Origin of the sequence: Parasaccharibacter sp. TMW 2.1888 (genome assembly GCF_023167265.1) — a bacterium.
GTDB classification, from domain to species: Bacteria; Pseudomonadota; Alphaproteobacteria; order Acetobacterales; family Acetobacteraceae; genus Bombella; species Bombella apis.
This window is the reverse complement of the sequence record NZ_CP030979.1, coordinates 1,252,796-1,365,396: the sequence shown is the minus strand read 5'-3', so window position 1 is coordinate 1,365,396 and position 112,601 is coordinate 1,252,796. Positions and strand designations below refer to the sequence as shown.

The 112,601-nt window shown below is 59.6% G+C and carries 120 protein-coding genes and 1 tRNA gene (2 of these 121 running past the window's edge); 80 read left to right on the top strand and 41 right to left on the bottom strand.

The features are described from left to right. Window positions 1–545, top strand: partial view of an OmpA family protein gene (locus DTQ13_RS06315; protein ID WP_043561026.1) — the final stretch only. Its footprint begins 601 nt before the window's first position; 545 of the gene's 1,146 nt are visible here — the last part of the coding sequence; the start codon falls outside the window, past its left edge; the stop codon is at window positions 543–545. 128 nt (window positions 546–673) lie between these two features. Here the strand turns inward: DTQ13_RS06315 and DTQ13_RS06310 are convergent, their stop codons facing one another. Then, the gene (locus DTQ13_RS06310; RefSeq protein ID WP_232317271.1) at window positions 674–1,282 is read right to left on the bottom strand and encodes an Ig-like domain-containing protein; all 609 of its coding nucleotides are present in this window, start codon (window positions 1,280–1,282) and stop codon (window positions 674–676) included. A gap of 261 nt (window positions 1,283–1,543) precedes the next feature. Here DTQ13_RS06310 and DTQ13_RS06305 point away from each other — a divergent pair, with 261 nt between their 5' ends. Together DTQ13_RS06305 and DTQ13_RS06300 are read left to right on the top strand one after the other, a co-directional pair. Continuing rightward, window positions 1,544–2,080, top strand: a complete 537-nt coding sequence (locus tag DTQ13_RS06305) for a hypothetical protein (RefSeq protein WP_081562618.1) — start codon at window positions 1,544–1,546, stop codon at window positions 2,078–2,080. 41 nt (window positions 2,081–2,121) lie between these two features. Beyond that, complete coding sequence (locus tag DTQ13_RS06300; RefSeq protein WP_408902113.1) at window positions 2,122–4,119, top strand: type IIA DNA topoisomerase subunit B; 1,998 nt, start codon at window positions 2,122–2,124, stop codon at window positions 4,117–4,119. 65 nt (window positions 4,120–4,184) lie between these two features. Here DTQ13_RS06300 and DTQ13_RS06295 read toward each other — a convergent pair whose 3' ends face one another. The 3 genes from DTQ13_RS06295 to DTQ13_RS06285 form a co-directional block, all read right to left on the bottom strand. Then, on the bottom strand, window positions 4,185–5,021 hold the full coding sequence (locus DTQ13_RS06295; protein WP_043561701.1) for an aldo/keto reductase: 837 nt from the start codon (window positions 5,019–5,021) through the stop codon (window positions 4,185–4,187). A gap of 116 nt (window positions 5,022–5,137) precedes the next feature. After that, window positions 5,138–6,190, bottom strand: a complete 1,053-nt coding sequence (gene dinB / locus DTQ13_RS06290) for a DNA polymerase IV (RefSeq protein ID WP_248460357.1) — start codon at window positions 6,188–6,190, stop codon at window positions 5,138–5,140. Between the two features lie 95 nt (window positions 6,191–6,285). Then, entirely contained in the window at window positions 6,286–7,050 is a 765-nt protein-coding gene (locus DTQ13_RS06285) for a LexA family transcriptional regulator (RefSeq protein WP_166651630.1), read from the bottom strand. A gap of 245 nt (window positions 7,051–7,295) precedes the next feature. On the opposite strand from DTQ13_RS06285, the gene DTQ13_RS06280 reads away from it, so the two are divergent. The 4 genes from DTQ13_RS06280 (at window position 7,296) to DTQ13_RS06265 (ending at window position 10,339) form a co-directional block, all read left to right on the top strand. Beyond that, entirely contained in the window at window positions 7,296–7,943 is a 648-nt protein-coding gene (locus DTQ13_RS06280) for a hypothetical protein (RefSeq protein ID WP_043561032.1), read from the top strand. A 299-nt stretch (window positions 7,944–8,242) separates the two neighbouring features. After that, window positions 8,243–8,647, top strand: coding sequence for a hypothetical protein (locus tag DTQ13_RS06275; RefSeq protein ID WP_086431794.1), 405 nt, complete (start codon window positions 8,243–8,245; stop codon window positions 8,645–8,647). Beyond that, the gene (locus tag DTQ13_RS06270; protein WP_248460356.1) at window positions 8,637–9,095 is read left to right on the top strand and encodes a hypothetical protein; all 459 of its coding nucleotides are present in this window, start codon (window positions 8,637–8,639) and stop codon (window positions 9,093–9,095) included. The genes DTQ13_RS06275 and DTQ13_RS06270 overlap by 11 nt, the downstream gene beginning before the upstream one ends. Before the next feature lie 14 nt (window positions 9,096–9,109). Then, window positions 9,110–10,339: a PBSX family phage terminase large subunit gene (locus tag DTQ13_RS06265; RefSeq protein WP_227449774.1), complete on the top strand. Its 1,230-nt coding sequence runs from the start codon at window positions 9,110–9,112 to the stop codon at window positions 10,337–10,339. A 12-nt stretch (window positions 10,340–10,351) separates the two neighbouring features. Here the strand turns inward: DTQ13_RS06265 and DTQ13_RS09210 are convergent, their stop codons facing one another. Next, complete coding sequence (locus DTQ13_RS09210; protein WP_256462226.1) at window positions 10,352–10,483, bottom strand: hypothetical protein; 132 nt, start codon at window positions 10,481–10,483, stop codon at window positions 10,352–10,354. Window positions 10,484–10,519: 36 nt separating this feature from the next. Here DTQ13_RS09210 and DTQ13_RS06260 point away from each other — a divergent pair, with 36 nt between their 5' ends. The 6 genes from DTQ13_RS06260 to DTQ13_RS06235 all read left to right on the top strand — a co-directional run bounded on the left by DTQ13_RS06260 (window position 10,520) and on the right by DTQ13_RS06235 (window position 15,449). After that, on the top strand, window positions 10,520–11,956 hold the full coding sequence (locus DTQ13_RS06260) for a DUF1073 domain-containing protein (protein ID WP_248460355.1): 1,437 nt from the start codon (window positions 10,520–10,522) through the stop codon (window positions 11,954–11,956). After that, window positions 11,953–12,882, top strand: coding sequence for a DUF2213 domain-containing protein (locus DTQ13_RS06255; protein ID WP_248460354.1), 930 nt, complete (start codon window positions 11,953–11,955; stop codon window positions 12,880–12,882). Before DTQ13_RS06260 ends, DTQ13_RS06255 begins: the two co-directional genes overlap by 4 nt. A 35-nt stretch (window positions 12,883–12,917) precedes the next feature. Beyond that, window positions 12,918–13,418 carry a hypothetical protein gene (locus tag DTQ13_RS06250; protein WP_248460353.1) on the top strand — a complete coding sequence of 167 codons (501 nt, stop codon included), beginning with the start codon at window positions 12,918–12,920 and terminating at the stop codon, window positions 13,416–13,418. A 56-nt stretch (window positions 13,419–13,474) separates the two neighbouring features. Continuing rightward, window positions 13,475–14,500 carry a hypothetical protein gene (locus DTQ13_RS06245; protein WP_052349250.1) on the top strand — a complete coding sequence of 342 codons (1,026 nt, stop codon included), beginning with the start codon at window positions 13,475–13,477 and terminating at the stop codon, window positions 14,498–14,500. A 3-nt stretch (window positions 14,501–14,503) separates the two neighbouring features. Continuing rightward, complete coding sequence (locus DTQ13_RS06240) at window positions 14,504–14,917, top strand: hypothetical protein (RefSeq protein WP_181005249.1); 414 nt, start codon at window positions 14,504–14,506, stop codon at window positions 14,915–14,917. Window positions 14,918–14,984: 67 nt separating this feature from the next. Continuing rightward, window positions 14,985–15,449 (top strand): DUF4054 domain-containing protein, encoded by a 465-nt coding sequence (locus tag DTQ13_RS06235; RefSeq protein WP_198027225.1) that lies wholly within the window; start codon window positions 14,985–14,987, stop codon window positions 15,447–15,449. 56 nt (window positions 15,450–15,505) lie between these two features. Here the strand turns inward: DTQ13_RS06235 and DTQ13_RS06230 are convergent, their stop codons facing one another. After that, the gene (locus DTQ13_RS06230) at window positions 15,506–15,697 is read right to left on the bottom strand and encodes a hypothetical protein (protein WP_043562128.1); all 192 of its coding nucleotides are present in this window, start codon (window positions 15,695–15,697) and stop codon (window positions 15,506–15,508) included. A gap of 137 nt (window positions 15,698–15,834) precedes the next feature. Here DTQ13_RS06230 and DTQ13_RS06225 point away from each other — a divergent pair, with 137 nt between their 5' ends. The 11 genes from DTQ13_RS06225 to DTQ13_RS06175 are packed head-to-tail and all read left to right on the top strand — an operon-like array spanning window position 15,835 to window position 22,745. Beyond that, window positions 15,835–16,224, top strand: a complete 390-nt coding sequence (locus DTQ13_RS06225; RefSeq protein ID WP_248460352.1) for a hypothetical protein — start codon at window positions 15,835–15,837, stop codon at window positions 16,222–16,224. After that, a complete protein-coding gene (locus DTQ13_RS06220; RefSeq protein ID WP_248460351.1) occupies window positions 16,170–16,751 on the top strand; it encodes an LIC_12616 family protein in 582 nt (193 codons plus the stop codon). Before DTQ13_RS06225 ends, DTQ13_RS06220 begins: the two co-directional genes overlap by 55 nt. A 30-nt stretch (window positions 16,752–16,781) precedes the next feature. Then, a complete protein-coding gene (locus tag DTQ13_RS06215) occupies window positions 16,782–17,951 on the top strand; it encodes a DUF3383 family protein (protein ID WP_103765807.1) in 1,170 nt (389 codons plus the stop codon). A 3-nt stretch (window positions 17,952–17,954) separates the two neighbouring features. Then, window positions 17,955–18,398 (top strand): phage tail fiber protein, encoded by a 444-nt coding sequence (locus tag DTQ13_RS06210; RefSeq protein ID WP_081562632.1) that lies wholly within the window; start codon window positions 17,955–17,957, stop codon window positions 18,396–18,398. An 11-nt stretch (window positions 18,399–18,409) separates the two neighbouring features. Continuing rightward, window positions 18,410–18,874, top strand: a complete 465-nt coding sequence (locus DTQ13_RS06205; RefSeq protein WP_086431788.1) for a phage tail assembly chaperone — start codon at window positions 18,410–18,412, stop codon at window positions 18,872–18,874. Then, entirely contained in the window at window positions 18,871–19,011 is a 141-nt protein-coding gene (locus DTQ13_RS06200; protein WP_156878805.1) for a hypothetical protein, read from the top strand. The genes DTQ13_RS06205 and DTQ13_RS06200 overlap by 4 nt, the downstream gene beginning before the upstream one ends. Beyond that, window positions 18,998–20,005, top strand: coding sequence for a hypothetical protein (locus tag DTQ13_RS06195; RefSeq protein WP_248460350.1), 1,008 nt, complete (start codon window positions 18,998–19,000; stop codon window positions 20,003–20,005). Before DTQ13_RS06200 ends, DTQ13_RS06195 begins: the two co-directional genes overlap by 14 nt. Before the next feature lie 21 nt (window positions 20,006–20,026). Beyond that, window positions 20,027–20,725 (top strand): hypothetical protein, encoded by a 699-nt coding sequence (locus DTQ13_RS06190; RefSeq protein WP_086431786.1) that lies wholly within the window; start codon window positions 20,027–20,029, stop codon window positions 20,723–20,725. Next, window positions 20,722–21,021: a phage baseplate plug protein gene (locus DTQ13_RS06185; protein WP_043562113.1), complete on the top strand. Its 300-nt coding sequence runs from the start codon at window positions 20,722–20,724 to the stop codon at window positions 21,019–21,021. The genes DTQ13_RS06190 and DTQ13_RS06185 overlap by 4 nt, the downstream gene beginning before the upstream one ends. Further along, a complete protein-coding gene (locus DTQ13_RS06180) occupies window positions 21,018–22,037 on the top strand; it encodes a hypothetical protein (RefSeq protein WP_248460349.1) in 1,020 nt (339 codons plus the stop codon). The genes DTQ13_RS06185 and DTQ13_RS06180 overlap by 4 nt, the downstream gene beginning before the upstream one ends. A 54-nt stretch (window positions 22,038–22,091) precedes the next feature. Then, window positions 22,092–22,745: a Gp138 family membrane-puncturing spike protein gene (locus DTQ13_RS06175; protein ID WP_043562108.1), complete on the top strand. Its 654-nt coding sequence runs from the start codon at window positions 22,092–22,094 to the stop codon at window positions 22,743–22,745. A 4-nt stretch (window positions 22,746–22,749) separates the two neighbouring features. Here the strand turns inward: DTQ13_RS06175 and DTQ13_RS06170 are convergent, their stop codons facing one another. The 4 genes from DTQ13_RS06170 to DTQ13_RS06155 form a co-directional block, all read right to left on the bottom strand. Next, the gene (locus DTQ13_RS06170; protein WP_248460348.1) at window positions 22,750–23,160 is read right to left on the bottom strand and encodes a hypothetical protein; all 411 of its coding nucleotides are present in this window, start codon (window positions 23,158–23,160) and stop codon (window positions 22,750–22,752) included. A gap of 236 nt (window positions 23,161–23,396) precedes the next feature. Then, window positions 23,397–23,552, bottom strand: a complete 156-nt coding sequence (locus tag DTQ13_RS06165; protein WP_156878807.1) for a hypothetical protein — start codon at window positions 23,550–23,552, stop codon at window positions 23,397–23,399. A gap of 148 nt (window positions 23,553–23,700) precedes the next feature. Then, the gene (locus DTQ13_RS06160; RefSeq protein WP_143539977.1) at window positions 23,701–23,994 is read right to left on the bottom strand and encodes a hypothetical protein; all 294 of its coding nucleotides are present in this window, start codon (window positions 23,992–23,994) and stop codon (window positions 23,701–23,703) included. 197 nt (window positions 23,995–24,191) lie between these two features. After that, window positions 24,192–24,527 carry a hypothetical protein gene (locus tag DTQ13_RS06155; protein ID WP_143539976.1) on the bottom strand — a complete coding sequence of 112 codons (336 nt, stop codon included), beginning with the start codon at window positions 24,525–24,527 and terminating at the stop codon, window positions 24,192–24,194. Window positions 24,528–25,421: 894 nt separating this feature from the next. On the opposite strand from DTQ13_RS06155, the gene DTQ13_RS06150 reads away from it, so the two are divergent. Next, window positions 25,422–25,601: a hypothetical protein gene (locus tag DTQ13_RS06150; RefSeq protein ID WP_248460347.1), complete on the top strand. Its 180-nt coding sequence runs from the start codon at window positions 25,422–25,424 to the stop codon at window positions 25,599–25,601. Here DTQ13_RS06150 and DTQ13_RS06145 read toward each other — a convergent pair whose 3' ends face one another. Next, the gene (locus DTQ13_RS06145) at window positions 25,602–26,030 is read right to left on the bottom strand and encodes a hypothetical protein (RefSeq protein ID WP_248460346.1); all 429 of its coding nucleotides are present in this window, start codon (window positions 26,028–26,030) and stop codon (window positions 25,602–25,604) included. Window positions 26,031–26,090: 60 nt separating this feature from the next. Between DTQ13_RS06145 and DTQ13_RS06140 the strand changes: the two genes are divergently transcribed. The 14 genes from DTQ13_RS06140 (at window position 26,091) to DTQ13_RS06075 (ending at window position 34,616) form a co-directional block, all read left to right on the top strand. Then, on the top strand, window positions 26,091–26,720 hold the full coding sequence (locus DTQ13_RS06140) for a Gp138 family membrane-puncturing spike protein (protein ID WP_248460345.1): 630 nt from the start codon (window positions 26,091–26,093) through the stop codon (window positions 26,718–26,720). Between the two features lie 66 nt (window positions 26,721–26,786). Continuing rightward, on the top strand, window positions 26,787–27,137 hold the full coding sequence (locus DTQ13_RS06135) for a hypothetical protein (RefSeq protein WP_081562639.1): 351 nt from the start codon (window positions 26,787–26,789) through the stop codon (window positions 27,135–27,137). Then, window positions 27,124–28,350 (top strand): baseplate J/gp47 family protein, encoded by a 1,227-nt coding sequence (locus DTQ13_RS06130; protein WP_248460344.1) that lies wholly within the window; start codon window positions 27,124–27,126, stop codon window positions 28,348–28,350. Before DTQ13_RS06135 ends, DTQ13_RS06130 begins: the two co-directional genes overlap by 14 nt. Next, window positions 28,347–28,943 (top strand): DUF2612 domain-containing protein, encoded by a 597-nt coding sequence (locus tag DTQ13_RS06125; protein WP_248460343.1) that lies wholly within the window; start codon window positions 28,347–28,349, stop codon window positions 28,941–28,943. Before DTQ13_RS06130 ends, DTQ13_RS06125 begins: the two co-directional genes overlap by 4 nt. Next, window positions 28,940–29,722, top strand: coding sequence for a hypothetical protein (locus DTQ13_RS06120; RefSeq protein ID WP_248460342.1), 783 nt, complete (start codon window positions 28,940–28,942; stop codon window positions 29,720–29,722). The genes DTQ13_RS06125 and DTQ13_RS06120 overlap by 4 nt, the downstream gene beginning before the upstream one ends. 89 nt (window positions 29,723–29,811) lie before the next feature. Beyond that, window positions 29,812–30,042 carry a hypothetical protein gene (locus DTQ13_RS06115; RefSeq protein ID WP_248460341.1) on the top strand — a complete coding sequence of 77 codons (231 nt, stop codon included), beginning with the start codon at window positions 29,812–29,814 and terminating at the stop codon, window positions 30,040–30,042. 60 nt (window positions 30,043–30,102) lie between these two features. Next, window positions 30,103–32,112, top strand: a complete 2,010-nt coding sequence (locus tag DTQ13_RS06110; RefSeq protein WP_248460340.1) for a right-handed parallel beta-helix repeat-containing protein — start codon at window positions 30,103–30,105, stop codon at window positions 32,110–32,112. Continuing rightward, window positions 32,109–32,585 carry a hypothetical protein gene (locus DTQ13_RS06105; RefSeq protein WP_086431776.1) on the top strand — a complete coding sequence of 159 codons (477 nt, stop codon included), beginning with the start codon at window positions 32,109–32,111 and terminating at the stop codon, window positions 32,583–32,585. Before DTQ13_RS06110 ends, DTQ13_RS06105 begins: the two co-directional genes overlap by 4 nt. 8 nt (window positions 32,586–32,593) lie before the next feature. Beyond that, the gene (locus DTQ13_RS06100) at window positions 32,594–32,827 is read left to right on the top strand and encodes a hypothetical protein (protein ID WP_043562088.1); all 234 of its coding nucleotides are present in this window, start codon (window positions 32,594–32,596) and stop codon (window positions 32,825–32,827) included. Further along, complete coding sequence (locus DTQ13_RS06095; RefSeq protein ID WP_248460339.1) at window positions 32,827–33,060, top strand: hypothetical protein; 234 nt, start codon at window positions 32,827–32,829, stop codon at window positions 33,058–33,060. The genes DTQ13_RS06100 and DTQ13_RS06095 overlap by 1 nt, the downstream gene beginning before the upstream one ends. A gap of 63 nt (window positions 33,061–33,123) precedes the next feature. Next, window positions 33,124–33,423 carry a hypothetical protein gene (locus DTQ13_RS06090; RefSeq protein ID WP_043562083.1) on the top strand — a complete coding sequence of 100 codons (300 nt, stop codon included), beginning with the start codon at window positions 33,124–33,126 and terminating at the stop codon, window positions 33,421–33,423. A 5-nt stretch (window positions 33,424–33,428) separates the two neighbouring features. Beyond that, window positions 33,429–33,878, top strand: coding sequence for a structural protein P5 (locus DTQ13_RS06085; protein ID WP_192848590.1), 450 nt, complete (start codon window positions 33,429–33,431; stop codon window positions 33,876–33,878). Between the two features lie 75 nt (window positions 33,879–33,953). After that, on the top strand, window positions 33,954–34,181 hold the full coding sequence (locus DTQ13_RS06080) for a hypothetical protein (protein WP_052349246.1): 228 nt from the start codon (window positions 33,954–33,956) through the stop codon (window positions 34,179–34,181). Window positions 34,182–34,274: 93 nt separating this feature from the next. After that, window positions 34,275–34,616: a YnfA family protein gene (locus tag DTQ13_RS06075; RefSeq protein WP_086431773.1), complete on the top strand. Its 342-nt coding sequence runs from the start codon at window positions 34,275–34,277 to the stop codon at window positions 34,614–34,616. Between the two features lie 9 nt (window positions 34,617–34,625). On the opposite strand, the gene DTQ13_RS06070 is transcribed toward DTQ13_RS06075, so the two are convergent. From DTQ13_RS06070 to DTQ13_RS06050, 5 genes are all read right to left on the bottom strand, one after another. Further along, window positions 34,626–35,243: a trimeric intracellular cation channel family protein gene (locus DTQ13_RS06070; protein WP_043562075.1), complete on the bottom strand. Its 618-nt coding sequence runs from the start codon at window positions 35,241–35,243 to the stop codon at window positions 34,626–34,628. 52 nt (window positions 35,244–35,295) lie between these two features. Next, window positions 35,296–35,736 (bottom strand): hypothetical protein, encoded by a 441-nt coding sequence (locus tag DTQ13_RS06065; protein WP_248460338.1) that lies wholly within the window; start codon window positions 35,734–35,736, stop codon window positions 35,296–35,298. 141 nt (window positions 35,737–35,877) lie between these two features. Continuing rightward, the gene (locus DTQ13_RS06060) at window positions 35,878–36,234 is read right to left on the bottom strand and encodes a hypothetical protein (RefSeq protein WP_143539973.1); all 357 of its coding nucleotides are present in this window, start codon (window positions 36,232–36,234) and stop codon (window positions 35,878–35,880) included. Window positions 36,235–36,254: 20 nt separating this feature from the next. Further along, a complete protein-coding gene (locus DTQ13_RS06055) occupies window positions 36,255–36,746 on the bottom strand; it encodes a hypothetical protein (RefSeq protein WP_081562649.1) in 492 nt (163 codons plus the stop codon). A 192-nt stretch (window positions 36,747–36,938) separates the two neighbouring features. Further along, complete coding sequence (locus DTQ13_RS06050) at window positions 36,939–37,451, bottom strand: GNAT family N-acetyltransferase (RefSeq protein WP_081562651.1); 513 nt, start codon at window positions 37,449–37,451, stop codon at window positions 36,939–36,941. 496 nt (window positions 37,452–37,947) lie between these two features. On the opposite strand from DTQ13_RS06050, the gene DTQ13_RS06045 reads away from it, so the two are divergent. Next, window positions 37,948–38,247 (top strand): hypothetical protein, encoded by a 300-nt coding sequence (locus DTQ13_RS06045; protein ID WP_248460337.1) that lies wholly within the window; start codon window positions 37,948–37,950, stop codon window positions 38,245–38,247. Further along, on the top strand, window positions 38,247–40,157 hold the full coding sequence (locus DTQ13_RS06040) for a PepSY domain-containing protein (RefSeq protein ID WP_248460336.1): 1,911 nt from the start codon (window positions 38,247–38,249) through the stop codon (window positions 40,155–40,157). Before DTQ13_RS06045 ends, DTQ13_RS06040 begins: the two co-directional genes overlap by 1 nt. Window positions 40,158–40,189: 32 nt before the next feature. Here DTQ13_RS06040 and DTQ13_RS06035 read toward each other — a convergent pair whose 3' ends face one another. Further along, window positions 40,190–41,332: an AI-2E family transporter gene (locus tag DTQ13_RS06035; protein WP_192848586.1), complete on the bottom strand. Its 1,143-nt coding sequence runs from the start codon at window positions 41,330–41,332 to the stop codon at window positions 40,190–40,192. A gap of 213 nt (window positions 41,333–41,545) precedes the next feature. Between DTQ13_RS06035 and DTQ13_RS06030 the strand changes: the two genes are divergently transcribed. After that, window positions 41,546–41,710 carry a hypothetical protein gene (locus DTQ13_RS06030; RefSeq protein ID WP_156878809.1) on the top strand — a complete coding sequence of 55 codons (165 nt, stop codon included), beginning with the start codon at window positions 41,546–41,548 and terminating at the stop codon, window positions 41,708–41,710. 59 nt (window positions 41,711–41,769) lie between these two features. Here DTQ13_RS06030 and DTQ13_RS06025 read toward each other — a convergent pair whose 3' ends face one another. The 6 genes from DTQ13_RS06025 to DTQ13_RS06000 all read right to left on the bottom strand — a co-directional run bounded on the left by DTQ13_RS06025 (window position 41,770) and on the right by DTQ13_RS06000 (window position 50,129). After that, window positions 41,770–44,214 (bottom strand): DUF3772 domain-containing protein, encoded by a 2,445-nt coding sequence (locus DTQ13_RS06025; RefSeq protein WP_086431768.1) that lies wholly within the window; start codon window positions 44,212–44,214, stop codon window positions 41,770–41,772. An 81-nt stretch (window positions 44,215–44,295) separates the two neighbouring features. Next, window positions 44,296–45,459: a glycerate kinase gene (locus DTQ13_RS06020; protein ID WP_248460335.1), complete on the bottom strand. Its 1,164-nt coding sequence runs from the start codon at window positions 45,457–45,459 to the stop codon at window positions 44,296–44,298. Window positions 45,460–45,502: 43 nt separating this feature from the next. Then, window positions 45,503–46,294, bottom strand: coding sequence for an epoxyqueuosine reductase QueH (locus tag DTQ13_RS06015; protein ID WP_086431766.1), 792 nt, complete (start codon window positions 46,292–46,294; stop codon window positions 45,503–45,505). Between the two features lie 80 nt (window positions 46,295–46,374). After that, window positions 46,375–47,547 carry a Na+/H+ antiporter NhaA gene (nhaA, locus tag DTQ13_RS06010; protein WP_248460334.1) on the bottom strand — a complete coding sequence of 391 codons (1,173 nt, stop codon included), beginning with the start codon at window positions 47,545–47,547 and terminating at the stop codon, window positions 46,375–46,377. Window positions 47,548–47,623: 76 nt separating this feature from the next. Continuing rightward, window positions 47,624–48,487, bottom strand: coding sequence for a transporter (locus tag DTQ13_RS06005; RefSeq protein WP_248461232.1), 864 nt, complete (start codon window positions 48,485–48,487; stop codon window positions 47,624–47,626). Between the two features lie 283 nt (window positions 48,488–48,770). After that, complete coding sequence (locus DTQ13_RS06000) at window positions 48,771–50,129, bottom strand: cytosine permease (RefSeq protein WP_043562053.1); 1,359 nt, start codon at window positions 50,127–50,129, stop codon at window positions 48,771–48,773. Window positions 50,130–50,341: 212 nt separating this feature from the next. Between DTQ13_RS06000 and DTQ13_RS05995 the strand changes: the two genes are divergently transcribed. Both DTQ13_RS05995 and DTQ13_RS05990 read left to right on the top strand, forming a co-directional pair. Next, the gene (locus DTQ13_RS05995; RefSeq protein WP_081562663.1) at window positions 50,342–51,886 is read left to right on the top strand and encodes a carbohydrate porin; all 1,545 of its coding nucleotides are present in this window, start codon (window positions 50,342–50,344) and stop codon (window positions 51,884–51,886) included. Between the two features lie 144 nt (window positions 51,887–52,030). Further along, entirely contained in the window at window positions 52,031–52,759 is a 729-nt protein-coding gene (locus DTQ13_RS05990) for a YfdX family protein (protein WP_081563391.1), read from the top strand. A 353-nt stretch (window positions 52,760–53,112) separates the two neighbouring features. On the opposite strand, the gene DTQ13_RS05985 is transcribed toward DTQ13_RS05990, so the two are convergent. Continuing rightward, on the bottom strand, window positions 53,113–54,684 hold the full coding sequence (locus tag DTQ13_RS05985; protein ID WP_248460333.1) for an efflux transporter outer membrane subunit: 1,572 nt from the start codon (window positions 54,682–54,684) through the stop codon (window positions 53,113–53,115). Window positions 54,685–54,884: 200 nt separating this feature from the next. On the opposite strand from DTQ13_RS05985, the gene DTQ13_RS05980 reads away from it, so the two are divergent. Beyond that, entirely contained in the window at window positions 54,885–55,568 is a 684-nt protein-coding gene (locus DTQ13_RS05980) for a TetR/AcrR family transcriptional regulator (RefSeq protein ID WP_227449770.1), read from the top strand. Between the two features lie 29 nt (window positions 55,569–55,597). On the opposite strand, the gene DTQ13_RS05975 is transcribed toward DTQ13_RS05980, so the two are convergent. The 3 genes from DTQ13_RS05975 to folD all read right to left on the bottom strand — a co-directional run bounded on the left by DTQ13_RS05975 (window position 55,598) and on the right by folD (window position 59,467). Continuing rightward, window positions 55,598–57,175 (bottom strand): DHA2 family efflux MFS transporter permease subunit, encoded by a 1,578-nt coding sequence (locus DTQ13_RS05975; RefSeq protein WP_043562050.1) that lies wholly within the window; start codon window positions 57,173–57,175, stop codon window positions 55,598–55,600. An 8-nt stretch (window positions 57,176–57,183) separates the two neighbouring features. Beyond that, window positions 57,184–58,299 carry an HlyD family secretion protein gene (locus tag DTQ13_RS05970; protein WP_043562047.1) on the bottom strand — a complete coding sequence of 372 codons (1,116 nt, stop codon included), beginning with the start codon at window positions 58,297–58,299 and terminating at the stop codon, window positions 57,184–57,186. 256 nt (window positions 58,300–58,555) lie between these two features. Then, window positions 58,556–59,467: a bifunctional methylenetetrahydrofolate dehydrogenase/methenyltetrahydrofolate cyclohydrolase FolD gene (gene folD / locus DTQ13_RS05965; protein ID WP_248460332.1), complete on the bottom strand. Its 912-nt coding sequence runs from the start codon at window positions 59,465–59,467 to the stop codon at window positions 58,556–58,558. A 140-nt stretch (window positions 59,468–59,607) separates the two neighbouring features. On the opposite strand from folD, the gene DTQ13_RS05960 reads away from it, so the two are divergent. Then, a complete protein-coding gene (locus DTQ13_RS05960) occupies window positions 59,608–60,672 on the top strand; it encodes a low specificity L-threonine aldolase (protein WP_103765788.1) in 1,065 nt (354 codons plus the stop codon). 247 nt (window positions 60,673–60,919) lie between these two features. Here DTQ13_RS05960 and DTQ13_RS05955 read toward each other — a convergent pair whose 3' ends face one another. Further along, a complete protein-coding gene (locus DTQ13_RS05955; RefSeq protein ID WP_248460331.1) occupies window positions 60,920–62,464 on the bottom strand; it encodes a Do family serine endopeptidase in 1,545 nt (514 codons plus the stop codon). 190 nt (window positions 62,465–62,654) lie between these two features. Here DTQ13_RS05955 and DTQ13_RS05950 point away from each other — a divergent pair, with 190 nt between their 5' ends. Beyond that, window positions 62,655–63,374, top strand: a complete 720-nt coding sequence (locus DTQ13_RS05950) for an AzlC family ABC transporter permease (protein WP_154980940.1) — start codon at window positions 62,655–62,657, stop codon at window positions 63,372–63,374. Continuing rightward, window positions 63,371–63,673, top strand: a complete 303-nt coding sequence (locus DTQ13_RS05945; RefSeq protein WP_248460330.1) for an AzlD family protein — start codon at window positions 63,371–63,373, stop codon at window positions 63,671–63,673. Before DTQ13_RS05950 ends, DTQ13_RS05945 begins: the two co-directional genes overlap by 4 nt. Here the strand turns inward: DTQ13_RS05945 and DTQ13_RS05940 are convergent, their stop codons facing one another. After that, on the bottom strand, window positions 63,674–64,153 hold the full coding sequence (locus DTQ13_RS05940) for a nucleoside deaminase (protein ID WP_248460329.1): 480 nt from the start codon (window positions 64,151–64,153) through the stop codon (window positions 63,674–63,676). It abuts the gene before it with no gap. A 111-nt stretch (window positions 64,154–64,264) separates the two neighbouring features. Between DTQ13_RS05940 and DTQ13_RS05935 the strand changes: the two genes are divergently transcribed. The 4 genes from DTQ13_RS05935 to DTQ13_RS05920 all read left to right on the top strand — a co-directional run bounded on the left by DTQ13_RS05935 (window position 64,265) and on the right by DTQ13_RS05920 (window position 69,582). Continuing rightward, window positions 64,265–65,044 carry a pseudouridine synthase gene (locus tag DTQ13_RS05935; RefSeq protein WP_248460328.1) on the top strand — a complete coding sequence of 260 codons (780 nt, stop codon included), beginning with the start codon at window positions 64,265–64,267 and terminating at the stop codon, window positions 65,042–65,044. Window positions 65,045–65,048: 4 nt separating this feature from the next. After that, window positions 65,049–65,696: an RsmD family RNA methyltransferase gene (locus DTQ13_RS05930; RefSeq protein WP_043562032.1), complete on the top strand. Its 648-nt coding sequence runs from the start codon at window positions 65,049–65,051 to the stop codon at window positions 65,694–65,696. Between the two features lie 97 nt (window positions 65,697–65,793). Continuing rightward, window positions 65,794–68,817, top strand: a complete 3,024-nt coding sequence (locus DTQ13_RS05925; RefSeq protein WP_248460327.1) for a DNA translocase FtsK — start codon at window positions 65,794–65,796, stop codon at window positions 68,815–68,817. A 3-nt stretch (window positions 68,818–68,820) separates the two neighbouring features. Then, window positions 68,821–69,582, top strand: coding sequence for an RluA family pseudouridine synthase (locus DTQ13_RS05920; RefSeq protein WP_248460326.1), 762 nt, complete (start codon window positions 68,821–68,823; stop codon window positions 69,580–69,582). 5 nt (window positions 69,583–69,587) lie between these two features. Here DTQ13_RS05920 and DTQ13_RS05915 read toward each other — a convergent pair whose 3' ends face one another. The 3 genes from DTQ13_RS05915 to DTQ13_RS05905 all read right to left on the bottom strand — a co-directional run bounded on the left by DTQ13_RS05915 (window position 69,588) and on the right by DTQ13_RS05905 (window position 73,398). Next, complete coding sequence (locus tag DTQ13_RS05915) at window positions 69,588–71,195, bottom strand: NAD(P)/FAD-dependent oxidoreductase (RefSeq protein WP_248460325.1); 1,608 nt, start codon at window positions 71,193–71,195, stop codon at window positions 69,588–69,590. Window positions 71,196–71,432: 237 nt separating this feature from the next. Continuing rightward, window positions 71,433–72,698 carry a 5-demethoxyubiquinol-8 5-hydroxylase UbiM gene (gene ubiM / locus DTQ13_RS05910; protein ID WP_248460324.1) on the bottom strand — a complete coding sequence of 422 codons (1,266 nt, stop codon included), beginning with the start codon at window positions 72,696–72,698 and terminating at the stop codon, window positions 71,433–71,435. Window positions 72,699–72,780: 82 nt separating this feature from the next. Then, window positions 72,781–73,398 (bottom strand): nitroreductase, encoded by a 618-nt coding sequence (locus DTQ13_RS05905; RefSeq protein ID WP_043562027.1) that lies wholly within the window; start codon window positions 73,396–73,398, stop codon window positions 72,781–72,783. Window positions 73,399–73,509: 111 nt separating this feature from the next. Here DTQ13_RS05905 and hisB point away from each other — a divergent pair, with 111 nt between their 5' ends. The 7 genes from hisB to DTQ13_RS05870 all read left to right on the top strand — a co-directional run bounded on the left by hisB (window position 73,510) and on the right by DTQ13_RS05870 (window position 78,051). Then, window positions 73,510–74,112 carry an imidazoleglycerol-phosphate dehydratase HisB gene (hisB, locus tag DTQ13_RS05900; RefSeq protein ID WP_086441412.1) on the top strand — a complete coding sequence of 201 codons (603 nt, stop codon included), beginning with the start codon at window positions 73,510–73,512 and terminating at the stop codon, window positions 74,110–74,112. An 82-nt stretch (window positions 74,113–74,194) separates the two neighbouring features. Further along, window positions 74,195–74,839, top strand: a complete 645-nt coding sequence (gene hisH / locus DTQ13_RS05895) for an imidazole glycerol phosphate synthase subunit HisH (RefSeq protein WP_248460323.1) — start codon at window positions 74,195–74,197, stop codon at window positions 74,837–74,839. Then, window positions 74,824–76,218 (top strand): 1-(5-phosphoribosyl)-5-[(5-phosphoribosylamino)methylideneamino]imidazole-4-carboxamide isomerase, encoded by a 1,395-nt coding sequence (gene hisA / locus DTQ13_RS05890; protein WP_227449767.1) that lies wholly within the window; start codon window positions 74,824–74,826, stop codon window positions 76,216–76,218. The genes hisH and hisA overlap by 16 nt, the downstream gene beginning before the upstream one ends. Next, window positions 76,212–76,973, top strand: a complete 762-nt coding sequence (gene hisF / locus DTQ13_RS05885) for an imidazole glycerol phosphate synthase subunit HisF (protein ID WP_103765784.1) — start codon at window positions 76,212–76,214, stop codon at window positions 76,971–76,973. Before hisA ends, hisF begins: the two co-directional genes overlap by 7 nt. A 29-nt stretch (window positions 76,974–77,002) precedes the next feature. Beyond that, window positions 77,003–77,365, top strand: coding sequence for a phosphoribosyl-ATP diphosphatase (locus DTQ13_RS05880; RefSeq protein ID WP_052349243.1), 363 nt, complete (start codon window positions 77,003–77,005; stop codon window positions 77,363–77,365). Window positions 77,366–77,455: 90 nt separating this feature from the next. Next, the gene (locus tag DTQ13_RS05875) at window positions 77,456–77,836 is read left to right on the top strand and encodes an HIT domain-containing protein (RefSeq protein ID WP_043562011.1); all 381 of its coding nucleotides are present in this window, start codon (window positions 77,456–77,458) and stop codon (window positions 77,834–77,836) included. Between the two features lie 139 nt (window positions 77,837–77,975). After that, window positions 77,976–78,051, top strand: a tRNA-Glu gene (locus DTQ13_RS05870). Between the two features lie 128 nt (window positions 78,052–78,179). On the opposite strand, the gene DTQ13_RS05865 is transcribed toward DTQ13_RS05870, so the two are convergent. Beyond that, a complete protein-coding gene (locus DTQ13_RS05865; RefSeq protein WP_248460322.1) occupies window positions 78,180–79,817 on the bottom strand; it encodes an alpha-keto acid decarboxylase family protein in 1,638 nt (545 codons plus the stop codon). Window positions 79,818–79,972: 155 nt separating this feature from the next. Between DTQ13_RS05865 and DTQ13_RS05860 the strand changes: the two genes are divergently transcribed. The 3 genes from DTQ13_RS05860 to DTQ13_RS05850 all read left to right on the top strand — a co-directional run bounded on the left by DTQ13_RS05860 (window position 79,973) and on the right by DTQ13_RS05850 (window position 85,129). After that, window positions 79,973–80,818 (top strand): LysR family transcriptional regulator, encoded by an 846-nt coding sequence (locus tag DTQ13_RS05860; protein WP_248460321.1) that lies wholly within the window; start codon window positions 79,973–79,975, stop codon window positions 80,816–80,818. Between the two features lie 530 nt (window positions 80,819–81,348). Then, a complete protein-coding gene (locus DTQ13_RS05855; RefSeq protein WP_248460320.1) occupies window positions 81,349–83,328 on the top strand; it encodes an autotransporter domain-containing protein in 1,980 nt (659 codons plus the stop codon). A 241-nt stretch (window positions 83,329–83,569) separates the two neighbouring features. Continuing rightward, window positions 83,570–85,129 (top strand): Hint domain-containing protein, encoded by a 1,560-nt coding sequence (locus DTQ13_RS05850; protein WP_052348938.1) that lies wholly within the window; start codon window positions 83,570–83,572, stop codon window positions 85,127–85,129. Between the two features lie 114 nt (window positions 85,130–85,243). On the opposite strand, the gene DTQ13_RS05845 is transcribed toward DTQ13_RS05850, so the two are convergent. Together DTQ13_RS05845 and DTQ13_RS05840 are read right to left on the bottom strand one after the other, a co-directional pair. Beyond that, window positions 85,244–85,597, bottom strand: coding sequence for a hypothetical protein (locus DTQ13_RS05845; RefSeq protein WP_086431732.1), 354 nt, complete (start codon window positions 85,595–85,597; stop codon window positions 85,244–85,246). A gap of 668 nt (window positions 85,598–86,265) precedes the next feature. Continuing rightward, window positions 86,266–87,180 (bottom strand): alpha/beta hydrolase, encoded by a 915-nt coding sequence (locus DTQ13_RS05840; RefSeq protein WP_248460319.1) that lies wholly within the window; start codon window positions 87,178–87,180, stop codon window positions 86,266–86,268. 221 nt (window positions 87,181–87,401) lie between these two features. Between DTQ13_RS05840 and phoU the strand changes: the two genes are divergently transcribed. The 7 genes from phoU (at window position 87,402) to DTQ13_RS05805 (ending at window position 94,235) form a co-directional block, all read left to right on the top strand. Then, window positions 87,402–88,130: a phosphate signaling complex protein PhoU gene (gene phoU, locus DTQ13_RS05835; RefSeq protein WP_227449759.1), complete on the top strand. Its 729-nt coding sequence runs from the start codon at window positions 87,402–87,404 to the stop codon at window positions 88,128–88,130. Beyond that, on the top strand, window positions 88,127–88,858 hold the full coding sequence (locus DTQ13_RS05830) for a response regulator (RefSeq protein WP_086431730.1): 732 nt from the start codon (window positions 88,127–88,129) through the stop codon (window positions 88,856–88,858). Before phoU ends, DTQ13_RS05830 begins: the two co-directional genes overlap by 4 nt. An 8-nt stretch (window positions 88,859–88,866) precedes the next feature. Next, complete coding sequence (locus DTQ13_RS05825; protein ID WP_192848573.1) at window positions 88,867–90,126, top strand: ATP-binding protein; 1,260 nt, start codon at window positions 88,867–88,869, stop codon at window positions 90,124–90,126. Window positions 90,127–90,218: 92 nt separating this feature from the next. Beyond that, window positions 90,219–91,040, top strand: a complete 822-nt coding sequence (locus DTQ13_RS05820; protein ID WP_248460318.1) for an alpha/beta fold hydrolase — start codon at window positions 90,219–90,221, stop codon at window positions 91,038–91,040. Further along, complete coding sequence (locus tag DTQ13_RS05815; protein ID WP_248460317.1) at window positions 91,037–91,894, top strand: sugar phosphate isomerase/epimerase; 858 nt, start codon at window positions 91,037–91,039, stop codon at window positions 91,892–91,894. The genes DTQ13_RS05820 and DTQ13_RS05815 overlap by 4 nt, the downstream gene beginning before the upstream one ends. A 192-nt stretch (window positions 91,895–92,086) precedes the next feature. Further along, entirely contained in the window at window positions 92,087–93,463 is a 1,377-nt protein-coding gene (locus DTQ13_RS05810; RefSeq protein WP_043558632.1) for an L-serine ammonia-lyase, read from the top strand. A gap of 88 nt (window positions 93,464–93,551) precedes the next feature. Beyond that, window positions 93,552–94,235, top strand: coding sequence for a hypothetical protein (locus DTQ13_RS05805; RefSeq protein WP_248460316.1), 684 nt, complete (start codon window positions 93,552–93,554; stop codon window positions 94,233–94,235). Here DTQ13_RS05805 and alkB read toward each other — a convergent pair. Next, window positions 94,204–94,878 (bottom strand): DNA oxidative demethylase AlkB, encoded by a 675-nt coding sequence (alkB, locus tag DTQ13_RS05800; protein WP_248461231.1) that lies wholly within the window; start codon window positions 94,876–94,878, stop codon window positions 94,204–94,206. The two genes, DTQ13_RS05805 and alkB, sit on opposite strands and share 32 nt — an antisense overlap. A gap of 21 nt (window positions 94,879–94,899) precedes the next feature. Continuing rightward, window positions 94,900–95,196: a putative quinol monooxygenase gene (locus DTQ13_RS05795; RefSeq protein ID WP_043558639.1), complete on the bottom strand. Its 297-nt coding sequence runs from the start codon at window positions 95,194–95,196 to the stop codon at window positions 94,900–94,902. A 196-nt stretch (window positions 95,197–95,392) separates the two neighbouring features. Between DTQ13_RS05795 and ybaK the strand changes: the two genes are divergently transcribed. From ybaK to DTQ13_RS05765, 6 genes are all read left to right on the top strand, one after another. After that, a complete protein-coding gene (gene ybaK, locus DTQ13_RS05790) occupies window positions 95,393–95,875 on the top strand; it encodes a Cys-tRNA(Pro) deacylase (RefSeq protein ID WP_043558642.1) in 483 nt (160 codons plus the stop codon). A gap of 154 nt (window positions 95,876–96,029) precedes the next feature. Continuing rightward, complete coding sequence (locus DTQ13_RS05785; RefSeq protein ID WP_043558645.1) at window positions 96,030–96,485, top strand: hypothetical protein; 456 nt, start codon at window positions 96,030–96,032, stop codon at window positions 96,483–96,485. Between the two features lie 153 nt (window positions 96,486–96,638). Further along, window positions 96,639–99,953 carry an efflux RND transporter permease subunit gene (locus tag DTQ13_RS05780; RefSeq protein WP_248460315.1) on the top strand — a complete coding sequence of 1,105 codons (3,315 nt, stop codon included), beginning with the start codon at window positions 96,639–96,641 and terminating at the stop codon, window positions 99,951–99,953. A 112-nt stretch (window positions 99,954–100,065) separates the two neighbouring features. After that, window positions 100,066–100,737: a ubiquinol-cytochrome c reductase iron-sulfur subunit gene (gene petA, locus DTQ13_RS05775; protein ID WP_248460314.1), complete on the top strand. Its 672-nt coding sequence runs from the start codon at window positions 100,066–100,068 to the stop codon at window positions 100,735–100,737. A 15-nt stretch (window positions 100,738–100,752) separates the two neighbouring features. Then, window positions 100,753–101,946, top strand: coding sequence for a cytochrome b N-terminal domain-containing protein (locus DTQ13_RS05770; protein ID WP_248460313.1), 1,194 nt, complete (start codon window positions 100,753–100,755; stop codon window positions 101,944–101,946). Then, window positions 101,943–102,686 carry a cytochrome c1 gene (locus DTQ13_RS05765; RefSeq protein WP_086431723.1) on the top strand — a complete coding sequence of 248 codons (744 nt, stop codon included), beginning with the start codon at window positions 101,943–101,945 and terminating at the stop codon, window positions 102,684–102,686. Before DTQ13_RS05770 ends, DTQ13_RS05765 begins: the two co-directional genes overlap by 4 nt. 109 nt (window positions 102,687–102,795) lie before the next feature. Here DTQ13_RS05765 and DTQ13_RS05760 read toward each other — a convergent pair whose 3' ends face one another. Next, a complete protein-coding gene (locus DTQ13_RS05760) occupies window positions 102,796–103,461 on the bottom strand; it encodes a DUF6998 domain-containing protein (protein WP_248460312.1) in 666 nt (221 codons plus the stop codon). 285 nt (window positions 103,462–103,746) lie between these two features. Next, a complete protein-coding gene (locus tag DTQ13_RS05755) occupies window positions 103,747–104,796 on the bottom strand; it encodes an NADP(H)-dependent aldo-keto reductase (RefSeq protein WP_043558659.1) in 1,050 nt (349 codons plus the stop codon). A 165-nt stretch (window positions 104,797–104,961) separates the two neighbouring features. On the opposite strand from DTQ13_RS05755, the gene DTQ13_RS05750 reads away from it, so the two are divergent. The 4 genes from DTQ13_RS05750 (at window position 104,962) to DTQ13_RS05735 (ending at window position 108,407) form a co-directional block, all read left to right on the top strand. Further along, window positions 104,962–105,648, top strand: a complete 687-nt coding sequence (locus DTQ13_RS05750; RefSeq protein WP_043558662.1) for a response regulator transcription factor — start codon at window positions 104,962–104,964, stop codon at window positions 105,646–105,648. A gap of 11 nt (window positions 105,649–105,659) precedes the next feature. Then, on the top strand, window positions 105,660–107,186 hold the full coding sequence (locus tag DTQ13_RS05745; protein WP_081562482.1) for a HAMP domain-containing sensor histidine kinase: 1,527 nt from the start codon (window positions 105,660–105,662) through the stop codon (window positions 107,184–107,186). Between the two features lie 76 nt (window positions 107,187–107,262). Continuing rightward, a complete protein-coding gene (locus DTQ13_RS05740) occupies window positions 107,263–107,610 on the top strand; it encodes a hypothetical protein (protein ID WP_248460311.1) in 348 nt (115 codons plus the stop codon). Beyond that, entirely contained in the window at window positions 107,607–108,407 is an 801-nt protein-coding gene (locus tag DTQ13_RS05735) for an SIMPL domain-containing protein (RefSeq protein ID WP_103765765.1), read from the top strand. The genes DTQ13_RS05740 and DTQ13_RS05735 overlap by 4 nt, the downstream gene beginning before the upstream one ends. 17 nt (window positions 108,408–108,424) lie before the next feature. On the opposite strand, the gene DTQ13_RS05730 is transcribed toward DTQ13_RS05735, so the two are convergent. Continuing rightward, on the bottom strand, window positions 108,425–109,708 hold the full coding sequence (locus tag DTQ13_RS05730) for a trypsin-like peptidase domain-containing protein (protein WP_248460310.1): 1,284 nt from the start codon (window positions 109,706–109,708) through the stop codon (window positions 108,425–108,427). A 345-nt stretch (window positions 109,709–110,053) separates the two neighbouring features. Here DTQ13_RS05730 and DTQ13_RS05725 point away from each other — a divergent pair, with 345 nt between their 5' ends. After that, window positions 110,054–111,121, top strand: coding sequence for a glycosyltransferase family 32 protein (locus DTQ13_RS05725; protein ID WP_248460309.1), 1,068 nt, complete (start codon window positions 110,054–110,056; stop codon window positions 111,119–111,121). 68 nt (window positions 111,122–111,189) lie between these two features. Here the strand turns inward: DTQ13_RS05725 and hrpB are convergent, their stop codons facing one another. Then, window positions 111,190–112,601, bottom strand: the 3' portion of a protein-coding gene (gene hrpB, locus DTQ13_RS05720) for an ATP-dependent helicase HrpB (RefSeq protein WP_248461230.1). Its footprint extends 1,075 nt past the window's final position; the window shows 1,412 of its 2,487 coding nt (coding positions 1,076–2,487); the start codon falls outside the window, past its right edge — the gene reads right to left on this strand; the stop codon is at window positions 111,190–111,192.

The window sequence follows — 112,601 nt, the reverse complement described above, 5'->3', positions numbered from 1 at the left end:
TCACGGGCCGCCACAGGCACTTCACGACAGCATCCTACAACATCGCTGCCCCCGACAGTGGACCCGTCAGCGGCAAGCGTGGCAGCCGGACAGATTTCAACCATTCCCTGATGCTCGGGCTGCGCTATGAGTTCAACCCGGCTCCGCCGCCACCGACACAGGCCCCCACCCTCTCCACCCCGGCACCTGCCCCCGTCCGCACCTATCTGGTGTTCTTCGACTGGGATCGTGCCAACCTGTCCGACCGGGCGCGGGCCATCGTGGAAACAGCTGCCCGCAACTCCACATCAGCCCAGTTCACCCGGATCCAGGTCAATGGCCATGCCGATTCTTCGGCTGTCCGTCCTGGCAGCCGGAAGGCTGAAGCCTACAACATGGCCCTGTCTCTCCGCCGTGCGCAGACCATCAAGGCAGAGCTGATCCGCGATGGCGTACCGGCTGGCGTCATCGAGGTTCACGGTTTTGGTGATTCGAAGCCACTGGTCTCCACCCGCCCCGGTACGGCAGAACCGCAGAACCGCCGGGTGGAAATCGACTTCCAGTAAACAGGTACTTCAGAGTCTGACCGGCCTTCGCCTGCCGGTCAGACATCCTGATGTGCCCTCTCAAAAAACAGGCCGGACACGTATTCAGTGTGTCCGGCCCGTTTTTTCTGACAGGTCTCTACGCCCTGTTACTTCGTCTTGGCTGCCGGAGCGTGCCTGCTGACGGCATGGTGCACCGTTCGGGAGGTCGCATGATGGACAGCCTGAGGCGTCTTTTTCTCAGCTGATTCGGCTACCTTCTTGCCCGGCTCCGCAGAAGGGGCAGGGGCAGCCGCAACGACAGCCGGCTCGACCTGCACACGGACCTGAAGCTGACGGCGTGGCTGTGCATGGGCAGGAATCAGCTCCACGGTGAAGCTGTCAGCCCCCTTGTAATCCGCCGCAGGGGTGTATTCCACATATGTACGGTTATCATAATTGTACAGAAAGGCCCTGCCATTCTCCGGCGGAGGAACCACACCAAAAGACACGTAACTGCCTCCACCCCCTTTGCTGACAGAAAACGGGCAGGTACCGCCATCACCAGCACTGACCGTCATGCTCACACTCATGCGGCCCGTGGCGTCTGTCTGCACAGGCGATACCTCACAATGAGCAGCCCGCTTCTCGTTGGCAAAAGGATTGGGAGGAATCTCGATGCCACTCGGCCCCCTTGACTGCTGGCCGACACACCCGCCAAGGGCCAGAAGAGTTGCACCGACAACCCCTGCCCGCACTAGAAAACTGCTCTGCTGCACAGTCCACTCCAGAGAAAACTAAAAACAGATAAAAAAGGCGCATCCAGGCCCCTGCCCGCAATCCGCCAGTTTTCAGAACGCACGATACGCTTTCAGCACCATCATGAGAATGAGGTCTTCCATATTTCTTTCTCTGTCAGTTATGTTTAACGTTTCCTTCATCATTACACGGCCATATCCACCAAAGAATTGCCCGTCTCAGGGCAGACTTTCCCAAATGACCATGATATAGGCAGAGAACCTGTCAGCGGGAGTTTTCATATGTCTCTTCTGTCCTACGGCCTGTCCTTCTCCAGGACTGGACTGGCCCTTGCCACTGCGGCTTTTTTTGCCATTGCCCCTGCCTCATGGGCAGCAGCCTGCCACTCTTCGGCAGAAGACCATTCAGCCTTCAATCTGGCTGGTCTGAAATCGGAACTCATGGTGACGGCTCTCTCCTGCCAGACGCAGGACCGTTACAACCAGTTCATCACACGCTTCCGCCCCATCCTGACAGAATCGGAAAGACGGCTGGATTCCTATTTCCACCGGACATTTGGCCGCCAGGCGCAGAAAAAACATGATGATTACATCACCCAGCTGGCGGATGTGCAGTCCTTGGGGGGGCTGAAGTCCGGTACGGCTTTCTGTGCCCAACGTGTGCCGATGTATGACGAGATCGAGGCGCTGGACGATTCGAACAGCGACCTCGCCCATTATGCCGAGGCCAAGGATATTGTTCAGCCTTCTTCCTACGAAAGCTGCACGGCACCCCAGCCTCCCCACCGGGCCACGAGCCGCCGCAGGCGCCGGGGCTGACCTCCCGCCCCTCCCCACGCCCCGACAGACAGGATCACAGGATGGCCGATATGTTCGAGCAGGGTTCCACACCTGCCCCCTCCCATGTACAGCCAGCTGAACAGTATGATGCCGGGGCCATTGAGGTCCTTGAAGGACTGGAGCCCGTACGCCGTCGCCCTGGCATGTATATCGGGGGTACGGACGATGCGGCCTACCACCATCTTGCTTCCGAAATCATTGACAACGCCATGGATGAAGCCGTGGCGGGTCATGCCACGACCATCGAGGTCTGTCTGGAAGACGCCCACACCCTGATGGTCCGTGACAATGGCCGTGGGATTCCGACTGACCCCCATCCCCGCTTCCCGAAAAAATCAGCCCTTGAGGTCATTTTCACCACGCTCCATGCGGGGGGGAAATTCTCTGGCAAATCCTATGCCACATCAGGCGGTCTGCATGGTGTGGGCAGCTCTGTCGTCAACGCACTGGCCTCCCATCTGGAAGTCGAGGTCTACCGCAACCGCAAGGGATGGCGACAGACTTTCTCCCGTGGTCTGCCAACCAGTACGCTAGAAAGCACAAAACCTGCCATCCGGCGTGGCACGATGGTGCGTTTCACCCCGGACAGTGACATTTTCGGCCCCCTGCATTTCTCCCCGGCCCGCCTGTACCGCCAGTGCCAGATCAAGGCAGCGCTGTTCCGGGGGGTCAGCATCACATGGTCCTGTGCCCCGGAACTTCTGAAAGGGGACAATGCTCCACCAGCCGAAGCTGTCATCGCCTATCCAAATGGTCTGGAAGATGCCCTGACGGCTGATCTTGGTCCCTCACCTGCCCTGCTTACCCCCCTCTGGGCTGGTGAGGCTGAGCTGCCTGTGGCTGCCGATGGCCAACCCGGTGGGCGTGTCGAGTGGGCTGTTGCCTTTCTCGACCAGGGAAACAGCGCTCTCATTTCCTACTGCAACACCATCCCCACACCACAGGGTGGCACCCATGAGAACGGCCTGCGAGCGGCACTCGTCAAAGGCTTCCGCAACTGGGGGGACCAGCGCAAGATTCGCCGTTCCAGCACCATCACGGCGGAAGATGTGCTGGGCACCATCAATGCCCGTCTGTCCGTCTTCATCCGCAACCCACAATTCCAGGGACAGACAAAAGACAGGCTGACCACACAGGAGGCCAGTCGCCTCGTGGAAGGTGCCCTGCGGGACCGGATCGACCACTGGCTGGGGGGCAATCCCCAACAGGCTGACAGTCTGGTCGGCTATATGGTCGAACGGGCAGAAGAACGCCTGCGCCGCCGTGAAGCCCGTGAAACAACCCGCAAAACGGCGACAAAACGCCTGCGTCTGCCCGGCAAGCTGACAGACTGCTCCCGCAGCAATGCCCATGAGACGGAGATCTTTCTCGTGGAAGGCGAATCAGCCGGGGGGTCTGCCCGTCAGGCCCGTGACAGAGAAACACAGGCCGTTCTGCCCCTGCGGGGCAAGATACTCAATGTCGCCTCTGCCACACAGGAAAAACTGCTGGCCAATACGGAGCTGAAAGACCTGATCGAGGCACTTGGCTGTGGCTTTGGCAAGACTCTCGACCTTGAAAAACTGCGCTATGGCCGCATCATCATCATGACAGATGCTGACGTGGATGGCGCCCATATCGCCTCCCTGCTGATGACCTTCTTCTTCCGGGAGATGCCGGAGCTCGTCCGACAGGGGCACCTCTACCTGGCGCAACCACCACTCTACCGGCTCACTCATGGCAGCAAGACCGTCTACGCCATGAACGATCTCGACCGTGACCGCAGGTTGAAGACGGACTTCAAGCCCAATGCCAAAGTTGAAATTTCACGCTTCAAAGGGCTGGGGGAAATGCCGGTTTCCGACCTCAAGGAAACCACCATGTCCCCTGCACGCCGCACACTCCTGCGTGTAACCGTCCCGACAGAAGACAACCTGATGACCCGCAGACGGATCGAGAGCCTCATGGGCCGCAAGCCTGAGCTGCGCTTCCAGTTCATTCAGGAGCAGGCCCAGTCGGTCAATCTTCTCGATATCTGACACGCCCGAGCATCCCCGGAAACAGGAAGAGGCGCATCCCACAAACAGGATGCGCCTCTTCCATGTCAGCCGAATACCGGATTCGCCGGATTCTCTCCCATGCGGCCATCCGCCCTATGGAGCGTGGCGATCGCCGCCATCTCCTGCTCGGGCAGGACAAAATCGAACAGGTCCAGATTCTCTGCCATGCGCTCCCGATGAACTGATTTGGGAATCACGATCACCCCATTCTGGAGGTGCCAGCGCAGAATCACCTGTGCCGGGCTTTTGCCGTGGCGTCTGGCAATATCACCAATCAGCTCGTTGTTCAGTACAGTCCCCTTGCCCAGAGGACGCCACGCTTCGGTCTGAATTCCCACGCTTTTATGAAAAGCCCGCAATTCCTCCTGCTGGAAGAAAGGATGAATCTCGATCTGATTGACGGCAGGCACAACACCTGTCTCATCCATGATTCGCTGGAGGTGATCTTTCTCAAAATTGGACACGCCGATAGACCGGACACGCCCCTGTTTCTGCAGGTCGATCAGAGCCTTCCACGTCTCCACATACAGTCCCTGCTGCGGCATTGCCCAATGAATGAGGTAGAGATCCACCACATCACGCTGCAGCAGACGGGCACTCTCATCAAAAGCTTTCAGGGTCGAATCATAACCCTGCTCGTCATTCCAGACCTTGGTTGTGACAAACATGGCGGGGTGCCCTTTCAGCCCCTCGCCAACTCCCGCCTCATTACGATACAGCCGGGCCGTATCCACGGCCCTGTAGCCCAGCTCTATGGCTGTTCTGACAACATCAGCTGTTTCATCAGGCGGTGTTTCCCAGACACCAAGCCCGATCCACGGCATGGCATGACCATCATTCAGCTGTACACAGGATGCAGCATCCTTGGGAAAATCACTCATGTTCCCTCCCTGATTCTGGGCGACACGGCACTGACCACCAGCCAGTGCCGCCGGTTCATTCATCCTCGCTCTTCCCGAAAGATCAGGCAAGCCATTCTCCATGCACTCCCGGGAAATCAGACAGTCTGCTCAAACAGACCCATCTGTACCGGCAGGGAACGGTCCTCATACGACACCAGCGAGGAAATGGTCAGTCCCAGCAGTCGCACTGGCCGGTCCAGCGGAAAGAAACTGCGCAGAATTTCCAAAGCCACTGGCAGCAATACGCACTCATCGGCGGCAGGGAAAGCCATTGAGCGAGCCCGGGTTACCGTATGAAATCCGGCATAGCGCAACTTGAGCGTAACGGTCCGTCCGGCAAGGCGCTTCTGCGCACAGCCAGCAGCCAGTTTGCTGACAATCGCTTTCAACGTCGCTGCCAGCCTGTCCCATTCAGCCACGTCATGCGGAAAGGTTGTCTCCGTTCCCAATGACTTCCTGGGCCGGTTGGCCTCTACCGGGCGATGATCCTGACCTCTGGCGATATCATGATAGAACTGGGCTGAACTGCCAAAATGCCGCCTCAACTCCGGCACTGTCCATTTTCTGAGGTCCGCTCCCGTGTGGATTCCCAGACCATGCATCCGCCGCGTGGTCGCCGGCCCCACACCATGGAATTTCTCCACAGGCAGATCCGCCACGAAAGCAGCGCCCTGCCGGGGGGAAATCACAAAAAGCCCGTCGGGCTTTCGCTGCCCCGAAGCCAGTTTGGCCAAAAAACGGTTATACGATACCCCCGCTGAGGCCGTCAGCCCTGTCTGCTGCCGAATATCCCGCCGGATGGCTTCAGCAACGGCTGTAGCAGATCCATAAGGAGGCCACTGTTCCGTAACATCCAGATAGGCCTCATCCAGCGCCAGCGGCTGTATGAGCGCCGTATAATGCCGGAAAATGGCATGAATCTGAGCCGAGACAGCACGATAGACGTCAAAACGGGGAGGAACGAAGATCAGCTCCGGGCAACGTTCCAGTGCCATGTGCGAGGGCAAAGCGGAACGTACACCAAAGACACGGGCCTCATAGCTAGCAGCGGCCACGACACCTCTACCTGACCCACGCCCCACAGCCACTGGCCTGCCCCGTAAAGCCGGATTGTCTCGCTGCTCAATGGAAGCATAAAACGCATCCATGTCCACATGCAGGATCCGCCTCGCAGCGTCATCAGCCCTACCCTCTTTCACCCTTTCCAACCCCGCCGGATGGGACATGCCTGCCTCAGCCCCTCTCACGATCCCTGAAAAGATGCCGTTGGCATCGGCACATAACTGCCGACAACCAGCGCAAGGATGGTTACATCCGGGCTCTCAGCAGCGCTGTGGCAGACCGTATCACCCGGTGCAGGCAGGATGATCGGTGACTGAAACTCCGGCTCGGTACTCTGGGGCCAGAGAACCATCTGCCCGCTTTCCTTGACCTGAACCGCCTTTATGGTGGCCTCGAAACCATCCGACACTCTGGAACGTTGCATGGCGACCACATAATCCCCATTACGGGGCCGGCGTCCCAGCTCGGAAAAATTGATGACGATAACCACCGAACCATCCTGAAACACACGGTTCATGGACTGCCCCTTCACCATCAACCCGTATCGCTTCAGACCGGGATAGGCTGCATCGTAAGGAATGGTGATCGCATACTGGTCTGGAAGAGGCCATTCATGTGCCTCCTTCCAGACCCCGGCCTGCACCTCACCACAGACCTGCACCTGCGAAACAGGCAGATTGGGAGACGGCGCTGGCTGTTCGACTGTCTTCTGCTCTTCAGACCTGCTGATCTCTGCTACCAGAGGACCAACCGGCACACCCAGCACCTGGGCCAGGGCTGCCAGTTTGTCCGTACGGGGGAGATGTTTGCGCCGACGCATGTCCCGCAAAAAATCCACACCAACAGCAGGATTGATCTCACGGGCTTTCAGACAGGCCCGCCTGTCGGACAATCCCTGGGCCGCCAGAAGGGAATCCAGATGCGACAACAACGATTCAATAGACATAGTACGGGGATTATCCCTCTTTCCTGCGTGTGTCCAGACAGGGGACACCCTAGGTCCTGTTAATTTTTCTTGACAGTTAAGGGTATATCCCCGCATCCTCGGAGCAATTCCTTACAGGAGGCTCTCCGACACTCAATCTGCCAAGGAAGAAATACCCTCACTGCTTTCATCCTCTCCATATGACCTGATTGTCATGGGGCCATGCCCCATTACGGACCATAACGCAGTTTTCCGGGAGAATTCCTTTGTCTCGCATCACGCACATCACGACCACCCCGACCCGGGAGCGGACCCGCAAGCCCGATTATGAAATCATCGGCCGCAGGCGCCGCCGTGCCAACACTCTTGGTGCCCTCTCCTCACGTCTGACTGCTGATGTCATTTCTGAAGCAGAACAGTGGGTCAAGGACTGGATGCTGGCCGAACACGGCTATCTCGACATCATGAAAAATGGCGGCGCCCCCGCACAGGCGGGGAATGTCTTCACCTTCAATGCATTGCAGGGCAAAGCCTGGGGGCGGCTGAACGCCTTCCGCCGCCATGCGGGACGGGCCCGACACCAGCTGCTCGTGAACATGCTGGGACTCGGCTGGTCCTTTTCTTCCCTCGGCTCCAAACTCTATCCCGATCTGCACCCGGACAGTGCCCGCAAAAAGGCTTCGGAAGAGTGCGCCGCCACACTGGAAATGCTGGCCGCCTTCTGGCAGGGACAGAGACGCGAAAAAGCCAGACAGGCTGTCACCATTGCCCGGGAACATCGCAAAGGGCTCGACATGATGACCCTGTCCAGACGCTATCATCTGGCCCCTGAAGGTCTTGAGAAGATCATCCGGCATGGCGAGATCATCCTGAACAAACCCCAGAAGATCACGGCTGCGGAACTCCGCAACTGACCATGGCACCCGGATTGCTTTTTTCCTGTTGACAGCTTACCCGCTTTAGCCTATAAAAAGGACATCATCACGAGCCGTGCGCCCAGAGGGGTGTACGGCTTTTTTCATGACTGCTGTTCCAAGACAGACAGCTTTTCTTTCCCTTCAGGATGGATTCCGCAAACCACCGCCCTTCCCGGCGGTGCGACCCCATGCGCCATGATCCACCTCCACTGCACCACCGAGGCCCATCCTGCCGGACATGCATGATCCGGCTTCCATGCCCGGCACCTGCATTCATTAAAAACGGACTTTCTTCCATGGCTCACATGCCTTCCTCCCCCGCCGGGCAGCCGCTCGGCCGCGGCCGCATCGTTCTGACCAGACGCGGCCTCTGCACCGTTCTTGCCGAAGAGGGCAACAGTCTTGTTCTCTGCCCGATCCACGAAGCTCCAGCCCTGACACACAGGGCCGACATTCCTCTGACATGGAGGGATGAACTCATTCTGGGACTGAAACAAAATGCGGTCGTCAGGGCCATTCCCTTCCTCAAGCAGCGTCAGGCCGTCACCCCCCAGCCTGCAAGTCTCTCCGCCTTCACCCTCACCCAGCTCCGCCTCCGGACACACCGGGAACTGCAGGTCAACGCTCTGGAAAGTGACAGGCTGCCCTTCTTCTCTGGCAGACATGCCCGCAACCGCCTTCATGCGACCCATGTCTCATGACACGCCCCGCAAAAAGCCTATCTCCTTCTCGCAGAAACTCTTTGATGAAATGATGGAAGACCTCATGCTCGGCACTCCCCTGCATGACATCTGCTCCGGCGCACAGCGCCCCACCCTGCGCAGCTTCTATCGTTGGCTCCAGAAACATCCGGCCCTCCTGCCCCGTTATCGCCGGGCACGGGAACTGTCTGCCGACAGTCTGGAAAGCACCATCCTCTCCCATATCAGGGCCATGCCAGAAAAAGCTGATGCGGCCACGGTCAATTTCCACAAGCTGAGGTTCGACATGCTCCGCTGGATCATGGCCCGCCGTGCCCCAAAGCGGTATGGCGACCGGCAGACCATGGAACATGCCGGGCATGATGGCGGCCCCGTACACACCATCCAGCGGCTCATCATTGATCCCGCTGCTCCGGGCACAACACCACCGGACACATCACCGCAATAAAATGCAGGGGCCTCATGACAACAGACCGGGTCACCATCATGACACCCCGGGCCTTTGCGCCCCTTCTACAGCCTGCCCGCTATAAAGGCATCTGGGGAGGACGAGGTTCCGGGAAGTCCTGTTTCTTTGCCGGAATGCTGATCGAACAGGCCACACTGCGCCCCGGGTTGCGGGCGGTCTGCATCCGGGAAATCCAGAAATCCCTGACTGTTTCCGTTCACCAGCTGCTCCGGGACACCATCGCACGCCTGAACCTGTCCCACCTCTTCACAGTTTTGGACAGGGAAATCCGTACACCCGGCGGCGGTGTCATCCTCTTCCAGGGGATGCAGTCCCACAATGCCGAAACCATAAAATCCCTGGAAGGAATGAACATCGCCTGGGTGGAGGAAGCGCAGTCCCTCTCGGCCAGGTCCCTGAAACTCCTGCGCCCGACCATCCGCCAGCCCGGTTCCGAACTCTGGTTCAGCTGGAATCCCAATCATCCCTCCGACCCTGTGGATGCCTTCATGCGTGATCCTGCCACGGAAGGTGACCCCTCCTTCATCACGATCCGGGCGAACTGGTCAGACAATCCGTGGTTCCCAAATGTTCTGGACCAGGAACGAAAACGGGATCAACATCTGCGACCACAGGACTATGGCCATATCTGGGAGGGAGGCTATCAGCTGCATCACGAAGCCCTCATCTTCCCCGACCGCATCACGGTTGAAGAGTTCCGGCCCCCCAGCAGCTGCCGCTTCCATTTTGGAGTGGACTGGGGCTTCTCACGGGACCCCACAGCCGTCATACGCTGCTTCATTCACGAGGACATCCTCCATATCGACCATGAGGCAGGCGGCACCCACATTCCACTGGACCACCTGCCTGCCCTGTTCGACAGAATACCGGGCATCCGCCACTGGCCCATCCGGGCAGACGGTGCCCGGCCGGAAACGATCAGTTACCTTCGCACCCGCCATCATTTCCGCATCAGTGCCGCCCGAAAATGGCCCGGAAGCGTACAGGATGGCATCGAGAGGCTGCGCTCCTTCCGGTCCATCCGCATCCATCCCCGCTGCCAGCAGACAGTCCGTGAGTTCCGCCTCTACCGTTACAGGTCGGACCCGCTGACAGGCGATGTCCTCCCGCAGGTGGAAGATGCGAACAACCATTACATCGACGCCCTGCGTTACGCTCTGGATGGCCTCATCACCAACCAGTCCCCCCTGCCGGATTTCTCACGGTTTGCACCACCTACCTGATGGACATGGCTCTCACGGATGACCCAGCGCCCAGACCAGCCATCCCCCTACGGCTCCCCCCAGTATCAGCCCACCCAGAAGGGCCAGCAGAAGCATCCGTCCGGCAATACGCTGTGATGATGCCTTCCAGTCGATCCATCTCATGACACGTCTCCTTTCCGTTACAGATAGGCCTTGCCCATGCCCGGTTTTTCTCTCACCCGTCTGTTTGAAAAACAGCCCACAACAACCGCACGCCCCCGGCAGGAACCCGCCGCTCCACGTCACACCAGTATGGCCGGAAAGACAAGTCCCCACTGGCTGACCCGCCTGTGGCGGGCCTCCCACACCATCCCTACACCCGATGACAGAGAGACAGCCACGCCATTCTCCCCCTACCGGCCACCACCGGGCGTCGTGCCGGAAGGGCATGACCAGCCCAGCATGGATTCTGCCCCCACGGCCATGATGGACATGGCCTGCTGGGCCATGGGACAGACGGCAGCACAGCCATCATGGATGGCCGACGGGCTTGGTTTTCTGGGGTATCCGACCCTCGCCCAGATGGCCCAGCGGGCGGAGTTCCGCAAACCCTGTGATGTCATCGCACGGGAAGCCACACGGGAATGGATCAGCCTCAGCACGCACAACCCAGACCATCCCTCTCCGGCTCTTCCGTCGGATCCCGCAGCCCGCCTTCATGCGCTGGATGTGGAGATGAAACGGCTGAATGTCCGCGAGCTTCTGCACCAGCAGATTCTGGACAGCCTGCTCTACGGCATCGGCCATATCTGGCTCAACATGGCTGACACGCCCCGCACGACCTATGGGCAGACACTCCCGCTGCCCCTCACCCCCCACGGGGTCCGCAGGGGAACTCTGGCCGGGCTGAAAAACATCGAACCGGTCTGGACCACGCCCAACGCCTACAATGCCGACTCCCCCCTGCAGGATGACTATTACCGGCCCCGCAACTGGTGGGTGCAGGGCAGCCTTGTCCATCGGGACAGGCTCATCAGCATGGTGCCTTATGGCGTATCCGACCTCTTCAAACCGTCATTCAATTTCGGCGGGATGAGCCTGACACAGCAGCTGCGCCCCTATGTCCACAACTTCCTGCGGACCCGCAACAGCATCAGCAACATCACGGCCAATTTTTCAAGGCTTGTCCTGAAGACCGACATGGGCGGCCTGATGGCCACCGGCACCAGCGACGAGGCCGACCCGACAGCCTCCATCACGGGGCGGGCCTCCTTCATGCAGAAAATTTCCGAAGGACAGGACATCATCGTGGCCGACCGGCAGAACGAGGATGTATCCATCGTGGCCACACCCCTGACAGGGCTTGCCGACCTCCAGTCCCAGGCCATGGAAGCCATGGCCTCCATACCCGGCATACCGCTCGTGAAGCTCTTCGGCATCACCCCCAACGGGCTGAACGCCTCCTCCGCTGGAGAAATCAGGGTGTTCTACGATGAGATCGCCGCCTTTCAGGAAGCCCACATGCGGCCCGTGCTGAGCCGCCTGCTCACCCTGATCCAGCTCAACCTCTGGGGAGACACCGACCCTGCGCTGGAGATCACCTTCAAGCCCCTCTGGCAGCAGACCACACAACCACAGCCATCCGAGGCCTCATGACCATTCTCGCCTATGACCGCACCGGGTCCGTCCGCAGTTTTGATGACAACGGACGCCTCCGTGTGGAACGGACCCCCATCAGCAAGGCCAACATCTGCCTCTATCAGGGGCGGGAAATTCCCGACCATGCCCGGCTGGGCCTGAACCCGGACCAGTCCTACCGCCTCCTGCGGGACCCGAAAGAACTGGAAAAGGCGGCAGACAGTTTCAACTCCCTGCCTGTTCTGGAGGAACACGTCCCCACCAGTGCGGATGCCCACCCAAGGGAGCTGACGGTCGGCTCCACCATGGACAATGCCCGCTTCGAAAGCCCCTACCTGACGGTCGGCATGGTCATCTTTGATGGTCCTGCCATCACCCGCATCCAGTCCGGTGACCAGAAGGAACTATCCTGCGGCTACGCCTATGAGGCGGACATGACGCCGGGCACCCATGAGGGCCAGCCCTATGACGGACGCATGGTCAACATCCGGGGAAACCATATTGCTCTCGTAACAAAAGGACGGGCCGGCCCTGACGTGCTGGTCCATGATTCTTCAGCCACAGGGAAAGCAGTCACCACCATGACACGGAAAGACGACACGCCCACCGCCGAGGTACCCCACCATGAAGAGGCGGAATCTGCCCTGAACGAGGCCATCCAGAAGGCCCTTTCCGCCGACCGTGCCCTGCGCCAGGCCACGGAGGAGGCACGCCGCCTTGTCCGCCCCCTGGTCGGAGAGGTTCATGGCATGGAAAGTGCCGATGACGTCTACCGCTATGCCCTCCGGCAGGCCGGCATGGCAGCGGACAGTCTCGCCGCCATCAATCAGGCCGGTCTTCATGCCCTCGTCCAGACCCGTCTGGAGGCCATGACTCCACCCATCACGCACGCTCCTGCCGCTGATGAAACCGCCACCGGGTATACGGCACCACGCCGTTACTAACCCCATCCCTGCCCAGATTTACAGAAAGCACATCCATGTCCGATTTCCAGCAGACTGTCTCCTACACATGGCCGCAGGGTTTTCCCGGAGCCCCGGCCAGTGCCAACCCCATCCGCACGGCCATCGCCCCGGATGGCGGATTCATCGCCAGAGAGGGCGGGCTGACCATTGCCCGTTTCGTCTGGCGTCATGAAGACGGCGGGAGCCTGAGCCACACCGGCACCACCACCCCGGCGGGCTTCCTCTACCGTTCGCAGCAGGGGCTGACGACACAGTATCTCCAGTCCGCCACCATGACCCTGCCGCAGGGCTTCATGGCCAGCCTTGCTGAGGGTGGAGACTTCTGGGCCGTGGCCAGCACGGCAGCCACGGCGGGACAGGCCGTCTATGCCTCCACAGGTGACGGCAGCCTCCAGACGGCCCCGGCAGGCAACACACCGCAGGGAACCGTGGCCACAGGCTGGACGGTCTCCCGTGGCGGCAGTGCGGGAGAACCGATCATCATTTCCGGCCCCATGCACCCCATGACGGCCTGACCCCTCTTCAACCCGCCCGCCCCTTCTCCGCTCCCGACCACAAGCAAGGTATCACCATGCCCCACTCCATTTCTTCCGCCATGCTGAAACGTGACTTCGGCATTCATGGCGTGCTTGACCACGCCATGGCCTTCGACAGCGCCGTGACGGCTCCCAATTCCGGCATTCCGTCCATCTTTTCCACCTATGCCGACCCTCGCACCATCAAGGCTCTCATCACACCCATCCGGGCCGAGGCCATCTATGGCCAGGGCCAGAAAGGCGACTGGCTGACGGACACGGCACAATTCCCCTTTGTCGAACTTTCCGGCCAGACAGCTTCCTACGGGGACTATGACAGCTCCGGGGACAGTGACGTCAACGCCAACTGGGTGCAGAGGCAGTCCTTCCATTTCCAGACATGGACCCGCTGGGGAGAACGGGAGGCGGAACGCATGGGGGCGGCACGGCTGGACTGGGTCTCCCGCAAGAATGAGGCGTCCATCTCCATCCTGAACAAGACGAGCAACCGCATCAGCCTCTTCGGAATGGAAGGTCTCCAGCTGCGTGGTGCCCTCAATGACACGGCCCTGCCACCGGCCATCCAGCCCACCCCGAAGATTGCTCCTTCCGGAGCGGCAACGGGCAGCAGCGACTGGCTGAGCATGACCGACCCGATGCAGGTCTATGCCGACATTCTCAAGGCCTTCCAGCAGCTTTCCGAACAGATGGGCGGAAATGTCACGCTGGAAAGCCCCCTGACCCTCGTCATTCCGACGGAGCGGCAGCAGTGCCTGCTGTACACGAACCAGTTCCGTGTCTCCCTTCGTGAACTGCTGCGGGAGAACCTGCCCAACCTGAAGATCGAGACCCTGCCGGAAGCCGGCAGTACGCTGTCTGGTGGTCTCAGCAAGGTCACGCAGATGCAGCTCTTCCTGCGGGAGGTGGACGGGCAGGAAAGTGTCACCACCGCCTTTACCGAGAAGCTGCGTGCCCATGCGGTCGAACGCTACAGCTCCTACATCCGCCAGAAAAAATCCCAGGGCACATGGGGAACCATCTGGTTCTACCCGGTGGCCTGCGTCACCATGACAGGAATCTGAACCATGGCCGATACTGTCACCGTCCTCTGCCGTCTGCCTTCCGGCATCCGGCTCGACCTGCATGACCTCTCCAGCCTGAGCGAACGGACACAGGCCACGGCCCCCGTCATGACTCCGCCACAGGCCCGGTCCTCCATACTGCTGAATGGCATCCGGCAGGACCCGCTCTACCATCCCGTGGAAAACCGTCTGCTCGGGCGGGCAGGACGGACCACTGTGCCGACCAACTTCTGGAAAGCCTGGCTGGAACAGAACAGGCAGAGCGACCTCATCACCCGGAAGATCATCTTTGCCGAAACCACGCCCGCCCGTGCCGACAATGCCATGGCCGAACTGGCCAAGGACCGCACGGGGCTGGAAGGGGCTGACAACACCACCCTGGCCGAAGGTGTCACCCCCATGCAGAAAACAGCCTGACCACCCGCCCGTGCCTTATGCCCTCCAGCCCAACGGCACGGGCCTCCAACCGGGAGACAATGCCACCATGACGGACTCCTCCCCCCCAGGGCAGGTTACCTTTTCCTATCAGGACTGGCTCGCCGCCTATCCGGCCTTCGTCGGGCATGTCAGTGCCGGGCAGGCGGAAAGCTTCTTCCAGCTGGCAGAACTGATCCTCAACAATACGGGCCGTTCCCCTGTCCGGGACATGACACGACGCAGGACGCTGCTCTGGCTGCTGGTAGCGCACCAAGCGCAGCTCTTCGCCACCGAAACACCAGCCCAGTCTGGCGAGGCCACCGGCAGCCCGCCAGCGGCACCGCCAGTCGGACGGGTCGCCTCCGCCACACGGGGGGCGGTCTCCATCACACTGGATGGCAGTACCCTGCCAAGGCAGGCCGGGTGGTTCAGCCAGACACAGTATGGACTGATCTTCTGGCAGGCCACGGCCCCCCTCCGCCAGATGCGCTTCCTGCCTGGCCAGGCACATCCAGCCTACCTCTGGCCCTGATACGGAAACGGCCCACCCCAGAAGGGTGGGCCGTCTTCCATCATCACCTGACGCTCTCAGTGCCAGAGCAGCTTCCAGACAACATAGGCGAACAGGAAAGGCACCACGAGATGGACCAGCGTACCGAAGGTGATACGCTTGCCATCACCGGCCCGCATCATCAGGAAAATGGTCCGTGTCAGAGAAAGCAGACACAGGATCAGCACCACGGCAAACAGCACGGCCTTGCCGGTTACAGCACCATACATACGATCTTACTCCTGTCTCACTGGCTGAACACGCATCCGCAACCAGCCAGAACTGGCCGTAAAGTGGCGCAGTCATGCGCTTTCGTCAATCCAGTCCCGCCTGACCGGTTTCACCACCTGATGGAAGGCCAGACAGCATGAATCTCTTCTCTCTCACCAGCAACGTGACAACCACCATCAATCCGCTTCAGCCTGCCATTCTCCGCCGCATGACAGGCAGCCAGATTGCCGCCGATTACAGCACGACCCCGCTTCATGAGGACATCCCTGTGCTGATCGACATCCAGCCCGCCCCGGCCACTCTCCTCCAGCTCATTGGCGACATCGCCCAGCAGGGAGAAAGCCGCACCGTCTTTCTGCAAGGCAGCGCCCATACTCTCAGTCGCCCTCTGCAGAGCGGGGGCGACAGCCTCCTGTTTGAAGGATCGGAATGGCTGGTCACGAAAATACTCGAACAATGGGGAGCCAATGAATGGTGCCGCCTGATCGTCACCCGCCAGATTCCATGCCGGCAGAGTTCCAGCTGACCCCGACAGACAGCACGGTCATGCAGATGCTGGGAGACTGGCTAAAAGCAGAAATTCTGCCTGAAGGCTGGGGCCTCTTCCAGGGCCAGCAGAACCGTCTGCCCATGCCTTCAGGCAGCCATCTCGTCATGCAGCCAACCACACGCCGTCCGCTCGCCACCAACAGCCATGGCCATGATGCAAAAGGCGTCACCATCTCCCAGCCCATGGAACTGTCCATCCGGCTCACCGCCCGTGGGCCTGAATCCCTGACGGTTCTGGGCGGTGTCAGCACCCTGTGGCGGGACCGGCGGACCGTGGCGTGGTTCCGCCACAGACGGCCTGACATGGCCCCCATAGACACCGGGCCCCTCACGCAGCAGGACTTCACCAGTGCAGAACAGCAGTATGAGGCCTCCGCCACCCTGACACTGCGTCTCGTCATCATGACCACCCTGAAACGCCCGGCTGAGACGGCCACAGCCCTCGGCATGGCCTCCATGGTGGAAGCCACCCTGGCCACTCCCCTCCCATCTGCCAACCACTGATTCCTTTTTCACAGACAAGGACACTCCATCATGGCCTCCCTGACCGGCACCATCCCTCTTGCCCAGACTGTCAGCATCAATCCCGTCACACTCGGCACAGCCAGTGGCGTTCCTTTCATGAACGGGCTGCTCATCACAACCCCTTCGGATTCAGCCGCTCTCGGTACAGGTCAGCTGAAATCCTACGGCTCCCTGGCAGACGTGACGAAAGACTTCCCCGCCAACAGCCCGGAAGCCCGCATGGCCGCCGTCTATTTCGCCAGCCATGACGATGCAGCCCAGATACCGCCCACCCTGCTGATCCATATGGCGGACCCGGCCCACCAGGCCGATCCTGCCAGCCTGATGGACCTCATCACCAGCCAGAATCAGGCTTTCACCGGCTTCACCACCACATGGGAACCCACCCTGACACAGAAACAGGCCTTCGCCACATGGGTGGCCGGCACGACGGACCGTTACTGGTATGTCCCATGGGACACGGACGAGCAGGCCCTCAACCCGCAGAACAGTGCCAGCTTCGGCACATGGTTGCAAAACCGGAACATTGATGGCACCACCCTGATCTATCAGGACCCTCTAGCTGCCGCCTTCTGTCTCGGCTGGCTGGCCTCGCTCGATTTCAGCGCAACGGACGGGCGCACCACGCTCTGCTTTCGCCGCAGCGGGCTGCTCACCCCCAGCGTGACCGATGCCACGACAGCCGCCACCCTCCGGGCCAATGGCTACAATTTCTACGGGGCCTATGCCAACGGGCTGGGCCGCTTCCAGTGGCTGGAGGACGGGCATGTCTCGGGGGCTTTCCTCTGGGCGGACAGCTACATCAACCAGATATGGCTCAATGCGTCCTTCCAGTCCGCCCTGACCACGCTTCTGCTCCAGACCGGGCAGATTCCGTATGACAGCCTCGGGGATGGGCTGATCTCGGCCAGCGTGCAGGACACCATCAACCAGGCCCTGCGCTTCGGGGCCATCCGCCCCGGAATCCAACTGACATCCCTTCAGAAACAGCAGATCGACCAGGCTGCCGGAACCACCATCAGCGACACGGTGCAGAGCCGGGGCTGGTACTTCCAGCCCAATGCCTCCACCGCCGCAGCCGACATCCGGGCCGCCCGCAGAAGTCCCCCGTGCCGCTTCTGGTACACGGATGGCCAGTCCGTCCAGTCCATTCATCTTGCATCCATCGAGGTCCAGTAAGTCATGTCCCGCACTGCGCTCATCACCTCGGCTGACGCCGTTTTCACCCTCACGGTCAAGACCCTGTTCAATGCGCCCATCACGCTGGAGAACTGGGCAACCGACCATGGCTGGAGTGGCTCCCAGAAGCTGAAGCTGGCCACGACGAGCCTCTCCATTGATGGCCGTCTCAACAAGGGATTTGTCCCTTCGGCCTATCACATGGCCCTGCATTTCTCTGCCGGATCACGCTCCCTTCCCGTCTTCGATGCCATCGCCACGGCCTCCCGGCAGGCCCGGACAGTCTACGAACTGAACGGCGAGCTTCTGCTGCATGGGCTGGGACAGCGTTTCACCTTCACCAATGGCTGCCTGACGGATTATGACCCCGTTCCGGCGGGGGATACAACGCTGGGCAACCGGACCGTGAACATCACATGGGAAAATGTCCTCCCGGCAGGGCTGTAAGGCAACCCACCATGAAAACCATCGAATGGACCCCTGCCGAAGGCCCTGATGCAGGCAAATGTTTTGTCATTTCCCGCATGTCGGCCTTCACGGCGGACCGCTGGGCACGGCATGTCGTCCGTGCCCTGGCCCGTGCCGGAGCCAACACCCCACGGGAGGCCCTGCACAGCGGCATTGCCGGTCTCTCCGGCCAGAGCATGGCCCTGTTCGGGCACATGAGCGATGAAGACTGTGACCGGGCTTTCTCCGGCCTTCTGGACTGTGTAACAATCCGCCGGGACCCCATGAACCGGGCCCTTGAGCCTGCCCCGCTCATCGAGGCGGACATAACGGACCCCAACACGTTGCCTGCCTTGCGGGCAGAGGCCTTCCGGCTGAACGTGGATTTTTTCAAGGCCGCAATTTACCAGATATACCCCCTCATCGCCATCTTGAGGGAGACACAGCCGGACGGGGACCTCCCGCCCGCTGCGTGAATCTCTCCAGTCCGATGGCCTTTGTCATCGGGGCGGGGCTAGCCACACTGCATGAGCTGAAAACCCTCTATGACAGCGAAGACATGTGGCTTCTCTGGGAAATTGCGGCCGTGGAGCGCATGAATGGCCATTCTTGATACACTCATTGCCCAGTCGGACCTGATACGTCCCCCGGCCCATCTCCCCCTGAAACAGGGCACGGCAGCCTTCCGGCGGAATGTCATGGGGGCACTGGCCCTTTTCACCGGGGGGCGATCACTCACTGGTCTGAAACAGCAGGACACAGACGGAACAGATGTCCCTGTCATGGCACGCCCTCTGCCCGCCATGATGCCAACGCCGGAGCCACCGGCCCGCCAGAGCGATGCCACAACTCCCGAAGCGAAAGCCCCTTCACCCCAGCCCATGCCTCCCTCGGCGGTACAGACCGTGCGGGACTGGTCCACCCTGCTGGCCCAGTCCACCCCTGCCGCCCGACAGGCCCTGAAGGACGTGGAGCCAACCCTCCACAATGCAGAGCAGGCTCTGGAGCGTGTCCTTCACCTCCAGGCACGACAGGTTGATACGACACGGGAGGGAGCGGACCCCGGCCCCCTCCTGCAAGGTTTTTCAGCCATGATGACGGCCCGCAGCATCCTGAACCTTCATGCTCCTGAAGGCCTCTCCTCACCCCATGATGAAACCGGACGCCAGAAGACACCCCCTCCTCGCCAGCCGGGCAGGCTCCTGCCTGCCATGTCCATCCCATACCTGACCGGCACGGCCTCACGGGAACTGAACGTCTCACCCACGCCGCAGCAGGACCAGGAGCGGCTGCATCGCCTGTCCCTGACCCTTGCCCGTACGGATCAGACACTCTCACGGATGCTTCCTGCAGCACCGGGTTCCCGTTCCCCCGCCATTCCGGGCAGGCCCACTCCCGGTGCAGGGCCAGCTCTTGCCCACCTTGCCCGGCATGTCGAAACCGCAGCACGACCGCACCCTCTCACGACCCACAACACGACCACGCACAGCCCGACCATCAACATCACCGTAACGGCAGGTCATGGCAGACCGCAAGACATTGCCCGTGCCGTGGAAGCCAGCACCATAAAAGCCCTTGCCCGCCAGACCCTCACCCAGACCGGATAATCTCTTTCTGGAGCAGTCCTCATGTCCATCCTGACATCTCTCCGGGCGTCAGCCTCCGCCACCGGTGGTGAAACGCTGGGAAACTGGGCCGTACAGCGTGCCGCCCGCCAATGGGGCATCTTCCGCCGCCCGACGGCTGACCAGTTCAGTTCCCTCACATCGTCCGGTTTCAACCGATCAGCTGGCGGCCCATCCAGTTTCCTGTCAGGCCAGGCGCCAAGACGTGTCCTCTCCGCCGCCCATGTCGATTCCCTGCGACTGGATGAACAGGCCAACATCTGCTCCGCCCCACAGGAAAACGGTACCTTCACGAGCTACAACAAGGTATTCCTGCCCTACCGGGCCATGATCCGCATGGTCTGTGACGGGTCGGAAACAGGCTCCCTTGGTGAAAACCTGCTGCCAGACTTCATACGCAGCACCCTTGGTGTGGGGTCTGACACGGTGCGGAAAGATTTTCTGGAAACGCTCTCCCGGCTCGTAAAGGACACAAACCTCTATTTCGTCGCCACGCCAGAGGGCATCTACCCCAACGCCAACATCACCGGTTACACCTTCACCCGCACGGTCGACAGCGGCGTTGACATCATAACGGCCAACATCACCATTCAGGAAGTCCGACAGGGAAACACGTCCCGCTGGACGGGAAGCCGCCACCCACAGGGTGCGCAAACCCGCAATGCAGGCCCCGTCACCCTTCAGCCGGAGAAACGGACATGATCTACACGGTTCCGCTCCAGCCAACAGCAGCCCAGAGCATGACCTGCCCCATTGCCGGGCTGCAATGCCACATCTGGCTGAGACAGCTTTCCACCGGACTATACATGGACCTGACCGTCGGTACCGAAGCCCTTCTCCGTGGCGTTGTCTGCCAGAACGGGACCAACATCATCCGCAACCCTGCCAGCCTGCTGCCAGGCCGCCTGTACTTCACCGACACACAAGGGGCTGATGATCCCACATTTTCAGGTCTGGGGTCCCGATTCCTGCTTCATTACGAAGATGATACATCATGACAGCCATCACATATCCCAATGCCACCACGACACACAGCTTTGCCCGCAAACAGATAACCGTCACATTCTTCATGCCCGGGCTGAACGGAGGCCTGGACAGCTTCACGGTTGGCGAGGGACATGCAATACAGGCCACCATAAGACATGCGGGATTCACCACCGGTTCCGAAGCTGACCTCACCATCAGGGGGCTCTCCCAGATAGACAGAGACAGCCTTTCCATCCTTCCCGACCATCCTGCACCAGACAACCTCAACACAATCACTGCTGGCCAGACTTTCATCACCATACAGGCCGGTGATGAAGGGAGCCCGCTGACAAACCTGTTCACTGGAACAGTCGACAGTGCCCAGACGGATTATGATGATCTGGACAGTCCCTTCCATATCCATGCCATGACCAGCACCATTCCAGCGTCCATCCTGCCACAGGCCAAAGGCTATGCCGGACCGCAGGACGTCATCACCCTGATGGCAGATATCTGCAAAGAAGCAGGCTTCCAGCTGCTGGATCATGGTGGCTGGGAACACCATGCCAGCCTGACAAACCATTACAGATGGGGAACGGCTCTTGAGCAGATACAGGCCATCCTGACGGCGACGAAAGGCACCTTCAACCTCTCACCTTTCATCCCCGTGATGGAAAGCAACCAGGGGGCCATTCCCTACAGGGGGCTCCTTGAAATATGGGGGCCGACCTTTACCGGCATCCCGCCAGCAGGGCAGGAATCAACAGTTCCTGTCATCTCAGCCGCAACGGGGATGATCGGCTATCCCCGATACAGCAGTTCCGGCATATCCCTGACAACCCTCCTCCGGCCAGACATCACCTTCTGGCATCCACTGGCTCTGGAAAGCACCTTTGCACCCGTCACCGGAACATGCACAACCGGCACCCCACCTTGGAACGGCCTGTGGCTGGCCACCTTTGTCTGGCACGACATCAGTACCGAGACCTCACATGGAGCCTGGCATACACATATGGAATGCATCCGTACGACCCTTGGCAGACGATGACGGGCCGCCACCTTCCTGAACAACCACCTCCAGAACGGCCTGAAGGATCACAGCATGCCTGCTACAGCCACGCCCTATCTCCTGCGCTCCAATGCGGGCAAAAACAGCCTGAAAGGTGCACTGGATTCACTCATTGCCAGCCACATCAACCAGATCGGCCCTTCCATGCTGGTACAGGTAGAAACAGTCACGACCGAGGCCGCTGCCATTACAGGCAAGGTCACGGTCCGTCCCATGGTACAGCAGCAGGATGCGCTCTCCCGCACCCTGCCACATGACCTCATCCACAATGTTCCTTACCTGCGTTTGCAAGGCGGCCGTTCCGCCTTCATCATCGACCCCAAACCGGGAGATATTGGCTTCATCATCATATCAGGGCGGGACCACACCCATGCCATCACGACCCGACAGCCCTCACCTCCGGCCTCGTTCCGACAGTTCTCCATGCAGGACTGCGTATATGTGGGCGGCTTCCTCAATGAAGGGCCAGACCAGTTCATACAGGCAACGGATCAGGGCTGGCGGATCGTGACGCCGGGATCCGTCACCATAGACGCACAAGGGCCCCTCACCCTGAAAGCCAGCCGCATTGAAGCCACCTGCGATATTGTCACATCCGGCGACGTTCAGGCGGGTGGCATCTCGCTAAAACAGCATACTCACGGCGGCGTGCAGACCGGTCCGGGCACAAGCGCTCCCCCGCAATGAAATATCATTTCGGAAACGGCATATTTCCACGCCAGGCTGTCTCGGCCAGTGTGCGGACGAACTCATCCCCGTGATCGAAATCGATGTGGGCTGCGCCCCCTGCCCAGGACATGCTGACAGACGTACTGCCTGCCAGGGCATCAAACAGGGCGTGCCCCTCAGCTTCGGAGACGTAACATCCCCATTGCGTGCCCCGGTTGATGATGCCTGTATAATGGAAGCCTTTCACCTCGTATCCGTTGGAGAAACGGACCTCCAGTTCTGGCTGGTGAATCTCATGATTCTTCAGGACGAACATGAGAAAGACATCACCACCCCGACGTGGCGATGCGGACAACATGACATCATTTTCTGCCAGAAGAGCCGTAAGCGTGTGGTCCAGCTCCAGCATCTGCCATTTACCGGTCTGCCCCAAGCGCTGCCCCCATTGGGAGATACACCAAGAGCGGCCAGACCGCTTGTTGTCACCGTTCCATCCTGCGCCACATCCAGCGGGGTCTGGGCCCGGGCATCTGTCAGACTGCCCGCCAGCAGCATCAGACTCAGGCCTGTCATGCACAGTGTCGTCCGCATCATCACTTTCCTTTCCCTCACGATACAGGGGCGGGGGCAGGACGGAACAGGCCCGCCTGCCCCCGCCCGTAACAGATTTCAGTCAGTTACAGTTTCGGATTCATCACTGGAGACTTCATCGAGCACTTCATGATGGCGCTCATGAGCCTTTTCACGTTCCTCAGCTGGCATGTTCCTGATCACGTCGTGTACTGCCTTCACAGGGTTTGCAGCCGGTTCTTCCTTCTCGGACATGATACTCCCTTTCCAGTCATTCACTATCGGACGCCCTCTTTTCCAGCAGGGCGCAGCCCAGCACTGAACCATCAGGAACGGTCGATCAAGCGCAAGGTCCCTCTATCACTGCACGACTGCCTTGCAGAGAAACCACTGCTCCAGCCGGTTAGCGTTCGCAGATTCCAGAATTCTCGACGTAAGTGACAAGCCGCTGGTCACTCTGCAACAGGGCCGCCGAACTGCCCTTTGCATCGGCTGTCAGCTGACGGATATACTGGGCACAGGGCGAATGGGGGCGGTGTGATACGGCCCAGAGACCATCCCTCACCGTCTCGGCGGAAAGGCCGATGCGGCGCAAATTCTCCTCATCCGTCCGCTGCTCCTGATGATTCACCCCCTGATGCGCCTGCACCTTGGCACTATGCAGCGCCTGAGAGAGGGTGCCTCTGGTTTCGGGCATGTGACTCAATGCATCCGCACGGGCTACTCCGCCCCAAACAGAAACGGCTGCAATTACAAAAAGAACGTGTTTCATGGACAGGATTCCTGCATTACGCCCCATAGGCTACGGAGAAAATAGCGCATCCCGACAACCTCTCCAATGTGGTTTCACCCCATGCGCTGGCAATCAGACAATTTTCTGGCCGGGTGTTGCTTTCAGGGCGCTCTCAGGCCCTGCGGCTCGTCCGTAACGGCATCATCACTGGCCAGATCCGGCCTGTAACAATATTTCGGCACATTTCCTGGCCCATCATCAAAATATCTGAGCACATGGACAACAGCATCGTAGCAATTGCCCCGCCGTTTGTTGATGAGCACATCATAGGCATTATCCGCCACCCGCTTGCTGGAATAAGCCTTGTGAAGAAATTCGTACAGTTTTGGAGGGTCTATGGCGAAAGACCCATCCTCATTTTTCAGATACACAGCCTCCGCCCGTGCCACACCGGGCAGAGCCAGTGCGAACACGGCGCACAGCACCAGATGTTTCATGCCCATAATCCTGTTCATTCCTGAAATTGACGGCACCCACCCTACCGGGTGCAGCCACCGACTCTGACAACCACATCCTGATCCATCAGGGCCACATATGAAAACCACACTCAACGGACCTGTGGAAGAGCCTGCTTCTACCACAAACCTGTGGCGATCGGTTTTTCCAAAAAAGAAAAAGAGAGCCGCACAACGGGCTGGACCAGTTCATCCAGGCAACAGATGAAATATGGCATGTCGGCAGTAAGGAAGGAATTTTTTGCTTCCTCCCCCTTACCTCTTTACTTCCCGTAGAACTGGTCCAGAACTTTCAGGAAGTCTTGAGCCGTCATGGATTGCATCAACTGGTTGACCTGATCCTCATTCTCCTCAGCTCTCGCCGAAAGAAAGTATCCAAAAGCCCAGAAGCCAGAACAAAAGCAACGCCTAATTTCTTCATGATCTCCTCCACGTAACTACTCCTCTTTTTCTGCCTCCAATACCTGCTGGATCAGAAGGAGGATCGTTTCGGCACAGGTAACCCCATGTGTCCACAACCCGCACAACCTCCGTAACCTCTAACTGAAAAAGTACTTCAATCATAGTTGACGCCAAATTAAACAAAAACACTCTCGCGAAATACTGTAATCTTCTCTGGGAAATATTAGAATGATCCAGTCAAGACACTATCCGTCATTACTCTTTTCGCCAAATATACGGGAAACCAAAACAGCGCATTTTTCCTATCACCAGGCCACCTACTAAATGATATTTACAACGACGTAGAGAATAGTCACAACACCATGGAGAGAGGGGCTGCACCGGGCCGGGATTTCCTTTTCCTGCCTTCTGCGGCCAGACATCTCCTACTATCAGCCCGTGAAGGTGGTAAAAGAGTACACTCCTGCCGGGTGGGTGGCCGGCGAAAACGGCCTGACCCAGCAGGGACAGCGCATCGCCTCGGCTCCGTGGAACGGGTTCTGGCTGCCATACAGCATCACCCATGAAGTCACGGCTGAAATACCGGGCGGGAACTGGCACACATTCGTGGACTGCCAGATGGCGAATGTAGGGCAGCAGATCGCTGTTAAATGATCAGTCGAGGTTCTTGCGCTCGCAGGTGCCAGAACGCTCGACAGACGCAATGAGCTTGTCGTCATAATCGGGCCGATCTAGGCCATTCTCATAATCAGCCGTAAGCTGGGCCACATAGTGAGAACATGCGCTATAGGGCTTGTGTTGCGTTGCCCACACAGCCTTCCGGGCCGTGTTGGGAGACATGCCCATTTGTCGCAGATGGATCTCTGTTTCCGCAGCCATACGATTTGAAACGGCATCCCAATCGCTTTGAGAGGGAACAATCTCGGACTGCACGCAGCCACGAGGGCCACAAGAGGCCATCGCCGCCTTCCTGTTAGCTTCCATTTGTCGCTCATTCTGCTGGGCAAGAGTAAGCCCATTATCAGCCCAAGCCACGCCGGACAGCCCAATAAAGGCGACTGTGAGAAGGAGGAAGTGTTTCATGGTCATCTCCCGTGATGTCTGCGTCCATCTAAGCCATCAGAGCAACTGAGGGGAAGCCCCATGACAGAAAACACCAACGCACCTTACTGGGACCGGTCCAGCCCCAACCTCGACATCGCCACGATCATGGACAGGAGGGTGCAAGACCATATCCGCAAGATCGGCCCCTCCATGCTGGTGCAGGTGAAGGCCGTGAAGGCCGGGGCAGCCTCCATCACTGGCATGGTGGATGTGCAGCCGATGGTCCACCAGCAGGACAAACAGGGCAAGCCCCACCCTCGCCAGATCATCCACAGCGTCCCCTATCTCCGCATCCAGGGCGGCAGTTCGGCCCTCATCATCGACCCCAAGCCGGGGGACATTGGCTTCATCGTCATTTCTGGCCGGGATCACACCCATGCCGTCACCACACGGCAGCCCTCTCCCCCCGCCTCGTTCCGGCAGTTCGCCATGCAGGACTGTGTCTATGTGGGCGGATTCCTGAACAACGGGCCTGACCAGTTCATTCAGGCGACGGATCAGGGCTGGCGCATCGTTACGCCGGGCACCGTCTCCATCGAGGCGGCCAAGGTGCGGGTCAACTGCGATATCGAGACAAGCGGCGATGTGAAGGCGTCCGGCGTCTCGCTGAAACAGCATGTGCATGGCGGCGTGCAGGCGGGCGGCGGGAAGACCTCACCGCCAGAGTAACCGTCCTGCATCCATGGCGCCCAACCCTCCCCTCCCCGGGAGGGTTTTTTATTGCCCGGAGTTCTCATGAAAACCCTCTCCCTCACCCCTGACTGGGATCTCACGCTGGACAGCACGGGCAATCTGGTCGTGCTGACGGACAAGGCGGCCATCCTTCAGGACGTATGCTCTGCCGCCCGCACATGGCTGGGCGAGGTGCTCTACGACACCGGGCAGGGCATCCCCTACGACACGGACATCCTCCGCTCGGACGTGGACCTCTCCTTCTATTCTTCGGAGATCGAGGATGCCGCCACGTCTGTTCCCGGCGTGGCGGCGGCCACCTGCCACCTCGCCAACCCCACCAAGGAACGCCAGCTCACCGGCGTCATTCTCGTAACCTTCAGCGATGGGAGCACGGACCATGCCCAGTTCTGACGCCACGACCAACGTCCCGGCCCCCATCCTCACCGATGCGGGCTTCACCGCCCCTTCCGAGCAGGACATCCTTGCCGGGGTTCTGGCCGACATGAACGCCGCCCTGGGCGGTGGGGCCAACACGGCCCTTTCCACCCCGCAGGGGCAGATCGCCATTTCCGAGACCGCCATCCTTGGCGACTTTCTGGGGGCGATGATCGCCATCTTCAATGGCGTGGACCCGGCCTCTTCTTCCGGACGGATGCAGGAGGCCATAGGGCGCATCTACTTCATGGAACGTCGGCCGGCCACGGCAACGACCGTCACGGTGCAGGCCAGCGTGAACGCCCCCGGCCAGACCATCGCTGCCGGTACGGTCGTGGCGCAGGGAACGGATGGCAGCCTCTATGTGGCCCCGCAGGCCATCACGCTTCCCCAGTCCGCCACGGCCAGCCTCGACCTCTCCTGCCAGACTGCGGGGGCCATCACCTGCCCCGCCAACAGCCTGACGCTCTATCAGGCGGGGCTGGGGTTGGCATCCCTCACCAATCCTGCCCCCGGTGCCACGGGCGCTGATGCCGAAAGCCGCACCGACTTCGAGGCCCGGCGGCAGGCCAGCGTGGCGGCAAACAGCATCGGGCAGAATGCTTCCCTCATGGGGGCGCTGCTGGAGCTGCCCGGCGTGACGGATGCTTATGTGACGGACAATCCGGCACAGGCTCCGACGGTGCAGCAGGGCGTGACCATCCCGGCGGGGGCACAGTACATTCTGGTGGAAGGCGGCAACCCGCAGGACATCGGCCAGGCCATCCTGCACAAGAAGCCCCCGGGCATCCCCACCGTTGGCACCCAGATCGTCACGGTGCAGGACACCAACCCTGTTTATGCGGGCAACCAGCCATCGTACTCGTTCCGCTATGACAGGCCGACGCCGGTTGCTCTCCATGTGGTCATGGAGATTGCGGCCTCGGATGCCGTGCCATCCAATGCGGCGCAGCTCATCCAGCAGGCCATCGTCTCCTACCTGACGACGGGGGCCAACCGCATCCGGCTGGGCAGAACCGTCTATGCCTCCCGCCTTTCTGCCGTGGTGGACGGGCTGGGGGACTGGGCAGAGGTGCTCACCCTGTCCATCGGCACTGATGGCAATGCGGGCCAGAACAGGCTCACACTGCCGATCAACCAGCTTCCCACGGTGACGGCGGACACGATCAGCGTGCAGGTGGTGGCATGATCGACATACGGGAGACCATCCTCGCCCAGTATGCCAACAGCCCTGCCCTCACCGGCATCCTCGAGCGCTTCAATGCGGCGGTGGACCCGCAACGGTCTATCGAGACCTTCCTGCATGATGTCTGGAACCCGGCCACGGCCAAAGGCTGGGGGCTGGACGTGTGGGGGAGGATTGTTGGGGTCGGGCGGGTTCTACGCATTGACACGACAGGCTATTGGGGATTTGCACAAGGCTATCCGACCTCCAGAACCTTTGGTGAAGGCATCTGGTATTCCGGGCGTGGAGCAACAGCCAATTACCGCCTGACAGACGAAAACTACCGCCAGCTGATCCTGGCCAAGGCAGCAGCAAACATTTCTGCCGGGTCCATCGCTGACATCAACCGCATCCTCATGATCCTCTTCGGTGACCGTGGCAACTGCTACCTAGCCGATACGAGCGACCACACCATGATGCTCGTTTTCTCCTTCCGCCCCACAGCCATTGACGTTTCCATCATCGCATCCGGTGTGCTGCCCCGCCCCTCTGGCGTGCAGTACCGCTACACCTTCATCCCCCCTGCCAAAAATGATTTCGGGAATGACATTCTATGAAGACTTCCGACCTTCCAGAGAAAATTACCGTTCCTTTTGCCCAGAATGCAGGTCTGGCCTATCGGCGTGACATCCCTCTCCAGAGCAGTGATGCAGGGGCGGCCTCTTTCATGCTGGGTTTCCCCGCGCTGACCTTTCAGCCTACGGGGGCTGGGGGCACACCACCAGATGGCCGGGACATGAACGGCATCCTGTTTGCCCTCTCATCCATCGCACGGGCATGGTGTGCAGGCACCACGATGACATTCGATGCGTCATTCGCCCATGATGTCGGAGGCTACCCGCTGGGAGCTGTTCTGCGATCCACCACGGATCCGACCATTCTGCTCATCAGCCAGCAGGATGGCAACATGACCAACCCCGCGACCGACCCTGACGGAACATACTGGCGGCGCATCGGCAATGATGAGGCACTCCAGCACACACTGGGGGCCCTCTCCGACCGTCTGGACAGCAGGCTCAGCCGTCTTGATGGAGCCTCAGCCAATCTCCTGTTCGCCTCGCTCTATCAGGACGGATCAATGCCCGCTCCCCCAGCATGGGCCACACGCCTTCATGTCGTGGCACTGGGGGCAGGAGGGGGAGGTGCCAACTGCCAGGCATGGGGCGAATTCTCCAACACCAATTCTTCAGGCGGTGGCGGTGGAGCTGGCGCCTATGCAGAGGGTATCTTCTCCATCTCTCCTGCCGATACCCTGTCCGTCAGGGTCGGCCGGGGGGCACCACAGAACAGCCTGGCGGCGATACCGTACTGTTCATCAACGAAACTGCCGTCATGACGGCAGGTGGCGGCAGAGGAGCCTCATGGCAGGCAAAGGCCTCCAGTGCTGGGGCCCCTGGCGGTTCCGCACATGGAGGAAACATCCTCATGCAGTCCGGTGCCCCAGGGTCAGACGGGCAGAACGGCCCGTTCATTCTTGTTGGCAACGGAGGCGACTCTGCTTTCGGGGGCGGTGGACGGGCCGGTGCACAGGGAGGACTGGATGCCTCCTCCTTCGGTGCGGGAGGAGGTGGAGCCTATGATGCCTTCTCCAAAAACACACTCTTTTCTGGCGGCACAGGAGGCAACGGCCTGATCCGCTATCGCTGGCTGGTCTGAGCGTCATCCAGCCTTTGGGACCGCCCGCAGGCGGCGCAATGAAACCAGCATGAGGAAACCATGACACAACCAGCAAACAGGGTTCCTGCCTGGCGCTCCTACACGGCAACGGGAAACCCGACAGACATCGTCCCCTCCACAACCGTTGCCAGGGAAATTGGCGGCAAGATTGACGCCATCAACGGCCAGGCAGCGGGGCTGACCATTGATGGTGACAGTACCCTTGCAGGAGAAAAAGTCCGGGATGTTCTGGCCCGCTTCCCGGAAAAACTGGTGACCAGCTACGGTGTCACCCACGACCCTGACGGCCAGCACACAGCCGCCAACAGTGCCGCCTATCAGGCCGCCATCAATGACTGTGCAGGCACCTTCCGGCTGGTGCACCCTGCCGGACTGTCCGTCATGCTTGGAACGCTCCGCATCACCCGCCCGGATACGCATCTCGTCCTGGATGGTATCATCACCCTGGCGCCAGACAGCAACACGAACTGTCTGGACATCTATGCCCCCGGCCAGTCTCTGGAGCGGATTTCCATCACGGGACAGGGAATCATTGACGGAAACCGGTCCGGCCAGCAGGGGGGACAGACCGCCGTAAGTGGCGGCATATGCGCCAACACGCTGAGCCATACAGACAATACGCCTGATATGCCTTCATTTCCAACACGGATCGACAATCTACTGATTTCCGGAATCACGATCCGCAACACCTTCAACTGGCCGCTTTCTCTGGGGTTCATCAGCAACAGCCTCATTACCAACGTCACGCTGCTGGATGGCGGCAACAGCCCCCAGTTCATCTGGTCGGCTGACAACTGCTGGTTCACGGACAGCCTATCAACCGGTCACACCGATGGCGGTTTCGTCTTCTACATGGGCTGCCGCCGCTGCGGGGCCACAGGTAATACGGTCTCCGGCAACCATGACGGGATCGGCGTCTATGCCGACAGTTCCGACCAGCCCGCCAACGAGAACATCCTGATCGCCAACAATCATGTTCACGACAATGCCGACGGGGGCATTGGCATCACGACGACAGACCAGAAAAGTGCAGACGGGCTGATCCAGCGGAACATCCTCATTACGGGAAACATCCTCTCCAACAACAATACGCACGGACGCAACGGGGGTGGATCCATCGGCATCGTGGCGGCTCATGGCGTACAGGTCCGCAACAACCTTGTATCCCGTGATGGATCAACCGCCAGAACGGGCAACCCGGTCTATGCCGCCTATGTCTCGGACAGCTGCCAGTTTGTCGAAATTGAAGGCAATCATTTTGAGGATATCGGCTCCACTGCCAATCCGGGAACGGCCATCTATCTCAACAGGCCCACTGGCGCCATCATCCGCAACAACATATTTGCCAACACGGCCGGTACCTCCGGCCCGCTCCGTACAGGCCTTGGCGGAACGGTCGGTGCTGCTGGCCTCATCAGCGGCAATGTAGCGGCCGGACCAATGGCCGGCCCCCTGCTGGCTCTGGCATGGCAGACTGATACAGCTTTCATCAGCCAGCCAGATGGCATGGGCGGACTGCTGGATACCCTCCCCCGAAGCAGCAACATCGTGGCATCAGGCCATTATGACTATGATGGCCGTACACTGAGCAGGCAGATCGGTGCCACGACCGATGATACGGGCCTCTTCCTCCAGACAGCACGGAACCAGACCACGGGAGCCGTTTCCGGCGATATTGTCCTGAACAAGGGCAACATCTTCCGGGTCTTTTCCCTCTCACTGAACGGGGCCATCACCACACCGAACGGCCATGTCCTGCTGAACATACGCAGCCCATCCGGCGCACCGCTCATGATGCAGGTTTTCACCATAAAGGCAGCCCATGGAGACAGGGTCACCTTTCCACAAGCCTTCACCAGCGACACCGTGTCGGTAATGGTTCCGCCATTCCATAACGGAACCAACATGATTATTGGTGGCCCCTCAACCCTCTCCCCACCGGACCGCACCGGCTTCACGGTTGGAAAATTCTGGGTCGGACTGGGAGGTGCCAATATTGATCCGGCCGATGACATTACTGTCATGGCCATTGGAGAGCTTTCGTCATGACCCAGAACATGGCCTATTTCGCCATAATTGATGAAGGAGCCGCCATGGAGCCTGTCCCCATCCGTGGCTGGACCATCATTCCCCTCACGCAGGACAGGAAACAGGCCGATGGCACCATAACCGCCCACAGCCTGACGGAAGAAGAGCTGCTCCAGCAGGTCACACCGCACATGCCTGCGGGAAGCCGGGCCATCCGCCTGCATGTCACGGATGAAGACTGGAACGCCCGCCCTGTTGTAAATCCAGTTCTCTCCAAGGGGGGCATCACACAGGGAAAAACACCCTCCACCACCCTGCGAGACCAGGCCGCCGCCATGATGCTGCAGGTTCAGCAACAGGCAGCCATGACTGCCGCCATGGGCGAAACCTTCGGCCCCAAAATGCGGGCCTGTGTCAGCACACTGAGAGCCATCCTGGATGGTTCTGACACACCAACGTCCCTCCCCACGTTACCCGCCAGACCAACAGATTGAGAGCCCCCATGAATCCCTATTTTGCAGGCTGTTTTCTCCTCACCATGCTGGCCTTTCTGGGAGGGCTGATTGCCTATGCCAACAGGGCTGGACGCAACAGCGCACGGGTCCGGTCCAGCCAGCAGGACGCGGCAACAGCCCAGGCCACAAGCAAGGCCGCCCGCACCATGCTCGAAGCCCGTACCAACGGCCTGCGGACCCGCACCCAGCTTCTGGACACACTGGAAAAGGGACAATTCTGATGGCCCCCGCTCCACCGCCTGCGGGACTACTGGCAGGGCTGGCCTTGTGCCTGCTGGCAGGCTGCAACCAGCCTCCCTTTCGTCCCCTCTGCCCGGCGCTTGTCCATTATTCGCCAGAAGAAGAGCGGGCTGTCGCCAGAGAGCTCCATCTCCATCCTGACCTGAAGGAAACGCCCCTCTTCCTTCTGGATTATGGAAATGAACGCCATGAAATTCAAGAAATCTGTAGCTGACCACCACGCTCTCACCCCACATTGACCGCCCGCCAAGGCGGTTTTTTTTATGGAACTGCTCCCATGATGCCCACACACCTTCCTGACAGGATCACCCCTCTCAACGAACGGATTGCCGCCCTGGAGGCAGTGCAGGCCCGTCATGATGAAGACCTCACAAAGCTCAGCAACAAGATCGACAATCTGGCGCTGGAACTTCATGCTGGCATTGCCTCCCTGAGCGAACAGATACGGGAGAGCAATTCATTACGGTCACGCACTGTTACAGCCGCCATCACAGGCGGCGGTGCGGTTGGCGGAGCAGTCGCCGTGGGGCTCTATCAACTCATCCACACGCTCTACCCCCATTTCTTCGGAGGCTGATGACCATGCCCCAGACACCCACCCGGCCACCCCGTGGCATCCGCAACAACAATCCGGGCAACCTCAACTTCGCCCATCAGCCCGGCGCAATGCTGGAGCCTGCGGAGCCGGGCATCACGCCCCGCTTTGCCCACTTCTCCACATCAGAAGCTGGCCTGATGGCCTTGCGGGACCAGCTCTGCCGTTACATGGTACGGGACAGGCTGGATACCGTCGCCTGCATCATCAGCCAATGGGCCCCCCCGGCCGAGAACGATACCCGACGCTACATTGATACTGTTGCACAGGTCCTTGGCGTGACGCCGGATACAGTCCTCGGCCCGCCTACGGCCACCCTGCTTGCCAGCCTGATGGAGGCCATCATCCACTACGAAAATGGCCAGAACCCTTATGGACGGCTGGTGGCCCAGGTCGCAGCAGCCCTCCCTGCCCTCCGGCAGACCCCAGCGACCTGACTGACGCTTCCATCTCATCATACATCAATCCCATGACCGCCTCTCTGCGGCCTTATCATCACGGAGATACCGCCAATGGATATCAGCTCCTTTTTCACCACCCTTCCCGATGGTCTCCAGAACTACGTGGCGCTGGTCATCATCCTCTGCAATCTGATGACCGTGTTCATCCGCCCGCCAGCGGCCGGTTCCCGCTGGATACTGCCATACCGATGCATATCCACGCTGGCACTGAATGTCGGTTGGGCCAGAAATCACCTCCAGCCAGGGCACCCAGCGAAAGAAGCCTCACATAATTCCTGAGCCCCAGGCAGAGACCGTCTCTCTCCGCCCTCGCCTGTGAGCTGTCTCACCTGCTACAGAACAGACAGCGTCATCACGTCAGGACCATCGGCCATGTCACATGCTCTCATTGCCTGCCTGCTCTACGGCCTGGCGGCCTTCGCTGAAATTGCAGGCTGTTTCTCTGTCTGGGCCTGGCTGCGGCTGGGGCGGTCCCCGCTCTGGCTCCTGCCCGGCGGGCTGTGCCTCGGCCTGTTCGCTATCCTGCTGACATTCAGCCCGGCTGACCATGCCGGGCGGGCCTATGCCCTGTATGGCGGCCTCTATATCGTCACCAGCCTTTTTTGGGGCTGGGCCGTGGAGGGTCTGGCACCGGATGCATGGGACATGGCAGGGGCTGCCCTCTGCCTGGTGGGAGCCCTGCTCATTCTTCTGGCCCCCCATGGCCGGACCTGACCACCTGCCTCAGGACCGATAACTGAAGCGTGGCAGTGTCCAGTTGTAACGGATGGAGAGCAGACGGAAACTGATGCCGAAAATCATGGAGATCAGCAGCTCGATGTTCCTGTTGTCCACAATATGGGAGCAGCAGAGAAACACGACCCCCGTACTGACAGACACCGTGCCATACAGTTCGGACCGGAACAGCAGCGGAATGTCATTGCAGAGTATATCCCGCAGCACGCCGCCCATACATCCCGTGATCATGCCAGAAATGATGACACAGACCACAGAAAGATGTTCCGTCATCGCTACCTGGCAGCCCATAACGGTAAAGACGACAAGGCCAATTGCATCCAGAAACAGGAACAGTTTGCGCAACCTGTGCATGTGCTGGGCCACCATGATGGTGGCCAGGGCGGCAAACCCGGTAATGAGCGGGTAACTGGGATGCCGCACCCAAGACAATGGATAATGGTTGAGCAGCACATCCCGGATGGACCCTCCCCCCAAGGCGGTGATCCATCCCAACAGGAACACCCCTACAAGATCCATCTCCAGCTTGCCCGCCAGCAGGGCAGCCGTCATAGCCTCGGCAATGATGGCCACGATATACAGCGTGGTGTAGAGATCAAAGGTCATGCCGGGTTCCCTGCCATGCGCCACTCTGCCAGAAAAAATGCAGCCCTGCCGCCTAGCGGACCACCAGCCGCCCGTAATTGGCGAACAGGACATGCGTGTCATCCTCCCCAAAGGGTGCTCCCTTCTTCAGGCAGAGGATAAAACGGTTCATGAACCGCATGGAGGCCAGCGTATCGTTGGCAGCATCACCGTTGAATTTCACCATCAGATGGTTGAAGTCACCATCAACCGCATAATAGCGCTCAGATGAAAAACACTCACAAAGAGCATGAAACTCCCGCTCCATCGAGCTGACCATCTGCCGGTAAAAGAGATGGGATGCCTCGATCTCACGATAAAAAGCCTCATGCCGGGGCTCGACCCGTGGATGTGCAGCAGGGAAAGCTGTCAGATCCTGTGAAAAAAGCTCATGCTTGGACAAACGCCCGATCTTCTTCCCCAGCTGGCGCACCTCCGCCTCATAACCAAGCAGACTGTAAACTGAATCAACCATAAAGATAGCTCCCTCCCTGAGCCGTCTTCTCTACCCGAGGGCAGAGACATGAGGCATGACGGACCACATGACATCGCAGAATGAGTAACATACCTGTACACACAGCAGAACGGCTTTCTTGCACAGGCATGACGGCATGTTTTACCGGTCAGGATGGTTCAGGGCCCAGCAACGTGATGTCACGACATTCTGATCCCTAGCAGGATTGGGCATCGTCAGGGCACACAGGACCGTACTTCCAGCCCTGTCCGGCATATCCCCCCGGAACAGAACCAGCACCTCCTCCCCTCCGGCCTGATGGGCAGCAACAACACGGTATTGCCTGTCCAGCAGGGTTTCCAGGGAATCTTCAAGGGGCGTCATCCGGGTTGGAATGGCCAACGGGCTGTACGGCGCCTTGATTCCTGAAGCCGGCAGGGCCAGCCCAGCCGCCATGGCACCAGCCGGAACCATGAGACAGGCCAGAAGGGCCATGCTGCCTTTCGTAAACCGCCACACGGTCCAGTCTCCCTTCACGTTCAGAACAGCTTCGCCGCAATGGCACCAACCTGCACCGTCCCCTTGAAATAACGATTGGCTGGCAGAACAGCCGTAGCCTGGCCATCATGCATCTTCAGGACGCCTCTCACCCGCGTGAAAATGGACGTCGCATGATCGCTGTTCTTCCGGCTCAGGTTGGCAGAGATCACATAGCTTACCGTACCATCATCATACCCGCCACCAGCACCATGGCGCAGACGCACCCTCATGCGGTACTGGTCCAGCCTGTAGCTGTCCTGACCGATGGAAACCGTCTTCTCATCCTGTTCCTGCCGGATATTCGGGCCGATCTGGGTCTTCAACACATCCACTGGCGTGCTGTTGCCCGCCACAAGGGCTGTTGGAGACAGCTGGGCCTGCACCTCATACACACGGTCCAAGCCCTCTGCCTGGGCAGCTCCAGCCATTAAGCTCATGCCCAGTGCCATCATCCCACCATAAAGACCGGCTTTCCCATATCGTACCATCATCAGTCCCAGGACCTCCCTATCATTCCACACTTGTCACAGACCGGCAGGGCACAGATGCCAAAGGAGGCCCAGCCTGTCACCATGACCGTCTCCTTCCCGGCAAGCTGTCATTTTGTTCCCCAACCGGAACATGAATTAACATTCACACATCAGCTTTGCCGTGCAAATCAAGATTCCGACAGAGAAGGACTTTCAGCCCGGGCTGGAGCGATCATCAAGAAGAATCTGCATGAAGGTCAAATCCAGCCAGCGCCCGAACTTGCAGCCGACCTGCCGACACTGCCCAACCACAGCAAAACCCAGCTGTTCATGCAGTCGGATGGAGCCGACATTGCCCGATTCAATCCCGGCAACCATGGCATGATATCCCCGCTGGCGGGCCTCTTCCAGAAGAGCCACCATCAGAGCCCTCCCGATCCCGGCCCTCTGCCTGTCCTTGTGAACATAGACGGAATGTTCCACGGTATGACGGTAGCCATCCCAGGCACGCCATGGCCCGAACGTGGCATAACCAGCCACTCCACCCCCGTCATCAACGGCCACCAGCACGGGAAGGCCTGCCTCATCGTGGGCTTTCAGCCAGGCGGCACGATTGGCACTGTCCACCACCCTGTCATTCCATATGGCTGTCGTCGTACTGACAGCATGGTTGTATATCCCGGTAATGGCGGCAATGTCCCTGTCTTCAGCTGGCCGAATCTTCATCCCTGCTTCCTCTTCTTCCAGGCCCGCTCCCCTACCTGCCAGAGGGCCTGCCCATAGCAGTACGTTCCACAGAACAGGCAGCAAAAACAGCACCCTTTCATATTTTTTGCAGAAGCCTCCAAAAAACCATTCCTTTATTACGTAAAATTAATTACTGATGCCTGAAGATGACATCCGTCACCCCCGCCTTGGAGAACAGAATCATGTCGTCCTCCTATCACTTTCTTTTTCAGTTGACCGTCACAGCTTCCCTGCTCGTTGGTTTTGCGGCAGCAGGACCACTCAGCGGCCTGCGCAAACGCCTCCCCTTCCGGCGGCAGTAAGAAGCGGCGGCAGTGCGGCATGGAAGCCTGACATCAGGACTCCTTATATCCTGTATAAATTATACAGGTTTGACGTCTCTTCCCTCTTCCCCATAAAATCCGGCCCATTACAGAGCATGATCCACCTGCCAGCCTTCCTGTAGCAGGCGGAATGCGGGAAAGCCGGAGGGAGCATGAGACTGGAGACTGCGTCTGAGCCCGTTTTCTTCTGGGGCGGCCTTCTGGCCGGGGCCGTGTGGGCCGTGCTCCTGTGGATGCAGCTCCCCGGCAATACGCCCAGACCCGAGAAGCTGGGCCGTACTGCCGGTGTGGTCGGCCTTGCCCTGTCCAGCGGGCTGGCGTGGCTGCTATGGACTCATGTCTTCGGTGCCGTAACCGCTTTTTTCTGCCTTGGTGGGCTTGGCATGGTGCTGCTGTGCATCATGCCCATCCTCTGGGCCATTCTCATTTCCACCCAGTCCCATACGTCCTGATGAAGGGATCACAAGGCAGGGACAGGCGGCCGGTTCCCCCACAGCCCTATCCTTCTGCCGTATTGTGGCTGCGATTGGGCATCGGTGGCCTGCTGGCAGCTCTTTTCATCATGGCGGCCTGTTGGGCAGACATAACCCTCCCCTGTTTCCGCCCTTATGGCATGACGGGCTTCTGCCTGCTGATAACGGGCGCCTGTCTGGCCGGGATTACGGGGCTGACCCTGTGTATCGGCCTCGGCCCGTGGCAAAAGCTCCAGCATCTGGCCATCCGGTACCGCGCCCTGCATGGCTGGATCGGCATTACAACCGGCACTCTGCTTTCCATGAGCTTTCTGGCCGGAACCATGACCCTGTTTGCCGCCCCTCTCCAACAATGGAGCCAGCCGCCTCTGCCGGACCATGGAGCCCTTCCACTGGCAGACATCCCCGCAACGCTTGACCAGATTCTCACATCCCGGACAGAAGACCTACCCTCCATCTTCCCCGGCCTCCATTACAGGGTCGGCCTCAAAACGTCAGATACGGCCACCCTCAGCATCCCGACAGGGCCAGAGTTGCCCCTCGGCCTGCCAGCATCCCATATTCTCATCAGCCTGCCTGCCTCTCATACTCCCTCCCTTCACCAGCTGACCCTGTCCCCTGTTCCCACGTTCATCGGAGGGCTGCACCGCCGTCTGGGCCTGCCACTGCCTGAAAACTGGGCCATGCCTCTTGTCGGTACCGTTTGCCTCCTTTACGGCCTGGCGCTACTCTCCGGTGTCATTCTTCTTCTGCCCGGCATATGGCGCCACCTCATGAGCGTCCGCCTACAGGGCCACAGCCGCCGCCTCTGGCTCGACCTCCACAGTCTTCTCGGCCTCTGCTCCCTGCCCTTCCACCTCATCATCGCCCTGACAACGGCGCTTTTTGCCTTCTCGCCGCTACTGTACCCTGTCTCCTCGGGGCATGACGGCATCCAGCAGGCAACTGCCAGAAAGGTACCACCAGCATCATCGCTTCTTCCCCCCGAAAAAGCCCTGTCCTTCCTGCATGAACTGGCACCAGATTTTCATCCCCTCACGCTGGATTATGTCCTGCCCCCTCACGGCACGGACAGTCAGGCCGAGCGCCTTGCCCTCCATGCCCCGCTTTACAATGCCAATGGGGAGCGGAGCCTGCCTCCGGCAGGACAGTCTTATCTGCTGGCAGAAGGAACAGACCTCCAGAACCCGCTCATTGGCCGGGATCGTGGCGCTGTCCTGCTGACCCCCGAAACAGGCCACCTGATCGACAGCCAGAATCTACCCGGCCAGCAAACACCCGCCCGCCGTATCCTGACATGGTGCCTCGCCTTGCATTTCGGGAGTTTTGGCGGCGAATTTGTCCGCTGGCTCTACGTGGCACTGGGTCTGTGCGGCGTCGGTTTTTTCCATGCTGCCAACCAGCTCTGGCTCAACACCCACCGCCGCAGGAAACCGGGACAGACGTCCTGCGTGGAAACACCCGCCACCCTCTGGCTGGGCCGTCTGAGCGAAGGGACACTGCTGGGCTGCCTGCTGGGGCTGTGCGGCATCATCGCCATCAGCCCCCTCATGACCCATCTGACACCGATCCCCCATCTGTCCAGCGTCTCAACGCCAGACATGGAACACTCATACCAGCAGACCAGCCTAGCCTACCATGGGCTGATTGCCTTGACACTGGTCAGCTACTGTCTGCTGCCCAGAGCCTTATGCCGCGGGATCATTCTGGCCCTTGCGGCCTTCTGTCTTTCGGGAGCCGTCACAATCGTGCTTATGCGTCATACAGCCGTGCAGCCCCCTCTTGCGACAGAACTGACCATCGCCTTCAGCTTTGCCAGTCTGGCCCTCTGGGCTGGGAGTCTTCTCACGCTCTACCGTTGGAAACAGGTCGCTCCCACTGGCAGGTGATACCCCCCAGCAGAAGCCGGCCTGATACACGCTCAGCTCTCGGAGGCATCAGCTGAAGCATCAGCCTGACCCGCCTTTTCATCGTCAGCAGGCAGGCCCGCCCAGTCCCGAATCATCGTCTCCGTCAGGTAAAGCAGGGTTGGACCGATGAAGACACCAGCAAAACCCAATGTGGACAACCCACCAAAAGCGCCCACCATGATAACGATGACAGAAATCCGCACATACCGGCGAATGATGAGCGGCTGAAGGAAATTGTCTCCTGCAATCACCACAAGCGCAAACAGCAGCATGATGATGGCGTGCATCAACGGTGCCGTAAAATAAAGCCAGACGGTGCTGAGAATCATCACCCATGCCCCACCGAACTGTAGAACACAGGAAATGAACATGACCGCCGCCACGACACTGCCCATCGGCATACCAGCGGCCATCAGGCCAACCCAGCCGAACAGTGATTCAAGAATGGCTGTCAGCGTGACACCCAGAGCAACACCTCGTGTCGTGATCTCGGCCTGCTTCAGCAGGGCACGTCCCTTTCTGCCGCCAAGCTGACCACCAATCCGGTCCAGAAGCATGATGATGCCCTCCGCCCGGCCCAGCAGCAGCACCATGACGATCAATGTCAGAGCGAATTCCAGCAAAAGAGACCCAAAGCTGCCCGCTGATGCCAGAAGGACATGCAGGATCTTCTCTGGCGACGGGATGACCTGTTTCAGCAGCTCCGGCAGGCTGTTTTCCCGCAGATGATCCCAGAACGGAATGATATTGCCCCCAACGTAAGGGATACGCCCCACCCAGGCGGGCGCTGCTGGCAGCTGTATTGTCGGCAGGATCCCAATGAAATGGGACACGGCATCAACATGCCGTGCAAAAATGACGATCACCAGCACGGCAGGCAGGAAGAAGATGATCATGGCGGCCAGGACGGTAAAAAAGACCGCCGCTGACCGGCTGCCAAAGCATATGGTCTGCAACCGCTGAACCAGCGGCCAGAGCGTGACAGAAATCGTCGCCCCCCAGAGAATGGGGGGCAGGAAAGGATGGATGATCCATACCGCGGCCAGAAGCAGAAGCCCCACGGCCAGAGCGGTCAGTACTGGCCGGACCGGGCTGACCGCAGCCCGGGTCGTAGCCTCGGCTGAAGCAAAGAAATTCCTGAAACGCGTTATCATGACCTATCCTGAGCAAAAAGGTGCCTGTATGGCCCCAATAAAATAGAATCCCGGGAAAGATGGAAGACCGGTACCATGACTATGGTTACAATCTTTTCATCCACACCTCGTGACCTATCTCAATGAAAACTGCTAAAAGATTGCTGGGACGGATACCGGCACGGTACCGTCTACCCGGCGTTGCCAATTCACCACATGAGAGGATTTACCTGCATGTCTCAGAAAGAAAACAATATCGCCCGCAGCATGACCCGCGAAGACCTCATCTTCGCTCTGGTGCAGGATGTAGTCCGCATCGAAGGTCCGAACACCAAGATCGACCGTGCCTACCTTCTCAAGCTCGTGGCTGAAATTGCCCGTTCCGTCGACGGCAAGTAAAACCTCCCCGCACGACAGTGGCATGGAAAGCCAGGGTGACAGTCACCCTGGCTTTTTTTTCATGTCTGGGACCCATCATCAGATGGCAGCGTCATAGAAACCTGCGGCACCATGAGGCTGATACCTTCCTGGCTGAAACGTGCCAGCACCCCGGAGATAACAGCCGTTCTCACGGCATCACTGTTCGTGCCCCGTGCAACATAGATCGCCAGCGTCGCAGAAACCGTATCCCCCACCTTGTCACCCAGCCAGCTCTGCGGGGCCGGGTCCTTCAGAACATCCGGCTGATCCGCCACGACAAGCATGAAAAGCGCCTTCACCTTGTCCACACTCACATTGGTCGGTACAGCGAAAACAAGGCTCATCTTCAGCGGATTATGACCCGCACTGTAATTCTGCACATTCGCCGTGATAAACTGGGAGTTGGGAACAATGAGTGTCGTTCCATCACTCAGCCGGATATCCGTTGCCCGCACATTCACACGCTGAATCACCCCCGTATTGCCACTGATGGTGATCTTGTCCCCAGCCTGGGCCGGACGTTCCGCCAGCAGGATCAGACCAGAAATGAAGTCTTTGACGATGGACTGGAGACCAAAACCCACACCCACTGACAGCGCACTGACAACCCATGTCAGATTCTGTACGGAAATGCCGATCATGGCCAGAAGCTTGAGCCCCGCAGCGATCCACAATGTATAAGTCAGAATGCTGATGATGGATGTCCGTGCCCCATTATCCAGGGACGTGACCGGGAACAGACGTGTCTGCAGCCACTGTTGCAAAAACCGTATGGCGTAATAAACGCCCACCAGCAGCAGGGCCGCTCCCACTATCGTCCTTGGCGAGACGGGCACACCAAACAGGATACCCCCACCAAAGACATGCTCCAGCTGCCGCCATGTCCCGATGAAGGAAACACCATTTCTACCCTGCAACAGGGCAATGAATACCATGACAAGGCTGAGACCAACCAGCGCCGTGGTGATAACCTCCATCTGCGCAAGACGGCGGGCACTCAGCTCCAGCTCGGTCCACAGCCGCCCAAGACGGCTCTGTGCCGAAAAGAGGAACTGTGAAAAGTCCCGCCACGCCTGCATGAGCAGCATGACGGCCCCAAAGGCATAAAGCAGCGTCAGCACCCAGTCATTCAGCAGGAAAGCAAAGGAGATATAACCACTCAGAACGGCAACGGCCGTCACCCCCATGAGCAGGGCAGAAACACCATGCAGGGGAATATGCTGGATCAGTACGGCACCAATATCCTGCCCCGTACTGCCTGCCTCCACATCACCCAGAGCCGTCCCGTTTTTCTGGTCACGTTTGCTGGAGCGGCACGTCAGATACAGCAGGATGGATGTGGAAAGCGCAAACGCTCCTTCCAGCACGGCATCCAGCCCGGGGCCGACATCGCGGCTGACTTCGGCCGTCCGCAACGCTCCGTAGAACAAAATTCCTCCACCGAGAAGCAGACTGCACGGCAGGCACGCCCTGCCCAGAAGCCAGCGCTTGAGGGACACCCCGGCCCCGATGATGAAACCACACACCGGCAGTGCCTGTGTCAGATACGCGCCCTGCATGGCGGGCACGCCATCACTGTCGAAACCCACAAGCTGCCAGCCCTGCCAGAGGATTTCCGCCAGCAGACCACACAAGACACCGGCCAACACGCTCCCCAGGGCACGCTGGCTGCGGATCACGCCCCCCCAGCTCGCCTGCCCCCGGGCTGAAGCAAGAACACGGGTCGCCAGCTGCCTCAGCACGAAGCCAAACAGCATGACCAGGCAGCCAATACCCAGAACACCAACCAGTGCCCTCGGCTCATCCTGCCCCATATCCCGGAATGTCGCATAACCATCCGACAGGGCCCGCCGCCAGAAACCGACCCCCAGAGGAGAATCGACATGCCGTACCAGCGCTCCCTGCTGGACCTTGCGGCGCAGGTCGTCCAGCTGACCTTCCAACTGGCGGGTCTGAAGATCACAGACACGCATCCGCACCAGAAGAGCCGTAATCCCCATGGAGGTTTTGCGGGCCGTGACACGCTGCCGGGTGATGGAAGCATCCTCCCCATCCTCGGCCTTGTCGCCAAGAACCTTCAGCAGGGAATTGATGGAGCCCTCATAAGCCTGGATCTGCGCCATCCCGTCCGTCACATGCTGGCGGACCTTCGCCACCTGCTGCGTGTAGGAATCCAGCAACCGCCCGGCAGGCAGCCCCTTCAGCCCCCCCAGAGCGGCACCAACCGTCCGCAAGGTCGTCTGGTCCTGGTCCAGCTGGGTCCGCAATGCCCCCGACACACCGGCCCAGCCAAAATCACCTTCCGGCTGCCCCAGAGGCAGGGAAACTGTCCCGACGGGCGCAGCGTGCGCCGGGGCTGACCCGGAATCCACCTTGTCAGCAGCACTGGCGGCCATGCCCTGTGCAGGAGCTGCCAGCATGGCAACCAGCCCAAGGCCTGCCCCCATGCTCACCATGATCTGACGAACAGAATAACGCTTCATAAAACCTGCTTGTTTCCAATGTCTTGATTCATGACCTGTTGGGCAGACGAACACAGAAATATGGTAGAGTTATGTTACCTTTCAAGATGATCCCGACAGGTTCCGTCCCATCTCCATCCCTGTCCGTATCGCAGCGGCGACATTCTCTGCTGTACGACGGACATTCTCACGGGCCTGCGCCAGCACGACCGGCAACGCCTCGGGACGGGGAACCGTATCAAAGAAAGCATCAATGCCCACCTGATGCATCCTGTCCACACCCTCTCCCGTAGAACCGACAATGGCAATGACAGGCCGCCCCTGGGCTCTGGCAACCTGAGCAACCCCCATGGGAGCCTTGCCCTGGGCACTCTGGCCATCCATCCGGCCCTCCCCGGTGATGACAAGGTCCACATCCCTGAAACGGGCAGCCAGCTGAAGCTGGTCTGCAACAATCTCCACACCTGGCCGCAGCCGTGCCTTCGTAAAAGCCAGAAGCCCAGCGCCCAATCCCCCCGCAGCACCGGCCCCGGGCACAGCCGCCACATCCTTCCCACACCGAAGGGCCAGGATACGGGCATAATGCGCCAAGGCATCATCCAGAAGAATTACATCCTCTGGTCCAGCCCCTTTTTGGGGACCAAAAACATGCGAGGCCCCCCGCGGCCCTGTCAGAGGGCTGGTCACATCGCAGGCCCCTTCCAGCGTGATGTCAGACAGGCGTCTGTCCAGACCGGAAAGGTCCACATCCGCCAGCCTGGCCAGAGCCCCACCACCAGGCGGCAGCTCCTGCCCCTGCTGATCGAGCAGGCGGGCCCCGAGAGCCTGCGCAAACCCGGCCCCTCCATCATTGGTAGCACTGCCCCCCAGGCCGAGAATGACATGTCGGCACCCATGTTCCAGAGCGGCAAGAACGAGCTGCCCAACTCCATAAGTGGTCGTCCGCAAGGGATCACGCTCTTCTGGCTGGAGCAGGGGAAGGCCCGCCGCTGCTGCCATCTCGATGATCGCCGTCTGCCCATCACCGCTGATGCCGAAAAAAGCAGGAACCGGCATCCCCAGCGGCCCCGTGACGGAACAATGCACCAGTTTACCATCCGTACCCTGCACGAGGGCTTCCACTGTTCCCTCTCCACCATCTGCCATGGGCAGGCAGAGATACGATGCTTCAGGAAACACGCGGGAGAAACCTGCTTTTATCTCCTCAGCCACCTCAAGTGGGGCCAGACTTTCCTTGAAGGAATCACAGACAATGGCAATTTTCATACGTCCCTCCTGCCTTCAGGGTGCTCCCCGGGCAGGAAAAGGTCTAGTCTTCTTCGCCGTAGAATTCCTCTCCCAGCACGATGGCGGGCCGCCCTTTTGAACGCCGGAAATTGTTCGTATCCCGCAAGGAATAGGCACAGCCACAATATTCCTGTTTGTAGAATCTCTCCCGCTTGCTGATCTCGATCATGCGGGCAGAGCCTCCCCCCTTGCGCCAGTTGAAATCCCAGTAGGACAACCCATCATAGGGCGCTACGGCCCGGGCACCACAATCATTGATCTGGGCCATGTTCTTCCAGCGTGAAATGCCCAGAGAACTCGTCATGACAGGAAACCCGTGCTCATGCGCATACAGGGCCGTGCGCTCAAAACGCATGTCGAAGCACATCGTGCAGCGTATGCCACGCTCCGGCTCCCATTCCATGCCCTTGGCCCGCTCAAACCAGTTGTCCCTGTCATAATCGGCATCAACGAACGGGATGTTGTGTGCCTCGGCAAACCGGACATTCTCTTCCTTGCGCAGAAGATATTCCCGCTCTGGATGGATGTTCGGATTATAGAAGAAGATGGTGTAGTCGATGCCTGATTCCGTCATCGCCTCCATCACCTCACCAGAGCAGGGGGCACAGCAGGAGTGAAGCAGCACCTTTTTCTGCCCACCCGGAGGCTCCAGAACCGGCCTGCCGGACGGTGTCAGCGGAGCAGACACACGGCGCTTTTTCCGGGCTGCATAGCCACGTTCCCTACCGGTCGGGCTGGCCACTCCGGCATGTGTCGTTCCATCACAGGCCGGGTCATGAAGGGCATCCGGCCGGTCTGTCCGCTCATGGCTCATCAGTGAGTTCCTCTATCCGATCATCAGCACACGCCCGCCCCCATACAGAGGCACGGCAGAACTGTCGAGTAGATAGAGCTTCACGTCTCTTTCACCACGCATCTCAACCAGAACCAGCCACTGGCCACGGCCATGAGAGAGCCGAGAAAAATACCGATCTTGCTGGATATGAGCAGGCCCGAAGCAGGAAAGGCCAGCGAAGCCATGAAAAGACTGACGGTAAAACCCAACCCACAGAGCAGGCACAGACCAAAAAGCATCGGCCATGATGTCCGGGCCGGAAGAGAAGCCAGGCGGCACCGTATGGCAAGCCACGTCATGCCGAAAATTCCGGCCGTCTTGCCCAATACCAGCCCCACCACAACAGCCACGATCAGACGCAGATCAAGGCTCGTGAGAGACGTATCAGCCAACGGCACACCCACCATGACAAAACCGAACAGCGGCAACACCCCCCATGTGACCCACGGCGCCAGACCATGCTCCACACGCTCCAGAGGAGACGGGCCATCATGCCGGGCGGTCGGCAGGCAGAACCCCACCACGACACCCGCCAATGTGGGATGCAGCCCCGCTTCCTTCAGGCAAATCCACAGAAGCCCCCCGCCAATGCCATAAAACCACAGGCAACGGACACCCCGCCAGCCGGCACAGGCCATCATGCCCACAAGGATGACCGTACCGAAAAGCGACATGGCATGCGGTGTTCCACCATAAAAGAGGGCGATGATGAAAATGCCCAGCACATCATCAAAAATGGCCAGTGCCATCAGCCAGACCCGCCCTCCTTCCGAAACACGCCGCCCCAGCGCCAACAGTACAGGCAGCGTAAAAGCTGCATCCGTTGCAACGGGAATGGCCCAGCCTGACCGCAGGGCAGGGTCAGGTGCAGCGATCAGCGCATACAGCCCTGCTGGAACAACCACACCTCCCAGAGCCGAAAGACAGGGCAGAAGACATTGGCGAAATTCTGCAAGATGCCCGGCTGTCAGTTCCTTTTTCAGCTCAAGCGAAATGGTGAGGAAAAACAGCGTCATCGGCCCAATGGTGACCAGCTCTGCAACGCTGGGCAGGCAGAAGGGTGACAGGCCATCCCCCAACGGGACAGGTCCCAGAGGCTTGGCCAGCAGCGCATAAAAAGACCGCCATGGTGAATTGGCCAGGATGAAACCTGCCAGCGCCATGACCAGCAGAAGGCAGGGCCCGCCTGTTTCCGGCGTCAGAAACCGATGTCTGCATGTTGCCGTCATCATCGTCCTTTTATGGCTGTCGAGACCGCTCCCCTCTTACAGCGCTCCGGGGAAAAAATCTCTACCACCGGCCAGACGGTCAGTAATGTGAGAACAGGGCCCCCTCAAACAGATAAACCAGCTTGAAATAATAAGCGTTGGTCTCCGGTACATAACGTCCGTCCACCGAATGGGCATAGCGGGTCGTGATGTTAAGCCGGGGATTGATGTTCCACATCAATCCCACGCCCAGCGTAACCTCCCGGCTGCTGCTGTCCGCCACGGAGCGCCCCAGCGTGTTGTCATGCCAGCCGGCATTGTTCTGCCAGTCCATGGAGAAAAATGGCTCCCACCTGCGGCTGGCTTTCCAGCTGAAACGCAGATTGCTGTGAAAGGCCGTCCCCGGATGATAGGAATGTTCCCCTCTGACATGCATGGTCGAAGCCACCACAGCCCCGAGGTCTCCACCGAAACTGAAATGTTTCCACTCATAATCAAACATGAAGCTTGAAAGATTGGACCAGTATTGCGGGTTCAGGACTTTCCGGGTGGCGCTGGGTGTCTGCATGAAGGTCTGGATACCGAACGCGCTGTGTTCATTCGGTTTGAACCACACCGCAGGCCCTGTGATGGTCGGCCCCAATCCACCATAATTTGTGCCATCCGCCAGACGGTAACTTTCCGTCTGGATGACTTCATAGGCAAAACCGACATGAGGAATGGAATCAAACGTCCAGAAATGGACGTATTTGCTCAGGCCAGACCATGTATGGCTGCCCCGTTCCGGCTTTCTGGCCCCCTGCCCATCATAATAATTTCCTGCTGCATTCCCGTCACCATACTGGACGAATACATTGAAAGGCTTGAAATCCACTGGCAGGTCATATTCATGCGGACCAATGACGGCAAACGTGATGTCCGATGCTTCTGCCGAAGCAGACGACAGCAGCCAGAACACGACCATGCCACCCAGCACCAGCAGCCCACCCGGTGATCTCACCCTCCTCAGCCACAGCATGCAGAGCCTTCCCCACAGAGCAGACATGACGCAGGGCCCGGCCGTCAACAAAAGAGCTGCATCACGTCCCCTGCCACCCCCACAGGGATGGCCAGTCTAAAACGGCTTCTGCCTGTATAGAAGGATCGGTTCTCTTTTAACAAGTAAGATCAATTACAAATATAATAGTACCCTGTCAGTACAGCTTACATCAGACCCCAATGAAACCCCTCATACGACCAGATAAAGCTCAGGCTCTCACCCCGTCACATCGTCTCACCCAGAGGTAATACACGACGGCCGTCACCAGCAGACTGACAATCCATGAAATATCCACTCCATGCAGGGCTTCCACAAGCGGCCCTGTATACGGGCCGGTCTTCATGAAAGGCAGTTCAACCAGCACACCCAGGAGATAAATCAACACGACCGGCAGATTGAACCGCCCATACGGTCCACCATCCGCCCTGAAAAAGGCCATGACATCATACTCGCCATGGCGCAGCAGGTAATAATCGCACAGATTGATTGCCGTCCACGGCACGAGCACTGCCATCAGTACATCCAGAAACGACGTGTATGCCTTCAGGAAGTCACCAACCATGCCAAGGCTCATGACCAGGGCCGCCCCCAGCAGAAGAACCGTCATGACCAGCCGCCCCCACAGGCCGGCACGCCACGACGGCCAAAAGGTCTGCACCAGAGTAAGGCTGCACAACGCTCCACAATAGACACTCATGGCATTGGCCAGCGGAATGGCCAGTGCCAGCACCAGAAGAACGATATTGCCCATATGGCCGCCCGTCAGGGAGAGCGCTCCAGCCAACGGCAGGGACGGATAGCTCAGTGACAGCAGGCTCCCCAGCACCATGGGCAGAACAGCCCCGATGACAGTTCCCCCATAGGTCGCCCAGAAGGCCTGCCGGCCGGACCCGGCCTCATCCGGCAGATACCGGGAAGAATCGGAAACATAAGGGGCATAGGCGATCTGCCAGAGAGCCGAAACGGAAAAGGCTCCGAAGAATCCGGCTACCGTGCCGTGCATGTCTGCCAGCAATGTGCGGGAAAACCCGCCCAGCCCACAACCGATGGCGTAAATGACCGCCACAATGGAAATCCAGCTGGCCAGACGGGAACAGACATGGATGGCCCTGTACCCCATCATGCAGGGCAGAAGTGTCAGCACCGCAATGAGCCAGACCCCCCTGCTGCCCTGGAAGACAGGCAGCACATGCGCCAGGGCTTCTCCCCCCACGACACAGTTGGAAGCAGCAAAACCGATATACATGAGCACGACCAGCAGGATGATCGGCACCGACCCATAAACGCCAAACTGCCCCCGGCTCTGCACCATCTGGGGCACACCCAGACGCGGGCCCTGTGCCGCATGGAGCGCCATGAAGACAGCCCCCACCACATTACCCAGCACCAGCGCCAGAACGGACCAGATGAGCGACAGCCCGAATACGGCTGGCCCCAGAGCCCCGGTAACAACCGTCAGCAATGTCATGTTGGCACTGAACCAGACCGAGAACAGGTCCGCTACCCGCCCGTGACGATGCGCCTGAGGAACGGGGTGAATGGTATGGGTTTCCATATGGGTACTCATGGCCCCGCTTTTCCCACACTCCCAGAGGCGTGAAAAGAGGTTACTTCATGGCAGTCCCGTCCAGACAGCAGGTCAGACTGAAAAATATCCAGAGGTGGAAGATAGACTTTGAAGTTTTACCCAAACTTCTTTAACAGATTCCGCAACAATGCGCTCTTTCTTGGGGGCAATTTCGTACCGTCAGGGTTCTTTTTATAGAAATGGGGACTATTATGCCTGCCATATTCTCTTGCCCCATACGGCAGAACGTACCCATTTCTCTAAAAGAACTACGCCGTTATTCATCAGTTTTTCTCAAAAAGCTGGCCAGGCACTGGTCCTGGCTGCTGCCAGTCGCCCTCTTCTGCTTCGCCACCCCCGGTGCGCAGGCACAGGTACTTGATGAAATCGTCGGTAACGAACCCCTGCTCCGGGTTGATACCCCCCTGCCTGCCCATGGCGGCTATACGACCTCGGTTCCTCCCTTTGGCAGGCCGGAGGCCCTCTTTCCCCATGGCTTTGGCATGACGGACTGGCTGCGCAAACGGGGCATTGCCCTCCTCCTCGACAACACGAATGAATTTGCCGGGGCCATCACGCCGCCCAAGAAAAACTATCCCAACTCCCAGCATTTCGCACCCTACAAACAGGGCGCCAGCAATGCCGGGCAATATGCCGCCTCACTCAACATAAACTGGGAACAGCTCATCGGGCTGCGGGGTTTTTCCACACACAGCATTGTTGTCGGCCGCTATGGAACAACAGCCAACCGCATGTTTGGTGACTGGCTGAACCATGCATCGGAAGATTACGGCGGTGGCGGCAATGTGGTTGTCCATCTCGTCATGGCCTATGGTGAAGAAGACCTGTTCAATGGCCGCCTTGCCATCGCTGCCGGCCGCATGGCGGAAATGTCGGACTTCCAGAACAGCCCCCTCTTCTGCAACTTCCAGAATGGCAGCATCTGCGGACGGCCCAAGGCCGCCACGGACAGCAGCTTTGTCAGCGGTTATCCTGCAGCTGTCTGGGCTGGGCGCATCCGGGTCCGTCCCTCCCGCTTCCTTTATATACAGAGCGGCCTCTATGCCGGAGAAAACGGCATCTACAAGAACGAGCAGCACCGTACCGGCTTCAAGTTCAATGGCGGCAACATCAACGGGTTCCGCCTCCCCTTTGAAATGGGATGGGAGCCCCTCTTCGGCAAAAACCATCCCGGGCATTACAAGGTCGGCGGCGTGATGATGACCGCCCCCAGCCCCGACAATTATCTTGATGAGCAGGGACGTCCCTACGCCCTGACCCATGGCAGACCCCGCACACGGCATGACGGTTACGGCGCCTGGTTCATGGCCGACCAGCATATCCTGAACCATTACCACAGCAGCAAACGGGGCATCACGCTGCTGGGCGGGTTCCTCTATAATGATAAACGGATCGCCCTGCGGGAATGGGAAGCCTATGGGGCTCTCATAGACCGTGGAATTTTCCGCTCCCGCCCCTTTGACACGTTTGGTCTTTCCTTCACCTACGAGAAAATTGCCCCCGGTGTGCAGGCCACCGAGACGATGATGCTGGACACACAGCAGTTCAGCCGCCTCCCGGACCATGCAACTGGCGTACAGCGTCATGCCGCCGTGTTTGAAGTCAACTACGCCATCCATGTCTATCGGGGTGTCATTTTTCAGCCACTGCTGGAATATTTCTTCCGCCCCAATGGGCAGGGCAATCTCCGGGATGCGGCTCTGCTTGGCTTCAAAAGCCATATCGAGATTTTCTGAGAATTTTCAGCCCGATCATAACAGTTGCACATGAGCTGTTTTTAAGCTGTTATCACTGTGATCGGGATGACCTGCATCCTGCGCAGAGGGCTGCAACCATCTGCATGGGAGGGCATCCTCCATCCTATGAACAAGGATATTTCCATGCGCTTCAATACACTGCACAAGGGCCTGGCCCTTTCCCTTTTCGGCCTGGGCGCCCTGACCACATCCGCTTTCGCCGATGATGCCGCACCGGCCAGCAACAATGCCCCTGCCGCCGTCTCCAGCAAGCATGTGAAAAGCGTGCGCAAAAAAGAGCATCGCGCCTTCCATCATCTCTCCGAACACGGCCAGAAGGCCATGGCGAACATCGTGCAGGCCCAGCAGTTTCTCGCAGCCGGGCAGAGCGAGCAGGCCCTGCCGGCTCTCAACGCCGCCGTGACCCACCTCCAGGCAGCCGCCAAGGCCCGTGAACAGTTCACAGCCGCCGAAGCCGACCTGCACCCCGCTCCCCAGCATCCTGTCTCCAGCAGCCACACACCCCAGAACGGTCCGACGGACTGGGTCCCGGTCGGGGGTGAGGTCATCGCAACAGACATGCTGGAACCCAGCAAAAAGAGTGCCGTGGCAACGGCTAATGCCCAGCTGAAGGCCGGACAGACCGATCAGGCCGCCCAGACCCTTCAACTCGTCGGGCAGGACATCGACTTCATCATTGCTCTGGCTCCGCTGAACCAGCTCCAGGGTTTTGTGAACCGTGCCCTGATCTTTGCACAGGGTCACAATCCCCAGGCTGCCAACGTGGCCCTGAACGATGCCCTGAACACGCTGGTCTTCGTCTCCGAAAATGTCGTGACCGAAGCCACTGCTGCAGCCCAGAAAACCAAATAAGACTTTCTCCTGTTTCTGCTGGAGACGGGATTGCCCCAAAAGAAAACCGGCATGTATTCATGCCGGTTTTCTTGTATTCATCCCCCCTGATCCTGCCCCACAACAAGGTATCCACGTAGTCCACACCCCCGAAAAGAGGTGTGGATAATCACTCACACAATACAGTGAAGGTGGCCATTTTCTGCGCCCTCGCACCTGTGGAAAACTCTGTGGGCAAGAGATGGCTCCCCTTGACAGCGAGTCTCATCAGCAAGACCGTGGAGTCGCAGGATCATGAGGAAAAAACCATGCACAGCCACTGCTGGCAGGCCAGCACAACCTCCCCGCCTGCATGGCTGTTTCCCCACCCTTTTTCAGTGTGTCGTTGGCTGCGCTGCCTGGCTGACCTGCTCCTTATCAGGCAAGGTATCAGACCAGCCCCCACCCAACGCATTGTAGAGACGGGCAAGATCCGTTGCGAACGCACTGTCACTGGCAGCCAGATCAAGCTGGGCTTCCTGCAGTTTCTCCTGTGCTTCCAGAACGGACAGGTAAGTCGCCAGACCAGCCCGATACTGGCTGGTTGCCAGAGACAGAGCCCGCTTCTCGTCATCCACGGTCTTTGCCAATCCTTCATGATGAATCTGCTCATCATGATAGGCCTGCAAGGCATTATCCACCTCATTCCAGGCCTGAAGAACCGTCTGCCGATATTCCACGGCTGCAGCACGCTGTGCTGCCTTTTTCAGACGAAGCTGACCATAAAGCCGCCCGCCCTGGAAAATGGGGAGAGAGATGCTGGGCCCGACATTCCAGGCACGGGCATTCCAGAACCCAAGGTCCCGGAAAGACAGGGTCTGGAACCCGAAATCTGCCGTCACGGTCACCTTGGGATAGAAATCCGCTGTGGCCTCACCAACTTCTGCTACCGTTTCCCGCAGATGCTCTTCCGCCTCCCGGATATCCGGGCGACGATGGGCCAGTTCCGATGGCAGACCAGCCGGAACGAAGGGGGGAACAGTCGGCACACCCGCCGTCTGTCCAAGCTCCTCATTCAGGCTTTGCGGTGGCATGCCCAATAACAGGGCTATGGCATTCTGCTCCCGCGCCACCGTCTCATCCAGATTGGCCTGCTGGGCCTCAATTCCATGAAGACGGGCCTTCATGCTGTCCACATCCAGCTCCGTAACCAGCCCGCTCTTATAGCGGCTCTGCGCCAACGAAAGCAGATTCTGCACGGTGGCATGGCTATCTGCCAGAATGCACTGACGTTTCTGATCACCCCGCAGCTGGAGATAATCACGGGCCATGTCGGCCTGACGGGCAATGAGAATGCTGCGCCGTTCCTCCTCGCTCATCTTCATCAGATATTTTGCCGCCTGATACTGGTAGGCCACACGCCCCCAGAGATCGATCTCATAGGTTGCATCAATCTTGTCCTGCCACTGGTTCAGCAGCGGGACCTGGGCCTCTTGGGAGCCCTGAAGAAAATTGGCCTCCTGCGCTGGCAGGTCTGGGAACCCCTTGCCTACACGCTTGAAGATTTCCTGAAGCTGCTTGGAGCTGTGCTGCGAGCGCACATAGGTTCCGTACGCTGAAAGACTGGGGAACCGCTCCGCCCCGGCAATGATCATCTGGGCCCGGCTCTGCGCCAGATTCTGTGTAGCCAGAAGGAAAGACAGGTTCTGCGTGGCCACACGGTCTTCCAGAGATGTCAGCTCAGGGTCGTGAAAACTCTTCCACCAGGCATCCGCCATGGGCAGCTCTGTCACGACAGAAGCGGGAGAGGCCTGTTTACTGGTCCTGTCCTCCGGCGCTGCATTGGCCCCATGAGGGCCATTTCCTTTAGCAGATGCCCCCTTGCCGGACGGTTGGTTGCTACCATTATGCAGGTCATAATGCGGCGGGGCCCAATCCTTCGGCTGATGATATTTAGGGCCGACCATAAGGCACCCCCCCAGCCCCAGCAGAGCCACCCCAGACAGAAGCTGCCAGCTGAAACCGCGTGAAGACAGGTTTCCCACTCCCTTACGGACGGAACGGAACAAATGAGCGTCTTTCACTGTGAAGCTCCTGTAGAATTATCAACATAAAACGGGCCAGAAACAGATCGCCCATATGGACCATGCCGCCCCAGCAGCCTATCATGCCCCTCCATACGCAGGAGCAACCCTTCCACAAAACGATGACCCAGACCGAACACCCGGCCCCCTGTCCGCCCCGCAACAGCAAAGCGGCTTCCCGCAAATGCGAGCAGATCCTCCAGAGTGCTGGACAGCTTTTCCTCCAACAGGGCTATGAGCGAACCTCCATGTCGCAGATCGCTCATCTGGCAGGTGTCTCCAAAGGGTCGCTCTACAACCATTTCGAGAACAAGGCTGATCTGTTCACGGCTTTTTTCGAAGAACGCAGCCGCACACGCCTCAACACGCTGAAATCCGTATCCCGGGCGCCTCAGCCTGACCTGCGCACGGCCCTCAGGCAGGCAGCAGCCACCATCATCACCCTGATGATCGACCCGGAGGCCATAGGCCTCTACCGCATCGTCGTGGCAGAGGCCAACGAGTTCCCCAATCTGGCAGACACGCTCTGGCATTACGGTGTCTCCCGGACACTGACCGGCCTTGCCGACTGGTTTGCAGAAAAACATGCAGGCGGCCAACTGGTCATTTCTGACATCGACCTTGCTGCCGAGCAGTTTCTCACGATGTGCCAGACCCGTATCATCCACCGGTGCCGCCTCTCCCTGCCCGTGGACACCAGCCAGAACAGCATAGACGGCGTGGCTACCATGGTGGCGGAAAGTTTTCTCAGGATGTACGCTCCCTGAAACAATCATCCGGCGGGGCTGCTCCGCTCTCAATGGCCACCTCCCCCCTGGCCACCACCCTTCATCGGGGACATGAGGAAGCAGAACGGCACGATACAGAGAGCCATGATCCCCAGGACATTGAAGAGCTGATTATAGGCCAGCATGGCCACCTGCCGCAGAAACTCCTGATACATATGGGCAACGGCAAAAGCATGGGCACGCAGCGGGGCCAGACCATGCGCTTCCGCCAGCTGCTGGACATGGAAAAGATAGTTTCGGAACTCTGGCCGTGAGGCAATGGCGTGTGAGGACACATCCGTCTGCTGAACCTGACGCATTTCCGTCAACGCCGCTGTAGAGAGCGAAATGGCCTGTGACCCGAAATAGTTCCTTACCATACTGAACAGGGCCGAAGCATCGCCGTTCAGCTCCCTCGGCAAGGTCGCATAGGCAATGGTGGAAATGGGCACGAACAGAAAAGCCAGTGGGGCTGTCTGTCTCATGCGGCAAAGTACCAGATACCAGAAGTCCACATCGGAATAGAGCGTGGCTGCGAAGAAGCAGGACAGGGCCATGAAGAAGAAACCCAGCCCGATGAGATACCGGACCTGCACATGCTTCATCAGCATTCCCACAAAGGGAATCAGCACCATCACAGCCATGCCACCCGGTGCCATGAGCTGCCCTGCAATGGTGGCCGTGTAACCCTGCACCTGCTGGGCGAACTGAGGCACAATCACGGCGGACGCATAGAGCAGCACACCCACAGCCCCGATCATGAATGTTCCGAGGGCAAAATTGCGATCCTTCAGCACGCTGAGCCGCAGAAGAGGATTCTTGGCCTTGAGCAGCCAGATGATGGCCCCAAGAGTGCACAGCCCCCCGATAATGGCCATGGTCGTGATGAAAGACGAGCCGAACCAGTCGTCATCCTCACCACGGTCCGCCATAATCTCCAGGCAGCCAAGACCCAGCGAGATCAGACTGATGCCGACAACATCCACCCTCTCCTTCACGGCCTTCACCCATGGCGGATCTTCCACCAGTGCAATCACGGCCATGACCGTCATGATGCCGAAGGGCACGTTGACGTAAAAAATCCATCGCCATGAATAGGTGTCCGTGAGCCATCCTCCTACCAGCGGCCCCAGAACCGGCCCCACCACGATGGCCAGGGCCGTCAGACCGAAGGCTGCGCCACGTTTTTCTGGCGGGAAAATGTCCAGAATGATGGCCTGCTGCACCGGCTGCAATCCACCGCCAAAAAAACCCTGCATCAGGCGGAAAATTACCAGCATGGGAAGAGAAGTGGAAAGACCGCAGAGAAAGGAGGACATGGTGAACATCGCCACGCAGATGAGGAAATACCGTTTCCTTCCAAACCGCTTCGCCAGCCAGCTCGAGATCGTCAGCACGATCCCATTGGCCACGAGGTAGGAGGTCAGCGCCCATGTGGCATCATCGTAAGAGCTGCCCAGCGAACCTGCGATATGCGGCAGAGCCACGTTGACAATTGTGGTATCCAGCACTTCCATGAAGGCTGCCAGCGTCACGACAACCGCCACAAGCCAGGGGTTGTGCCTGGGCTTCCAGTTGTGATGCTCCTCTGTCGATGTATCAGCCATCGCCGGCCTCACTCATCCACATGGACGGTTGGCTCGACCGACATGCCCAGGGAAAGAGGCCGTTCATCATCAAGCCCGCTGTCGATCAGGATTTTCACGGGAATGCGCTGCACGGTCTTCACGAAGTTCCCCGTTGCATTCTCAGGCGGAAAAGCGCTGAAAGATTCACCGGACCCCTTCTGTATGGTATCCACATGGCCCTTCAGATGCAGCTGGGGGTAAGCATCCACCTCAATCTCGGCCTTCTGGCCCGGCCGCATGTGGGCAAGCTGGGTCTCCTTGTAATTGGCGACGATCCAGACATCCCTGGCCACAATGGAGAACATCTCCTGCCCTGTCTGCACGAAATTGCCCTGCTCCACCGTACGCTGCGACACCCAGCCATCCCGTGGGGCCCGGATGTCCATCCAGTCCACATTCTGGCGGGCCAGCTCCAGCTCGGCCTGGGCTGATTTCAGCGTGGCCTGTGCCTGTGTGTAATGGGCATAGGCATTGCCAATGTTCGCATCCACCGGCTCAGCCTGTGTCAGCTGCCCCTGTGCCTGAAGGACGGAGGCTGTCGCCTCATCCAGCGCAGCACGGGCATAGTCGATATTCTGCTGGGTCGTAGCAGCACGTTCCACACGATGCTGCCGGACATAATCCGTCTGCGCCCGGAAGAGGCGGGCCTTGGCTTCTTTCAGGGCACCTTGGGCAGCCATCAACTGGCCGGGATAATTCTTCTGCGCCACGGCGTAAGAAAGGTTGTAGGACACCATGTCCGCCTCGGCCTGTGCCACGGCAGCCTCAGCCCGATGCAGTTGTGCCAGATAGTCCCGGCCATCAATCTGCACGAGGAGATCACCCTTGTGCACAAACTGGTTGTCATCCACCAGCAAGCGGGAAACATACCCGCTGACATGCGCCGCAATGGAAATCTTGCGGCCTGTCACATAGGCATCATCCGTCTCGACCTTGTTCCGGTTGAAAAAGAGATACAGCCCGATCCCCAGCACGACCATGACCAGAATAAGGACCAGAATGAGCTTCCGTGCCCCACGGTCCCTGAACGGCCTGCCCGCCTGCTGCTCCTGTCCACCCTGTGTGGCAGACTGCGTATCAGACTGTGTAGCGGACTGTGCCATGGTCACCTCTGGAATATGAAAATCATCCGTCCCCCGTCCTGCCCGGCCAGAAACCTCGTGGCATGATGGGACCAGCAATGCTGTGGGAGAAAAATGACCAGTCGGTCATTCTGTGCATGAACAGGCGATATCCCATCCATGTGGAACAATCAAGCAATTGTTGGGCAATTGCCACGACAGTGCCATCATCTGCCCAGCCATGGCTGCCTTGCGCAGGGCGGAAAGACCATGCGGCAGCCAGGCCAGCAGAACCTGTTCAGCCCTCTGAAGAAACCCTGCGACGACTCGCTGCCTGAAAAGTATTGTGCAGCAGGCAGGCAATGGTCATCGGCCCGACCCCACCCGGAACAGGCGTGATATGCCCGGCAATCTGGCTTGCCTCCTCAAACACCACATCCCCGACGAGACGGCTCTTGCCCTCCGGGGTCTGCACACGGGTGATGCCCACATCAATGACCGTGGCACCGGGTTTGATCCAGCTTCCCTTCACCAGCCCCGCCTTGCCGGTAGCCACGACGAGAATGTCCGCCTCCCGGGCCAATGCCTCGATATTGCGGGTATGGATGTGCGCCACCGTGACCGTACAGTTGGCCCGGAGAAGAAGCTGCGCCATCGGCTTGCCAACCAGATTGGAGGCACCGATGACAACCGCATGCATCCCGGTCATGTCCTCATGGACGGACTGCAACAGCTTGAGACAGCCCAGCGGTGTGCAGGGCACGATGCCATTCTCCATTCCCAGCGCCAGACGGCCCGTATTGACCTCACCCAGACCATCCACGTCCTTGTCAGGATGGATGGCGTTGGTCACGGCAGCAGCATCAATCTGCGGTGGCAGCGGCAGCTGGACGAGAATCCCGTCCACCTTGGGATTGGCATTCAGCTCCTCGATCAGGGCCAGAAGCTCCTCCTGCGAAGTGCTTTCCGGCATCATCTGCATGAAAGACTTCATCCCCGCCCGATGTGTCTGGATCGCCTTGTTCTTGACATACACCTCCGAGGCCGGGTCATTGCCAACCAGAACAACGGCCAGACCGGGCAGCTCATGCCCCTGCTCGACCAGATGTTCAACCTGCTCCCGGATCCCGGCCGTCATGCTGGCGGCCATGGCCTTGCCATCAATCAGTGCCGCCCCGCCATCTGCGTGTACGCTGGATGCTGCCGTCATGCTCAGTAACCCTCTGCCAAACCCGTATTCCCGCCTCTCTATGCCCATTGGACAAGACATGACAAGACCCGATCTTTCCGCTAGAGACTGGAAAACGGAAATGGACAGCCTCTCCAGCCAAAGACGAAGGAACTCACCCCGTGCGTGACGATCTACGCAAGAATTTTGCCAGCGATAATGTGACCCCTGCCTGCCCGGCTGTCATGCAGGCCATCGCTGAAGCCAATACCGGCAATGTTCCTTCCTACGGTCACGACGATCTTTCCCTGGCCCTGAACCAGCGTTTCGGAGATGTCTTCGAGGCAGAAGTTGCCGTTTTCCCCGTCACGACAGGGACGGCGGCCAATTCACTGGCCCTCTCGGCCATGGTGCCACCCTATGGCAGTGTCCTCTGCGACCAGAGCGCCCACATCAACACCGAGGAAGGTGGTGCGCCGGAATTCTTCATGCAGGGGGCCAAGCTGGTCGGCCTTCCCTCTCCAGAGGGACGGATGGACCCGGCCAGTCTGCCCCCCACTCTCCAGCTGAACCGCAGCAAGGGTGTTCTGGCCCCCCCTTTTACGGCCCTCTCCCTGACACAGGCCACGGAATGGGGTACGACCTATTCCTGCGAGACCATTGCCGCCCTGTCGGAAAGTGCCCATGACCACGGGCTGACCGTTCACATGGACGGTGCCCGACTGGGCAATGCCATTGCCCATCTGGAATGCAGCCCCGCCGACACCACCTGGAAGGCGGGCATCGATGTCCTGAGCTTTGGCGGCACCAAGGCAGGAGCCATGGCCGCTGAAGCCATTGTCTTCTTCCTCAATGACCGGACCCGCCCAATGGTGGACACCATGACCCGCCGCATCAAACGGGGAGGGCATCTATGGTCCAAACAGCGGTTTCTCTCAGCCCAGCTTCTGGCCCTGCTGCATGACGGCCTCTGGCTGGAAAACTGCCGCCACGCCAATGCCATGTGCCAGCGTCTGCGCCACGGGCTGTACAAACACCCTGCCGTAAACCTGCCCTTTGCCACGGAGAGCAACGAAATCTTTGCTGTCCTGCCAGAAGCACAGGTAAAGCAGCTCCACTCCGAGGGCTACGCATTCTACACCTACCCCACTCCCCAAGGAGTCCCGGGGCAGCTGGTCCGGTTTGTCACCAGCTTCTACACACGCCCTGAAGATGTGGATGCCCTGCTGGAAAGTCTCATCAGCTGACAGGCCGCCAGACAGCACGACCATGAACCGGAGCCCGGAAGCAGCAGCGCCCTGACAGGCCATCACGGCACTGGGTCGCTGGATTTACGGGAAGTCCAGCCAGAGGGCCACATGGCCATCCATTCTGGTAAATGGTCCCCGCTGCCGGGACTGGAGCAGACCATACGGAAAATCCTGCCCTTCCCGTTACGGAAGAGCAGGATTTGCACGGCAGTCTCAGAAAGACAGCAGAAACCGGGCCGGTATCTTACTGGCTGTCCTCGCCATCTTCATCACCATCCCCCGAACCATCCGGAGAAACGGCCACAAAGAGCTGCTGGCCATCCCGCAGGATCCGCAGCAGCGGAGGCTGGTGCTGCCTGAGCGCCTTCTGCACCAGCGCGACCACGGCATGGGGATTGGCTGTCATCTGGTTGCCAACCGCCACGATGATGTCCCCGGGACGGATGCCCGCATGGTCGGCAGGGCTGCCCTGCCCCACATCGGCCACAACACAGCCCTGCACGCTGTCATCCAGCCCCAGCTCCTGACGGATCTTGGGCGTGAGCACGCCAAGAGCCAGCCCGAGCTTGCCAGACGGCGCTTCTGCCGTGCTGCCATCCGTACCGGCCCCTTCCTGCCCGCTGCGGGCCTGATTGCCGACCGTAACGGTCAGGGACACCGTCTTGCCATCCCGCAGCACGGTAAATGTCCCCTTGGAACCCGGCGCCATGGATACGACCTTTACGGCGAGGTCGTGCGCACTGCGGACATCGTGACCATCCAGCGACAGGACCACATCGCCACTCTTCAGCCCGGCCCTGTCTGCCGGTCCCCCCTTGATGAGATTGGCCACCAGCGCCCCATGGGACGGGGCACCGGGATGCTCGCTGCTGACCAGCCCAAGGGCACGGGCCATGGTCGGGGTGATGTCCTGCGTCTCCACACCGATGAAGCCACGCACCACATGGCCAGTAGCCCGCAGCTGATCCACCACCGAGCGCACCGTGGCAGACGGAATGGCAAAACCAATCCCGATGGACCCGCCACCATTGGGCGACATGATCATGGAATTGACACCAATCACCTTGCCATCCAGCGTGATGAGCGGGCCACCGGAGTTGCCGTGATTGATGGGCGCATCCACCTGTATGAAGTCGTTATAGGCACCGGAATGGAGGTCACGCCCCAGAGCGGAAATGATGCCCGCCGTCACCGTACCGCCCAGACCGTACGGATTGCCGACGGCCACGACCCACTGTCCCGGCTGCACGTCGTCGGAATTGCCCAGCTCGACATAAGGCAGATGGTCGGCCTTCACACGCAGCAGGGCAATGTCCGTCTTGCCGTCATGACCGATGACCTTTGCTGGCATGGTCGTCCCGTCATCCAGCTTCACGCTGACCTTCGTGGCACCATTGATGACATGGTTGTTGGTCACGATGTAGCCATCAGCCGAAATGATGAAACCCGACCCCCGAGCCTCCACCATGCGGTTGGACGGCATACCTGGCATCATCTGGAACGGGAAGGGAAAGGACGGGAACGGGAATGAAAACCCCTGCGGCCCGCCATTCCCTCCGGATGGTCCCCCTTCTTCATCATCAGCGCCCTCGCGGATATGGGCCGTGATGGACACGACTGCCGGTTTGACCTGTTTTACGATCTGCACAAAGTCGGGAATCCCCTGCCCGCCCGACATCTGCGGACGGATGGGAGCATTCTGGGCCACGGCAGGCAGCGGAAGGCTGGCCAGACCCAACACGGGCAGCATGGCCATGCATGCCAGAGACAGACGGGAAGGCGATTTCATCGCAGAGATTTCCTGACGCTAGATGTTAAACTCTTATCAACTGGAACTGTCCTACTAGATAGGAACAGGGCAGGCCGCTCTGCAAGCAAGTGCCACATAAAAGAAATGTAAGGCATGGCCAACCATGTCCCTCTCCGGCCCTTTCCCAAGGCTCTTGCTGACAGGGCGGCATGATTTTACAACAGGCACCATGCAGACCACATCCCCCCCCATCAGGCAGGGCACATTCTGGCCGGAATTTCTCCGGGGCATGAAGACATCCCTGCCGCTGCTCATCGCCTTCGTGCCGTTCGGCCTCCTTCTGGGCAGCAGAGCCGTACAGAAGGGATTCTCCATTATGGAAGTTCCCCTGCTGACGGGTCTCAACTTTGCTGGTGGGTCAGAATTCGCCGCTGTCGGCCTCTGGTCCATTCCCCCTGCCATCCTGCTGCTGGCCGGGGTGACCTTCCTCATCAACAGCCGTCACATTCTCATGGGGGCAACGCTGGCCCCGCATCTGCGCCATCTGCCTCGCTGGAAGATCTTTCTGCTGCTCTTCTTCATGTGTGACGAGGTCTGGGCGCTCACGCTGGCTGACCTGCATGACAGGCCGGGATGCCGCTTCAGCACCGGCTTCTATGGCGGCATCACGGTCTGCCTGTATCTCTGCTGGCTCATTTTCACCTTCATGGGCGGCTATACAGGCAACCTGCTGGGTGACATGACCCGCTACGGCGTGGACATGGCCTTTCCCGCCGTCTTCATCATGCTGCTGAAGGGCATGTGGAAAGGGGCCCGCAATGCCCTGCCATGGTGTGTCAGCCTTGGCGTTGCCGTGCTGGTCTATCACCTGCTGCCCGGAGCCTGGTATGTCCCGGCTGGAACGCTGGCCGGAATCATCACGGCCCTGCTGGTGGTGAGGGGCGCATGATCCTCCATCTCCCTGCCCTGCTGGCCATTATCGTCATGGCTCTGGTGACGTACCTGACACGCATCAGCGGCTATCTGCTGCTCACAGGCCGCTGCCTCTCGCCCCGCATGCAGGCCATCATGGACATCGTGCCCGGCTGCGTGCTGGTAGCCGTCATTGCCCCGGACTTTGCCACAGGCCGCCCGGCGGACATTCTGGGACTGCTCGCCACCATTCTGGCCGCCACACGTTTCTCCCTCCTGCCCACCATGCTCTGCGGAATCATCACGACGGGGCTGCTCCGGGCTGTGCTGGGGTAATCAGTCCCTCTGCCGCAGCACCCGGAAAAAACGCCGAAGCTGCGCTCCGGCCTCACGTTCCCGCACACCACTGATGATCTCCCCGGGCCGGTGCAGGCAGCCCGGCCGGGCAAAAAGACGGGGCCCATGGTCCACCCCACCCCCCTTGGGGTCGTAAGCGCCATAGATCACGCGACTGAGCCGGAAATGGGTGATGGCCGCAGCACACATCGGGCAGGGTTCCAGCGTCACGACCAGCGTGCAGCCTTCCAGCCGGGCCGTGCCACAATGGCGTGCTGCCTGCCTCATGGCCAGCAGCTCGGCATGAGCGCTGGCATCGTGATGATCCTCGACATGGTTGCGGGCCATGGCCAGAATATGCCCCTGCCCATTCAGCACTACGGCCCCGACAGGCACCTCCCCCATGCGGGCAGCCTCATCCGCCAGGGCCAGGGCCTGCTGCATGGCCTGCTGTGTTGTCATGACGGCGGGAAAAGACATGCACACGCACCCCTGATACTGGAAAACCAACCACAAAATCCCTCCCTGACTGCTTTATAGAGCCGTAAATGGATTGCCAAGGAAAGGCCGGACACTGTATGTCCGCAGGTTATGAAAGATGTTGCATCCCCTTCCTCCGAAACACAGCGTGGTGAACGCATTGCCAAGGCTCTGGCCCGCCGCGGGGTGGCCAGCCGCCGTGACATCGAACGGATGATAGGGGAAGGCCGCATCACCCTTGGTGGCAGCCCGGTCACCCATCCAGCCACTTTCATCCAGCCGGGTGATGTTGTCTGCGTGGATGGCAAGCCCGTGGACCCGCCCCAGCGGACCCGCCTCTGGCGCTATCACAAGCCCGCCGGGCTGGTCACGACCCATCACGACCCGGAAGAACGCCGCACGGTTTTCGACTCCCTGCCCGCCGCCATGCCCCGTGTTGTCAGCGTGGGACGGCTGGACCTGAACTCCGAGGGACTGCTGCTGCTGACCAATGATGGCGGCCTAGCCCGTGAGCTGGAACTGCCCTCCCGCCAGTGGATCCGCCGTTACCGTGTCCGTGTTTTCGGTCTTGTGAATGAACGGCGGCTGAAAGAGCTTGCAAAAGGCTGTGTGCTGGATGGTGTGCAGTATGGTCCCATCGAGGCAACGCTGGATTCCTCCAAAGGGGACAATTCATGGCTGACCGTCAGCCTGCGGGAGGGCAAGAACCGCGAAATCCGCAAGGTCATGATGGGCATGAACCTCCATGTCAGCCGCCTCATCCGCCTCTCCTACGGCCCCTTCAGCCTTGGCACTCTCAAACCCCATGAGCTGGAAGAGGTCTCGCACAAGACCCTGCTGGAGCAGATTCCGGGCCTGAAGTCCGGCAGGACCGGCAGGACACGGTCCTGACACCATGAGGATCATTGCCGGTACAGCCCGCAACCGTCGCCTTCAGGTCCCCGCAGGGATGACCACCCGCCCGACAGCCCAGCGCGCCCGGCAGACCCTCTTTGACATGCTCATGCATGCTCCCTGGTTTGGCCGGGATGAGCTGGAAAAAGCGCTGGTACTGGATGCCTTCGCCGGTACGGGTGCCCTGGGGCTGGAGGCCCTCTCCCGTGGGGCACGGTTTGCCACCTTCATGGAAGGAAGCCGTCCCGGCATTGCCGCCCTCCAGGCCAATCTCCGCAGCTGCGGCATGGCGGACCGTGCCCGCCTGCGCCATTGTGACGTAACCCATCCCCCCAAGGCGCCTCAGCCTCATACGCTCATTTTTCTCGACCCTCCCTATCACAAAGGGCTGGTGCAGAAGGGCCTGCGCACATTGTGGCGTGCAGGCTGGGTGGCTGACGGAGCCCTGATTGTTGCAGAAACGGAAACCACGCCTCTCCAGAATGATGGCCGGGACCCTGGAGAGCCCTTCCAGCCCTTCCATGCCCATCTCCTGCCCAGCCTTGCGGCTCCCCCGCCAGAACTGCTGGCACAGCGCAGTTTCGGCGCTGCCACGCTGCATGTCTGGCGCCATGATGGCAGTGTCAAAGGCAGCCGCCCTGTGCCCTGATCCGGGCAAACGGGTGGTTCCGCTTTCCAGAATCAGTCCGGACAGGCTATATTGCGGGCCGATCATGCCTTCCTGACCCGCCAGAGGATCTGCCCCTGTGCTTTCCCGCTTTCGCCTTCCCGCCAAGCTGCGTGCCATCCTGCCTGCCTCACGGCGCAGCCATGCCAGCACCGTTGACCCATTTCCCGGGCATGACATGGCGGACGACACCCTGGACATTCCCGCATGGCATGACTCCCCCTTTTCCCGCATCCTCTCGGCACGGATGATGGAAATACTGGCTGTCATTCTCCTCATCATGGCACTGGCGATTGCGGCTTCCCTTTTCAGCTTCAATCCGCATGATCCCTCCTTCAACACCGCCACAGGCACTGAACCGACCAATCTGCTCGGACGTTTCGGAGCCACCATTGCCGATGGGCTGATGCAGCTGCTCGGCCTGGCAGGCATTGTCCCTGTCCTCGTCCTGCTGGCATGGACGTGGCAGCTCCTGCGCCATCACCATCTTGGCCTGCCTCTGCTCCGCCTCGTAGCTGCGGCACTGTTCTGTCCGGCCGCCGCAATGACGATCGGCCTGTTACAGCTAACCGTTCCCGGGCTGGGCATTGCCTGGCCCACCAGCAGCGGGCTGGGAGGGGAAACCGGCGTTTTCTTTGCCCAGAAGCTGTTGAATCTTGTCTCGGGTGAAACTGGCAGCATGGGGGGCATTCTCTCCATCCTGATCAGCCTTGCCATACTGGCCGTCTTCTGTCCCCTGTCCATGGGGCTGCAGGGGCGGGAGTGGCGCTCCGTTGGCCGCGGCCTCAGCGCCCTGGTGCGCCTCCCTGTCAGGGCCCTGCTCCGCTCCCGCAGAGCAACCCCCGAGGCAGAACGGCATGTCGCTTATCCTTCAGGCTCTGGCGGTCCCATCCGCCATGGACGCCCGGCCATGGGAAATGCCCCTCTTCCATCCGGTTTCATCATGCGCAACCTCAGCCGACAGGCAGAGCGGACAGCACCAGCCCCCACCGGCACCACGCCATGGTCCCCCATGCAGCAGGGGGCGGCCCCCTGGCAGAAGCCCTCTTCCGCCCAGACACAACCCCCTCCCCGGCCTGACCCGGTCCCTGTCCAGGAAGAAGACGCCCTTCAGGCCACACAGCCGGAAGACGAAGCCGACAATCCCTATGCCCGTATGCTGGCCCATATCCGCCACGACCCCGGGCGGACAAGCACGGTCCAGCGCCGCCATGCGGAAGAGACCCATGACGACATCTCCGGCGCCCCCCTGGATATCCAGCCACAGGAACTTTCCGGTCCGGCACAGCAGCCCGGCTTCCTGAAGCGCTTCATGGCCGCCACCAGCCCGGCGACTGGTGCCGGGTCGGGCTCTTCCGGCATGGTGGAAGAAACAGCCTACAATGCTGCTCCCACCATGCAGGCAGCTACGGATCATGCAGTCGGCATGAACGGGGCTCCGGCCCATGAAGGCTCCATGCAACCGGGCGGGGCATCTGTCATGCCACCACGCCCTGTTCCGCCACCACCCGGTATGGCTCCGGGACCACTGCCCGGCATGACAGCCCCTTCCGCCTGGCTGCCACCTTCCATTGGCCTGCTCAACCCGCTGCCAGACCAGAACGAAACTGGTCCTTCCGAAGAGGCTCTCCAGGCCAATGCCCAGATGCTGGAAAAAGTGCTGGATGATTACGGCGTACAGGGAACCATTACCGATTACCGGGCCGGGCCAGTCGTCACACTCTATGAGCTGGAGCCAGCCCCTGGCGTGCGCTCCTCCCGGGTGATCGGACTGGCTGATGACATCGCCCGCACCCTTGCCGTGCTGAGCGTCCGCATCGCCACAGTGCCGGGCCGGAATGTCATCGGGATTGAGGTCCCCAACAAGACCCGTGAGACAGTCTATTTCCCTGAGCTTCTGCTCTCACCGGCCTGGAAAGAAAACCGCAGCAAGCTGCCACTGGCCCTTGGCAAGGACATTGCCGGGGAGCCCATCATGGCCGATCTGGCACGGATGCCGCATCTGCTCGTGGCCGGAACGACCGGGTCCGGCAAGTCAGTCGGGATCAACGCCATGATCCTCTCGCTGCTCTACCGGCTCAGCCCGGAAGACTGCCGCCTCATCATGATCGACCCGAAGATTCTGGAGCTGTCCATCTATGACGGCATCCCGCATCTGATGACCCCGGTGGTGACCGAACCACCCAAAGCTGTCAGTGCTCTGAAATGGGCCGTACAGGAAATGGACCGCCGTTATCGCCTGATGGCGGATCATGGTGTGCGGAATATCAGCAGTTACAATGACCGGATACGCCACCTGAAAGCCTCCGGTGAAACACCTACCCGCCGCATCCAGACAGGCTACGACCCGGAAACGGGCCGCCCCGTTTTTGACGAACATCGCCTGCCATTGGAACACCTCCCCTACATCGTCATCGTCATTGATGAGATGGCTGACCTGATGATGGTGGCCGGTAAAGAGATTGAAGCTTCCGTGCTGCGTCTGGCCCAGAAAGCCCGTGCCGCTGGCGTGCATGTCATCATGGCCACGCAGCGTCCTTCTGTTGATGTGATCACCGGAACGATCAAGGCCAACTTCCCAACCCGCATTTCCTTCCAGGTCACCAACAAATACGACAGCCGCACCATTCTGGGTGAGCAGGGGGCCGAACAGCTTCTTGGCCGGGGTGACATGCTCTTCATGCAGGGTGGTGCCCGCATCACCCGTGTGCATGGGCCGTTCATCAGTGATGAAGAAGTCGAAGCCGTGGTGGCCGACCTGCGCTCCAAAGGCTCTCCTGTCTACAACACCGAGGTGCTGGCTGACGAACAGGAAGAGGAAGATGCATCCTCCAGCGGCAAAGGGGGCGGCAAAGGTTCTGATGAAGATCAGGACAGTGCCCTTTATGAACAGGCAACGGAACTTGTCGTCCGGGCCCAGAGGGCATCCACCAGCTTCGTGCAGCGCCATCTCCGCATAGGCTATAACAGGGCTGCCAACATCATCGACCAGATGGAGAGAGAAGGTATCATCAGCGCTGCCAACCATGTGGGAAAACGGGATGTTCTGGCAACAAAGGCCTCTCTGGGGCTGGACCGGCACGATCCTGATGACGAGGACTGACCCGTGGCGCCCCCTCCCCTCTTCCAGCCCGGAAAGGAGCTGCCCCTCCTCTGGGAGGACCGTCATTTTGTCGTCATCAACAAGCCGGCAGGACTTGCCGCCCATCCCGGCCCCAAAGTCCAGGACAGTGTCGAGAGCCGTCTGGTCCCCCAGAAGCGGGGCGGCCCGTGGCTGGTCCACCGGCTGGATGCTGATACGGCAGGGTGCCTTCTCATAGCCCGACGCAAATCAGCCCTTGTTGCTGCGCAGAAGGCCTTTGCCACACATGAAACCATCAAACGGTACTGGGCACTGGTTGAAGGACATCCCACCAGACAGCAGGGCACCCTCACAACCCTGCTGCGACGTGTTTCCTCAATCCGGCAGGGATGGAAAATGGTCTCCGACCCCATGCCCGAAACAGTACACCCTTCCCAGACTGACCAGGGCCGTCTGGCCCGGACGTCATGGCGTGTTCTGGCCAGTGACGGAACATCCAGCCTGCTGGAGCTGACCCTCCATACAGGACGGACCCACCAGGCCCGTGTCCATTGCGCCGCACTGGGCACGCCCATCATCGGGGATGGTCTTTATGGCAGCCGCCATGATGCAGGCCGGATGCGTCTGCTCGCCCGCTCCCTGGAAGTGCCCGTCAGGCTGGTCTCTCCACCGGAAACGGACAGAACCGTCCCCCAGATCGCCAGCTCATGCCGCATAAAGGCCACAGCAGGAGACGTGGAACTGGAGCGGTTTCTCCAGGCCCACGCCATCCCAGCCAGACCGTAATATCCTCAGGCAGAATGGAACAGATCAGCTTCCAGCTGGTCCGGGTTATCCCTGTAACGCTCGGGGTCCGTCTGTTCCGTAATGGCAAAATAGGCCCCGTTCTTTATGAAATCCATATAGTTGCGGCCTGATTTCAGATAATGGAAAACGCACCAGAGCAGATTGCAGTTCTTTTCCAGAATGGGAAATACCCGCTCTTTCTCATGATAGGGGATATCCATTTCCGGGACGAAGGCATGATATGTATCCGCATTGAGCGGCATGTAATCGTACCCGTCCACCCCATTGTTCTTGAACTCGTCAGACGCCAGGAGCTGGATCAGCTGAAAATAGATACCTCCACCCTCCTCAAGATAAAACAGGACCCTGTCCCGGAATACCGAGTCTTCATCCACAAACATGGACTCCAAGGAGTTATGCACGATAGTGGCCAATATCGGGAAATAGACGGCCATGTCGACGTTATATTTTGAACAGATGTAGTACCAGCGGTCTTTCCGTGAGTAGAAATCCGTGAAGGTGGCGGCAAACCCCCTCATGACATCGCTTATGAACCGGTTGGCCCCCTGGATGCGCTGATGGATCTCCTGGCCAGCACGTTCTGCGAGGATCAGCTCTGTCAGGATCGTATTCTGCATGCCAATCAGGTCAAATCCATTGGAATAGTAGGGGTCCCATATTCCGTAGGCATCCCCCACCAGAGCCCAGCGCTCATCACTCACCCAATAATCAGACTGGGTAGCAAACCGCCTCAAGATCCTGAAGTCCATGATGGGAAACTGTTCCTCATCAAGATAATCCATCAGGACCCGGACATTGTCTCTCAACCAGAGCTTTGTCTTCTCCCATGTGGCGAGATCCTGGAACTCGTACATGTTCTCATCAAAAATGATGCCGACACTTGTCACGTTCTCGGAAAGACGCAGGATCCATACCCAGTATCCTACACCTTCCAGATGAATGGAGCTCCATGACCGATTCTCCGTCGTGAAAGGGTTGTCGCTGGTCAGTGGCAGAAAATCATCCACATTGACACCACCCCCAACCCGGAACCAGACAGACGAATGGTTGAGTGGCAACCTGTGTGTGAGGTCGAATTTACGGGCCAGCAGCTTCTTCAGCCCGGCAGCATCAACAAGCCAGTGCGCTTTCAACGTTCTGGAACTTTTATCATTCCTGTCCAGAACATGAACGTGCTTTTCACCATCAACCGTTTCGAAATCAAGATATTTATGGTTCAGGTAAAAATCCACCTTGTCTTTGACAAGGTCAAAAAGATCATTCTCAAGCTTCCCACGCTCGAAATGAAAGGCATGGTTGGGAGTGAAATTATTGTAACCCATTTCCTGATAGGATGATTCATTGATCTTGAAAAAACGCATTCCCAGCTTCCGCGGGTAACGCTCCTTCATGAATTCCTTCAGCCCGAGCATCTGATCAAAATAAACAGCCCCTATTTCATTGAAGGACTCACCGACCTTGTCTGATATGTCATCGAGGGGAAAGGCAGAATCATGCACAATGGCAATGCGCAGGTCACTGGACTTTTTCCTGAGCTGATAGGCCAGTGTCAGTCCAGCAAATCCCGCACCAATAATAAGGACGTCATACATCACAACCCACCCTGTACTCCACACATGACGCAACTGCCAGCTTCTGGAACCTGACAATCAGATACACTGGGCTGTCCCGATCCGTTCATCCCACATTGTCATATGGGACAGCTTCCTTCACCGGATTGCTCCCACGACCAGTATCACCGTGGAAAGCCATATCAGGCAAGTCATTTTGTTAATTAAAAATAAACCGTTCCCACAGAGGAAATCTGATCCCCTGAACAGGCATGAACCTCACACGGGGTCCATCAGCATCCGTGTCACGGCCTTCTTGAAAGGGGCCAGACGGTTGGCCAGCATAAGTCCGGCCCGGCGGGCCAGAGGGAATGGTCCATCATCCCGGGTGTAGGCCACAGCAATGGCATTGGTCGCCGTAAAGAGCGGGAAAGTTGCCTTGCGATGTCGCCGCTCAAAACGCTGGAGCGACGCCGCATCACCCGGGTCCCCAGGTCCAGCGCTCAACTCCTGCACCAGTGTTTCCTGCCCCCGGATGCCGAAATTGAAACCATGTGCCGTAATGGGGTGCATACCCACGGCAGCATCACCAATCAGGGCCACACGGGGAGCCTGAAAGCGATGGGCATAGACGGCCTTGAGCGGGTAGGTGATACGGTCGCTCATCACCCGCAGGAGGCCGAGCCGTTCATCCGTCCGACGGGTGATCTCGGCATTGAAATCATCCGGGGCCGCTACACGAAGTCGGGCAATATCATCCGGCGGCAGGGTCAGCACCAGAGACGAAATATCGCCCATACCCCCATCCGGGGCGACCGGCAGGAGGGCGATCGTCTGGCGTTCATCAAACCATTGCAGGGCCGTATTGTCATGCGGTGTAAGGTGCCGCATCCGGCAGACAAGGATGCTCATGCCGAAATCATGCACGATGGCCCCGATCCCGGCCAGCTCCCGTATCTGGGAGAAGCGGCCATCCGCCCCGACCAGAAGACGGGCCTGCATGGCCCGCCCATCCGACAGCCGGACCTGCACGGCATCCCGCCCGGTCTGATACCCTGTCACGCCTGTCTGGCAGAGCAGGGTGATGCCCTCTGTCCGGCTCACGACACGATGAAGGGCACGACGGATGAGATGATTGGCCACCAGGAAGCCCAGCGGTTCCCCTTCTGGCCCCGCATCGGACAAGGCAGCCCCTCCCCCATCCGGCGCATGGAAAATGAGAGGAGGGCCGCCCAGACTGCCACTCTCTACCCGGGCGACATCAAGAGGGCAGATGGCCTCTGCCGGAATCTCGTCCCAAACGCCATGCTGTTTCAGCCAATGCACGGTATGGTGGGTCAGGGCAATTTCCCGCCCATCGAAGGACGGAGCCTCCAGCACGCTGCAGGGAGCTTTTTCCACCACGCTCACCTGCCAGCCTTCCCGGGCAAAAGACAGGGCGGCCGCCAGACCGGCAGGACCACCACCAGCGACCACCACATCACAGGCGGAACCCCCCTTCTGCTCTGGCCCCTCTGCCTGATGATCATTACCATGTCGTGTCATGATGCAGCCCCTGTCCCCCAGTTCTCCCTGGTCACGGCTTTAACCTACCAGGCATGCCCCGGCAAGCAGCCCGTCCCCGTCCTCAGCGTTGCCTGTCATCCGCACCGAACGTGACAGGTGTCTGCCCATCCCAGAAAGCCACATGATCACCCACATCCGGGCGGACATGGGCCCGTTCCGGCTTTTCTGGCGTACCGACAAGCAGGAACCCCGCAAGCCGGTGCGGGGCCTCCAGCCCCAGCTGGCTGAGCAGGGACCGGTCCTCACAGAACCTCCCGCTGATCCATACCCCTCCGAATCCTTCCATGTGCAGGGCATTGAGGACATTCATGGCCCCGGCGGCCACAGCCATTTCCTGCTCCATGACGGGAACCTTGTGCTCCGGCCGGAGATGCATCCCCAGTGCAATGACCATCGGCGTCTCGGAAAAACGCCTGCGCCGCTTCTCACGCTTCTTCTCCGGGGCATCAGGCTCCTGCCGGGCCACGGCGGCAACAACATGTCCGGCAAAGGCCGGGCGGGCATCGCCAGCAATCACCACATACCGCCACGGGCAGAGATGCCCATGATCCGGAGCCCTCAGCCCGGCGGAGAGGATGCGGGCCAGCACCTCTCCCTGCGGAGCCGGAGCGACCAGATCGCCTGTCGAGGAACGCTCCAGCAACACATCAAGCGGGGAAACGGATGAAGCCTGCGCCATGATGACGGCTCTCCTGAAAATCTTGTCATGGTCTGTTAACTGGACAGTCTCACCCACAGCGTCACAATAAGCAAGTTTGGAAAGCAGCCCATATTGGTATAGCAGAAAGACATGACGACTCAGACATCACGAACCGCCACATTGAATCGCCAGACAGGCGAGACCGACATCACCCTTTCCCTCGCCATTGACGGACACGGGAAGAACAGCATCCAGACAGGCATCGGCTTCTTCGACCACATGCTGGATGCCCTGGCCCGGCATGGCGGGCTGGACCTCACCGTACAGGTGAAAGGCGACCTCCATATTGATGACCACCACACCATCGAGGATGTGGGCATCACGCTGGGAGAGGCCCTCCACAAGGCCATCGGCGACAAGCGGGGCATCGAACGTTTCGGCTCTGCCCTTGTCCCTCTGGATGAAGCGCTCTGTGAAGCGGTTGTGGACATTTCAGGCCGTCCCTTCCTGGCCTGGAACATCACCTTCCCCCGTGAGATGATCGGCGCCATGGCCACGGAAATGGTGGAAGAGTTTTTCCGTGCTCTCTGCATGTCCGCCCGCATCACCGTGCACATGAATGGCCGTGCCGGAACCAATGCCCACCACATTGCCGAAAGTGCCTTCAAATCCTTCGCCCGGGCCCTGCGCATGGCGCTCTCCCGCGACCCCCGCAGCGCCGGGCAGATTCCATCCACCAAAGGGGTGCTGTAAGGCTCCCTCACGGTTTTTCCTTGATTTGTCTCCCCCACCTGCCTGAAACAGGACCGGGCAGCTTGCAGTATGGAGAGTGTTCATGCGTGTTGTTGTAATCGACTACAATGGCGGCAACCTGGCTTCTGCTGCACAGGCAGCACGAAGGGCCGCAGCCCTGCGAGGGCTGGAAGCCGACATCGCCATCTCCCGCAACGAGGCTGACATCCTTGCTGCCGACCGTCTCATCCTGCCTGGCCAGGGTGCCTTTGCCGACTGTGCGAAAGGGCTGGACGAGGGCGCTCTCCGCCCCCTGCTGGAAAAGGCAACAGCAGAAGGCACGCCCTTTCTCGGCATATGCGTGGGGATGCAGCTCATGGCCCAGTACGGGCTGGAACATGGCCGCACGGAAGGGCTGGGCTGGATTGATGGCCACATCGCTCCCATGGATGACAGTACCCGACAGGGATTCCGGCTGCCGCACATGGGGTGGAACACTCTCTCTTTCACACCCGGTGCCCATCCGCTGACAGAAGGGCTTAAGCCGGGAAATCACGGCTATTTTGTCCATTCCTATGCCCTGGTGGACGCCCGGGCAGAAGAAACCATCGCCACGGCGGATTACGGCATGACCATTCCGGCCATCGTGGCCAAGGGCAACCGCTGCGGCACACAGTTCCACGTGGAAAAAAGCCAGGATGTAGGTCTGACCATCCTGGGCAATTTCCTGACATGGCAGCCTGGCTGATGCAGGGACGGCCATGGAACCAGCCTCCAGACAGTTACCGGGCCGAACGGCTGGGCCACACCATCAGCGAGGATGACCTCGAAAGCCTGATGGAAAGCACCGTGGCCGCCATTCTGGCCGAGGGCGTGTTCGACTGGCACACGCCCCCTGAAAGTGCCGTCCTGAGGCGTTTCTTCGAGGGCCTCCTGCTAGTACCGGACCGGGACGTCTTCATCGTCCGGGCACCGGATGGCAGCATCTGCGGGGCGGCTGTTCTCGCTCATGCCACGTCCCGGTCCGAAATATACGGTGCCAGCGCCACCATCACCGCCTTTTTCATCGTTCCTTACGAGCGGGGAAAAGGTCTGGGCGCCCTCCTCATGGAGGCCATCATCAACAGGGCACTGACCCGGGGCGCCAAGGTACTGGACTGCCGTGTGCGTGAAACACTGCACGACGCCATAACCCTGCTCACCTCATTCAACTTCACCCACTGGGGCACACACCCCTATTTTGCACGAATCGGAGACCGGACAGTGCGCGGACTATTCTTCTCAAAACTCCTCGTCCCTGAAGAAAGAGCCATGCAGTGGCAGCCTGCCGGCACACCGCTCTCCGTGCCACACCATGGCCCCGCACCGGGCGGAACCCTCCGCAAACCGTTGACCCTCTACCCGGCCATCGACCTCAAGGGCGGGGCCTGTGTCCGCCTGCGGCAGGGGGACATGAATGCTGCCACCCATTATTCCGACAATCCTCCTGCCCAGGCCAAGCTGTTCGAACAGGCCGGGTGCCGCCACCTCCACATTGTCGATCTGGACGGCGCCTTTGCGGGCCGGTCGGCCAATGTGAAGGCTGTGGAGGACATCATCGCCACCACATCTCTTCCTGTCCAGCTCGGCGGAGGGCTACGGGACATGAAAGCCATTGAACGCTGGCTGGAAGCCGGTGTCAGCCGGGTCATCCTTGGTTCTGCCGCCGTGAAAGACCCCGGCCTTGTCCGGCAGGCCGCCCGTGCCTGGCCGGGCCGCGTGATCGCCGGGATCGACGCCCGGCAGGGCCGTGTTGCCACCGAAGGCTGGGCCGAAGTCTCCGAGCTGACCACCACCGACCTCGCCCGCCGGATGGAAGAGGCAGGCGTCGCCGGAATCATCTTCACCGAGATCACCCGGGACGGCATGCTGGAAGGTCTGGACATTGATCAGACGGTCGAGCTGGCCCGCCATGTCTCCATCCCCGTCATCGCCAGCGGCGGCGTGGGCACGCTGGACCATCTCCGGGCCCTGCGACAGGCGGCCGATGAAACGCCCGGCATCACCGGCGTGATCGTGGGGCGCGCCCTGTATGATGGCCGCATCAATCTGCCGGAAGCCCTGTCCGTACTGGAGGGATCATGCTGAAGCTACGTGTCATCCCCTGTCTCGACGTCCATGACGGGCGGGTCGTCAAAGGGGTCAATTTCGTCTCCCTGCGGGACGCCGGAGACCCGGTGGAACAGGCCCGCCTCTATGATGCCGCCGGAGCGGACGAGCTGACCTTTCTGGACATCACGGCCAGCTCGGACAATCGGGACACCATTCTTGACGTTGTCGAACGTACCGCCGCCGAAGTCCGCCTGCCCCTCACCGTTGGTGGTGGCGTGCGACGCTGTGCGGACATCCGCAGACTTCTGCTGAGCGGTGCCGACAAGTGTGCCATCAACTCCGCCGCCATCCGCACGCCAGAGCTCATCAATGAAGCAGCGGAACGGTTTGGCAGCCAGTGCATCGTCGTGGCGATAGATGCCCGCTCCGATGGCCATGGCGGGTGGGAGGTCTACGCCAAGGGCGGACGGGAACCAACCGGACTGGATGCCGTCGCCTGGGCCGAGCAGATGGCCACACGGGGAGCCGGAGAAATCCTGCTCACCAGCATGGACCGTGACGGTACACGGTCCGGCTTTGACCTTGATCTGCTGGGAACCATCTGCAAACGTGTTTCCGTTCCCGTTATCGCCTCCGGTGGTGTGGGGGAACTGGCCCATTTCGTGGAAGGAGCCCGGGCGGGTGCCAGCGGTCTGCTGGCCGCCAGCGTGTTCCATTTCGGCCAGTTCAGGATCGGTGAGGTCAAACAGGCCCTGCACGATGCCCGGCTGCCCGTCAGGCTGGGCCGCTAGGGACTGGCATGACAAAGGACAGGAAACATATGGCCCAGAATAATACCCCCTCCCGTGAGACAGGCCGCAAAGAGGTTCTGGAACGACTTTACCATACGGTTCTGGCCCGCAAGGGAGCCTCACCATCCGTCAGCCATTCGGCCCGTCTCATGGCTCGGGGGCGGAGCAAGATTGCCCAGAAATTTGGCGAAGAAGCCGTCGAATGTGTCATTGAGGCCATCAAGGGCGACAGGCAGGGCCTCATCAGCGAAAGTGCGGATGTCCTCTATCATCTGATCGTGATGTGGGTTGATGCGGGCATTGATCCGGCGGATGTCTGGGCCGAGCTGGAACGCCGTGAAGGCACGAGCGGCATCGAGGAAAAAGCCTCCCGGCCGAAACCGGCCTTCTGAAGGCACGGCTCATAGGTGGGTTGCCTCCCCCTCCCTTGACTTCCCCCCACCTCACTCCCCAATCATGGAGGAAGAGGAGGAACCCATCTTATGCCGACCGCTACCCCCGCTTACGATCCCAACAATGTCTTCGCCAAGATACTGCGGGGAGAGATTCCCGCTGAACGTGTCTGCGACAGCAAACATTCTTTCGCTTTCTACGACATCTCTCCCCTCGCCCCGATCCATGTTCTGGTGATCCCCCGTGGCGCCTACACGGACCTGCACGACTTCATCTCCCGTGCCAGCGATGAAGAGATTCTGGATTTCTGGAAACTGGTGGACAAAATTTCCGCCGAGCAGTCCCTCATCCCCAGCGGGTTCCGCCTCATCAGCAATGTGGGTCGTGACAGTGGACAGGAAGTGCCGCACTTCCACGTCCATCTTCTGGGTGGGCGCCCGCTCGGCCCCATCCTGGCGGCTGACCAGTAACGGCACCGCCCCATCCGGGAAAGCCGCCTCTGGGCGGCTTCCCCCCTTTCGGGACTGGTTGGAAAACCTTTTTTTACAAAAGGTATCTTTCCCTCTTGCACTTCCCCGCCGTTCCCTCTAGAGAAGGCTCACGCCTTTAGTCCCGTTCGTCTAGAGGCCTAGGACACCGCCCTCTCACGGCGGCAACACGGGTTCGAATCCCGTACGGGACGCCAGACATTTCATGAAAACTCTGAACAATCTGGCCTGACAGGCATCTCTTGGACATCATCCTGACGTACCATTCTTCCCCTTGGTGGGCAGACACGGAGTGCGCCTGCCCACCCGGTTTCAGAACGAGACCTTACTGCATCTCGCCCAGAGCCTCGGCCATGACGGGAGCATCATAACGGGGTGCGGCGACCTCCAGATAGGTACCCTGCCCCGGCCTGACAGCGTCCAGAGCCTGACGCAGAGCCCTGGGTGTGCTGATGCGCTCGCACTGCCAGTCCTTGCCGCCAAACCCACGGGCCAGAGCCGTGTAATCCCAGCTGGCAATGTCATTGTAATAACGTTCCCCGTCATCACAGAGCAGACGCTCGATCAGATAGCCATCATTGTTCAGGACAAGGATGAGCGGATGACAGTCAAAACGGGCAAACTCACCGAGAGCCTGTACCGTCAGCTGATGTGACCCTTCACCGGTCAGCAGGATGATCCGCTTGTGAGGGGCTGCGATGGCCATGCCGAACGCCGCCGGCGTGGCCCAGCCGATGGACCCCCACAGGCTCTGCTCCTCATAGTCGACCCCTTCAGGCAGACGGATAAAGCCCATGCCCATGGCGACCGTCCCCGTCTCACTCACGACGATATCCCCAGCCCGGAGATGATCCCGTATGGCGGCATAGAAGGTATGGGTTCTGATCACCCCATCATCCCCTTCGTCAGCCTGCCGAGGGGGCAGTTCCATCCCCAGATAGCCGGGACCGGCGGGGCAGGATACGGTATCGGCCAGATCGGCCAAGGCTTCGATCACATCGGCCAGATCAACGGCATGAACGGCACCATCACCAAAGCGCACCTCATGCGCCATGACACTGATGATGCGTTCCGGGTCCAGCTTCTGGGTGAAAAGCCCGGTGTTGAAATCCGTCATTTCAGCACCCAGCGTCAGGACGAGATCGGCCTGCTCCACAAAGTCGGCGACATCTTCCTGCACGAGATGCCCGCCATACATCCCCACAAACCCTTCAGCCTGTTCATCCACCACGCCCTTGTCCATGAACATGGTGGCATGGGGCAGACCGGACCGGCTGAGGAACCGTCTCATCGCCTCCCGGCAGCCAAACCGGGCCGTCAGGATACCCGGCAGGACACAGGGAGACGTGCTGCGTTCCAGCTCGGCCATGATGCGCCGTGCCACGATGGCGGCCTGTTTCCCGCTCCGCACTTCCGGAAGGGCCATGTCACCATCAGGCATGACCACATCATCATGAGCTGCATCGAACGGGATGCCAATATAGACCGGCCGCCGCTCCCGGCGCAGCGTGGCCAGAACACGTTCCAGCTCCTGCACGCAGTTCTGGCCATCCAGAATGGTACGGGCACAGACGACATGACCGGCAGCATCATAAAAGGCCGTGGTCTGCCCGTTGCCCAGGGTATGATGCACAAGCCGCTTTTCATCCAGCACGGCCCGCTTGGGCAGGCCAACCAGATGGATGACCGGCAGATGCTCCGCATATGCCCCGGCAACGCCGTTCATGGCACTCAGCTCGCCAACGCCATAGGTCGTGTTCAGGGCCGCAATCCCCCGTATGCGGGCGTAGCCATCGGCCGCATAGGCGGCATTCAGTTCATTGGAGCAACCAATCCAGCGCATGTCCGCCCTGGCCGTGATGGCGTCATTGATCGGGAAGGCATAGTCACCCGGGACACCGAAGACATGCTCCACACCCAGCCGGGAGAGCTGGTCCAGAAGATAATCGACAACCTTTGCCATCGTACGTTCCTTTTCATCATTGGCACGTCAGTCCGTGCCTCTGAGGAAAGCCTATCCAGCCCATCTTCAATATGATAATATTATATTTCTATACAGACTATAGCCTTTTCCCTATGCCATACCCCCAACTGACCCTCCGGGAACTCCACTACTTCATGGCTGTTGCCACACAGGGCAGCTTCAGCCGTGCGAGTGACCAGCTGCACATCAGCCAGCCCTCCCTGAGCATGGGCATACGCTCTCTGGAAAACAAACTGGACGTCCGCCTTTTCGAGCGGTCCCACAAGACCATCACCCTGACGGAAAAGGGCAAGACCTTCTTTCTTCATGCTGAACGTCTACTTGAGGCCGAACAGAATCTTCACCGGGCGATGGCGGATGATTCAGGCCCCCTGAAGGGGACGGTCCATCTGGCACTCCCACCCATATTGGGGGCGATCTATTTCCGCCCCATCATCCGGCAGTTCTGCAGCCTCTATCCCGATGTCGTGCTGAACATCGAGGAACATCCCTCCGACAGGCTGGTGGCCCAGCTTCTCGGCCATCACACGAACATCGCCGCCCTCATAGGGCCTGTCCAGAACAGGCAGCTGCGCACCATCCCCTTTGCAGAGGCAGAACTCTGCCTGCTGATGGCCGACTCACACCGGCTCGCAGGCCGGGAGAGCTGCTCCTTCACGGACATTCTGGATGAGAAGATCGTCCTCATGAATGAGAACTTCAAGATAAACCGTTTCATCTCGGAAGCCTTTGCCAGTCACGGGGCCGCGCCCCATGTCACCGGGCGCACGGGTGACACAACCCTCCTGCTGACCATGGTTCAGGCGGGTGTCGGCGTCACCATCATTCCGGCGGCCTTCCACAATCCGGCCCAGAATGACGGGCTGTACTGCTGCCCGTTGCAGGACCCGACCATCCGCATCACCATTTCACTCGCTGTCCGCCGCAACACCCCCCTGAACAGAGCCGAAGAAACCTGGTTGCAGATCAGCTTGCCCTGACCCCCTGCCCGGGACGCCTGCAAACACCAACATGCTCCGGCCTCCATTCGGCTCTCCCCGACACAAGGCCAATTTTCCAAAACATGGTTCAGGAAAGCCATGAAAAAGACAAACATTCCACCTACATCATAACCTGCAGTCGGCATGATCTCTGACTGCCTTCCTGCTGGTATCAAAATACTATCTCTGTAGAATGATGAAGTCTCCGTGGAAAAACGCACAGAAGAACCCATGAGGCCGAGTGCCGGGTAGCTCTTCTCGATACGACTTACAAATAACGAAAAATAGCCATGAAAAACCATTCTTGAAGAATTAATTAAGGATAATTATAAAATAAATTTTCAATTGCAAATGTTTATATTCTCTTCAATGCTAATTTTACAAAAACTTCCTCACCACAACCACATATTGCATACACCATAAAATTACTTATCCCAACAAGTTGTTCCGCAGGGACCGTAACAAACGCTGCCAATGCCACCTTCAGCGCCACGGGCGGGTCTCAGGCCTCCGCAACAAACAGCGGCGTCATGACCCTCGCCGGGGGCAACAAAACGGATGGTGCTGTCACCAATACAGGCAACGGGTCCCTGACACTCGACAACAGCACCATCGGCGGTACCCTCACCCATGATGGCCAGAACCTGACCGTCACCAGCAACAATGCCTCCGCCGGGTCCCTCGCAGGAAACAGCAACGGCACGCTGGATGGCACGCTCATCCTGACAAAGGCCAGTGACACCTACGCCGGGTCTCTTTCCGGCAATGGTGGCCTGACCATCGATGGCGGGACGGAAATCCTGACAGGTGACAGCACCTATTCAGGCCCGACGATGATCCAGAACCAGGCAACTCTGGAAGTGGATGGTCGTAATGGTTCCAGCCCGGTTTCCGTCGGCAATGGCGCAACTCTGCGTGGTACCGGCACCGTCGGCTCAACCCAAGCTGTCTCCGGTGCTACGGTCGCCCCCGGTGCGATCGGCTCTGATGCGCTCTCCACCCTGCATGTCAGTGGTAACCTGACCATGGCCAAGGGCTCTGTCCTGCGGATCCGCGGGACGAGCGATACGACGGGCCAGACCATTGACACGGCAAAAGGCAACGGGTTCCATGAACTCACCTCCGACCGTCTGGCTGTCACAGGCACGGCTTATCTGCAGGGCGGGACTCTGGACCTCCAGCTGAAGAATGCAGGCGCGGGCCTGACATATGGGCAGGCTTACCGTGTCCTGACGGCATCCGGCGGTGTCAACGGCCAGTTTGACGAAAAACTGTCGAGCAATCTGGCACCCCAGTATGCCTATCTGGACCCAGCCTTTGCCTACAGTGCCGATGCTGTTGACATCGTCCTGCGCCGCAATGCCAGCTCGTTCAGCACGGTAGGTGAAACCCGCAACCAGATTACCACCGGCCAGGGGCTGGACCATCTCGCTCCCAGCTCGGCGCTCAGCCAGGCCATGACAGGCCTGACACGGGACCAGGCACGGCGGGCGCTGGACAATCTCTCCGGTGAGCTGCACGCCTCCATCCGTACGGCGCTGATTCAGGACAGCTTCTACATCCGCAATGCGGTGATGGACCGTCTGGCAAACAGCGACTGCGATTATGGCCATAATGGCCAGAGCCTCTATGACCTGAAGACGCATAAAAAGAATGGCGCCTGCTATTCCGACCATGCTGTCCTGTGGGGGCAGGCTTACGGAGCCCTCGGCCATAACAGCGGGGATGGCAATGCTGCCCTCATGCACCACAACACGGCCGGGTTCATCATGGGGGCGGATGCGCCGATCAACCGCAGCAACTGGCGTGTCGGCGGGCTGCTGTCCTATGGTCACTCCCAGTTCAACATCCAGCGGGGGCGCTCCTCCTCCGGCAACAGCAACAACATCACTGTTGGGGCCTATGCCGGGACACACTGGGGCCGCCTGAACCTGCGGCTGGGCGCTGCCTATAGCTGGAATGTCATCAACACCCGTCGGCATGTCGCCGTTGGTGATTATGGCGGGCGCCTCAGCAGTGGCTATCTGGGTGGAACTGCACAGACATTCGCTGAACTGGGCTACAAGATGCGCACCGGGCGCGGCGTCTTCGAGCCGTTCATGAACGTGGCGTATGTGAACATGCAGACCAACAGCTATCATGAGCATGGCAACGAGGCCGCCCTGCGCAGCCGTGGGACGGATACGGGGGTCACCTTCTCAACCTTCGGTTTCCGTGCCGCCACGACGCTGAATATCGGCCGGACGATCTTCATGCCGCACCTCACGGCAGCCTACCGCCATGGCTTCGGTCGCCTGGGGTCCCGCCAGCATGAGGCCTTTGCCACGACAGGCGGGACCAGCGACATGGACGTCGCCGGTGTTCTGCTCTCCAGCAATGCGGCTGTCGTGAATGCTGGCATGACGGCCCGCCTGACTGATCGTATTGATCTGGATCTGTCCTACATTGGCCAGTACGGCAACCAGTCAACCGAAAGCGGTGCAACGGGAACCTTCAAGATGAAGTTCTGATCCCGTATCTCCGGTATCGCAGACAGAAAAGGGCGGACCACCATGGTCCGCCCTTTTTGTTGGGTGTGGCTCCTACCAGCTGCCCCCTGGGGATACACCTGCCCACAGTACAGAACAGACCGTAACAGACTGGACCTGTGCAGGTAATTATGAAGGACTGGCTTAATCTCTGATAAGGGAACAGCCCCTATCTTCAGACGGTTTCCACGAAAAAACCGGATACCGCCCAAGATAGCTGCTCATGATTGTCGCACAGAACCAGACCATCACGTACACTCCCCAATCCCGTAAAGCTGTCATCAACACCACGCTTTTCATGCCTGACAACCTGTCGTTGCCACAGGAGGATACGTTTTTCGCCTTTCAGGGAGGGTCACTGGTCATCTCACCGGCATCATGGAATGGCACCGTCAGCTCTTCTCTCATGGCTGCCCCCCATTCCCTGACCATAGACCCCGGAACAGGTGGACAGCTTGCTCTTGATTACGGAGGGCTGAGCGGCGCCTCCCTCCAGACCAATCTTTCCCTGGACCTCCATCTGGTCAGCCCACCACCATCCGGCTTCACATTCCAGTTCACATTTTCCGGCCAGACGACATCCAGAACGACAACACGGCAGCGCTACGATGCCTCGGCCAACCAGACCATCATCCAGATGAACGAGGATTACAGCTTCTACAGCACGGTCCATGCAAACATCTTCATTCCCGGCAATCCATATGGCCTCCCGCAGGATGGACGCTGGTCCCCGTTCACACCTCCGGCACCACCACAAACCAGTGCGGATGTTGTCTGCTACCTCGCAGGCACATTGATAGACACCCCCCAGGGCCCCAGACCCATTGAGGAGCTGAGGGCCGGTGATGCCATCCATGTCTTCCGGAATGGTCACAAACACATCGAACATCTCCGCTGGAGTGGCTGGAAATCCGTCACACCCACCTCGTCTGACGACTGGCCAATACGCATCAGACGCCACACATTCGGGGAGAACTGCCCCTTCCGTGACCTCTACATTACCGAAGAGCACTGCCTGCTGCTGAAAGGCAGCTTCATTCCCGCCCGTATGCTCGTCAATGGCAGAACGATCCTGCGGGAAGAACGGGACAGCTACGACATTTACCACATCGAGACCTATGAGCATCGCATCATCAGTGCCAATGGTGTCCTGTCCGAAACATATCTGGACACGGGCAACCGCCACAGTTTCACGACGCCTGAAGCAGCCCTGTCCATTCCCTCCCCAGCGTCCTTCCACTCCCGCCCCAAAGACTGGCAACAGGACGCCGCCGCCCCGCTGAACGTGGATCGGGCCTTTGTCGAGCCCCTGCATGCTGCACTGGCAGAGCGGGCAACCCGGCTGGGATTCCCACCGGAAACCGCCAGACCAGCCACCACAGACGACCCGGCCCTGACCCTGCTGGACCCACAGGGGACCGAACTCGCCCTGTATCAGCGCAATGGCGGACACTACCTGTTCTGGCTGAAAAACAGTCCATCCTTTCTCACCATCAAGTCCCGGACAAGCCGGCCGGACAGACAGATTGGCCCTTTCGTGGATGACAGACGAACCCTGGGCGTTCTTGTCGGCGAGATAACGCTCGTTCAGCCTGATGGAACCGACATCCCCCTGACATCACACCTGACAGCCGCCCCGAACACAGGATGGGATGTTACAGAGCCTGTTCCATGCCGCTGGACCACCGGGGCAGCCCATCTGCCACTGCCTGACATGAAACAGCAGAATGGCTGCCTGCTGAAGCTCGAGATACTCAGTGCAGGCCCCTATGCTCTTGCCTGACAACCCACTGAAAACACATAAGGGGATGGCCCATACGGACCATCCCCTCACAGAGAGCCTGCCCTGACTGGACAGAGACCCTACCCACGGCCATCCCTTGCGGGATGACAGGGATCAGATCAGACGTGTGACGAAGTTCACAGCCTGCTGAATGCCCGTCCCTACGAGAGACAGGATCGTACGCAGAGGGTGCTGCAGGAAATTGCTAAAAGCAGAGGTAAAGCTCTGGATAGGAGACAGCAGCTGCCCAAGACCACCAAGGCCACCAAGATTGAAACCGGCAGCAGGAGCAGCAGCCCCCTGCGGGTAGCTAACGGCCGGGATCGTATTGGTATTGGCAGCCGGGGCCAGAGCGGCCAGCGGGTTCTGTGCGCCGCCACCAAGACCACCAACCAGACCACCAATCAGGTTGCCCAGACCAAAACCACCAGAAACGCTGTCCAGCTCGCGGTTGCTGAGAGCTCTCATGTCAAGTCTCCACACACTTTCTATTAAGGAGTTGGAAGCCCCATATGCGTCTTCCGAGGTCATAAATCCATATTCACGAAGTATAGTCAACAGAAAAATGATAAATTCCTCCTGTTTAACTTTAGAATAACTTTAAGTACACAATTTATTTCATAATTTTACTTTGTATTTTTTTTAACATTTTGATAATATTTTTATATTTATATACATTTTATTTTAATAATTAAAATTAAGATACAAAAATTTAAAGTTAAATCATGAAAAATTTTGCTAAAATTCCTTGGAACATCCAATAAAAAGACCCGCATCACACCCTACAATTAATGAATTTTAATCTATATGACTATTCATACACGCTCATGAAAAAGATGAAGAAACAGCAGACCATTGTCATGCTCTCCTCTTCAACACCCCAAAAGTCTCCACATACAGTCTTCTGAACCATCGGCCCGAAGCGATTCAGTCTCTCCTGACGCCAGCTGGTCAATGTTGCCAACAGCCACCCGAATCCTGCACGGGGGCCACTACGGACAAAAATCATACGATTCCCGATGAGGCTGCCGGCCCCATGAAGAAAGCAACACCATTCCCTCCTCACAGATAACGGCAGCACAAATTCGAAACCCTGCGCAGGAATGTCACCAGCCCCAACGGGACGGTATGGCTGTTCACAGGAACCCCTGCCGTCTCATCCAGAATTCGGCCAGAATGGGCCACTGCCCTGTTGATCCATTCCTGCGCCCCAGACCAAAGCCATGCCCCCCAGTTGCAAAACAGTGGTCTTCACAAGGTCGCCCATGCCGCTGATAGGCCTGCAACAGCAACGTCTCCTGCTCAGGTGACACGATCGGATCATCCAGCGCATGAGCCATGAACAAAGGCGGCGCATCATCCCGGACATGAGATGGCAGAGACCAGCGGACAGCCCGTTCCACTGTCGGATTATCCCCCAGACACACCCGACTGGTACGACTCCCGGTAAAAGGGGGCGCAACACTGACAACCGGATAAAGCAGCATCAGCAGGGCCGGTGGCGCATCATGGTCCTGCAAAGCTGTCAGACCCAGCAGGTGCCCTCCGGCAGAAAAACCCATGAAACCCACACGCCGCACATTACCACTTCCACCAACCTGCCCGGACCGTAACAGATGCAGGGCCTGTCTGGCATCCGCCAGCGGGGCCTCCATGCCTTCAGCCCATCCCTCACCTGGCAGACGATACAGAAGAATGGCAACAGTCACACCCAACGAGACCAGCCACCGGGCCGCAGGCAAGGCTTCATGCCCTACGGCAATATGCCCATAACCACCACCTGCTGCGATGATGACAGCCGATCCATTCGGATGGACAGGCCGCATGACATGCAGACCCGGCACATGAATACCGTAAACACGCCCTCCCCGCGCAACACGGGGCTGCTCCATGGTACCAACCTCCGGCCAGAGAGGATAAAAGCCAGACTCATCATGCAGCATGGCCTTCACAGGGCATGTCCCTCGGGCCAGACCACGCCTGCCCCCTCCCGCAGAGACCGCCAGGGAAAGAGCGGAACAGCCTTGCAGAAACTGGCGGCGGGTGCTCATCTATCGGCCTCTTTTCCTTCTGACGACGACACGGAAACCCTACCTGCACCCCCACCGTGCGGAAACATGAAATATTCATGACATCTCCGTAAAAGAGAGCCGAAACCTCTCCTGAACCCGGCAAAAACCCTACTCTTCCGCCGCTTGTGACCCGATTGGCGGTGCTGTTTCCGCTCCCCGTGAATTACGATAGGTTAGCCCGCCTGAAAGGGGACAGACACATGATGCGCCAGAAGCAGCATATCGTGCAGCGTTATGAAGATGAGCTGCTCCATTTACGGTCCCTGATGGAGCAGATGGGGGGACTGGTAGAGCATCAGCTCTCCCTCATCCTTGCAGGCATTGCCGAGAATGATGGCCGGACAGCCCTTCAGGCAGCACGGCAGGATGATGAAGTGGATGCACTGGAACAAAAGGTGGAAACACTCGCCATCCGTCTGCTGGCCCTGCGCAGCCCCATGGCGGCAGATCTGCGGGAGATCGTCGCCTGCATCCCCATGGCTGGCGCCCTGGAACGCATGGGCGATTATGCCAGCTCCATCGCCCGGCGCCTCAGCCAGATGGAACAGCCCCTTCCCCGCCCCGCCCGCCTCGCCCTGAGCGAAATGGGACGGCTGGTGCTGGAGCATCTCCGCCGCATCATGGATGCCCTGGCCCACAAGGATGACAGTGCCGCCCATGCCATCTGGGCCGCCGACCAGCTCGTGGACAAATACTGTGAAGCCATGACGGCAGATTCCCTGGAACAGATGACCCGTCATCCCCATACCATCCGCCTCCATATCTCCCTGCTTTTCATCATCAGGAATCTGGAACGGATCGGCGACCACACCACCAACATGGCCGAACGTGTGGTCTTCATGGTCACGGGGGCTACGCTGCCCCCGACCCGCCCGCATGGCCATGACAGCCAGCCACTCCCACCCGGACAGGAGTCCCCCAGCCCATGAAACCCCCTGCCAGCCCCCAGAAAGGCTCTGTTCTTGTCGTGGAGGATGAACCCACCCTGCGGGTCCTTCTGGAACACAGCCTGAGGCAGCGGGGCTATCAGGTCAGCACCGTCATGGATGGCGAACAGGCACTGGCCTTCCTCGAAACAGAACGACCGGACGTCGCCCTGCTGGACTGGATGATGCCCGGTCTCTCCGGGCTGGAACTCTGCCGCATCATCCGGCAGAAACCGGGGCTGAAGGACCTGCCCGTCCTCTTCCTCACGGCCCGGACGGACGAGCAGGATGTCATCGCCGGGCTGGACAACGGCGCTGATGACTATCTGACCAAACCATGCAGTACCGACAGGCTGGATGCCCGCCTGCGGGCCCTGCTTCGCCGCACACGCCCCGTACAGGACATCGTGACATTCGGCCCCCTTACGCTGGAACCGGAGAATCATCAGGTCAAACGGGCCGGGCGTCCCATCGCCCTGGGGCCAACCGAATACCGCCTGCTGGAACTCTTCATCCACCATCCCCGCAAGGTCTTCTCCCGGGAAACCCTGCTGGAACGTCTGTGGGGCCCCAACGTCCATGTGGAGATACGCACGGTGGACGTTCATATCCGCCGCCTCCGCAAGGCGCTGAATGAAACGGGGGAAGCCGACCTCATCAGGACCGTACGGGCCGCCGGTTATGCGCTGGATGATGGCACCATCAGCCAGCACGGCCCATCCTCCGGCTGATCCGCCTCATGGCCTCTCCGCTCCTGCCAGAGATCATCACGGCAATCTGTGCCTGCCTTGCCCTGACGGGCTGGGCCATGGTCTGGCACCTGTCCCGGCGCCCCCACGGCACCACCCGCCCCGACAGCCCCAGACCATCTGCCCCACCCCCGGGCAGCGTTCTGCCCTTCCATGAGGCCACCCTGCTGGTAGATACCATCCCGGGCATGGCCCTCATTCTCGGCTCCGTCGGACAGATCATGGCCTGCAACGAGGCGGCACGGACCCATTATGGCAACAGCCTCGGGGCGCTCCTTCGCCATCCCACGGCACACAGCACCCTGCATAGCGCCCTTCATGCTCCCCCAATGGATGATGGCCTTCCTGCACCCTGTTCAACCACCATCAGGCTGGATGTCCCCGTAAAATGCTCCGTCCATCTCGCCATGCGCAGACTGCCCGGTGCAGCAGGACGGAACAGCCTTGTCCTCGTCCTGCTGCATGACCGCAGTCTCATTCAGGCTGTAGACCGCATGAGAGCCGACTTCGTAGCCCACGCCAGCCACGAGCTCCGCACACCTCTGGCCTCCCTCACCGGCTTCATCGACCTGATGAAAGAGGGAGGCGACCAGACCGATCAGACATCACGCACCCTGTATCTGGAGATCATGAGCCAGCAGGCAACACGGATGCAGCGGCTGATCGACCGGCTGCTCTATCTGTCCCAGCTTGAGATGAAAGGCCACCACCACCCCCGGGAAGAGCTGGAGGCAGAAGAACTGTTCGCCCTTGTGCTGGGCGAAGTCACCCCACGTTTCCAGCACGACAGCCGCAGGCTGACCGTAACGCAGGAAGACAGCCTGACCCTGCTGGCCAACCGGGATGAAATGGTGCAGGTTCTCCTCAACCTCATCGAAAATGCCATCCGGTACGGCACAATGCCGGAACGGACCCTGCACGTCCGCCTTCACGCCAGACGGGCCACCCCGGCCGAAGGACCGACCTCCTCCCTGCCGGGACTCCTGATTACGGTGGAAGATAACGGCCCTGGCATTGCCGCCCACCATCTCCCCCGCCTTACAGAACGCTTCTACCGCATCACGCCGCCATCCGACTCCAGCCATGCGGAGGCCGGACAGGGTACGGGGCTGGGGCTGGCCATCGTCCGACAGATTCTGGAGAGACATGGTGGGCAACTGCACTTCACCAGCACGGTTGGACAGGGAACAACCTGCCACGTCTGGCTCCCGGCCGCCCCACTCCCACAGGACCAGACAGCAGGAAAATGACAGCCCCCCTTGCAGACGGACGCTGGCAAGCCCCAAGTTGGAAGACAAGGCAGCAACCGCCTGCACAGGCCCATGAAACAGGGAGACCCTGCGTGCCCTACATCACCACCAGCGACCATGTGAAACTGCATTACGAGGATCACGGCCAGGGACGCCCCCTGGTCATGATCCATGGCTGGACCTTTTCCAGCCGCTTCTTCCACCGCAATGTCGGGTCATTCTCAAAACAGTATCGTGTCATCACGCTGGACCTGCGAGGGCATGGTGAATCCGGGAAACCGGACCACGGCTACCGTATCGCCCGTCTGGCAGCAGACCTCCGGGACCTGCTGGAAGCACTGGAGATTGAAGACGCCACCGTGCTGGGCTGGTCCATCGGCTCCCCCATCATATGGTCCTATCTGGAGCTGTTCGGCCGACACCGGCTCCGCAGCGCCATCTTCGTGCAGCAAACACCAAAGCAGTTCTTCGCCCCGGACTGGAAGCTGGGCCACGCCACCTGCTACGACGGGGCCGGGCTGACCTTCCTCCAGCAGCAGCTGGTTTTCAACCGGTCCGCTTTCGACAGGCAGAACCTCTCGGACTGCCTCAGCACCAGTCTGCCCGAAGACGAAAAGGCCATGCTTCTGGAAGAAATGGCCAAATGTCCCAGCCAGGCAGCCTCTCTCATGATGGCCGACCACACGACCCAGGACTGGCGAGACGTCCTGCCCCATCTTGACCTGCCCTGCCTGATGATGATTGCCGGCAAAGACAAGGTTCTTCCGGCTGCGGGGCCCCGCTGGGTCGCCGAGCACATGCCGCACTGTCAGGCCGTGGAGTTTGAAAACAGCTCCCACATGGTCTTTCTCGATGAGACGGAAAAATTCAATCAGACGGTTCTCACCTTCATGAAAGAAGGAGCAGCAGCATGAGTGGTTTCCCCTTCGCCTTCGGAATGAACGAATTCACAACCCAGCCATGGCCCTTTGAGGAAGACATCCAGCGCTATGCCGCCTTGGGCGTGGAGACAGTTGAGCTATGTGAAAGCAAGCTGGATCCGCAGCGGGTGGACGAACAGATGGCGCTGCTGAAAACAAGCGGCCTGAAGGTCAGCTCCTTCCAGCCTGCCGTCCGTACCTTTGGGGCCAGCAAAATGATGCCCTACCCCCAGGAGCCTAGGCGCCGCCTTGCCCGGCTGGAAGAAAGCATGCGCCGTTACGCTCCCTACACCCAGGGGGTGCCGTTTGTCGTCAATACCGGGGCCCCTGAGAATGGCGATGTTCTAGGGTGCATCACCCGCACGATCGATGCCCTGCGCCGCCTCTGCCCTCTGGCAGCGGAGCTGGGCATCACCCTCTCACTGGAGCCACTGAACCCGACCTCCATCAATTACGAGACGGCCATCTGGACCATCGATCAGGCTCTGGACATCATCAAGACCGTGGACCATCCCGCTCTGGGGCTGTGTCTGGATTACTGGAACATCTGGCAGCAGCCAGAGGCCTGTGCCGCCATCCACCGTGCAGGGGCACTCATCAATGTCGTACAGATAAGCGACTGGCGCACGCCACGTTCCGCCGCAGACAGGCGCATACCCGGCAAAGGATGCATCCCCCTCCATGAGCTTCTCCACGCCACATGGGATGCCGGATTCCGGGGCGCCTGTGCCGTGGAGATTTTCTCTTCCGACGTGCCGGACAGCCTCTATGAAGGCGACCTCTCTGCCCTGATCACCCAGTGCCGGGCCGCACTGGAGCATATCTGGACCCATCCCGGCGCCGGATGAGCCTGCCATCAAGGCCATGGAAAGACCCTCCTGCCGTGACCCTGTGTGCATGGGAGGCACCCCGGACAGTTTCCTTCATAACAGCGTCTGATATTTGTTTCATAATCAGAATAATTTATTTTTTAAGGCTTATCTCCGGCACAATTCTATCCCATAAAGATGGAGTGTCTTACGCAATGAGGGTCCGTTTCCATGCTCAGCCTGTTTGACCTGTTCAAGATCGGGATCGGTCCCTCGTCGTCCCATACGGTCGGCCCCATGCGGGCGGCACAACGCTTTGCCGATGTCCTGGCGGACCTGCCTGACGGCCCGCTGGAAAAAAGTCCGGCCCGCATTGTCGTCACCCTTTATGGCTCCCTGGCCCTGACAGCCGAAGGACACGGCACCATAAAGGCCGTCCTGCTTGGCCTTGCTGGCGAAACACCGGAACATGTCGACCCTGACGCAGCAAAAAAGCTGGTCCAGCACATTGAAAGCACGCATCTGCTGAACCTCAATGGCACGAGCTTTTCCTTTGATTATCAGACCGACATCTGCCTGGACACGGCCACCATCCCGCCCATCCATCCCAACACCATGCAGTTTGAAGCCTTCGGGCGGGATGGCACGCTGATAACCCGCCAGCGTTTCTGCTCCGTTGGCGGGGGATTCATTACACCAGAGGAACAGGCACGGACGATGTCCTACTCCCTGCCGGATGTCCCCTTCCCTTTCCGCAGTGGTGCAGACCTCCTCGCCCACACAAAACGACAGAACACCGATATTGCCAGCATCATGATGGCCAACGAGACCGCCACCCGCCCTCTCTGGGACGTGGAACGCGGCATGGACAGGATTGCCGACACGATGCTGGCCTGTATTGAAGCCGGGCTGCACAATACAGACACCCTGCCCGGTCCCCTGAAAGTCCAGCGACGGGCAGCCAAACTGTATGCACGCCTCCAGGCCAAGACCAATGCTGCCCCGTCCCCCCATGGCGTGATGAACTGGATCAGCCTCTTCGCCATTGCCGTCAACGAGGAAAATGCTGCTGGTGGACGGGTCGTGACCGCCCCCACGAATGGCGCTGCGGGCGTCATCCCGGCTGTCATGCGCTATTATCGGGACTTCTGCCCCGAATATACGACCAACGGGCTGCGGACCTTCCTCCTGACAGCAGCAGCCATTGGCGGGCTGTTCAAGCTCAATGCCTCCATTTCCGGGGCGGAAGTAGGCTGCCAGGGCGAGGTCGGCGTGGCGTCATCCATGGCAGCAGCAGGGCTGACGGCCGCCCTGGGTGGTACGCCGGAACAGTGCGAACATGCTGCGGAAATCGCCATGGAACACCATCTGGGCATGACATGCGACCCGGTGGCCGGGCTTGTGCAGATCCCCTGCATCGAGAGAAACGCCTTTGGAGCCGTCAAGGCCATCAATGCTTCATCTCTGGCCATGAGTGATGACAGCGGGGCGCATTATGTCTCGCTGGACCACGTCATCAAGACCATGGCCGAAACCGGACGTGACATGAACCACCGTTACAAGGAAACCGCCCTGGGCGGTCTGGCTGTCAACGTCCCGGCCTGCTGATGGTTGCTGGAACCGCTTGCCTGAACACACCACAGCTCATACGATATCGTGAGTCCTTTTTCTCCCCGTGCTGCGGTATCCTTGCCTCATGACACTCCATCACATGCCCGCTCTTCTGCTTGCCGCCTCCATGATGGCGGTCGTGTCCACCGCCCGGGCAGAGCCGGGTGATCCTCTCCCTGTGGACAAGCGCCCTGCAGCACCGGCTCTTCTCATTCCCACCCTTCCCTGCCAGACGCTGGCCAGTACACCTCTCACCTATGCCTCCACAGGCAGTGACGACTCGCTGCATGTCCGTGTGCAGTGCAGCATGGAAAAAGGGCAGGACGATCTCTGGCGGGCCAAGGCGTGCCGATACGACTCCAGATGGAACGGATTTTACATGCCCCGCCATCATGGCGCCCGCCCCTACCGGGAGGCCGTAGCTGCCTACATGGGCCATGCCTGTTTCTCCGACAGCCAGCTGACGCCCTATTTCTCGGATGAGCAGACCGACCAGCCTGATGCCGTGTCCAGTGAAGACGCCTGGTCATCCCGTCTCATCGTTCCATGGCGGGGGACCCAGCCTGCCCATGGCATCAGCCGGGCACAAGATGAAACAGTCGGGAATGTCTTCCTGCACAACCGGGCCGTCACGGTAAAGCTGAGCTTTACACACGTGCCCCCCGTAACGGCAGAAGAAAACAACATGGACAAGGCCGCCCATTCTCCCCGGCGGTTCCAGCCTGCAACAAGTCTCATCAATCTGGATAATGTAGCCCCGTCCCGCTGAAGGGGCGGTCCACCACCCGGAAGGTAAGGTTGTACCGACAGTCCAGCCCGGCGACGGCTGGTGCGGCCCGTATCGGTGCCACACCGTGAAAATGACATCGGCTTGGGCCACTCCAGACCACCACATCCCCATGATGCAGCGGCACCTTGCGGCAGGGGGAACCCCGCAGGGCACCACCCCACAGGAACAGGGCTGAAAGCCCCAGCGAGACCGAAACGACGGGGGCCTGCATGGTGCGTTCGTCACGATCCTGATGCAGCCCCATTCCCGCTCCGACGGCATACCGATTGACAAGCCCGCATTGTGGGACAAACCCCTCGTAACCTGCCGCCCGTGCAGCACGCCCTGCCATATCTGCAAAAAGGGCAGGCATGGCCGGCCAGGGCTGGCCCGTCAGCGGGTCGGTCTGCATGTAACGGTAGCCCTGCCCGTCACTCACCCAACCATATGGACCACAGGCCGTCATGCCCGCTGCCATCACCCCTCCACCAGCCGTCCTGTAATGACGGAAAGGAGCCTTCTGGCTGATGGATTCCACAGCCTGAAGCAGCACCTGCGCCTCCGCACGGGCAAAGCCACCCAGCAGAACCGCCCCGGGCGACAGGACAAGCTGCTCCCGGGTCTCCGGGAAAAAATCATCCATCAAGGGCCAGTCACTCCCCTCTCATTGCCGATGAAAGAACCGTATCTGCCTCGTGACAATCTTCAGATCCTGCAACGCTCTGGAAAAAACGGCAAAATGCGGAGCAGCCTCATGCGCCCGGAAGGCAGCCCGGCTCTCATACACCTCGTGCAGCACAACAAGCATGGGATCATCCTCACTGCACTGAATGGTAAATTCCAGACAGCCTGGCTCATCAGCCCTGGAACGGGCCGCATCATGACGGCAGACCTCAAGGAATGCCTCCAGAGTATCTTCTCTGGCCTCGAATTCTGCCAGAACGACAAGTGGTCCGCACATGGAACGTCTCCTGCATGACGGATGGATGAAGACCGACCCACCCTTCTGGCAGAATGGCCCGCAACCGAACCAGACGCAACCATCCCGGCCGTGAGGCCAAGGCAGGGCTGTATCATGACGGCTTGCCAGACGAAGAGTCGCAAGGTTTTCTGACTGGAGCCTCATCCACCCCTGCATATCCAACAGGAGACACCCCATGACAGACAGGCAGGATACCGCCGCCACCCGGTTTCTCGACAGTGCCGCCATTTCATACAGGACATGCCGCTACGACTATGCCCCACAGAAAGGCCATATCGGCGAGCAGGCCGCCAGCGCCATTGGGGCAGAGCCTTCCGCCGTCTTCAAAACCCTTGCCGTCAAGATCGACAGGAAGCAGCCCGCTTTTGCAGTCATCCCGGTGGACAGACGGGTCAACTTCAAGGCACTGGCAGCGGCTCTGGGTGGCCGGAATGCCAAGATGATGCAGCCCGATGAGGCCCATGACCGCACGGGATTCGTCTCGGGTGGAACAACGCCTTTCGGCTCCCGTGAAACCCTGCCCACCGTCATCGACCGCAGCGCACAGAAACACAGGACAATCTGGATCAATGCCGGGGACCGGGGATTTCTGGCCTGCCTGACACCCCAGGATGTGCAGATGGTGACGCAGGGGATTTTTGCCAGCATTGCCGAATGACCGGTCTTCACCCCCCACAGACATGACCATTTCATGACAGTGATTTCACTAACATTTTATCACCCTGCTCCTGTATCTTCCCATGCAGACAGCCCCACATGAGAGAGGCTGGACAGGCAGGCAGCCTGACAGAACTGGTACAAGGAAACGCAAGATGATCCATGTCTCCGGACTACTGATGAAGCGGGCAGCCGCAGGCCTTGCTCTGGCAGCTCTGGCCTGCGGTCTGGCCATCACGCCAGCCGAGGCACACCATCACCACAGTTTCGGCCACAGCTTCGCCCGGGGGCTTGGCTTCGGCGTAGGGTCCGGTGTGGGGTACAACGTGGTTGACCGTGTCTTCAACGGCTATGGCGGAGGCGGCTATTACGATGGTGGCTACGCCATGCCCTACATGGCCCCGAGCTATGCCCCGCCGCCACCGCCACCACAGAGCACGAATGTCATCGTCATCCAGCAGCCTGCGGCTCCTCCGCCTGTACCCGGCTACCCCTACCCCGTGCCCGGCTACACCCATTTTCAGCCCGGTCAGGGATATGTCGCCCAGACGACCACATACGTACAGGGCTATGGCTATGTTCCGGCACAGCCCCAGCCCGTGACACCCTGAGCAGGCCGAACGAAAGGGGATTACTTTAACCCTTTCCTAACAAAATGGTATTACTTGAATAACCAGTAAAAACTGGTTGATTTGAGTAGGATAATATCTCTATGGAGGCACAGGTTCTGCAATAAAAAGATAAGAAAGAGTTAATAGTCAGGGATGGTCTTCTGTCGTCTTTTCATTGACCGCCCCGTGGCGACAACACTTCTGGCACTCGCCATCTTTCTGTCCGGCATGATTGCCCTGCCTTTCCTGCCCATTTCCACCATGCCGGACATGACGGCGACCTCCATCATGGTGATCGCCAACCAGCCGGGGTCGGACCCGCAGCAGATGGCCACCTCCGTCTCCACTCCACTGGAGCGGCGGCTGGCGACCATTGCAGACATCCAGACGCTGGAATCCGTCACGACCAGAGGGCAGACGTCCATCTTTCTGGATTTTTCCTCATCCCGCAACATCAATGGCGCCCTGCGGGATGTGCAGGCAGCCCTCCATGCCGCCCGAAGCGACCTGCCCACCAGCACGCTGGAAGCAGACCCGCAGGCCTTCAAGCTGGATGGCGACAAACCGATCTATCTGCTCCATCTGACATCAGACCAGCTCCCCAGGGCACAGCTTTATGACCTCGCCACCATAAGGGTCCGCCCCATACTGGCACAGATAGCCGGTGTGGGGCGTGTCGAGCTGTTCGGGGCCTCCAACCCGGCTGTCCGGGTCGAACTGAACCCCTATCCTCTCTACCGCTGGGGGCTGAACCCCGAGGATGTCCGGGCGGCGCTGGCCTCGGCCAATGCCTTCACGCCAAAGGGCTTCATCACGTCGGGCAACCAGCGCATCCAGCTCCAGACGAATGACCAGGCTACCGAGGCCGCCCATTACAGGGACCTCATCGTGGCCTACCGCAACGGGAAAAATCCCATCTACCTCAAAGACATCGCCACCGTACGGGATGACGTGCAGGACGTGTACCAAAACAGTACACTGAACGGGAAAACAGCCATCACAATCGCTGTCATCCCTCAGCCACACGCCAATGCGGTGGAGATTGTCAACGACATCGTCAGGCGTCTTCCCCGGCTCCAGCAGGCCCTGCCTGCCAGTGCGGAACTCCGCACCGGCCTGGACCTGTCCCTGACCATCCGGGCCTCGCTGGCAGATGCCAAACAGACACTGGTCATTTCCATCTTTCTGGTCGTGCTGGTCATTGCCCTCTTCTTCCGCCACATGGCCAGCACGCTCATCCCGGCCATCACCATCCCTGTCGCTCTCTCGGGGACGCTGACAGCCATGGCGTGGTTCAATTTCTCGCTGAACATCCTTTCCCTCATGGCTCTGACCATTGCAGTCGGGTTTGTCATTGATGATGCCATTGTCGTGCTGGAGAACATTGCCCGCCACATGGAAAACGGGATGAACCGCTATCAGGCCAGCATCGTCGGCACCTCCGAGATCGCCTTCACCATCATCTCCATCAGCCTGTCCCTCATCGCCGTTTTCATCCCGCTGCTCTGCATCCCCGGTACGCTTGGTTCGGCCCTTCATGAATTTGCGCTGACAATGGCTGCGACCATTGCCATCTCCATGGTCCTGTCCCTGACCCTGACGCCCATGCTCTGCGCCCATTTCCTGACGATAGAACCAGCAGGCAGCACGCCGGCCATTCCCGAAAGGCCCCGCTATTCTCCCCTGGCAGACCCTGTCTCCTGGCTTCTCTATGGTGCCATGAGGACTGTCCGTGCCGTGGAAACGGGACTTTACCACCTGACGTCGCTCTATGACCGTTCAATGCACTGGAGCCTCCGCCACCCCATCATCATCGGGCTGACCCTGCCGGGAAGCTTCCTGCTCATGGTCGGCATCATCATTCTCATGCCCAAGACGGCCATACCCTCCATGGACCTTGCCATTCTTCAGGGCAGCATCAATGGCGAACCAAGCCTCTCCTTCAAGGCCCTGACACGCCGGATGCATCAGGTGGAAAGCATCATCCAGAAAGACCCGGCCGTGCAGACCGTCGTGACCTTCAACCGCACGAGCCATACGGGGCGCATCTTCGTCACGCTCAAGGCCAAGAGCATGCGTGACAGCATCCCCGTCATCCTGGCCCGGCTGCGCAAGGCCATTCCCCAGCAGGCCGGGGCGGAGGCCTTTTTCTGGGCTCTGAACAATGGCCGCCAGGGAGGGGGCGACAGCAACACCACGGGCAATTACCGTTATGTTCTCCAGAGCGACAGCAACGGCCCCCTTTACGCCACCATGCCTCCCCTGCTGGCCCAGCTGCGGGCCAGCGGGAAGTTCCGCAACCTCTCCACCGATGCAGAGGATCTGAGCTTTTTTGCCAATGTCCTCATCCACCGTGACCTGGAAGCCCGCTACAACATCACGCCCCAGCTCGTGCAGAATGCGCTCTTCGATGCCTACGGGCAGAGCATCGTCTCCACCATCCACCTTCCCCTGACCAATCACCGGGTGGTCATGGTGGTGGCGGAACCGTTCCGGGAATATTCCAACACACTGCACCATCTCTGGCTGTCCACCTCGGCTGGTACGGCAGCAGGGGGCATTGCCTCCAACCTCATCCGGGTCAGGACCAAAGGCACGCTCAGTACCCAGGCCTCCCTCTCCCGGGATTCCGTCACCAACTCCCTGGCCAACAAGCTCTCGGGCAACAGCTCGAACGGGGCCGCCGTCTCCTCATCCCAGGAAACGATGATCCCGCTGGACAATGTTGCCAGCATTGTCAAAACGCCCATGCCGCTCAGCATCACCCACCATAATGGCTATTATGCCACGACACTCTCCTTCGATCTGGCCGAAGGCACCAGCTATGATGATGCCATCTCGCTGATACACAGGGCACTGGTGAACCTTCATGCTTCGGACAGCATTCATGGGGAGTTCACGGGGACAACCGGAGAGACGACGGACCTCATGCTCAATGCCCTGCTGGCCTTCCTGGCAGCCATCACCATCATGTACATTGCCCTCGGCGTCCTCTACGAAAGTCTCCTCCACCCCATCACCATCCTTTCCACCCTGCCGTCCGCTGGCGTGGGGGGCGTGCTGGGGCTGTGGGCCTCCGGTGAGCAATTCAGCCTTGTGGCCATCATCGGCGTCATCCTGCTGACGGGCCTCGTGAAGAAGAATGCCATCCTGGTGATCGACTTTGCCCTGCACATCCACCACCATCATCCAGACATGACAGCCGAGGAGACCATCCGCCATGCCTCTGTCACCCGCTTCCGCCCCATCCTTATGACAACACTGGCCGCAGCCCTCGGCGGTATCCCGCTGCTGATGAGCCAGGGGTATGGCTGCGAACTGCGCCGCCCTCTGGGCGTGGCCATTCTGGGCGGCATGGCCATCAGCCAGCTGCTCACCTTCTACACCACACCAGCTGTCTATCTGCTGATGGAAAAGCTGAAACACCACAGTCTGTCCCTGATGAGGCGGGTCCGGGCCGCCCTGTAAGCCTGCCCCTTATGAACCCGACAGGAAAAAACGGTCAGCCGGCCCCTCCACGGGCCAATTGCACCGCGCTGCGGCTCTTTCTATAAAAAGGGCCTGAGGAGAACGCCCGCCCATGACCCGGAACCATGATGCCAGCACGCCCCATCCATCCCTTGATGAAGAGTCCCTCCTGCCCCGCCCGACACGCCGCACGGTCCTGACGGCTGGGTCCGTGGCGCTGGGAGGGGCCGGGGCCTGTACGCTGGCCGTACCCTTTCTGGACAGTCTCCGCCGCACCCGGGCAAGCTCTGCTGCCAGCACACAGGAAGAAACGGTCCTGGATATTTCCGTACAGGACCTGGAGCCCGGTGCGCACAAGATCGTCGTCTGGCAGGGGATGCCCGTTGCCATCCAGCGCCGCACACCAGAGATGATCCGTGCGCTGGAGGACCCCGCCCTGCTCGCCCAGCTGCTGGACCCGCAATCCCGCATCCGGCAGCAGCCCCGTGAGGCTGAAAATGCCCACCGGTCCCTCCGGCCCGACTATGGCGTGTATGTCACCATCTGCACCCATCTGGGCTGCGTACCGGACTATCAGAACATCACCAGCCTGCCCGCCTCTGGCGGATTCTTCTGCCCCTGCCATGGGTCGCAGTTTGATGGAGCTGGCCGGGTCCTTCGCAACATGCCCGCCCCCTACAATCTCCCGGTTCCCCCACTCCATTTCGTGGATGACCATACAATCAGGCTGGGAGAAAGCCTTCTCTCACCCCATTACGGCATGAACAGCATCCAGCAGCTCTGAGGGACGGTCCACACGATGAACGACAACACACACCCGACCAGAAGCTGGCTCGACTCCCGCCTGCCCTTCCTGCGGCCTTTCTGCCAGCACATGACCCGCTTCCCCATGCCGCCGGTCAATCTGCTCTGGACACTTGGTGCCTGTCTGATGGTTGCTTTCGGGCTGATGGTCGTAAGCGGTCTGTTCCTCTCCCTGCATTACCAACCCGATCTCGCCCAGGCTTTCGACAGTGTGGAAGCCATGGAACGGCGGGTCCCCTCCGGCTGGCTCATCCGCAGCATCCATACAGGCGGGGTCAGCCTGCTCTTTGCTGCGCTCTATCTCCATGTCGGCCGAGGCCTCTGGTACGGGTCTTACAAAGCCCCACGGGAACTTGTCTGGCTCTCCGGCCTGTTCCTGATGCTTCTGTTCATGACGACCGCCTTTGCAGGTTATGTCCTGCCATGGGGGCAGATGTCCTATTGGGGGGCCACCGTCATCACCCATGCCGTGGAGGCCATACCCGGCATCGGTCACGGGCTGCTCGTCTATCTTCTGGGAGAAAACACGCTGGGCGGTGTGGCCCTGCACCGCTTCTTCATCCTGCATTTCACCCTTGGCTTCATCATCGCTGCGGTGGTCGGGCTCCATATACTCTGCCTGCATGGTACAGGCTCCAGCAACCCCACGCTGGACAGCCCCCACCCGGACCGCACGACCCGCCCCTTTGCTCCATTTTATGTGGTGAAGGACTGTCTGGCCGTCTGCGTGTTTCTGGCCCTGTTTGCCGGGCTGATCTTTTTCCTGCCGGGGCTGCTGGGCAAGTTGGACAACATCATCCCAGCCAATCCCCTCAAAACACCGACAGACATCACACCGGAATGGTATCTGGCCCCGTGGTTTGCCATGCTGCGGGCTGTCCCTTCCCGTCTGGGCGGGCTGATTGCAGCAGCCACCAGCCTGCTTGTCCTCTTCATCCTGCCCTGGCTGGACCAGTCCCCCCGCCATAACGCCACCTACCGCCCGCTGGCCCGGATGGGGCTGGGACTGTTCTTCATCGCCTTCATCATCCTCATTCTGGCAGGAATGAACAGAGCTACCCCCCTCTGGGTCTGGCTCAGCCGGGGCGCCATGCTGGTCTGGTTCCTCACCTTTCTGGGGCTGCTCCCTCTGGCAGCCTACAGGGAACGGCAAGCCAGTGACGCCTCCACACAGGGAGATGCACCATGATGCGTTCATGCCTCCGCCCAACGGGCATGGTTTTTCTGGCCGCCCTGTCCCTGGCCCATCTCCCCGCCACGGCCAGAGCGGATGACCCTGCCCCAACACAGGCCCCTGCCGCTGCGCAGGTGGCGGCCCCTGCAACAGTCCCGCCAACCACCATGCGCCCGGAAGAACGGGGGCTGATGATCTTCCAGCAGGTATGCAGCTCCTGCCACAGCATGGAGCGTGCCCATTATGGGGACATGATTGACCTCCAGCCCTCCGTCACGGCCCTGCAACACTGGGCACAGCAGCGTCATGCCGGGCTGGAAAGCCCCATCGCCTCCCCCTATCCCAGTGTAGCTGTAGGCAAGGCCAATAATGGCGGGGACTATCCACCGGACCTCTCCCACATTGCCCGCACCATCCGGGGCGGCCCGGACTATATCCGCCAGATGCTGGCAGGTTACCGCCCCGTTCCGCCCGGCGTCACCCTGGCACCGAATACCTATTACAACCCCATCGCCCTGACGCATCATCACAGGTTCAAGATGCGCCCCCCACTGCATGAGGGCATGATCGCCTTCCCGGACGGTACACAGGCCACCATTCCCCAGATGGCCAGCGACGTGACGGCCTTTCTCCAGTGGGCTGATGATTCCCACCGCAGCACCCGCCATTTCATCGGCACGGCCGTCCTGCTCTATCTCGCCCTGCTGGGCGGAATACTGCTTGCGCTCTGGCGGCTGCTGAAAAAAGAAGCCTGAAACGGAAAAGCCCCGCCGGAAACTTTCCAGGCGGGGTTTTCACCTGCAACAGGCCCAGCCAAAAGAAACTGTCTGCTCCATTTTTACAATCCAGACCGAATCACAAGGCTTATGATTCATTCAATTCATTAATCGTATCAATAATTTTTGAACCAAGCTGACGGGTTGGCAAAGACCGTCCATTTTCCCTGACAATACTCATGCCAATCTTCTTTGCGATGTCTCTCAAAGCAGGTTTCACAACTCTTACAGGAACACCATTTTCTTTAACCTGAATGCTCCCACTCTCATATTTCACAACTTCATATGGACCATAAACCACCTGCTTCACAGGCTTCTGCTGCTCCAATGGAACCACCTTCCTCTTACCAGGAAGACTATATTTATATGTCCCTCCCTGCTCCTTACAGAGAGATAAAAACTTCGAAGCCTCCTCATCAATAATTTCTTCTATTGAAACATCATCAACTGAAATATTATCTCCCTCAGAGAGGTCATCTCCATAATTTATACGAAGAACTACAACTCTATGAACTTGATCAAAAGTATTTTTATTAAATCTAACACTTTTACTTGTAGTTACAGTCTTGACTGAAATCTGTTCACCGGTTGCCGATACGACATCATAACCTTTTTGATTGACTGCAAGAGCCATCTGCCCGCAGGTTCTCATGGCTACATAAAGCTCACCAATACGCCCTATCAGATGATTCAACTCGCCAGGCTCTACACCCCACTGAAGTTCACTTTCCAACCATGTAAGAGCATTACCCAATGAACGGATGATCTATGTTTGGGAGAGAGACATTATACATTCCTTCAAAGTTCTACATGACAAGGCAATTTTAAATAAAAAGTTAACTTAAAAATATCTAAAAAAAAACACGACAGCACCACAAATATTGCATATCTGCTTCATGTCCCTGTCAGGCATATAAACCACCATAATGAGCATATCCCTCCGCAACAGGCCATGCCTTTATGACGAAGACATGGTCTGTTGTACGTCACTGAATAGCCTAGTATGTCAGTTTTTGTCATAAGCCATCAGAAAATACTTTCAGGGAGCCGGGTTGGCGTTCAGCTGGTGGATGGCGTTGATCTTCTCTTCCAGCTCCGGCGTGATCTCCACCTGAATGGAGGTCAGAGCCGTCTCAAGCTGTTCCATCGTCGTGGCACCGATGATATTGGATGTCACGAACGGGCGTGACGTGACGAACGCAATGGCCATCTGGGCGAAATCAAGCCCGGATTCCTTCGCCAGAGCCTGATAGGCCCGGATGGCATCATCCACACCCGGCTTTTCATAACGCTGGCCCCGGTTGAACAGGGTCGTCCGGGCTCCCGGCGGGCGGGCACCATCCAGATATTTGCCGGTCAAATAGCCCTGCGCCAGAGGGGAATAGGCCAGCAGGCCGACATCTTCCCGCAGACCCATCTCGGCCAGACCGATCTCATAGGTCCGGTTCAGCAGATTGTAGGCATTCTGGATGGAAGCAATGCGAGGCTGCTTTTCCTCCCGGGAAACACGCAGGAACTCGGACACGCCCCAGGCGGTCTCATTGGAGAGACCGACATGACGGACCTTGCCTTCCTTCACCAGCTCACCCAGAGCGCCCAGTGTCTCGGCAATCGGTACCTCATCAGCATCGGAGAGCGTGCGGAAGGTCGTGCCGCCCTCACCAAAGATGTTCACCACCCGGTCCGGCCAGTGCAGCTGGTAAAGGTCCAGATAATCAGTGTTCAGCCGCTTCAGGGACTCATCAATGGCATAACGTATCTGTGCCGGTGTCAGACGTGGCTTTTCACCATCGGGGCGAAACCAGTCATTCTGGCTGCGTCCAACAACCTTGCTGGCAAGGATGACCTTGTCCCGGTTGCCACGGGCCTTCAGCCAGCTTCCCACGATCCGCTCGGTCGAACCCTGCGTCTCCGCACGCGGTGGAATCGAATAAAGTTCAGCCGTGTCGATGAAATTTACGCCATGTTCAAGCGCCATATCGAGCTGGGCATGACCCTCTGCCTCGGTATTCTGCTGGCCGAACGTCATGGTGCCAAGGCAGAGCTCACTCACCTTCAGGCCAGTCCGTCCCAGTGTTCTGTACTGCATGGGCATTCCTTCCTGTCATGGTCACTATATGGCGGGCATCCTGACATGCCCGTAATGTAGGGCCCGACCACCAGGCAAGGGCCTGCTTCCCTTTTGCCCCGGCTTGCCGCTATCCTGCCCCACAACGATACACCACGCAGCATATCAGGAAAACAGGCAGGACCAATGCGTATTCTACTGGTTGAGGATGATCCGACTGTCCGCTCCTTTGTCCTCAAGGGGCTGAAAGAAGCTGGCCATAACGTGGACCAGGCCGACAACGGCAAGGATGGGCTGTATCTGGCCATTGGCGAGAAATACGACATCATCATCCTCGACAGGATGCTCCCCGGTGGCATTGACGGACTGAACATCCTTGAAACCCTGCGTGGCCAGAAGAACAACACCCCCGTGCTGCTGCTCTCCGCTCTTTCCGACGTGGATGACAGGGTGGATGGGCTGCGGGCCGGCGGGGATGATTATGTCACGAAGCCTTTCGCCTTCTCCGAGCTTCTGGCCCGTGTGGAAGCCCTGGGGCGCCGGGGCCACAATGAATCCGCCCCGGAAACATCCCTGACCGTAGGCGACCTGACGCTGGACCTCCTCTCCCGCGAAGTCCGCCGTGATGGGCAGAAAATCGATCTCCAGCCCCGTGAATTCCGCCTTCTGGAGTTTCTCGTCCGCCATGCGGGGCAGGTTGTCACCCGGACGATGCTGCTGGAGAAAGTCTGGGACTATCACTTCGACCCGCAGACGAACGTGATTGATGTCCATGTCTCCCGCCTGCGCCAGAAAGTGGACAAGCCGTTTGAGACGGCCATCATCCACACGGTCCGCAATGCAGGCTATATCCTCCGCCCCACGCAGGACTGACAGCCAACACCATGGCAGAGGAAAGGACACCCCTATACCGCCGTCTGTCCCGCCGCCACCTGTTCCGACTCCCTCTCCTCCACAGCCGGAACGGAAAACGGCGCTGGCCCATCCGCTCGGCGGGCATCAATTTTGCTCTGGGCTATGGTGTCCTGTTTCTCATTTCGGCCACGCTATTTCTCTCCTTCATCTGGTGGAGCAGCACAAACCTGCTGAACGACCATGTCCGTGCCTTCATTGAGACGGATGCGCAGGAACTCCGGCACCGCTGGGGGCACGGCGGGGCCCCCGCCCTGAGTGAGGCCATCAATGACAGGCTGGAACAGAACATTGATGATGACGCCCTCTATCTGCTGATAGACCGCCATGGGCGGCGAATGGCGGGCAACCTGCCGGGCTGGCCGGTGGCCGTCAAAAAGATGAACCACTTTTACGAGCTGACCATCCGCCGCTACACCTTCACGACGCCTGCCCAGTTCAAGGCCTATACCCTGCCGCATGGCTTCAAGCTGATTGTCGGGCACGACATACGGGGCCGCACCCTCCTCAGCACTGTCATCACCCGCACGCTCATCTGGTGTGCCGTCATGATCTCCCTGCTGGCCGTGGGCGGCGCCCTGGTGGTACGGGACCTCTTCCGCCGCATGGTTGGCTCCATCGCCCGTACAGCCTCTGCCGTAGCCAATGGCGACCTCAACCACCGCATCGCCCTGACAGGCAGTGAAACCGATCTCGTCGCCGAAACGGTCAATACCATGCTGGACAGGATCAACCGGCTGATGGAGGGCGTCCGCCAGGTCTCCAACGCCATTGCGCATGACCTGCGCACCCCCATAACCCGGGCCCGCAACCAGCTGGAAGAAGCTTTCTTCTCTGCCACCTCACCCGATGAACTGCGCACGGCCGTGGACAGGGCCATCGGGGACCTGGACCACATTACCGGCATCTTCGAGGCCCTCCTCCGGATCGCCCAGATAGAAGCAGGAGCACGCCGCTCGGCCTTCACGACCGTCAACCTCAACCAGCTCCTGTCCAACATGGCTGAACTCTACGAAGCCTCGGCCGAGGATGCCGGGCTGAGCCTGGCACTGGATGTCACCCCTCTGCCCTCCCTGTTTGGTGATGAAAGAATGCTCCAGCAGGCACTGGCCAACCTGCTGGACAATGCCATAAAATTCTCCCCACCAAACAGTACGCTGACCCTCAGCGCCCATCCCGTCATGGCCGGAACAGCCCCGGGTAGCGGCGCAGAGAAAAAACCACAGGGACTCGAGATCAGCGTCCGGGATCAGGGGCCGGGAATGAATGATGCCGACATACTGCGCGCCCACGAGCGCTTCTTCCGGGCTGAAAGCGCCCGCAACACGCCAGGCTCCGGCCTTGGCCTCTCTCTGGTACAGGCCGTCACCAGCCTGCATCATGGCCGTCTGACCCTTACCCAGGCCAATCCCGGCCTGAAAGTCACACTCTTCCTGCCCCTTCTGCCAGAAGCAGAACGGACCGGCAGAAGCACCACTCCGGCGGAAACCACACCATGAGACACCGTCCCGTCAGGCCTGTTACCAAATCTTCATTCCTCGCCCATCTTCCGGGCAAACAAGCTGTGATAGTCTGATGACCATACGCACCGTTTTCTTCCTCACTGTCCTTCTCCTGCTGGCCCAGATGCCGCTCCGGCCGGGGCACGCCTGGGGGTCACTGCTGCCGGAAGAAGAACCCTCCACCCCTGCGCAGGACCTTGTCATCACCAGCGACAGCCAGGCTTACTGCGCCCAGCTCAGCGAGCATCTGGCAGAAAAGATGCGCATGCCTCATGATGTTCCCGTCGGGGCCATGGATGATGCACGGCATCTTCAGGAAGAAGGGCAGGAACTCTGCCAGCAGAACCACATACGGGCGGGCATAGGCCGCCTGCGGCGCGCACTTGTTCTGCTGAAAAATCAGGAAGGCTCCCACCAATGACCCTCCATCGTTCGCTGAAATTCACGGGCCTGACTGCACTGGCCACCGGGTGTCTGCTAGGCAGCGTGGCCATGGCAGCTCCCCCAGCACCAACCATCCCCGATGGCGAACCCCCTGCCATGATCCCGCCAGAGCCGCCACACCCACATGGTACGCTGCTCGCCTTTGCCGTTTCTGATGAAGCACAGGCAAAGGCAGATACGCTCTCCATACGCTTTTCAGCCAGAACGGAGGGCAGTTCTCCCACCGGCACCCAGCAGCACCTCAACCAGCTTGTCAGCAGTGCCATGGCCATCCTGAAAGATCAGCCGGACGTGAAAAGTACGGCGGAGACTTACACGGTCGGGCAGGAATATGGTCCTCATGACAAACGCAGCTGGGTTGCCCGCCAGAGCCTGACCCTGAGCAGCCAGAACCGTGACGGCCTGCTTGCTCTGGCCGAAAAACTTCAGAAACTGGGGCTGGGCCTTGAGGACATGCAATGGACTCTCAACCCCGAGACCCGTGAAAAGCTGGAAAAGCAGGCCCGTCTGGGGGCCCTGAAAAAGCTCCGCCAGCAGGCCGAGGAAGATGCCGCCGCTCTGGGCCAGACCCTGATTGGTCTGGAACGTGTGCGTATCGGGAGCCACGGCGCAGATGGTTTTGAACCGCTCCACCCCGCAGGCCCAATGCTCATGATGGCCGAAGCCCGCAGCTCTGCCGCAGCACCGGAGAGCACGGCAGAAATGCAGACCGTCCGTGTCACCGTCAGCGCCCAGGCCCGTCTGGCAGACAGGGAACCCCCGACTGCACCCTGATGGAGGGGCAGCCAGCCCTAGAAAACCGTCGTGGGGCGCTTGCCCAGCGCAACCGGGAGGGTGATGATCTTGCCCTCCCGCCTTATGGTGAAATTGAAAACCGTCCCGGGATGGGCTGCCGCAACACTGCGCAACACCGTCCGGGCATCATGCACCGGGATGTTGCCAATCGCCAGGATGGCATCCTTCTTCCGCAGGCCTCCCCGCCATGCCGCTCCGTGAGGATCCACATCCTCCACCCACATGGGGAAACTGGAATCGTTGAGCGTCACACCCAGCCAGCCATGTTCCACATGGCCCGTCTGGCGGATGGCCTCCACGACAGGCGCCACGATTTCCGACGGAATACCAAAGCCAATCCCCACGGAACCATCACTGGGGGACGCAATGGCGGCGTTCATTGCCACGACCTGCCCCTGGAGATTGAAAGCAGGCCCACCAGAATTGCCCGGATTGATGGGGGCATCCAGCTGCATGAAGTCATCCAGCGCCCCACTGCCCAGATCACGTCCGACAGCAGAAACAATGCCTGCCGTCACTGACGACCCGAACCCGAACGGATTGCCTGCCACAAGTATCCAGTCCCCGATTTCCACCTGCCGGCTGTCCCCCCAGGAAACGCAGGGCAGCGGTGTCGGGCTATCCACCTTGATGACGGCAATATCCGTCATCGGGTCATCCCCCAGGCTGTGGGCGGGCAGGGAGCGGCCGTCAGACAGGGACACCATGATCCTCGTGGCGTGGCCGATGACATGCCGGTTCGTCACGATGATGCCAGAAGCATCCACCACGAAACCGGATCCCGCCCCTGTCAGCTCGTCATCAGCCGGATGCAGCATGTGATGCCCCTTGCCCGGCACATGATGCCGGAGACGATGCTTCTTCCGGGGGGCCGGTGAAGCGCGGCGCTGCTCCTGGCTGGCAGGCGGAGAGGCCGTATCAGGCTCTCCCTCATCATCCTCATCCGCCGAGGATGACGCATGAGAGATTGAAATATTCACCACCGCCGGAATGACCTGATGGACCAGAGGCGCAAAACTGGGCAGATTCAACGCCTCCCGCAAAGCGGGCGCTTCATGGTTCACACCCACGGGCAGGGCCCCCACCGGTGTGGCAGCAGGCGGCAGCACAAGCGGAGACGATACCGGGACAGGCGGATGACGGACCGCCTTATACAGGCTCGTATTCTTTATCGGCTCGGGAACCTTTTCCCCACCAGGCACCCACCACAGGCATACGCCCGCAGCCACCATGCTCCCCACGGCCGCCGGCAGCAGGACAGACCAGACCAAGTGCCTCATAACCGGCTGCATTCACATGCGCTCCCCTCACTGCGGCACGGCTGCCGCAATGTCTCTTCAAGTCTTCCACTCCCTACCACACTCCATCCCGTTTGAAAGCACCTTCCTGACCTTCAGGCTGTACCACATATCAGCCCACCCCAGCAGAAAACACCCCGTCTCCACCTTGCAAAATACTTGCAGGGACCCGGTCTCCGTGGCAGTTTACTTTTCTTTCATTTTCAGGGCAGGTAGGGCAGGTCAGGAAAGACCCAGCATTCAGACAGCACGGGCTGAAAACAGCCATGCCCCCCACCTCCTGAAGACCTGAAAAAGACATGCCGGATGCGCCAGAAGGACGGATACATGACAGCCCACAGCGAACGTAATGCAATTACCCTGCATCACCCGATTTTCGTGACGTATTTCTTTACGGTTCTCATCATCCAGAATGATGAGTTCAGGCATGTCGATTTCTGCGACATCGAACATTACAGGGCCTGCCTCCCCACCCATGAACAGCTGACGGCACATGGCATCACCGTCCTGAACCCGAAGGATGATACGTTCGTCCTGCTGAAAGACGGCAATTTCCTGTCCGCCCGCCCCGAAGGCACCTTCGGCTTCGCCAACAAGGCCAACTGGTGGGAAGAGTTCAGACGCCTCTCGAGCATTCCATTCAAATTCGTTCAGGAAAAACCTTTTTCTCCCCATATACCGCACATCATCCACCAGACAGACAATGCCCTTCACCCGGAAACAGGCTATCTTGAAAACATAACGTCCCTGAAAACAATGAATAAGGACTGGGAGTACCGGTATTATTCAGAAAAAGACCGCATTGACTTCATCCATACCCATTATGGATGGGACGTGCTGAGTGTCTATCTGCGGCTGAACCGCCTCTATGGCGCAGCACAGGCGGATTTTTTCAGATATCTCTGCCTGTATCAGCATGGCGGCGTCTATCTGGACATGAAATCGGGCAGCAGCCGGCCATTATCCTCCATTATCCGTGATGACGACCAGTTCATCATTTCACAATGGGACTGGAGCCTGCCCCAATACTTCGAATGGGGCAAAAAAGCCGAACTTTCCCACATTGAAGGGGGCGAATTCCCCATATGGTGTCTCATCTGTGCGCCAGGTCATCCTCTTATGGCCAAGGTCATCAACCAGCTGATCGCCAACATCTTCCTTTACACGCCCAACCTGCACAGCACGGGCAGCGTGGCAACACTGAAAGTGACCGGCCCCATCCTGTTCACAAGAGTCGTCTTCAACAACCTGAACAAATTCGACATCAGGATGGAAAACATTCTGGCGAAGGGCCTCAATCCCCACATGGTGAAGAACATTTACCGCAAGGACCAATATCACGAGCAGGTCCTGCCCCTCGTCATACAATCCACCCGTGTAGGCGATACCATATGATGGCTTCTCCTCCCCGAAGCAGTACATGCTCGAACCACCGGGGACAGAAAACCGGAGACTGAACGGCCTCAAGCCTCCTCGGCGGGATTTTCGGGCCATTTATGTCTGGGGTAGCGCCCCCGCATGTCCCGCCGCATGTCCAGCCAGCCTGACGTCCAGAACTGGGCAAGGTCCGCCGTCACGGCCTGTGGCCGTCCGGCAGGGGACAGCAGGGTAGCATGGAGCGGCACCCGGCCACCTGCCAGCTGCGGCAGGGCCGTGGTGCCATAAAAGTCCTGCGCCCGGGCAGAAAGGGATGGCACGACCGTCGTGTAATCAATGCGCCTGCGCCCGACCTTCAGAGCCACATGGGACGGAAGCTGGCGGTCCAGCTCCTGCCTGTCCTCATAGGACAGACGGCTGGCCAGAATGGCCACAAGGTCCAGCTCCTGAATCTGTGTGAGCCGGTCCAGTCCCGCAAGCCACGGTTCCAGCCACTCCATGTCCTCGGCCAGAGCCTCGTCAGACAGATCAGGCAGATGGGGCGCATAATGCGTCCGGGCCAGAGCGACACGGGCCTGAAACTGGCGGGCCGCCGCCGACCAGTCCAGATGCCGGGCCAGATCAGACCGCACCTTCGCCAGAAGGGCCACCGTGATGTCTTCCGCCTCGGGGGGGACATTACGATCCTTCAGCACCAGATTGCCCAGCCGCAGCCTCTGCCGGACAATAACCTTGCCCGATGTACCATCAAGGGCCGGTTCCCGCTGTTCCTTCAGGCTGGCCTGTACGGAATCGGGCAGGGTCTCCAGCGTGACCGGAGCCGCAAGGGTCATGTCCGTCCCCTTGCGGACATGGAAGGCCGCCCCAGCCAGAAGGTCCTCCCGCACCAGCGGGTCTGTCGCCCCCAAGCGGGCACTGCCACCTCCTGCCAGACGGTACCGTCCATCGGCACTGGTCCGCTGTGCCAGACGGTCAGGGAACCCCGCCGCCACCAGACGTCCCGCGACGTGACCCGTCAGCCCATCGCTCACGAGGTCCGCAAGACCATCCTGCCCTGTCCCCTGCCCGGCCCGGCGCAGGAACCGCCCCGCAGCATGGCGGAGCTGCCGCAACACATGCCTGGGAACACGGGCATCATCCTGCATGAAGAGTTTCAGACGCAGCCGGAGGTCAGCGGAGGCCTCTCCTCCCCGGCCCCCACGGCCGCCCAGCGGATCACGTTCTTCCAGAAGGGCCGCCAGACAGGCCGCCACGGCCATCTCCTCCACCGTCCGGGCAGCGCAGAGCATCGCAGCCAGCCGGGGATGCGTACCAAACCCGACCATCCGCTGCCCCAGAGCCGTCAGCTCCCGCTGACCATCCAGAGCCCCCAGAAACTGGAGAAGGGACTGCGCTGCGGCCAGTCCCCCCTCCGGGGCTGGCTCGATGAGCGGCAGAGCCGCCGGGGCCGTGCCCATCGCCTGCTGCCAGGCTGCCGTCACGAGGGCAAAATCACACA

Coding starts and splice junctions, on each gene's coding strand:
- DTQ13_RS05995 (WP_081562663.1), top strand. CDS start 50,342: ATGCCTGCCATATTCTCTTGCCCCATACGGCAGAACGTACCCATTTCT.
- DTQ13_RS05770 (WP_248460313.1), top strand. CDS start 100,753: ATGAACGACAACACACACCCGACCAGAAGCTGGCTCGACTCCCGCCTG.
- DTQ13_RS06270 (WP_248460356.1), top strand. CDS start 8,637: ATGTCTCATGACACGCCCCGCAAAAAGCCTATCTCCTTCTCGCAGAAA.
- DTQ13_RS06275 (WP_086431794.1), top strand. CDS start 8,243: ATGGCTCACATGCCTTCCTCCCCCGCCGGGCAGCCGCTCGGCCGCGGC.
- ybaK (WP_043558642.1), top strand. CDS start 95,393: ATGACAGACAGGCAGGATACCGCCGCCACCCGGTTTCTCGACAGTGCC.
- DTQ13_RS05810 (WP_043558632.1), top strand. CDS start 92,087: ATGCTCAGCCTGTTTGACCTGTTCAAGATCGGGATCGGTCCCTCGTCG.
- DTQ13_RS06295 (WP_043561701.1), bottom strand. CDS start 5,021: ATGAGTGATTTTCCCAAGGATGCTGCATCCTGTGTACAGCTGAATGAT.
- DTQ13_RS05940 (WP_248460329.1), bottom strand. CDS start 64,153: ATGTCTTTTCCCGCCGTCATGACAACACAGCAGGCCATGCAGCAGGCC.
- DTQ13_RS06005 (WP_248461232.1), bottom strand. CDS start 48,487: ATGGTCGTGTTCTGGCTGCTGTCGTCTGCTTCGGCAGAAGCATCGGAC.
- DTQ13_RS06110 (WP_248460340.1), top strand. CDS start 30,103: ATGACACAACCAGCAAACAGGGTTCCTGCCTGGCGCTCCTACACGGCA.
- hisA (WP_227449767.1), top strand. CDS start 74,824: ATGGCAGCCTGGCTGATGCAGGGACGGCCATGGAACCAGCCTCCAGAC.
- DTQ13_RS06040 (WP_248460336.1), top strand. CDS start 38,247: ATGAAGGGATCACAAGGCAGGGACAGGCGGCCGGTTCCCCCACAGCCC.
- DTQ13_RS06155 (WP_143539976.1), bottom strand. CDS start 24,527: ATGAAACATCTGGTGCTGTGCGCCGTGTTCGCACTGGCTCTGCCCGGT.
- DTQ13_RS05950 (WP_154980940.1), top strand. CDS start 62,655: ATGCAGACCACATCCCCCCCCATCAGGCAGGGCACATTCTGGCCGGAA.
- DTQ13_RS06105 (WP_086431776.1), top strand. CDS start 32,109: ATGACCCAGAACATGGCCTATTTCGCCATAATTGATGAAGGAGCCGCC.
- DTQ13_RS06015 (WP_086431766.1), bottom strand. CDS start 46,294: ATGAGCCATGAGCGGACAGACCGGCCGGATGCCCTTCATGACCCGGCC.
- DTQ13_RS06245 (WP_052349250.1), top strand. CDS start 13,475: ATGCCCCACTCCATTTCTTCCGCCATGCTGAAACGTGACTTCGGCATT.
- hisF (WP_103765784.1), top strand. CDS start 76,212: ATGCTGAAGCTACGTGTCATCCCCTGTCTCGACGTCCATGACGGGCGG.
- DTQ13_RS06230 (WP_043562128.1), bottom strand. CDS start 15,697: ATGTATGGTGCTGTAACCGGCAAGGCCGTGCTGTTTGCCGTGGTGCTG.
- DTQ13_RS06025 (WP_086431768.1), bottom strand. CDS start 44,214: ATGAAGCGTTATTCTGTTCGTCAGATCATGGTGAGCATGGGGGCAGGC.
- DTQ13_RS05830 (WP_086431730.1), top strand. CDS start 88,127: ATGAAACCCCCTGCCAGCCCCCAGAAAGGCTCTGTTCTTGTCGTGGAG.
- DTQ13_RS06180 (WP_248460349.1), top strand. CDS start 21,018: ATGACAGCCATCACATATCCCAATGCCACCACGACACACAGCTTTGCC.
- folD (WP_248460332.1), bottom strand. CDS start 59,467: ATGACGGCAGCATCCAGCGTACACGCAGATGGCGGGGCGGCACTGATT.
- DTQ13_RS05725 (WP_248460309.1), top strand. CDS start 110,054: ATGACAGCCCACAGCGAACGTAATGCAATTACCCTGCATCACCCGATT.
- DTQ13_RS06215 (WP_103765807.1), top strand. CDS start 16,782: ATGGCCTCCCTGACCGGCACCATCCCTCTTGCCCAGACTGTCAGCATC.
- DTQ13_RS06050 (WP_081562651.1), bottom strand. CDS start 37,451: ATGAAGATTCGGCCAGCTGAAGACAGGGACATTGCCGCCATTACCGGG.
- DTQ13_RS06085 (WP_192848590.1), top strand. CDS start 33,429: ATGCCCCAGACACCCACCCGGCCACCCCGTGGCATCCGCAACAACAAT.
- DTQ13_RS06185 (WP_043562113.1), top strand. CDS start 20,722: ATGATCTACACGGTTCCGCTCCAGCCAACAGCAGCCCAGAGCATGACC.
- DTQ13_RS06095 (WP_248460339.1), top strand. CDS start 32,827: ATGGCCCCCGCTCCACCGCCTGCGGGACTACTGGCAGGGCTGGCCTTG.
- DTQ13_RS06160 (WP_143539977.1), bottom strand. CDS start 23,994: ATGCCCGAAACCAGAGGCACCCTCTCTCAGGCGCTGCATAGTGCCAAG.
- DTQ13_RS06235 (WP_198027225.1), top strand. CDS start 14,985: ATGACGGACTCCTCCCCCCCAGGGCAGGTTACCTTTTCCTATCAGGAC.
- DTQ13_RS06305 (WP_081562618.1), top strand. CDS start 1,544: ATGTCTCTTCTGTCCTACGGCCTGTCCTTCTCCAGGACTGGACTGGCC.
- DTQ13_RS05990 (WP_081563391.1), top strand. CDS start 52,031: ATGCGCTTCAATACACTGCACAAGGGCCTGGCCCTTTCCCTTTTCGGC.
- DTQ13_RS06210 (WP_081562632.1), top strand. CDS start 17,955: ATGTCCCGCACTGCGCTCATCACCTCGGCTGACGCCGTTTTCACCCTC.
- dinB (WP_248460357.1), bottom strand. CDS start 6,190: ATGGATGCGTTTTATGCTTCCATTGAGCAGCGAGACAATCCGGCTTTA.
- hisH (WP_248460323.1), top strand. CDS start 74,195: ATGCGTGTTGTTGTAATCGACTACAATGGCGGCAACCTGGCTTCTGCT.
- DTQ13_RS05875 (WP_043562011.1), top strand. CDS start 77,456: ATGCCGACCGCTACCCCCGCTTACGATCCCAACAATGTCTTCGCCAAG.
- nhaA (WP_248460334.1), bottom strand. CDS start 47,547: ATGATGACGGCAACATGCAGACATCGGTTTCTGACGCCGGAAACAGGC.
- DTQ13_RS06250 (WP_248460353.1), top strand. CDS start 12,918: ATGTCCGATTTCCAGCAGACTGTCTCCTACACATGGCCGCAGGGTTTT.
- DTQ13_RS05745 (WP_081562482.1), top strand. CDS start 105,660: ATGGCAGAGGAAAGGACACCCCTATACCGCCGTCTGTCCCGCCGCCAC.
- DTQ13_RS06195 (WP_248460350.1), top strand. CDS start 18,998: ATGGCCATTCTTGATACACTCATTGCCCAGTCGGACCTGATACGTCCC.
- DTQ13_RS06190 (WP_086431786.1), top strand. CDS start 20,027: ATGTCCATCCTGACATCTCTCCGGGCGTCAGCCTCCGCCACCGGTGGT.
- DTQ13_RS09210 (WP_256462226.1), bottom strand. CDS start 10,483: ATGAGATGGATCGACTGGAAGGCATCATCACAGCGTATTGCCGGACGG.
- DTQ13_RS06225 (WP_248460352.1), top strand. CDS start 15,835: ATGAATCTCTTCTCTCTCACCAGCAACGTGACAACCACCATCAATCCG.
- DTQ13_RS06240 (WP_181005249.1), top strand. CDS start 14,504: ATGGCCGATACTGTCACCGTCCTCTGCCGTCTGCCTTCCGGCATCCGG.
- DTQ13_RS05975 (WP_043562050.1), bottom strand. CDS start 57,175: ATGGCTGATACATCGACAGAGGAGCATCACAACTGGAAGCCCAGGCAC.
- phoU (WP_227449759.1), top strand. CDS start 87,402: ATGATGCGCCAGAAGCAGCATATCGTGCAGCGTTATGAAGATGAGCTG.
- DTQ13_RS05980 (WP_227449770.1), top strand. CDS start 54,885: ATGCCCCTCCATACGCAGGAGCAACCCTTCCACAAAACGATGACCCAG.
- DTQ13_RS06065 (WP_248460338.1), bottom strand. CDS start 35,736: ATGGTTGATTCAGTTTACAGTCTGCTTGGTTATGAGGCGGAGGTGCGC.
- DTQ13_RS06135 (WP_081562639.1), top strand. CDS start 26,787: ATGAAAACCCTCTCCCTCACCCCTGACTGGGATCTCACGCTGGACAGC.
- DTQ13_RS06300 (WP_408902113.1), top strand. CDS start 2,122: ATGGCCGATATGTTCGAGCAGGGTTCCACACCTGCCCCCTCCCATGTA.
- DTQ13_RS05795 (WP_043558639.1), bottom strand. CDS start 95,196: ATGTGCGGACCACTTGTCGTTCTGGCAGAATTCGAGGCCAGAGAAGAT.
- DTQ13_RS06260 (WP_248460355.1), top strand. CDS start 10,520: ATGCCCGGTTTTTCTCTCACCCGTCTGTTTGAAAAACAGCCCACAACA.
- DTQ13_RS05740 (WP_248460311.1), top strand. CDS start 107,263: ATGACCATACGCACCGTTTTCTTCCTCACTGTCCTTCTCCTGCTGGCC.
- alkB (WP_248461231.1), bottom strand. CDS start 94,878: ATGGATGATTTTTTCCCGGAGACCCGGGAGCAGCTTGTCCTGTCGCCC.
- DTQ13_RS05815 (WP_248460317.1), top strand. CDS start 91,037: ATGAGTGGTTTCCCCTTCGCCTTCGGAATGAACGAATTCACAACCCAG.
- ubiM (WP_248460324.1), bottom strand. CDS start 72,698: ATGACACGACATGGTAATGATCATCAGGCAGAGGGGCCAGAGCAGAAG.
- DTQ13_RS05850 (WP_052348938.1), top strand. CDS start 83,570: ATGATTGTCGCACAGAACCAGACCATCACGTACACTCCCCAATCCCGT.
- DTQ13_RS06100 (WP_043562088.1), top strand. CDS start 32,594: ATGAATCCCTATTTTGCAGGCTGTTTTCTCCTCACCATGCTGGCCTTT.
- DTQ13_RS05865 (WP_248460322.1), bottom strand. CDS start 79,817: ATGGCAAAGGTTGTCGATTATCTTCTGGACCAGCTCTCCCGGCTGGGT.
- DTQ13_RS06055 (WP_081562649.1), bottom strand. CDS start 36,746: ATGATGGTACGATATGGGAAAGCCGGTCTTTATGGTGGGATGATGGCA.
- DTQ13_RS06145 (WP_248460346.1), bottom strand. CDS start 26,030: ATGAAACACTTCCTCCTTCTCACAGTCGCCTTTATTGGGCTGTCCGGC.
- DTQ13_RS05735 (WP_103765765.1), top strand. CDS start 107,607: ATGACCCTCCATCGTTCGCTGAAATTCACGGGCCTGACTGCACTGGCC.
- DTQ13_RS05955 (WP_248460331.1), bottom strand. CDS start 62,464: ATGAAATCGCCTTCCCGTCTGTCTCTGGCATGCATGGCCATGCTGCCC.
- DTQ13_RS05785 (WP_043558645.1), top strand. CDS start 96,030: ATGATCCATGTCTCCGGACTACTGATGAAGCGGGCAGCCGCAGGCCTT.
- DTQ13_RS06075 (WP_086431773.1), top strand. CDS start 34,275: ATGTCACATGCTCTCATTGCCTGCCTGCTCTACGGCCTGGCGGCCTTC.
- DTQ13_RS06165 (WP_156878807.1), bottom strand. CDS start 23,552: ATGTCCGAGAAGGAAGAACCGGCTGCAAACCCTGTGAAGGCAGTACAC.
- DTQ13_RS06030 (WP_156878809.1), top strand. CDS start 41,546: ATGTCTCAGAAAGAAAACAATATCGCCCGCAGCATGACCCGCGAAGAC.
- DTQ13_RS05945 (WP_248460330.1), top strand. CDS start 63,371: ATGATCCTCCATCTCCCTGCCCTGCTGGCCATTATCGTCATGGCTCTG.
- DTQ13_RS05915 (WP_248460325.1), bottom strand. CDS start 71,195: ATGTATGACGTCCTTATTATTGGTGCGGGATTTGCTGGACTGACACTG.
- DTQ13_RS05750 (WP_043558662.1), top strand. CDS start 104,962: ATGCGTATTCTACTGGTTGAGGATGATCCGACTGTCCGCTCCTTTGTC.
- DTQ13_RS05935 (WP_248460328.1), top strand. CDS start 64,265: ATGAAAGATGTTGCATCCCCTTCCTCCGAAACACAGCGTGGTGAACGC.
- DTQ13_RS06045 (WP_248460337.1), top strand. CDS start 37,948: ATGAGACTGGAGACTGCGTCTGAGCCCGTTTTCTTCTGGGGCGGCCTT.
- DTQ13_RS06125 (WP_248460343.1), top strand. CDS start 28,347: ATGATCGACATACGGGAGACCATCCTCGCCCAGTATGCCAACAGCCCT.
- DTQ13_RS05825 (WP_192848573.1), top strand. CDS start 88,867: ATGGCCTCTCCGCTCCTGCCAGAGATCATCACGGCAATCTGTGCCTGC.
- DTQ13_RS05845 (WP_086431732.1), bottom strand. CDS start 85,597: ATGAGAGCTCTCAGCAACCGCGAGCTGGACAGCGTTTCTGGTGGTTTT.
- DTQ13_RS06130 (WP_248460344.1), top strand. CDS start 27,124: ATGCCCAGTTCTGACGCCACGACCAACGTCCCGGCCCCCATCCTCACC.
- DTQ13_RS05985 (WP_248460333.1), bottom strand. CDS start 54,684: ATGGTCGGCCCTAAATATCATCAGCCGAAGGATTGGGCCCCGCCGCAT.
- DTQ13_RS06120 (WP_248460342.1), top strand. CDS start 28,940: ATGAAGACTTCCGACCTTCCAGAGAAAATTACCGTTCCTTTTGCCCAG.
- petA (WP_248460314.1), top strand. CDS start 100,066: ATGACCCGGAACCATGATGCCAGCACGCCCCATCCATCCCTTGATGAA.
- DTQ13_RS05755 (WP_043558659.1), bottom strand. CDS start 104,796: ATGCAGTACAGAACACTGGGACGGACTGGCCTGAAGGTGAGTGAGCTC.
- DTQ13_RS06220 (WP_248460351.1), top strand. CDS start 16,170: ATGGTGCCGCCTGATCGTCACCCGCCAGATTCCATGCCGGCAGAGTTC.
- DTQ13_RS05880 (WP_052349243.1), top strand. CDS start 77,003: ATGGCCCAGAATAATACCCCCTCCCGTGAGACAGGCCGCAAAGAGGTT.
- DTQ13_RS06140 (WP_248460345.1), top strand. CDS start 26,091: ATGACAGAAAACACCAACGCACCTTACTGGGACCGGTCCAGCCCCAAC.
- DTQ13_RS06115 (WP_248460341.1), top strand. CDS start 29,812: ATGCAGTCCGGTGCCCCAGGGTCAGACGGGCAGAACGGCCCGTTCATT.
- DTQ13_RS06265 (WP_227449774.1), top strand. CDS start 9,110: ATGACAACAGACCGGGTCACCATCATGACACCCCGGGCCTTTGCGCCC.
- DTQ13_RS05860 (WP_248460321.1), top strand. CDS start 79,973: ATGGCTGTTGCCACACAGGGCAGCTTCAGCCGTGCGAGTGACCAGCTG.
- hisB (WP_086441412.1), top strand. CDS start 73,510: ATGACGACTCAGACATCACGAACCGCCACATTGAATCGCCAGACAGGC.
- DTQ13_RS06175 (WP_043562108.1), top strand. CDS start 22,092: ATGCCTGCTACAGCCACGCCCTATCTCCTGCGCTCCAATGCGGGCAAA.
- DTQ13_RS06205 (WP_086431788.1), top strand. CDS start 18,410: ATGAAAACCATCGAATGGACCCCTGCCGAAGGCCCTGATGCAGGCAAA.
- DTQ13_RS05805 (WP_248460316.1), top strand. CDS start 93,552: ATGACACTCCATCACATGCCCGCTCTTCTGCTTGCCGCCTCCATGATG.
- DTQ13_RS05765 (WP_086431723.1), top strand. CDS start 101,943: ATGATGCGTTCATGCCTCCGCCCAACGGGCATGGTTTTTCTGGCCGCC.
- DTQ13_RS06080 (WP_052349246.1), top strand. CDS start 33,954: ATGGATATCAGCTCCTTTTTCACCACCCTTCCCGATGGTCTCCAGAAC.
- DTQ13_RS05930 (WP_043562032.1), top strand. CDS start 65,049: ATGAGGATCATTGCCGGTACAGCCCGCAACCGTCGCCTTCAGGTCCCC.
- DTQ13_RS05855 (WP_248460320.1), top strand. CDS start 81,349: ATGACCCTCGCCGGGGGCAACAAAACGGATGGTGCTGTCACCAATACA.
- DTQ13_RS05970 (WP_043562047.1), bottom strand. CDS start 58,299: ATGGCACAGTCCGCTACACAGTCTGATACGCAGTCTGCCACACAGGGT.
- DTQ13_RS05840 (WP_248460319.1), bottom strand. CDS start 87,180: ATGAGCACCCGCCGCCAGTTTCTGCAAGGCTGTTCCGCTCTTTCCCTG.
- DTQ13_RS06070 (WP_043562075.1), bottom strand. CDS start 35,243: ATGACCTTTGATCTCTACACCACGCTGTATATCGTGGCCATCATTGCC.
- DTQ13_RS06090 (WP_043562083.1), top strand. CDS start 33,124: ATGATGCCCACACACCTTCCTGACAGGATCACCCCTCTCAACGAACGG.
- DTQ13_RS05905 (WP_043562027.1), bottom strand. CDS start 73,398: ATGGCGCAGGCTTCATCCGTTTCCCCGCTTGATGTGTTGCTGGAGCGT.
- DTQ13_RS06285 (WP_166651630.1), bottom strand. CDS start 7,050: ATGTCTATTGAATCGTTGTTGTCGCATCTGGATTCCCTTCTGGCGGCC.
- DTQ13_RS06000 (WP_043562053.1), bottom strand. CDS start 50,129: ATGAGTACCCATATGGAAACCCATACCATTCACCCCGTTCCTCAGGCG.
- DTQ13_RS06255 (WP_248460354.1), top strand. CDS start 11,953: ATGACCATTCTCGCCTATGACCGCACCGGGTCCGTCCGCAGTTTTGAT.
- DTQ13_RS06035 (WP_192848586.1), bottom strand. CDS start 41,332: ATGATAACGCGTTTCAGGAATTTCTTTGCTTCAGCCGAGGCTACGACC.
- DTQ13_RS05780 (WP_248460315.1), top strand. CDS start 96,639: ATGGTCTTCTGTCGTCTTTTCATTGACCGCCCCGTGGCGACAACACTT.
- DTQ13_RS06020 (WP_248460335.1), bottom strand. CDS start 45,459: ATGAAAATTGCCATTGTCTGTGATTCCTTCAAGGAAAGTCTGGCCCCA.
- DTQ13_RS05730 (WP_248460310.1), bottom strand. CDS start 109,708: ATGAGGCACTTGGTCTGGTCTGTCCTGCTGCCGGCGGCCGTGGGGAGC.